The following is a 115,343-nucleotide window of genomic DNA, read 5'->3' as shown; positions in this document are numbered from 1 at the left end:
GCCGCGCGCCTGGCCGGACGGGCCGCTCGGCTGCCGGCGACCGCTCCCTACCGCGACTACATCCGCTGGCTCGAGGCACAGGACCGCGACGCCGCGCGGCGCCACTGGCGGGAGGCGCTCGCCGGCTACGAGCAAGCTGCGGCGCTGCCCAGGCGCGCCGCGCGCGATGCCGGTTCGCCGCGCGCGCTCGCCGACCGCATGCTGGTGCTTGACGCCGCGACGAGCGCGCGACTCGTGCGGCTGGCCGCGACGGCCGGCGTGACGCTGAACGCGGTCGTACAGACCTTGTGGGGACTGCTGCTGGCGCGCTACGCAGACCGCGACGAGGTGGTCTTCGGAACCATCGTCTCGGGTCGGCCGGCCGAACTGGCCGGCGTCGAGCAGATGGTCGGCCTGTTCATCGGTGCCGTCCCGGTGCGCGTGACGCTGCCACCCGACGCGCCGATCGCCGTGGTCGCGCGCCGGGTGCAGGAGCGCGCACTGGCGAACGAGCCGCACCAGCACCTGTCGCTGGCCGAGATCCAGGCCCAGAGCGCCCTGGGCCGCGGGCTGTTCGACCACCTGCTGATCTTCGAGAACTACCCGCTGAGCGCCGACGCGGCGCCGTCGGCCGACACCGGCTTGGCGCCTCGGCTGGAGGCGGTGGAAGCCCACGATCCGACCCACTACGACCTGGACCTCGCGATCGTTCCCGGCGAGTGCATCGCGTTCAGGTTCACCTTCGATTCCAACGTCTACCGCACGGACCAGATCGAGCGCACCGCAGGCCACCTGCGCACCGCCATCGACTCCGTCCTCGACGACCCGGCGCGGCCGCTACGCGACATCGAGATCCTGCCGCCCGGTGAGCGCGAGCTGGTGCTCCAGCGCTTCAACGCGACCGACGTCGCCTACCCGCGCGAGCGCTTGTTCGTCGACCTGGTCGAGGCGCAGGCCGCACGGGCGCCCGAGGCGGTCGCGCTGCGCTGCAACGGGTTCGAGGCGAGCTACCGCGAGCTCGAGCGCGCCGCGAACCGCCTCGCGCACCACCTGCGACGCTGCGGCGTCGGCCCCGAGGTGAAGGTCGGCGTCTGCCTCGAGCGCTCGCCTCAGATGATCGTCGCGCCGCTGGCGGTGTGGAAGGCCGGCGGGACCTTCGTGCCGCTCGATCCGGACTATCCACCGCAGCGCCTCGCGTTCATGGTCGCCGACGCCGTCATCCGCGTGCTCGTGACGCAGGGCGGGCTCGCCGGCGGGTTGGACGGGGAGGGCGGGGACATGCGCTGGGTGCGGCTGGACGCGGACGCGGCGGCCATCGACGCCGAGCCTGACACGCCCCCGGCGCGACGGCCCGACGCCGGGCAGACCGCATACGTGATCTACACCTCGGGGTCGACCGGGCAGCCCAAGGGCGTCGCGGTCGCGCACGCCAGCCTCGCCAACGTTGCTTTCGCATGGCGCGACGCCTACGGCCTCGGCGACTTCCCGCCGCGCCTGCTGCAGGTCGCGAGCCTGTCGTTCGACGTGTTCGTGGGCGATCTGGTGCGTGCGCTCGCCCATGGCGGAACGCTGGTCGTCTGTCCGTCCGACGCGCTGCTCGACCCGGCGTCGGTCTACGCCTTGCTCGTCCAGCATGACATCACGATCCTCGAAGCGACGCCGGCGCTCGTGCTGCCACTGATGGAGCACGTCCACCGGCAAGACCTCCCGCTCGGCGCGCTGCGCTTGCTGATCGTCGGCTCGGACCTGCTGCCCGCGCACCACTTCCGCACCCTGTGGCAGCGCTTCGGGAACCGGCTGCGCATCCTCAACAGCTACGGCGCGACCGAAGCGACCATTGATTCGACCTTCTTCGAGATGGCCGATCCCGCCGTGCTGGCGGCTGCGGGAGCCAACACGCCGATCGGCCGGCCGCTGGCGAACATGCGCTGCTTCGTGCTGGACCGCCTCGGCCGGCCACAACCGCTGGGAGCGCCGGGCGAACTGCACCTCGGCGGGGCCGGCGTCGCCCGCGGCTATCTGAACCGCGCCGAGCTGACCGCAGCGCGCTTCGTCGCCTGTGCGGCCGCCGGGGGCGAGCGGGTCTATCGCACGGGCGACCTCGCGCGCTGGCTGCCCGACGGCAACCTCGACTTTCTCGGGCGCACCGATACGCAGGTGAAGGTGCGCGGCTACCGCATCGAGCTCGGCGAGATCGAGGACCGGCTGCTGCACTGCCCCTGCGTGGACCAGGCCGTGGTGGTGGCGAGCGACGCGGGGCAGGGCAGCGAAATCGTCGCCTACGTGGTGGCGGGCGAAGGCTGGGAGGTCGGCGTCGCGCGCGAATTCTTGCGTCGCACGCTGCCCGGCTACATGATTCCGGCGTTCTTCGTGCGGCTCGACCGCTTGCCGCTCAGCCCGAACGGAAAGGTCGACCGCAAGGCGCTGCCCGATGCGCGCACTTCGGCCGAACGCATGACTGCGTTCACTCCGCCGCAGGGAGCGACCGAGGTCGCGATCGCCGCGATCTGGCACCAGGTGCTTCGGGCCGAACGCATCGGCCGGCACGACGACTTCTTCGCGATCGGCGGCCACAGCCTGAAGGCGATGCAGATCACCGCGCAGATCCACAAGACCTTCGGCGTCTCGGTCCCGTTGCGGCGCCTGTTCGACGATCCGACGATCGAGGCGCTGGCGCGCCTCGTGCAGGGTGGAGACGGCGCCGAGCGATTGGCGTTCTCGGCGATTCCCCTGGCGCCTGCGCTGGCGCACTACGAACTCTCGCACGCGCAACGACGCCTGTGGATGCTGCACCAGATGGACGGCGGCGCGGCCTACAACATGCCCGAGGCCCATGTCATCGACGCCGACGTCGACGCCAAGGTCCTGCGCCGGGCGCTGGCGGCCCTGATGGCACGCCATGAAGCATTGCGCACTGCCTTTGTCACCATCGACGGCGAGCCGCGCCAGCAGATCCGCGGCACGGTGCCCTTTGCGATCGCCGAGTTCGACCTGCGTGCCGACCCGCAGCCGGTCGCCGAGACCCGTGCGCGCGAGATCGCCGATCGCGACGCGAACCTGCCGTTCGACCTGACGGCGCCGCCGCTGCTGCGCGCGTCGCTGGCGCGGCTGCCGCATGGACGATGCCTGTTCGTGCTGACCTTGCACCACATCGTCGGCGACGGCTGGTCGGGCAACCTGGTGCTGCGCGAACTGCTGGCGCTGTACGAGGCCTTCCGGCACGATCGCCCCGATCCGCTGCAACCGCTGCGCATCCAGTACAAGGACTTCGCGCACTGGCAGAACGCGCGCGGCTTCGCGCCGCAGGAGCGCTACTGGCTCACGCAACTCGCCGGAGTGCCCGAACGGATCGCGCTGCCCTACGACTTCGCGCTCGAGGCGTTGCGCGATTTCTCGGGCGACCGGGTGCGGCTGCGGCTCGACCCCGGCGTCGCGGCCGGGCTCCGGCGCCTCGCACGCGGGCGTCGCACGACGCTGGCCAACCTGATGCTCGCGCTGTTCGAACTGCTGCTGTTTCACTGGACTCGGCAAAACGACCTGTGCATCGGGATGAGCGTCGCCAATCGCAGCCACCCGGACGTCGAAGGCCTCGTCGGATTCTTCGTCAACTTGCTGCCGATCCGCTGCCGCCTGGACGACGACATGGACTTCGACGAACTGCTCGACCTCGTCGTCGAACGCAGCGGCGAGGCGCTCGAGCAGCAGGACTACCCGTTCGACATGATGATCGAGAAGCTCAATCCCGAGCGACGCGCGAACCGCCAGCCGCTGGTCAACGTGGTCTACGGGTTCCAGAACTTCGTCGACGTGCACACCGACAGCACACCCGATGTCGATGTCGATGTCGAGAGCGAGGCGACGCGCGCCACTGCGGCGGTTCGCTGGGAGCCGTTCGACTTCTCGTTCCGCACCTCGAAGTTCGATCTCACGCTGTTCGTGGTCGAGGAGTCCGATGCGCTTGACCTCACGATCGAGTACGACAGCACGCTGTTCCTCGCCGCAACGATCCGCGCGCAGCTCGACAGGCTCGCGGGCTTCGCCGCGCAGGTAGTCGGCGTCGACAAGGAGCGATGATGAAACTCGGCGCCTTTGACGACCCACGGGCCACGCTCGCCGAGCTGAAGCGGGTTCTCGCGCGGTTCAACGACAACCGCACCGACTACCCGCGCGAGCGCAGCGTGTCCGGCCTCTTCGCCGAGCAGGCGGCGGCGCGCCCCGATGCGCTCGCCGTGATCCACGACGGGCGCGCGTACACCTACGGGCAGCTCGAGGCCGCCGCCAACCGCTTTGCCCGCCTGCTGCTCGACCAGGGCGTGCGCAGCGAGGACCGTGTCGCGGTGATGGTCGACGATGCGTTCGAATCGACCGCAGTGATCCTCGGCACGCTGAAAGCCGGGGCGGCCTACGTGCCGATCGACGCACGCACGCCGTTCGAGCGCATCCGCTACATGCTCGACGACACCCAGGCACGCCTGCTTGCCGTGCAGAAGCGTGACATCCGGGCCGCCAACCGGCTGCACTGGGTCTGTGCGCGCCTGGAGATCGTGTTCTGCGTCGACAGCCGCGACGTGCAGCATGAATCCGAGAGCCTCGGGGCGCCGATGCAGGAGCCGATCTGGGACCACGCTGCGCAGACCGCGATCGACGACATCACCGCGGGCGGCTGGACCAGCAGCTACACCGGCGAGCCGTTGAGCCGCGAGGTGATGGACGCGTACGGCGACAACATCCGCACCAAGCTGCGACCGTTCCTGACCCCGGCGACGCGGCTGCTCGAGATCGCCTGCGGCTCGGCGATCAGCCTGCGGCGCCTGGCGCCGCTGGTCGGCGACTATTGCGCGACCGACGTGTCGCGCTCGGCCATCGACTGGGCCCGCCGCGCGGTCGAGAGCGAGCGCCTGAGCAATGTGCGGCTGCACCACGTCCCGGCCGACGGCATCGACCGCGTCGACGCGGACCCGTTCGACGTCGCCGTGCTGAACAGCGTGATCCAGTGCTTCAGCGGCTACAACTACCTGCGTGATGTGCTGCGCAAGGTCATCGCGAAGATGGGCGACCGCGGCCTGATATTCCTCGGCCACCTGCTGGACCTCGAGCGCAAGGACCGCTTCGTCGAATCCCTGGTCGAGTTCCACAGTCGCCATTCGCAGCACGGCTATCGCACCAAGATCGACCGCTCGGACGATCTGTTCGTCTCGCGCGCATTCATCGATGACCTGCGCTATGACTTTCCGGAGATCGTCTCGATCGAGTGCTCCGGCCTGCTGGGCGGCGCCGAGAGCGAACTCACTGAATACGGCTACGACGCGATCCTGCGCATCGACAAGGGCCGCGCCGTGGCGCCGACGCAGCCGCGCTTCAAGCGCCAGCTCGACTGGGCCGCGCTGGACGGCTACGACCCACGCCCGGTCGCCGACACCCCGGGGCCGCGCTCCCTCGCCTACGTGATCTACACCTCCGGCACTTCAGGGCAGCCCAAAGGCGTGATGGTCGAGCACCGCGGGATCGTGCGACTCGTCGTCGGAACCGACTATCTGCGGCTCGGACCCGAGGTGCGCATCCTGCAAACCGGATCGGTCGCGTTCGATGCGTCGACCTTCGAGATCTGGGGCGCACTGCTCAATGGCGGCGTCCTGTGCCGTCCGCCCGAGCACTCGATCCTCGATCCGGCCGAGGTCGCGCGCCAGATCGTCGCCCACGGCATCACGACCATGTTCCTGACGACCGGGCTCTTCCATCAGCATGCCGACAGCGGCGTCGACCTCTTCAGCGGGCTGAAGCACCTGGTGTTCGGCGGCGAGCGGGCGTCGCTGACGCAGGCCAACCGGATTCGCGAGCGCTACCCGCAGCTCGCACTGTTCAACGCCTACGGCCCGACCGAGAACACCGCGTTCACCACACTGCACCGCATCGAGCGCAGCTACACGAGCGACATCCCGATCGGCCGTCCGATCGCCAACACGCAGGTGCTGATCCTCGGCCCGGACGGCGCGCCCGTCCCGATCGGCGTGGCCGGCGAGATCTGCGCCGCAGGCGACGGCCTGGCGCGCGGCTACCTGGGCGATCCCGAGCTCACGCAGCGCAAGTTCGCCGCGCATCCATGGGAGCCCGGCCAACGCATCTACCGCACGGGCGACTCGGGGCTGTGGCGCGCCGACGGGACGATCGAATACCTGGGCCGCCTCGACGACCAGGTCAAGATCCGCGGGTTCCGCGTCGAGCCTGCGGAGATCGAACACTGCATCCTGGAGGAAACGTCGATCCGCCAGGCCAGGGTCGTCGCGCGCAGCGCGGGAGGCGACGGCCAGGCGCTCGTCGCCTATGTCGTCATGGACGCGCCGGCCTCCGACGAACGTCTGGGCGCGCTGCGCGAGCGGCTTCGCCGGTTGCTGCCCGACTACATGGTGCCGGCGCATGTCGTCGCGCTCGACCAGATGCCGCTGAACGCCAGCGGCAAGGTCGACAGCAGGGCACTGCCCGACCCGCGGCCCACCTCGGCGGACGGGGTGGGCCGCTTCGACGCACCCGCCAGCGAGATCGAAAAGCAACTCGCAGCGATCTTTCAGGAGGTGCTCGAACAGCCGCGGGTCGGCGCCATGGACGACTTCTTCGACCGCGGCGGCCACAGCATGAAGGTCACGAAGGCCGTCGCGCTGATCGAGCGACGCCTTGGCGTGGCGGTCGCGCTGCGCACTTTCTTCCTGAATCCGACGGTGCGCGCCTTGGCCGACCAGATCGTGGGCAGCACCGAGTTCGGCGTCGCGGGCATCGATGAGCCGATGGTGCCCTTGAACCGCGGGGAAGGCCCGGCGCTGTTCGCGTTCCCGCCAGGCACCGGTGATGCGCTCGGCTACATGCAGCTGGCTGCGCTGCTGCCCTGGCGCTTCTATGGCTTCAATTTCATCGAGGCCGGGTCGCGGCTGGGCGACTACGCCGGCCTGATCGAGAGCGTCGACCCGCAGGGTCCGTACCTGCTGCTGGGCTATTCGTCGGGTGGCAATCTGGCCTACCACGTGGCGCGCGAACTCGAGCGGCGCGGCCGGCGGGTCGCGGCGATCGTGATGATCGACTCGGCGCGCCAGCTGCGCCCGACGCCGCTCGCCGACGAGGAGATCGAACGCGCGAGCGAGTCCTTTCTCGGCGACCCGAGCGTGCAGCCGTATCTGGCGAGCCCGGTGCTGCACGAGAAGGCGAGGCGCTTGACCCGCAGCGCGCTGCGCCACGTCGCTCGTGCCGTCGACGCGCACGTGCTGGGTGCCGACATCCATGTGATCGACAGCCACGACCCCGTCACCGAGGTGCGAGACGCCGACGGCACCCTCCTGATCAGCCAGGACGGCTGGGCCGAGGCGACCACCGGTCGGTTCGCGCGCCATGCCGGCTTCGGCGACCACAACCGCATGCTCTGGCCGCCCCACCTGGAAGGCAATGCGGCCTTGATCCGTGCGATCCTGGCGCACACCGGTGCCGAGGCCGCCAGCGTCGCGGCCTCCGCCACCCTCCCAGCCACGATGAACCGGATGTGAAGGAGAACGCTCTGGAAACGTTCGATCGCCTCGAATCGCGTGTCCGCTCCTATTGCCGCTCCTTCCCGGCGCTGTTCGAGCGGGCCGAGGGTGCCTGCCTGTTCGATGTGTCGGGGCGCCGGTACATCGACTTCCTGTGCGGCGCCGGAACGCTGAGCTACGGCCACAATCATCCGGCCATGAAGGCTGCGCTGCTCGAGTATCTGGGCCGCAACGGCATCGTCCACGGGCTGGACCTGGCGACCGATGCGAAGCGCCGTTTCATCGAATGCTTCGAGCGCACCGTGCTGCGCCCGCAAGGCCTGAACTACCGGCTGCAGTTCACCGGCCCCACCGGCGCCAACGCGGTCGAGGCGGCGCTCAAGCTGGCACGGCTCGTCAAGCGCCGCCGCAACGTGATCGCGTTCACCAACTCCTACCACGGACTGTCGAGCGGCGCGCTCGCGGTGACGGCCAGCATGTTCCATCGCAACCCGGCCTACGTCAGCCGCGAGGACGTCGCGTTCATGCCTTTCGATGGCTTCCTGGGCGAAGGCGTCGACACGATGAACGTTGTCGAGCGGATGCTCGCCGGGCACGGCAGCGGCATCGACCTGCCGGCGGCAGTGATCGTCGAGACAGTCCAGGGCGAGGGCGGCGTCAACGTCGCCGCCGCGTCCTGGCTGCAGCGCCTCGCCACGCTGTGCCGCAACTCGGACGTGCTGCTGATCGTCGACGACATCCAGGCCGGGTGCGGGCGCACCGGTTCGTTCTTCAGCTTCCAGCGCGCCGGCATCCGGCCCGACCTGGTCGTGCTGTCGAAGGCACTCAGCGGTTTCGGGTTGCCCATGTCGCTCGTGCTGCTCGATCCGGAACTCGATCAGTGGCAGCCCGGCGAGCACAGCGGGACATTCCGTGGCAACAACCTCGCGTTCGTGACCGCGGTCGAAGCGCTGCGGCTCTGGGAGAGTGACGCCTTCACGTCGTCGCTCGCCATCGTCTCGCTCCAGCTGGCCGAGGCGCTCGGCGAGCTGCCGCAGCGATATCCCGGCCTCGACCTGAAGGTCCGCGGTCTCGGGATGATGCACGGCATCGAGGTCGAACCGGCCGAACTGGCGCGCCCGATCGCGCAGGCGGCGTTCGACGCCGGGCTGATCATCGAACTGTGCGGGCCGCGCAGCAACGTGCTGAAACTTCTGCCGCCGCTGACGATCGATCCTGCAACGCTGCGCGAGGGCCTTGCCATTCTCGACCACGCGCTCGGCTCGATCGACCGCACTCGGTGGCATCCAGGGACGGTTGCCGTGGTGCAGCCGCAGAGCTGATCAGCCCGCCGTCGGATCGGCATCGACGAAGCGCCCTTCCTCCATCTTCACGCGCCGGTCGGCGACGCCGAAGTACTTGTCGTCGTGGGTGACGGCGATCACTGTCTTGCCCCTTTGCGTGAGTTCCAGCAGCAGCTGCTCGTAGAACTTGCGGCGGAATCCCGGATCCTGATCGGCTGCCCATTCGTCGAAGACGTACACCGGTTTGTCTTCGAGAAAGCTCACCAGCAGCGCCAGGCGCTTTCTCTGTCCGGCGGAGAGATCCAGGGTCTCGAATTCGTGGTCGGCGAGCCGGGTCTTGTTCTCGATCTCCATCAGCCGCAGCAGCTCTTCGATCCGGGCGCGGTCCACCTCGGCGAAGCCGTACAGCCGCTTGAACAGGTGGTAGTCGGAGAAGATGACCGCGAACAGACTGCGGTACGCGCCGACGTTGGTCGCATCGAGCGCTACGCCGTCGATGCGGATCTGGCCGCTCGACGGCTGGTAGAGCGCCGTCAGCAGCTTCAGGAACGTCGACTTCCCCGACCCGTTGCCCCCGACAATGAAAAGCACCTCGTGCGCGCGTATCTCGAGGTCCAGCGGACCGACGACGAATGAGGGCGCGCCGCTGGCATCGGCATACTCGAACCTGACCTTGTCGAACTCGATGCGCTCGAAGCCGCTGCGCTGGACACCGGCCACTTCGCGGGGGCGAGCATGCCCGGCGAGGGCTGCTTCGAGCAGGTAGATGTTCTCGGCCGAGGTGTTGGCCACCGCAATGGCCGGGATGGTGCTGACAAGGCTCGAGATCGGGCCGATCAAAAACAGGATCGACGTCGTCAGCTGCACCACCGACTGGCCGTGAGTCGGACTGAGCCGCGGCACGATGAACACCATCGTGCCGAGCAGCATCAGGAAGGTCAGCTGCGAGAAGATGAAGTGACGGGCCATTTCGCCCTGCGTCCTGATCTTCATCTCGGCGGTCTCGTGCGAAATGTGCTCGATGCTGCGAAACAGCCCCGCGCCGAGGGCGCTGTTGATCTTCACTTCCTTGAAGCCGTCGAGCATGTCGGTCAGCGCGTCGAACAGCTTGTTCTCGCTGGCCGTCGCCAGGTGCAGGTTCTGCAGCAGCTCCTTGCGGCGGCGAAAGTGGATCGATACCGCAATGGCGACAAAGACGGCGCTGACGATGAACGCCGTCAGCGACAGGAACGCGATGTAGATCGAGGAGAAGAACACGAGAATGCCCGCCTGCACGCCGATCGACAGGAAGCTCGCGGTGTTCGAGATCGTGAGCGTTTCCTTGGTGATGCTGGCGTAGATCTCGGATCGACCGATCTTTTCCATCGTGACCAGGTCGCTGTGCAGCACCCGATCAGCGATGCGCACGCGCACCCTGTGCAGCACGGTCTCGACCTCGCGACTCGTCGTGAGCATCACGAAGGTCTGCGCCGCCGCGTACAGTGCGATGGCGATCAGGAAATAGATCACGAACTGGAAGCTGTACGCGTTCTGCGCCGCCTGCGCTGCGGCGACATTGATGATGCCGAGCACCGCGGCGTTGCTGATGCCCGCGATCGCGGCCATGAACGCGAGCTTGTAGGGCGGTGTGGTCGTCTCCTTCCTGAACAACTCCAGCAGTTTCATCGGTCTCGTTTCAGATCGTTGGATGTCGGGCGTCGAAGCCGAACCGTGTGATCCGGCAGGCGCCTCGGCGCGTCACCAGCGCGCCCAGGAACCCCGGCGCGGGGCGCAGGTCGTGCAGCGTCCAGCCAGGCGGCTCGGGCGCATCCGCCGTGCAACCGACTTGCACGTGCTCGAGCGGAAAAGACAGCCCGGTACCGATCGCCTTCAGGCAGGCCTCCTTGCGCGTCCAGCAGCGCAGGAACGCTTCGCCTCGCAGCGCAGTCGGCATTCCGAGCAGCGAGCGGAGTTCGTCGGTCGTGCATACCTGTCGTGCCATGCCCTCCAGGTCGTCGATGGGCCGGACGAACTCGACGTCGACACCGAGCGCCCGGCCAGCCGCGACGGCGATCAGCACGAGCTCCTGCGAATGCGCCAGGTTGAACTCGATCGGCGGTTCGTGGCGCGCCTGCGCGCGGTCGAGCGCCGGCTTGCCCTGGGCGCCGTAGCGCAAGCGCAGTCGCGCCGCGGCCTCGCCGGACCCGTAGCGCGACAGCACGATGCGCAGCGTCGCGCGGCCGACCACGAAACGCCGGCGGTCGCGCTCGAAGTGGAAGCGCGCCGCGCGGTCGCGTTCGTCGGGCGACAGGCAGCCGGCCAGCGTGGCCACCTCACCCGCAGGCAGGTCCAGGTTCGCCGACCACAGATGGATGTCGTCGTGCGCGAGTGGCAGCGGCTCCGGTCCCATCGGCGGGGTCCGCGCCGCAATGATGCAATCGAGCGTGCCACCCATTGATGGCTAGCGCTCGCGATGGGGCGGGGGGCTGGCGTCGGCCATCGGCTTGCGCGGCGGCGACGCCGGCGGCTCCGCGCCGGGCAGCGATCCGAGAATCAGCGGCAGGCCCGTCTTTTCGTGCGAACCGATGACCACCACCTTGCTGTTGGGTGACCTGGCGAGTTCGAGCGTCGCGTCGATGCCGTGCCATTGCAGCACGGACGGCGAGATCCCGCGCCCGACGAGTTCATTGAACTCCCGGATGCCGTTGGCCTGGATCGTCTTGCGCTGCGCTTCCTTGCGTTCCTTGTCGATCAGATAGTCGTACTCGAGCACCTGCTGGCGCTGCGCCAGCTTGGATTCGATCGCGTCGGCCACCTTCGGCGGCAGCATCACGCGGCGGATGAAGACATCGCTGGCCTCGAAGTAGCGCTCTGTGGCGGGAGCCTCCGTGTCCACCGCGTCGGTCGGGCCTTCGTGCCGTGGCGCGCATGGCCCGATCTCCAGCCGCAGCTTGTCGCGGATCTCGGCCTCGCTGGCCTGTCGGCGCAAGGTGTACAACTCGTCGGGCCTGAGCTGTGCCGTCACGAGTCGCGTGACCGCTCCGAGCTCCGGCAGCAGCATCGTCTCGACGTAGCCCGGCCCGACGCACTTGTGCAGCAGCCCCAGCGACTCCTGCCTGAGCCGGTAGCGCAGCGTGACCTCGACGGTGTAGAGCAGGCCGTCGGAGGAGAGCACCTCGAATTCGCGGCTTTGCTGCTGGTACCTGAGCTCGTAGACATACATGTTGTCCCAGGGCGGGATCACGTGCAGGCCTTCGCCGTAGAAGCGTTCCGTCACGGTACCGCCGCCGAAGCGCTTCCAGAGCACCCCGCCCTGGCCGGGCTTGATCGCGATGAAGATGTCGATCGCCAGATAGACGAACAGCCACAGCACGAGCAGCGCAACGACGATCAGCGGCAGGGCATGGCGGCGCATCGCGGCGAGCATCTGCCGACCTCGCCGTCTCATTGCCCCGGCTGAACGCACGATGACCGCGATGCCGACGGAGATCGCGATGCCGGCGAGGGTCAGATCGAGCGGTCCCCAGACCCCTGGCGGCGGGAGCTGCGGGTGGAACGCCAGAACCGCAAGGACGGCAGCCGCGCCCACGGCCGCGCCCACGAACAGGAGCGCGGCGCGGGAGGGGGTTGCTGTGTATGTCAAGTGGCGAAATCGCGCGACTATTCGAAGATTTCCCAGTCTTCGACGTAGTCGCTCGTCAGGAATTTCGGATACCCCGGGTCAGCGCGATGGCTACTGAAGTCGTAGCGGATGTACTGATCGCCGGAGAAGAAATAGATCTTGTTGCTGCCCCAGTAGGCGGCGGTGTCAATCTGATCGAACGTGACCCCAGGCCATCGGTCCTTGATCAGATCGCGGGTTGTGGCGACGTGCTCGCCATCCTCGATGTCGATGCGTATGTACTCGTTGCCGCGGAAGAAGTAGATCCGATTCGGCGCAAAGGCCACGGCGGCATCGATCCGATCGAAATCAACCTCGGGCCAATCCTCCGAGATATCGGTGGGGTAGCCTTCATCGACGGTCTCGGTTTGCAGATCGATTCTCAGGCAGCGCCGCCATCTGAAGAGGTACAGCTTGTCATCCAGCGCCTTCCCGAAACCGCGCAGCGAAAAGGCGGCGTGGGGTTGCGCGAAATCGGGATAGTCCTCAAGCAGGGGCAGGTAACTGGTGACGGAAAGCCGCGTCGGCCGTCGCGCCAGTTCGGTCGGAAAGATGTCCTCGAGCAGCAGGCGATGGAGTACCGCGCCCACTGCCTGATCGTCGCCATGGTCCAGCAACTCCTGCGTTCTGGGACTCAGGACCGTCTTGTCGATCAACTTCTTGAAAAATGGTTGATCCCGCAGTGATTCGCCGCCGAGCAAGAGCACGTTCAGCAGTCCAGCCAGAAAGACCGGCAGATCGGCATCAGCGACCTTTTGAATGGACTCGGCCTTGATTTCGGACAACTCCTCGCTGTGCGGCAGCACCCTCGTTGCGGCTTGAACGAATCGTGCCGAAGTCTGTCGATCCGTCGCGCCTTCGAAGAGAGGGACCAGTCGATCGCGCAATTTGATCGGATCCTTGATGTCGGTGGGTCTGAACAGACAGGAAAGCAAATAGAGGCGCGATGGACCGTACTTCAAAGTCAGCGAGTAGTCAAAGGTTTCGTCGCTCTTCACGAAGACAAGCCAGTCCCGGAAAGGCACGACCGCGTTCAGCGGCGTGAAGGTGCTCTCCTGGACATAGGCCTGTCGCAGGGCCTCGGCCTTGACACGATCGGTGAGGAGCGTCCAGATGCCGACGACGCCCAACTCGATCACCTCGGGATTCTGCTTGACACTGTTGATCCAGGTATCGTATTGCTCTGCATCCAACTTGGTGAGCTTCGCGAGTTCGGTGGGATCGCCGCCACTGCCGAATACATTGCAGGAAGAGTTGTTGCGAACTCGATCCTGTGCCTGCGTTTGTGCCTCGGACAGCCCGGTCTTGGCCACGCTGCCGAAGGCCGTTTCGACGCCGGCTTTCACCTCTTCCCTGGACAGGTTGGATGATTTGGTGACGACGAAGGCCAGCGAAGCCTTGCCCCCCAGCCAAACGGACTTGACACAGTGCGTTCCGAAGCGGTTGAAGACTCGGGCATAGTCAGCGCGCCGAAGCGGATTGAAGGGCCCCTCGGGCAAACTCAGTTCAGACGCCTGACCGGTGTGCCGGTGCGGCAGGTTGAGCTGGGCGAACTCGGCAATGACATTCCTGCTGTCGGCCCGCGGCATGTAGACGCTCCAGAACGGGATGAAGGAACTGCGCAGCGCATAGTAGGAATCCTCTTCCACTTTCAGGCTGCTTCCCTGAAACGACGTTGCATCGATGCTCAGCGCCTTGGCGTTGGCGGCCGCGTTGATATTCACCGTCACCTCCCGGCCGAAACGGTTCCATGATTCCTCGATGATGGTCTGACCGGTGGCCCGGTCCGTGGGCAGGGGAGGGCTGTTGTTGACCTCGCAATCGGGGGCGACGAGATAGGGTTGGGGGCTGTTGGAGACCCTTTCGATCCGAGCGCTGCCGGGCTCCCGGACGAACAGGTAATCCTTCAACTCGTAAGGCTGACGCGGTCGGATGTAGATGCCTCGGCCGAGGATCCCCGAGCCTGGAAGAGGCCGAATCTGCGGCAGGTCCGGGTCGGCCGTGGCGCTGGCGGGACGGGCCGCCACATCCTGGCTGGTATCCGTCGGCGCAACCCCCGCATCTGTTGCCGCGGCGGTCGAGTCTGCGAGCGGTGCAGACGTCGGGGGCAGTGCGCTCGCGTCTGCCGTTGCGGGGGTCGAGGCGGCCGGCCTGTCGCTCGCGCGAGCGACAGCATCGCGCCTTGCGGGGGCAGTGGTGCTTTTCTTTGCCGTGGACATGTTCGGCTCCTTTCAAGATCGACAAGTGCTTCCGGTGCTTCGAATCGAGATGAGATCGTGTCATCGGCTCCAGGACGACAACCACATCCATCGGCGCTCATTCGCTGCCGACGCCGGGACGAAGCACTCCCGACGAAACTCTCGCTTGATGAGGTGGCCGCTCCTGGCGGCGACCTGGCCCGCTGGGGTCGCCTTCGCGGGCACACGACAACCGGGCCGAAATAAGGCGCTGGATCTGCTGCCAATGGCGGAAGATGAAGAAGTGGCCTCCGGCGAAGCGCTCCAGCCGCAGGGGCTGCACCGTCTCCTGCTGCCAGGCCCTCGCCTGGTCGTGCGACACCCTGTCCTCCTGTCCGATCACGGCGGTGATCGGAAACTCGAACGGGGCGCTCGGCTCGTGTCGGTAGCTGGCCATCGCGCCGAAGTCGGCGCGCAACACGGGCTCGTACAGCGCCATCAGCTCCGGGTCCGACAGAATGGCCGGAGGGCAGCCGCCGAGCTCGGCGAGCACGCGATGAAATTCCTGCCGTGGCAGCAGGTGCCATCGCTCGCTGAAGATGACCGCGGGAGCCCTGCTGCCCGAAACGAACAGGTGGGCGGGGCATGGAAGACCTTCGGCGATCACGCGCTTGGCGATCAGGTAGGCCAGGAGCGCTCCCATGCTGTGGCCGAACAGTGCATACGGCGCGCGGATGCGGGGCCGGATCTGCTGCAAGAGATCCTCCACCATCGGCTCGCAACGCTCCAGCGCGGGCTCTGAAAATCGTCTCCCCCGTCCCGGCAATTCGAAGGTGGAAACCTCGATCGAGTCGAAGCACGTGCCGAGGCCCCGGTAGGACGTCGCGCTCCCCCCGGAAAAAGGAAAACAGAGCAGCCGCATCGTGGGGCCGCCGGCCTCCAGGCTGCCCTCGAGGCCGGGCTCTGCGGCTCGCTGCGGAAGACGACGGTCGGCGACTCGCTGTTCGTCCATCGTTTGCGTCCGCTCGGAAAAAAGGCGTTGCATCGTAGTCCCGTGATGTGATCGAGCGCTGCGACTCTCAGCTCCCGAGCAGCTGCTCCAGGCGCGCCAGTTCCTCGCGAAGCGCGGCATCCAGGCTCGCCGGCGCAACCATTGCGGACGCCGGGGCTGCCGGTGCCGCCGCATCGGTCGGGGCTCGCACCGGGCCGGCCGGGTCATCGCCGGTGTCGAACATCTGCTCGGACAGATGCTTGGCCAGTGCAGTGATGGTCGGGAAGCGAAACGTCAGCGTCGAGGGCAGCGTGCATTCGAGGCCCGTCTGCAGCCGATTGCGAAGCTCGTTGGCCTGCAGCGAGTCCATACCGAGGTCGAAGAAGCCCTGGCGCACGTTGACATGTTCTCCCGCCGGCCAGCCGAGCACGGCTTCGACCTCGGCGCGCACGAACTCGAGCAGCCGATGCGCACGCTCGCCCGCCGGCGCATCGTCGATGCGTTGACGGGCCGGCGCGCGCTGCGCACCGGCTTCGGCTTCTTGTGAGGGTGCGAGGCACTCGACGAACCGGCCCGTGGCGGCACCGAGCGGATGGGCGACGAACCGCGTCCAGTCGACCTGCATCACACCGACCTGCGCGGCCTCGTTGCCGAGCACGCTGGCGAGCCCGCCCAGCGCATCGGCAGGCGCGAGTGGCTGAATCCCGACAGCGTTCCACTCGGCCTCACGGCTGCTGCCAACATGCCGCGCCATCCCGACGCCGGCCCAGGGGCCCCAGTCGATGCTGAGTCCGGGCATGCCCAGACGGCGGCGGTAGGCCGCGAGCGAGTCGAGAAACTCGTTCGCTGCGGCATAGTTCGAGAGGCCCGCTCCGCCGAGCAGCGTCGATGCCGACGAACACAGCACGAAGAAGTCGAGCGCGAGCTCGCGCGTCAGCCGGTGCAGGTTCCAGGCGCCTTGGACCTTGGCCGCGAACACCTGTTCGAACAGCGGCCATTGCTGCTCGACAATCAGGCGATCGGCGAAGACGCCGGCGGCATGCACGATGCCAGCCAGGGGCGGCAGTTCGGCTGCAACCCGCGCCAGGACCGCCGCGAGTTGCCCGGACTGCGAGAGGTCGGCCTGCTCCGCGACGACCGCAACGCCCCGTGCCTGCAACGCGCGGATCGTGTCGGCGGCCCCCTCCGACGACGACCCGGAGCGCCCGACCAACACCAGATGGCGTGCCCCCTGGGCGGCGAGCCATCGGGCGATGTGCGCACCGATGCCGCCCAAGCCGCCAGCGATGAAGTAGGAGCGGTCGCCGCGCACTGCCACCTGGCTTCCGGCCGGCCGACCGGGCAGCAGGCGCGCAGCGTGGCGACGCCCGCCGCGCAGCGCAATGCGTGTCTCATCGCTTGGCTTCGCGCTCCACAACTCATCGAACAACCCGGCGTCGTCGCTGCGACCTGATGGATCGAGGTCGATCAGGTGGCAGCGCAGCTCGGCGTGTTCGCTCGCGAGCACCTTGCCCAAACCCCAGACCGGCGCCTGGGCGAGCCCGTCCGGCGACACCACCGATGGGTCGGAACCGCCGACGTCGACGGCACCGCGCGTCACGAGGTAGAGGGGCGTGCCGCGGCCGAGCCGGGCATCGATCAGCGCCTGCGCCAGGTACAGCGCCGAACGGCAGCCCGGCGCCACCGCGTCCTGCAGTTGCGCGCCATCCGACGCCTCGTCGAAGCGTGCGTCGAGACTCGCCAGATGCACGACGCCGCGCAGCGGCACGCCGCGCGCGAGCGCACGCTGCACGTCGCTGCGGCAGTCGTCCGGCGTCGCCGGGGCGAGGCCGGATCGGACGACCAGCGTCGCCGTCTCGCCGTGCGAGCGCAGCCGCGTCGCGAGCTGCTCGCCGACGCCGCCGCCGTCGGCGTACACCAGCCAATGCCCGGGCGCTGCCGGTGCCCTGGGTCGCGAAGCGGCGCGCGCCGTCATCACTGCCTGCGACGGCAGTGCGGAGGCATGCGGGCGATCGGACGACACCTGGCAGAACCCTTCGAAGCCGTGCGCTTCGAGCAGCGCCTGCCACTGCGCGACCGGGATCAACGGGTAGGCCGGCCGCGTCGGATCGCCGGCGAAGCGCCACCAGCCTTCCGTCAGCCCGAACGTCAGGTCGAGCAGCCGCAGCGGCGCGGTGCCCTCGAGCAGCACCAGCAGCCCGCCGGGCGCGAGCAACTGCCTCAGGTGGCGCAGCGAGCGCTCCAGCCGCGGCGTCGCATGCAGCACGTTCGCCGCGATCACGACATCGAAATGGTCTGACGCGAAGCCCTGGCCGGCCGGGTCGTCGTCGATGTTCAACAGGTTGAAACGTACGAACGGGAACGCGGCAAAGCGTTGCGCCGCCGCCTGCGTGAACCGGTCGGCGACGTCGGTATAGAGGTACTCGGTGCGATCGGCGGGCAGTTGCGGCAGCACGCCCGCGGTCGTCGCGCCGGTGCCGGCACCGATCTCCAGGATGCGCAGCGCGCGTCCTTCGGGCCATCCGGCGGCCACCTCTGTCACTGCCCGCTCCACCAGCGAATTCATCATGGCGGCGACCGGCGACGTCTCATAGAGCTGCGTCAGCAGTCGCAAGTCGCCGCCGGGAAACAGCACCTCGTTCGGGTCGAGTTCGCCGCGCAGCACGCCGGGCAGATGTCGCGACGTGCGCTCGAGCAATGCGATCTCGGCCGCGGCTTCGGGATGCTCGTGCCGCAGCCGCTCGAACTCCTCGCCCGGAGCCGGGCCGCCTTGCATGTCCAGCAGGCGACGCAACAGCGGCCGATAGCGGGCGGTGACGCCGAGCCGCTCCATCGCAGCGTCGAGCGTGATCGATTCGCGCTCGCCCGGCCAGCCCAGCTCGCGCAGCGCCTGCGCGGCAAGCGCCGCGCACTGCGATTCGATGGCCACGCTGGCGGCCCTGTAGTCGACCAGCGCCGGTCGGGCATGCCACTCGTCGCGCCGCTCGCACAGCAACGCTTCCAGGCGCTCCCGTGCAGGCAGCGCGCCGTGGACGGACAGGGGCTGCTGCGGCCATTGGACCTGGTAGATCAGTCGGTCCGCTCGATCCGCCGCGGCGGCCCCGGCCTCGTCGCAGACGTCGGCCGGCCTCAGCTGCAGGCCGTCAATGACCGCGACCGGCTCGCCGGCCGGCGAGTACAGCCACAGGTCCGCGACCGGCCCCTCGGGGGCGGAAAGTGTCGGAAGGCGCAGCCGCGCATGAGCCCACACGTGATGCCCGAACGCGGCGAGCAGCGTCAGCCGGTCGATTCCGACCTGGAGGTGCGGCCGAACCGGCCCTGGCAACGAATCGAGCGCGGCGCCGACGAGCTGGAAGCAGGCATCGAGGACGATCGGATCGACGCGCAACCCGTCGGGCGTGCGCGCTTCCTCGGGCAGAAAGACCTCGCCGAGGGCTTCGCCGCCGTCGGCCCAGAGCTGCCGCAGCGCGTGGAAGCGCGGACCGATCTCGATGCCGTGGCGGCGCAGCAGCTCGTAGAACCCGGCGACCTCGACCGGCCGCCGCAGCCGCGCCTGCACGGCCTGCAGCGGCTCGAGCGCAGGGGCCGGCGCCGCGCAGGCTTGCACCACGCCCCCCGCGTGACGTGTCCAGCTCCTCGCTTCGACCTCGGGCAGGGCGTCGGTGCCGACGATCTCGAACGCGTGGCCGGCATCGGGCTGGAGTCCGGGGCGAGCCCGAAGCACCAGGTGCATCTCTCGGCCGTGCTGCGGATCGAGCGTCGCTGCGTGGTCGATCCGATAGTCGAGGACGTTCGCCGCGCCGTTGCCGACCACCTGCGCGGCCGCCGAGAGCACCATCTCCAGGTACGCGGACGACGGCAGCAGCAGCGCGCCGAAAACCCGATGCTCGCCAAGGAACGGCACGCGCTCGGGGAGGATCGTCGCCACGTACTCGATCTCGTCGCGCGCGACCGCGGAGCGGACCCGGCGCCCGAGCAAGGGATGGCCGTCGGCCGGTGGCGGGGCGCGGACCGGCCGTGGTGGCTCGCCCGGTCGGTCGTCGATCCAGTAGCGCCGGCGCTGGAAGGGGTAGGTGGGCAGCGAGACGGTGCGGCGTGCATAGCCGCGATCGAATCCGCGCAGGTCGAGGTCGACACCCGCGACATGGAGCGCTGCAAGCGCGTCGACCAGGCCTTCCCAGGCGCTGCGCCCGGGCTCTGAAGCCTGCAGCCACAGTGCAGCGTCGCCCCCGCGATCGCGGCCTGCGCCGAACAGCGGCGAACGTTGGGCGCCGATCTCGAGAAAGATGTCGACGCCGGCGCGCCGCGCGGCAGCCAGGGCCGCGACGGACTGCGCCGGGTCGAGGTCGCCCGACGCGGTGCAGACGCATTCGATGGCCGGTGCGCGGGCGCCGGGCTCGGCGGCCGTGGCGTCGGCGGCGTTTTCGACGCACAGGCGCAGCGCGTGCGTCGCGTCGAGCGTTCCGGCGACGCAGGCGGCCGCCCAGGCGCCGCAGCCCTGCCCGAGCACCCGGTCGGGCACGACGCCCCAGGCGCTCCACAGTTCGGCGAGCGCGTACTGCAGCGAGAAGGCGATCGCCTTCGCCCACGCCGCGTCGGCGTGCGACGCATCACCTTCGCCGAGCAGCATGTCGGCGAGCGGCCCGGGCGACAGCGTCGCCGCGACCGAGGCGAGCCGGTCGAGCGCAGCGCGACATACCGGCTGGGTCGCGTACAGCTCGCGACGGGTCGCCGCGCCCGCAGCGCCCGCCTGCGCGTCGCCGAACACGAAGCAGACCCGCGGCGCCCGAGTGAGGGGCTCGCCGTCGGCAGAGTCGGCGCACGCGCGCAGCCGGTCGCGCGCCTGCGCAACCGAGGCGACGCGCCAAGCGGCGCGGTGCGCGTGACGCGCGCGCGCGTGGATGGTGTGGCAGACGTCACCGAGCACGAGCCCCGGGTTGGCATCGAGGTGCCGGGCGAGCCCCGTGGCCAACTGGCGCAGCGCCTCGGGCGTCTTCGCTGACACCGCGAGCAGGTGCGCCGGCCGCTCGACGGTGCCCCGCGCCGCTTCCGGGGCGGGCGGCGCGGCGAGGACGGCGTGCGCGTTGGTGCCACTGACGCCGAACGAGCTGACCCCTGCGATGCGGCGCGAGTCGCCCTCGGCGTCGGGCCAGAGCATGTGCCGGCCCACTGCATGCAGCGCGAGACCCTGCCAGTCGATCTCCGGGTTCGGCGTCGCAAGATGCGGCATGCGCGGGATCTCGCCGTGATGCACGACCAGGGCGGCCCGGATCAGCCCGGCGATCCCGGCTGCCGACTCCAGATGACCGATGTTGGCCTTCACCGAGGCGACCGGCAGCGCCCGGGCGCCGCGACGGCTGTCAGCGAACACCGCGCCGAGCGCGCCGGCCTCGATCGGGTCGCCGAGCGCGGTGCCGGTGCCGTGCGCCTCGACGTAGCCGATGTCGCCGGGCTGCACGCCGGCGCGGGCGAGCGCGGCGCGGATCACTGCCTGCTGCGCCGGCCCGCTCGGCACCGTGAACCCGCTGCTGCGGCCGTCCTGATTGACGGCCGAGCCGAGAATCAGCGCCCAGATCCGGTCGCCGGCCGCCACCGCATCGGACAGGCGCTTCAGCACCACGACGCCGGCGCCTTCGCCGCGGCCATAACCATCCGCCGCGGCGTCGAAGGTCTTGCAGCGCCCGTCGGGCGACAACATCCGCGCCTGGCACGCGGCGATGGTACCGGTCGGGGCCAGGATCAGATTCACGCCACCGGCAAGCGCAGTGTCGGATTCGCGCTCGCGCAGACTGCGGCAGGCGAGGTCCACCGCCACCAGCGACGACGAGCACGCGGTGTCGACCGTCAGGCTCGGCCCCTTGAGCCGCAGCGCGTACGACACCCGGCCAGCAGCGGCGTTCAGCGAATTGCCCGTGACGTAGTAGGCGCCAATGCGGCCCGGGCGACCATCGCCCAGCAGCATCTGCGCATAGTCGCTGTGGGTCAGCCCGACGAAGACGCCGGTGCGGTCCGGCGTCCGGGTGCCGGCCTCGAACGGATGGCCGGCGTTCTCGAGCGCGGCGTGGCTCAGCTCGAGCATCAGCCGGTGCTGCGGGTCCATCTCGGCCGCCTCGCGCGGCGAGATGCCGAAGTAGTGCGCGTCGAACAGGTCCACGCCGTCGATGAATCCGCCGTGCCGGGTGTACGCGGTGCCCGGGGTTCGCGCATCGGCGTCGTAGCAGGCGTCGGCGTCCCAGCGATCGGCCGGGACGCGGCCGATCGCATCGTGGCCACCGCACTGCAGGCGCCAGAACGCTTCCGGATCGTCGGCGCCGCCAGGGAAGCGGCAGGCCATCCCGACGATCGCAATCGGCTCGGCCGCGGCCGGCGCGGCCGGCGCGGCCGGCGCGGTCGATGCGGCCGCCGCTGTGAGCGACGCCGCGATCTCGGGTGCGGAGGACGGGGCGGCGGTCTCCTCGTCGAACTGCGCGAGCAACGCCGAGGCCAAGGCCTCGACGGTCGGGAAATCGAACACGAGCGCCGCGGCAAGCGGCCGGTTCAGGGCGCCGGCCAGCCGGTTGCGCAACTCGACCGCCATCAGCGAGTCCATCCCGAGCTGGAAGAAGCCCTCGGACGAATCGATCGCTCGGTCGGGCGCAAACCCGAGCACCGCGGCCAGCTCGCGCCGGATGTGCTCGAGCAGCAGCGCCCGGCGCTGGCCGGGGGCGGCGCAGCGCAGCTGCTCGCGCAGGACCGCCCTCCCGCGCGGCGCTTCCCTGGCGTCTGCCGCTGGCGCGATGCCGAGGCGCTGGAACAGGCGCCCGCGACCGCGCGCCTCGTGCAACGGCCGCAGGACCGACCAATCGACCTCGGCGACGACCGCCTGGCAGAAGTCGGCCGCGAGCAATCGGGACAGCGCAGCGAGGTAGCGCTCGGGCGCGAGCGAGACGATGCCGCTCTGGCCGAGCCCGCGCCGGTCGGCGTCGGTCGCCATTCCACCGCCCGACCACGGACCGCAGTTGACACTCAGCGCCGGCAGCCCTCGCGCCCGCCGGTCGTGCGCCCAGGCGTCGAGGACGTGGTTGGCCGCGGCGTAGTGGGCCAGTCCCTTCCCGCCCCAGACCGACGCGACCGACGAGACGCAGACGAAGAAGTCGAGGTTCATCGCGGCGCTCAGGCGGTCGAGCAGCAGGGTGCCGGCGAGCTTCGGCCGCAGCACAGCGGTGAGCGCGGGCGCATCGATGTCGGCGACCGGGCGCTGCCCGCCCGCGCCGGCCGCATGGACGATGCCGCGCAGGAGATGCCCCCCAGTGGCGATCGCTTCGAACAGTCGCGCCGCGTCAACCGGTTCGGCGATATCGGCGCGCACGGTGCGCACCTGCGCACCGGCGTCGCGTAGCGCAGCGAGGCGCAGCTGGGCTTCTGGCGTCGGATCGCTGCGTCCGGCCAGCACCAGGTGCTTTGCGCCGTGCCGTACCAGCCACGTGGCGATCTCGAGTCCGACGAAGCCGCAACCGCCCGTGAGCAGGTAGCAGCCGTCGCCCCGCACCGTTGGCAATGCTTCGGGCCGCGGCGCTGCGCGCACGAGACGTGGCATCCGGCGGCTGCCGGCGCGCCACGCGATCTCGGTCTCGCCATCGGGCAGCATCAACTCGGCGAGCAGCCGGCGCGCCTCGTCGGCCTGCGGCTGCGCGTCCAGATCGATGAGCCCGCCCCAGCCTTGCGACTGCTCGACCGCGATGCTGCGCCCGAGACCCCACAGCGCCGCGCCAGCCAAGCCGAGCGGTTGCGGGCTGTCGGCGGCCGGCACTGCCGAGCGGGTCACGAGCCAGAGCCGGGCGGTTTCGAACGAGGGCTGGCCGGTGAGCGCGCGCACAAGTGCCAGTGCGGCGCCGCAATCGGTTTCGGCTTCGGCCTCGGCCTGGTCCACGGCCTCGGCGCTCCACAGATGCACGGCCCCGCGCAGCGGCAAGCCGGCATCGGCCATGAAGGCGTCGAGCCTCGAGCCGAGCGTGTGCGCGTCGAGCGCACCCGGCCCCGCGTCGCGGCCGATCCGCAGGCAACGATGTCCCAGTGCTTCGAGCGCTTCTGCGAGAGCGAGGCCGACGCCGCCGCGATCGGCGAGCAGCAGCCAGCAGCCCGGTTCGCGGGAGGCAGCGGCCTCGCCAGCATCGAGGTCGAGCGGTGGCGCGGGCGGCCATTCGACGCGATAGATGTCATCCGCCGTCGCGGGCGCCGAGGGAGCTTGCGCATCGGCCAGCCAGTAGCGCTGGCGCTGGAAGGCATAGGTCGGCAGCCGGACGCGCCGCCGCACACGGTCGCGGTCGAACCCCCTCCAGTCCACCGCGGCGCCGCGCACGTACCAGGACGCCAGGCTGTCCAGCATCTGGCGTGCATCGGAGACGCCGGGACGCAGGCTCGGCAGCCACGCGAGGCCGTCGTCGGCGACGCTCTGGCGCGCCATGCCGAGCAGCACCGGCGCCGGGCCGACTTCGAGGAACGTGCGACAGCCGCGCCGCGCGAGGGCCGTCACGCCGGCCGAGAACAGCACCGGTTCGCGAACGTGGCGGCACCAGTACTGCGGCGTCGCGATCTCGGCGCCGGCTGCCTCGCCGGTCAGGTTCGAGATCAGAGGAATCCGCGGCAGCGCAAGCGGCACGCCGGCGACCAGGTCGGCGAACTCGGCGAGCATCGGCTCGACCAGCGGCGAATGGAACGCATGCGACGTGCGGAGCAGCGTGGTGCCGATGCCGGCCCGCGTGAAGCGCTCGACCAGCGCCTGGACTGCCGTGCGCGCGCCGGAAATCACCGTATTGCGCGGCCCGTTGACCGCAGCGACCGAGACCTGCGGATGGTCGGTGCCGAGCACGGCCAGCACACGGGTGTGGTCGGCGGCGATGACCGCCATCAAGCCGTCGCGCGGCAGCGCCTGCATCAGCCGGCCGCGCGCGGCGACGAGCCTGAGCGCGTCCTCCCAAGCAAACACGCCGGCGAACGCAGCGGCGGCGTACTCGCCGACGCTGTGCCCGAGCAGCGCCGCCGGCTCCACGCCCCATGACCTCCAGAGTTGCGCGAGGCCGAGCTCGAGCACGAACAGCGCCGGCTGCGTGTAGGCGGTCTCGTCGAGGCGGCCCTCGTCGACGGCACCGAACCATGCATCGCGCAGCGACGGCGACAGCTGCGCGCCGAGCATCGCGTCGCAGTCGTTGACGAAGCGGCGGAACGTCGGCTCGCTGCGGTACAGCTCGTGCCCCATCTCGCGGTACTGCGACCCTTGCCCGGTGAACAGCATCGCAAGCCGGCGCTCCGCGTCCCCTGGGCCATGGCGCGAGGCGCTGCCGTCGGGATCGGCGGCAAACTCGGCCAGCTGTCGGCGCAGGTCATCGATGCGGTCCGACACCAGCGCGACTCGGAAACGGTGGTGCACGCGGCGGGCGTTCGCGGTGTGGCAGAGGTCTGCCAGGTCAGGCGCACCGGGCCGGCCGAGGTGCGCGTCCAGCCGGCGCGCCTGATCACGCAGCGCATCGACGGACTTCGCCGACAGCGCCAACAGGTGTTGCGGCCGATCCGGTTCCGCGCCGGCCAGCACCGGCTGCTGCGCCGGCGCCTCGGCGACGATCACGTGCGCGTTGGTGCCGCCGAACCCGAACGAGCTGACGCCGGCGATCCGGCGCCGCGCGCCGCGCGGCCACGGATGGCGAGTGGTCGGGATCGAGAACGGCGTGCCGTCGAGCTTCAGGTGCGGGTTCGGTCGCTGCAGATGCAGATGAGCGGGCAGCTCGGCATGCTGCAGCGCGAGCACCGTCTTCACGAGACCGGCGATCCCGGCCGCCGCTTCGAGGTGCCCGATCGCGGTCTTCACCGAGCCGAGCCAGCATGGCAGGTCGGCGGTGCGGCCTTCGGAGAGCACCGCGGTCAGCGCGGCGACTTCAATCGGGTCGCCGAGCGGCGTGCCCGTGCCGTGGGCCTCGACATAGCCGATCTCAGCCGGTGCGACACCGGCGATGGCGAGCGCGTTGCGGATCACCTGTTGCTGTGCGAGACCGTTCGGCGCGGTCAGCCCGTTGCTGCGACCGTCCTGGTTGACCGCCGACCCGAGCAGCAGCGCCGCGACGGTATCGCCATCGCGCAATGCGTCGCGGTAGCGCTTCAGTACGATCACACCGCACCCCTCGCCGCGGCCGTAACCGTCGGCCGACGCATCGAAGGTCTTGCAGCGCCCGTCGGGCGAGAGCATCCGCGCTTCGCCGAGCGCGAGCGTCAGTTCGGGCAAAGACATCACGTTGACGCCCCCCGCCAGCGCGACATCACATTCGCGCAGGCGCAGCGCCTGCGACGCCTGGTGGACCGCGACCAGCGACGACGAGCACGCGGTGTCGACGGCCCAACTCGGGCCGCGCAGGTCGAGCAGGTACGACAGCCGGTTCGCAGTGATGCTCAGCGCCCCGCCGGTGCCGGCATAGGCGTCGGGATGGCCATGACTCAACAGAAGCCGCGCGTAGTCGCTGGTGCTGATGCCGACGAAGACACCGGTCGGGCTGCCAGCGAGGTCGCCCAGTCCGGCATCCTCGATCGCTTCGCAAGCGACCTCGAGCAGCAGGCGCTGCTGCGGGTCCATGCTTTCGGCTTCGCGTGGCGAGATCCCGAAGAAATCGGCGTCGAAGCGGTCGACAGCGTCGAGGAAATGCCCGGGCGGCAGTGGCGCGCGGGCCGCGGCCCAGCGCTGCGACGGGACCGGCGCTGCGCTGTCGACGCCGGCGATGAGCGCCTGCCAGAAGGCGTCGACATCGGGCGCGGCGGGAAAGCGGCAGCCGATGCCGATCACCGCGATCGGCTCCGCCTCCGTGCCTGACACGTCGCCCAGGACGGACAGGCGCGGCGCAGAGGCCGGCAGGGACGCTGGCCGCTCCAGATGACGCGCCAGCGCCTCTGGCGTCGGATGGTCGAACACGATCGTCGGCGACAGCGATCGCGCGAGCCATCGCCCGAGGTCGCCCGAGAGCTGGACCGCTGCGAGCGAATCGAGCCCGAGCGTCGCAAACGGTGCCTGCACGTCGAGTCGCACTGGCGCGACCCCGAGACGGGCGGCCATCCACGCCACGATCCAGTTGCGTATCGACCCAGGTCGCGCGTCGTCCGCGCCGGACGACGCGGGTGCCGGCGCGGAGGAGGGCGGCTGCGACTCGCGCCACTGGGCGACGATGCTCAGCTTGCCGGCCTCGAACTCGCTGCGGCACGCGCGGCGCTGGAGCTTGCCGCTCGATGTCTTGGGAATACTCGCCGGGCGCAGCAACACGATGGCGTGAAGAGCCAGGTCGTGCTCGCGGGCCACCGCCGTGCGGATCGACTCGACAACCTCGTCGACATCGATGTGGCGCAGGCGCGTGCGCTCGAGCTCTTGCGCAATGACGAGTTTCTCTTCGCCATCGACTTCGGTCGCGAACGCCACGCCGGCACCCGGGCGCAGCGCCGAATGGCAATGCTCCACGCTGAGCTCGATGTCCTGCGGATAGTGATTGACGCCGCGGATGATGATCAGATCCTTCAGGCGCCCGGTGACGAACAGCTCGCCGTCGCGAACGAATCCCAGATCGCCGGTGCGCAGGAACGGCCCCTCGCCGCTGGCCCCCAGACGGGCCGCGAAGGTCTGCTCGGACTCCTTCGCCCGGCGCCAGTAGCCTTGCGCCACGCTGTCGCTGTGCACCCAGATCTCGCCGATGCCGGCCGCTTCGCATTCGAGTGCAGTTTCGGGGTCGACGATCACGACCCGGGCGCCGATTTCGCTGACGCCGCAGCCGACCAGCATGCGCACGTCCGGCTCCTTGTCGTCGGCCACCTCGGCGCGTCCGTGGGCCAATGCCGAGGCGCGCACTGCCAGCAGCGTCGGACCGACGCCGCGTCGAACCGCAGTCACCTTCAGCGTGCCTTCGGCAAGACCGTAACCGGGACAGAACGCGTGTGCGGCGAATCCGCACGGCGCAAACGCCGCGGCGAAGTCATGCAGCGTACTGGCGCGCACCGGCTCGGCCGCATTCAGGGCAACGCTCCAGCGCCGCAGATCGAGATGCGCCTTCTCTGCCTCGCCGATGGCTTGCACACACAGGTCGAACGCGAAGTTCGGTCCCGCACTGTGCGTGCCTCCGTAACGTGAGATCGCTTCGAGCCAGCGCACGGGACGCTGCAGGAACGCCATCGGGTCCATCAGGTAGCAAGGGAAGCCGCCGTAGAGCGGCTGCAGCAGCCCATAGATCAGACCCATGTCGTGGAACTGCGGCAACCAGGTCACCATGACGCTGTCGGCCTCGTGTCGCCAGCCACGGTCGAGATCGGACAGCGTCTGCAGCAGACCGAGGTGGCTGACGATCACGCCCTTCGGCATTGACGTGGAGCCCGACGTGTATTGCAGGTAGGCCATCGAACTGTCCGCAGGCGCCAGCTCGATGGCTCGCACAGCGGCATCGTCCGCCAGCACATCGGTCGCCATCCACTGCAAGGCAGTGCCCGCAGTATGAAGCGCCGAGAACTCGCGGATCTGGGCCAGCAACGCCGAATGGGTCAGACCGAATCCGGGCTGCGCGTCGGCCATGATCGCCGCGATGCGTGGCTCCATCCTCTTGCGGCTCGGTGGATAGAGCGGCAGCGCAATCAGGCCCGCATAGAGGCAGCCAAAAAAAGCAGCGATGAACTCGAGACCCGACGGAAAGCACAGCAGCACCGGCCCCGTTGCTCGGTTCGCGCGCAGATGCGCCGCAATGTTGCGCGCCTTCTCGTCCAGCGCGCGGTAGCTCAGCGTGTCAACGACTTCGCTGTCATGCAAGAACGCATACGCGAGTTGATCCCCCCTGCTGGCGCGGCGTTGGAGAATGCTTGCGATCGATGCAAACTCTTGGAATCGCTCCATCTGAATGCCCGATCGACGTTGGTCGCCTTCTCCTCAGCACGGCTGTTCTTCGAAGGAAATGATTCCGATAGGGAACCAGTTGGCGCAAGCCTGCATTGCCCAGATGAGCCACGCTCCGCTGGGCCTGCACATTCTTCGTCTGAACACTGGAGGCCGTTGAACTCAGGCGCGACGCACGAACTTCCTTCGCGCGCGCACTGCACGAGCCCCTTGCTTGCTGCCGGGCCTGCAATACAGGCTCGTCGAGCAGCACCCCTTGCCCTGTACCTACTCGGGCTTGCCCGGCTTCGCAGGCTGGTCGTCCACGCGCGGCATCGTGAGGTGTTCCCACAAATGCTTGCCTGACGACGAAAGCGAGTATGAATCCAAGCCCGTGGCAATCCAGCCGATGGGTCCGAAGACGGCGCGGGCCGCAAAGCCGGCCAGACCATAGACGACTCCCGAACCGACCTTGCCTTCGACGATCTGGCTACTCCCTGGCAATAACGCCAGATTCGCCACAATCTTCACTCCGTTGGCGACTTGCTCGGATACCGTGGGCGCCGACCTTGCAGTGGCAGTGGCAGTGGTGGCCATGATTGAGTACTCCTTGCGTGTGTACTGGGCGTCCTAGCATAAGCGTTCCCTCACTACATATCAACGTCCGGTCTCCTCTCGCGATAGGAAGGCGCTACGCCAATTGCCACCATTTGTTAGCGCGGCCCGTCATGGCGACATCCAGCATGCATTGACGTGCGGACCACGATGCACGGCGCGTCGATCTCGCACCTCGCTGGTGCGATGCATGCGCATGTGAGGCGCCGACGTGGGCGGACGGGCGCGACGCGATCGGCGTTGTCCAACAAGCACGGTGTGGTTGTTAACTCGACGCAATTCAGAAGGTCCGATGAACCATGCCTCTTGGAGATCCAGTTCGCGGGCAAGCACTGGAAGGGCGACGGCACCATTTCCGTCGAACCCAAGGTACTGGTTGAGCAGCTCGTGAAGAGCCCGATGAGTGCCGAGGCGACATGTTCGGAGGGATTGGTCGGGCCATGATCCCCAAGCGGCGCTTCACCGCTTCACGACAAGATCGTGGCCGTGCACTCGCGCAGCCTGACAGTGCGCGAGGGCCAGAACTTTCTCGCCGAGCAATACGTCACCGAGGTGAGCCCGAGTTCACAGGTCAGGGCCACGGCATCGCGAAGGACGAGTTGTTGAGACCACCAGCGGTTGTAGATCTGGCCCTCATCGACTGCGGACCCACATGAAAGACACGTAGAGTTCCATTCAATCGATCTCGTGAATACGACCCTTTGCCACTGAAGCCTCGTTGATTGCAATCAACTGGGCCGCGGCGCCACCTCACCTTGCGCTGCGCCGAAGCGCCTTCCAAGCACCAATCCGAGCCAAGCATCATCTGCATTAGCTACGCCGTATGGATGATGTTCAGAACGAGGGAATGGGGTGACGATGGACAAGTAGGGAGTCGGACGGAAGCCCAGCGAGTATCGAGAGGTCAGTGACCTCTCGCACTGTGCTGCCGCTGAGGGAAGGGCAAGCACATGGTCGACCGCAAAGGCATATGCCTCAGTATGTGCTGGATTCGCCTCGCTGGCGGTGGATGCATGGCGTTCACTTGGCTGATCACGACGGCGCAACCCCTTCCGCCGGTGCCGCCGCAAGCAACTCCGGGAGTTCTCCAGCAGCAGTTGCGCCGAATGGTGCCTGAGCCTTCCATCACCGACAAGGCTCCCACTCCGATTCCCGTACCCGCCTTCACGTATCCGTCGGGCGCGGAGGCCATCCGCCTGACGGTGCGCACGGTCGAGTTGAGCGGGAACACTGCCATTCCCACTGCCGAACTCGCGCCCAACTGGGCAGACATGACGGACCGTGAAGTTCCCGCGACAGCGATCTACGACCTGGCCAACACGCTGACCAGCATCTACAGAAATCGTGGCTATGTGCTTTCAGCGGTGCTGGTGACACAGGACGTGGTCAAGGACGGTCTGCCCGACGGCGTCCTGCGACTGCATGTCATCGAAGGCTACGTCGGACGCGTGCAGTTCGATCCCGAACTCGAAAACTCCCCTCGCATTCGCGAGGAGGCGCAAGTGATCATGCGCGAGCGGCCGCTGACGATTCGCACACTCGAGCGTCAACTGCTGATCATCAACGACATTCCCGGCGTGGCTGCACAGGCCTACCTGGATGCCGCCGGCCCGCCCGGCGAAGCAGTCCTCACACTCAAGACGGCACGCAACTCGGTGTCGGGTTTTGCCGGGATTCAGAATCGGGTCTCGGAACTGCTGGGCAACGTCCTCATCGAAGGTCGCGTTTCCCTGTTCAACGCATTCGGCCAGGATGAAGCCCAGACGTTGTTGCTGCAGACCACCGAGACGTCGCGCTTGCGCTCCCTGGGCTACGCGTACGACCAGCCGCTCGGGACCAGCGGCCTCATGTTCAACGGCTTTCTCGCGCACATCGAGTCCAAGTCTTCGCTCACGGAAGCAGACTTGTTCAGGCAAAGCGACTTTCTTTCAGAGGTGGTTCGAAGCACCAGTGACATTGCCACCTTCGGCGTGGCGTATCCGCTGATCCGCGGACGCGGCGAGACCCTGCGCGTGAGAGGCCGCTTCAACATCTACGACGGCAAGCAGAAGGGGGAGTTGCTGCAGATCGAGCAACAGGAACGCGTGCGGGCGCTGCGCGTTGGACTGAGCTGGGATCGCAGCGACGCAAGCGGCATCAACTTTGCCAACGCAGATGTCTCGCAAGGCATCCCGGGTCTGGGGTCCACATCGAGCGACTCGCCCACGGCAATTCGCCGCGACGCGGACTATGGCTTCAGCAAGGTGGACTTTCTTGCGGGTCGGCTTCAGCGCCTGGGCGGCGATTTCAGTCTGCTGGCCTCCGTGCAGGGGCAATGGACCAACGACAGATTGCCTTCGAGCGAGCGCGCCGCGCTCGGAGGAGAGCTCATCTTGCGTGCGTTCGATGCGGGCGACCTCATCGGCGATCGGGCTGCTGCCGGCAAGCTTGAACTCCGTTACGAACCCGCCCTGATTCCCGGCGGTCGAGTGACTTTCTATGCGTACGCGGAAGTGGGACGCACCACCTCGATCGAGATCGCGCCGATTCCCAACCTGGTCTCCAGAGGGAGCGATACCGGCCTCGGCGTCCGAGGCAGCTTGGCCAATGGCGTGAATTTCTACGCCGAAGTCGCTACGCCGCACGAGGTCTATCGGGTACCGACCCGAAGCCGCAGCACTCGTTTCTTTACCGGACTGTCCTATCAGTTCTGAAGGGGCCCATCATGAAACAACGGATGCACGAACGGTCCACTCTTTGCACCGGAGGGCAAGTCGGAGATCTCTTCAAGCGTACCCCCCTGAGCCGGGGCGTTCGGCACGCGCTTGCCTGCCTGGCCGGAGCGACGCTCTTCGGTGCCGCGCACGCGAATCCCGTTGGCGGCGCGGTCGTCATGGGACAAGCCCAGATTGCGCAGCCGTCGATGGGTCAGATGCACATCACGCAGGCCACCGATCGAGCGATCATCAATTGGCGCAGCTTTGGCATCGCTGCCGGCGAATCGGTGAGGTTCATGCAGCCGTCCACGAGCTCGGCCATGTTGAATCGGGTCGTGGGCAACGATCCATCGACCATCCTGGGCACGTTGAGCGCCAATGGACATGTGTACCTGGTGAACCAGAACGGTGTCTTCATCGGCCGCGATGCGCAGATCGATGTGGCGGGACTGGTTCTGTCGACGGCCAACATCAGCAATGCCAACTTCATGTCGGGTCGCATGAATTTCGACCAGCCCGGAAAGCCGGGAGCCAGCATCATCAACGAAGGGCGCATCACGGCGGCCCAAAGTGGACTCGTCGCGATGGTGGCTCCCGGGGTCGAAAACCGCGGCGTGATCTCCGCCAGGCTGGGCCAGGTCATGCTGGCCGGCGCCAAGACCTTCAGTCTCGACCTCTATGGTGACGGCTTGGTGAACATCGCGATCAAGCCCGCCGACCTCGCCGACATCGCCGACGCCGGCGGAACGCCGCTGGCGCACTATGTGAACAACAGCGGCCAGATCACTGCCGAGGGCGGGCGTGTCTGGCTGTCGGCCGCGACGGCACGCGGGGTCGTCGATGGAAGCGTCAACGTTGCAGGTGGCATCCGCGCGACAAGGGAGGCGAATCGCGGCGGGGACATCACGTTGCTGGGCGGTGAAAAGCTCGACATCAGTGGGACCGTGGATGCGACTGGCGTTGCAGAAGGAGGCCGCATCTCGGCGAGCGCCACGCACGTGGTGCTGGGCTCCACCGCGGTGCTGGACGCCAGCGGCGGAACGCGCGGCGGCACCGTGCTGGTCGGCGGAAGCTACCGTGGCGAGAGCCCGGCCCCCGGAGCGCAGACGACCGCGAGGAGTCTCGAGGTCGCGTCCGGAGCGCGCGTGAAGGCCGACGCCGCGGGCCCAGTTGGCGATGGCGGCACAACGGTGTTGTGGAGCGAGGACAGTACGCGCTTTCTTGGCAGCGCGAGTGCGCGCGCCGGCGCGGCGGGAGGCGACGGCGGTCTGATGGAGGTCTCTGGCAAGAGGCATCTGTTGTTCGAAGGCCAAGCCGATGCGAGCGCGGCGCAGGGAAGGCCTGGCACGCTGCTGCTGGATCCCGGCTCGCTCACTGTGGCCGATCTCGGCGGCGGCGGCTTCTCGGCCTTTGGTATCGATTCCACCGTGGCGGCTCGCACGATCAACGCGGTGCTCGCCCGCGGCACGTCTGTGCTTCTCCGTGCCGATGACGGCATCTCCATCAACAGCCAGATCGACAGCAGATCGCTCCCAGCCATCGGCGGTGCCGGGCTGAGGCTCGAGGCCGGCGGGCTGGTTGCAGTGAATGCGCCGATCGTCCTGAACAATGGGGACTTCACGTCCACCAGCGGCAGCTTCCGCCAAGCGCCCAACAACGTGATCGCCACGCAGGGCGCCAGGAGTATCAGCATCACTGCCAGGGGAGATGTCGACACCCAGTACCTGGTGACCACAGGCGATGTGAGCCTGAGCAGCACGGCTGGCAATGTCCGTGCGAATCAGTCATTGGGCGGGGAGATCCTGGGCATGTCACAGCCGCTCGCAACGCTGAGCGTTTCCGCACCTCTCGGTACCGCTTCAGTGACGAGGGGTCTGGAAACGCGGGGCAACGCCACCTTCCGAGCGGCCAATGTCGAATTGGGACAGGCCATCGTCGGTGGCCTCCGGGCAGGCAGTCCTGGCGAGCCGATTGGGAGCTTCTCGATGGTCGGTGCCGCGGGCGGCCCGCCACCGCAGATCGACGCAGGCCCGCAGGGCGTGGCCGTCAACGCGAGCAGCATCGGCGCGCTCGGCACGATACGCTCGGCGGGCGATATCGACCTGGCTGCCGCCAGAGGGGATATTCGGCTCGGCACGCTGGAGTCCACAGGAGCGGGCCGCGTCGCCGTGAGCAGCGCCGGAGCCATCGACCTGCCGGAGAGCGCGAGCATCTTCACGCAGGGCGGCGACGTCACGCTGAACGCCGCAGGCGGGCACATCCAGACGCTGGGAACGGTCGGCGCGAACGACCCTGCGACGGTCGCCGCAGCGCCACGCGCCGGCAATATCACACTCGGCGCCTACGGAGATGTCGGCGTGCGCCAATTGGTCGCGTTCGGCCGGGTGGGCGTCACGAGCTCAGCGGGCAGCGTCACCTTGAATCAATCGCTCGGTGGGACGGACGACCAGCATCCGGTGGTTGGCAGTCTGGACATCCGCGCGGCCAGGGACGTCACGACCAACGGCTTGAATTTGGCGGGCGCGGCGATCGGCGACGGGCTTCGCATCGAAGCCGGCACCGGCGGGCAGGAAGGCCACATCTTCGTAAACGATCGAATCGGTGTGTCGAATGGGGACTTGCATTTCGGGCCGCAAACGGCAAGAGAAGACTTGGGGAACAAGGGCTTTTCCGCCGTACTGCAACAAGGCGTCTACGCACGAAACGGAAATCAAAATATCACGTTCAATGTTCCGGTCGTCGTGGATGGCGCGCGCATCAACGCCTTCTGGCGCAGCCTAGTTCCATCTGCAAACCCAGTTGCTCCTTTGCAGATCAGCCCCGAACTGAGCGAGCGTCTTGTCGACACGCTCTTTATTCCTGTTGATCAGGGTACTTTCTTCAACTTGAACCCTGATGCCGAACTCTTGGTAAGCAAGGACGGTGGCGGTTTGCGAGTCGACATTGATCGAACAAGTGGTCGAGTCATTCAAATACTTCCTTCAGTACTTCCTTCAGTATTTCCATCTGACCCAAAGGACGTCAGAGGCTTCTGGATGATACCAAAGATTGTGATATCCAATCAGGAGAATCCGAGGCCAGGCGATTCCGGAAAAATTACGCTTAACGGTGCACCGACTTCAACAGCTTCTCCCTCAGGAAGCAATACCGCCGCAATTAAGGTGATTGTGCCATCCACCGCAGAGGAAAGGGCAATTAACTTAAACTCAAATGGCAACGACGGCAATGTATCCCGTAGACAATTCACGCGCGATGTTGCGTCAAATACCGCGGACAGCCGCCCGACGAATTTCATACTAAACAAGAATGGTCAACGCAGCGCAGTTGAGTATCGCCAAGAGAGTCCTAGCGGGTTCACTAACGCGATTCTCGTGACAAATGAAACCGTGACATTGGGGCAGACTCTTCAGCAGACAGACTCTCTACCGATATCCGTGATAATTTATCCAGGTCGGCTTGGCCTAGGTACAACAGGTGATAATATCGGGCCCTTCCCCGGTCGTGAATTGGGCTTTCACTCTAATTCAATTCCGATCGGTTTCATCTCGCCAGTAGGCTACGGCGGTAGCCCAACTGTCGACTTATCGGCGCAGATCCTCGCCGCGCTGCCACCGGTCGCAGGCGCGGGCGGGTTCGACATTCCGGTCGGTCTGGCGACGGCCACTAGCGGCGGCCCCGGAGAAAGGGATGTCGTCGCGACGGCGGAAGCCATTGAAACTCGAGCCAGCCAACCTCAGGAGCCCCTCTGTCCCGGGCGAGATCGTCGGGTGGTGGGTCGTTCCGCCGGCGACGAAGCCGATATCGGTGAAACCTCGGCATTGCTGGGCGCCCCGCGGCCGGTCTTCGCGACCACCTATGCGCTGGGTGAAGTCTCGGAGCGGCTGCAGACGGCGGATGGGCGCGCCATCGGCGGAGGGCGCGGTGATGCGCTTTGCTTCTAGGGTCCCTCGCTTGTTGCAAGCGGCACTTTTTGTCTGGCTTTGCCTGCTCTCATGGCGGGGCGACGCGCAGGCAGCCTCGGCGCCGTCGCCGACACCGCAGTTCCGTGTGGACTCGGCGATGCACACCGCTGCAATCGGGCAGATGCGCGCAGACGAACCGCGCAACCGCGTCGTGACGATCAGCAGCGACCGCACGGTGCGCATCTGGCAACTTCCTTCATTGCGCCTGATTCGCGTGCTGCGCCTGCCGCAGGAGGGATCGATCGAAGGCCTGCCAGCGGGCCTTGCGATCAGTCCAGACGGGCGCACGATTGCTGTCGGTGGATGGACCGGTGTCACCTGGGCGAAGACAGCGTCCATCTACCTCTACGACAGCGCAACAGGCCGCATGATCCGTCGCATCGACGGATTGGCGGATGTCATCAGCGCACTTGACTGGTCACCGGACGGGCGCTTTCTTGCCGTCGGCATGGGGGGGCGCAGCGGCGTCAAAGTCCTGGACACGGGCAGTTGGCAACCCATCGCCCACGACGACCAGTACCAGGACTCGGTCAGCTTTCTGCACTTCTCGGCGCAAGGCTGGCTCGCAGCCAGCGCCGCCGACGGCGCCGTTCGGCTCTACGACACCCGTCACGCGCTTGTGTCGCGCCAATCGGTCGGCATCTCGACATTGCTCGGCGGCGTGCGATTCTCGCCAGACGGCAAGCTGTTGGCCCTCGGCATCATCGACAAGCCGATCGCGGTGGTGCTCAAGGTTCCGACACTCGAACTGGCCACGCTGCGTCAGGTGCCGGATGCACAGCAGAAGGGCCTGTGCTGCATTGCCTGGGCGCGCGACGGCAGCGCGCTGTTCGTCAACGGCGAGTACGAAGGCAGCGGACCCACACCGCTCTACCGATTCGGTAATCGGGGCCTGGGCGCGCCGCAGACGCTACCGGTCGGCAATCAGCGCTTCACCAACATGCTGCCGGTCGCAGACGGAGGCATGCTGTTTGCGACCTCGACGCCTTCGCTGACGTTGATCGATGCGCGCAGCAAGGTGGTGAGCACTCTCGGCACGGTGGTCGGGGACTTTCGCGATGGACAGCAGAAGCTGCTGGTCAGCGCGGATGCACGGGGTATATCGATGCCGATGGCGCGCTTTGGCGAGCAGCCGCGATCCTTTCTCGTGAGTGACCTGGAACTGCCACCGCTCAAGGCGAGCTTGTTGTCGCCAAGGACGGCTGACACGCGCTTCGCACTCGAGGGCTTCACGCCCGGCGCCGCGTCCGGTAAAGCCGCCCGTGTCAACGGCAAGGCTTTGCAGATCCACCATGGCGATCAAGTGAATGCGCACGCCATCTCGCATGACGGCAGCAACCTGTTCGTCGGCACCACCTGGCACCTGCTCAAGCTGAATCGCGACGCCAACGTGATCTGGCGTCAGAACTTCAGCAGCGAAGTGCGTGCCGTGAACGCTAGCGCCAACGGCAAGTGGGTGGTCATCACTCTGGCTGACGGCACTGCGCGCTGGCTGAGGCAATCGGATGGCCAAGAAGTGCTCGCGTTCTTTCCGCACAACAACGATCGAGATTGGTTAGCGTGGCGCCCCGATGGCTACTACGCATCGTCCGAAGAAGGCGACCAGTTCGTTGGTTGGCATGTCAATCGCGGACTGGACCAAGAGCCGGACTTCTATCGAGCGGTGCAGTTCGAGCGCACCTTCTATCGCCCAGACCTGCTGCGTTCGGCACTCGACGATGCGCAGAAAACTACTGCGAAGGGCGCTTCCGCATTGGAACAGGAACTCCAACGCATCGCGCCGGCACGATTGACCATCGAGGACACGCAAACCCGCATCAACGCAAAGGGAAGAGTGGAGATTTCGGTCAAGATTACGGCGCAGTCCAGGACGCTTCCAATGCAGCAACTGAGCGTGTATGTCAACGGCATTTCCGTGACGCCCACCAATCAACGAGCACTCGCAGGAGACGCTCGGATGCGTTTCGAGCGCACGCTGACCGTCGAGAGCGACCGTGCGCAGAACGCAATCCGCGTCGAGGTGGACCATGGCCAGTCGCTTGGCTTGGTGGAGGCGTTTGCGGACTTCGCAGGAGAGGTGCCGAAGCAACCGGCGCCGCGTGGCCGTCTGATCGTGCTGGCCATCGGAATCAACAAGTTCGTCAACATCGCAGAGCGGGAAATGGACCTCGAATTCGCGGCGGAGGACGCCCGCGATTTTTCCGAGGCGCTGCAACGATCGGCGCAGGGCCTGTTCAGCAGCGTGAAGGCCGTGCTGCTCAACGACTTCACCGATGTGAAGCCCGACCAAGTCGAAATTCGCAAGGCACTGCCTGTGCTCCAAGATGCGGGACCCGACGATACCGTGATCCTTTTTCTGGCTTCGCACGGGTACAGCGATGGGGCGGGCAACTACTACTTCATGACCCGCGACGGACGGCTTGAAGACGCAAGGCGCGTCGCAAATAGTCCGAACATCGCGAACAACGTGGCCTCGCTGATGGAGGGTAGCGAGTTCTTCGAGGCGCTGCGCAAGACAGCCGGTCGCAGGATCGTGGTTGTCGACACCTGCCGCGCGCGCGGCATACAGGGAACCCTCGACACGCACAGCTTGCGCAAGCGCTCGGCTGCATCGAGCTTCGCATTTCTGGTTGCCGCCAAAGGCAATGAGGAGTCGCAAGAGTACAAGAAGGGCGGCCACGGACTGTTCACGTACGCACTGCTTGAATCCTTGAAGCCGCCGGCAGATGCAAACAGAGACGGTGTCGTGTCGCTGTCAGAGGCGTTCGCCCATCTGGAGCCGATCGTCCAACAGTTTCGCTTGCCTCAGAAGATGCAGACGCCGCAACTGATCGCTCCTGATGCGTTGGTGGGTCAGCCGCTTGCCTCGGTGGCAAGAACGCCGAAATGAGGCATCCACGCGCGGCGAATTGCTGTCAAGCCACGCGGGACTTGGACGCCCCATAGGCCCTTTGATTTAGACCCCGGCTCTTGCCCCTACGTCGTTAGACGGATTTGCGACTCCAGGCAAGCGTTGGAAACTTAGGCAATTCTGGCACGCCTGCCGATGAGGGAGCGCGGATGAGCTGGCGAACGAAGGTGGCTCGGAGCGAGGAGATGCAGTTGCGACCACTGCACCTTCAGCAAAGGGAGTGCCATTGTGGCGGCGCGTGAGGCCGACGGCGCTGCGCAGAAGGTCGGTGCTCCATGAGCGACCTGCAAGAGGATGGCGACGCCCGCAAGCGCCGGGCCGGTCGCGCGCCAACGCCGGCACCGCCTGCCAGGGATCGCGCCACGCTGCTCAGATCACCCCCCGACGACGGCTCTGACCTGGGCAGCAACTACAACCAAGCCGGCGTGTTGCACGCGGGCAGCCGCGTTGCCGAGTTCGAAATAAGGAGTCTCATCGGGCAAGGCGGCTTTGGTGCGGTGTATGAGGCGTGGGACACAGAGCTGCTACGCGTGGTCGCGGTCAAGGAATACCTCCCGATGTCCCTCTCGATGCGCAAGGCCGACGGAACCGTCGTGCCTTTGTCAGGGCGCACGCGTGAGACCTTCGATCTCGGCATGCGAAGCTTCATCAACGAAGCGCGATTGCTCGCACGGTTCGATCATCCTTCGCTGCTCAAGGTCTACCGCTTCTGGCAGGAGCGCGGCACCGCCTATATGGTGATGCCGCTCTATCGCGGCGCAACTTTGCGCGAGACGCTCGAAGCGCTGCACGGCGGCCCAGACGAAGCGTGGCTGCTGCGCGTCATGAACGGCGTCACGCAAGCACTCGCCGTGATGCATGCCGGCAACTGCTACCACCGCGACATCGCGCCGGACAACATCATCTTGCTCGAGGGCTCTGGCCAACCAGTGGTGCTTGATTTCGGCGCCGCACGCCGCGTCATCGCCGACAAGACACAAGACATCACCGCTATTCTCAAGCCGGACTACGCACCGGTCGAGCAGTACGCAAAGCTGCCGGACATGTCACAGGGTCCATGGACCGATGTGTATGCGCTGGCTGCGGTCATGCACGTCGCGCTCACAGGCCAGGCCCCGCCGCTTTCGGTCGCGCGTCTCTTGGCTGACAGCTACTCGCGGCTGGCCGACAACGAAGCGCTGCGCAAACGCTACAGCAAGCGTCTCTTGTCCGCCATCGACTACGGACTCGGTGTGCGGCCTGAATCCCGACCGCAATCCATGAACGAATTGCGCAAGGCGCTCGGGTTGGCAGAAGCCTCCACGGTCACTTCGCGCCCATCGAATGATGGTGGCGAGAGACCTGACGCGGTGGGCGACGGGACCGCCGCGCCACCGACCGGTGCCAAGTCGCGAGCGACCGGCCCGCATCCGGTGTCGATTCCTGGGACCAGCGACCGCAAGCGCAAGCTCGCCGCCGCGGTTGCGGCGATTCTCTTCGCAGCAGCAGGTGGGGCATGGTGGTGGCTCCAGCAGGGCGCGGGCGAGCCAGGCGACGCGGCGGCGACGACGACCAAGGAGCCTGTGTCTCCGAGTCTGGCATCTGTCGACCCAAGCGCTGCACCGATCGCGACGACTGCTGTGCCGTCGTCTTCGCCACCGCAGCCTCCGCCTGCCAGACCCGTCACACCGAGCGATTCCTTGCACGCCCTCGCCGATGACACAACGCCCGGCTTCGAAGTCACGGCGACGCCCCGCAAGGCGGAAGTCACGATCGGCAAGGACAAGCTGGCCTTCGAAGTGCGCAGCACCCGCGGCGGCTATGCCTACGTGTTTATTCTGTCGACTGGCAATGAACTCTTCCTGCTGTTTCCCAACCGCCTGGACAAGTACAACAGGATCACGCCGAGCTCGCCACTCACGCTCCCACGTGCTTCCTGGCAAATGACCTCGGGCGGCCCCGCGGGCACCAACCAGTTCGCCGTGCTGGTCAGTGAGCACGAGCGGGACTTTTCGCAAGCAGGCGTCCAGAACGAGGGTGTCTTCCCGCAATTTCCGCTGCCCGTACTTGCCGCGCTCGAGGCCACCCGCGGCACTGGGCCAGCTCCGCTTCTGGGCAGACCGATATGCGCCCGGGATTCGCCTTGCAAGGACGCCTATGGCGTCGCCACTTTCGAAGTCGTAGAGAAGTGATCGTCTGCAACGGCAGGCGCCTCTGACCACAGGTCTTCCGACAAGGAGTCATCCATGACATCGTTCTCTATCGTTCGATTCGCCGTCGGCCCCTGGCGACTCGCCGGCGTCGTACTTGCCTCATTGGCCGGCTGCGCTACCGCGCCACCACCGACCACCGCGACCACCGCGACCACCGAATCCACTAGGCCCGGCGCGCAGGCGTCGCTTCAGAGCGCGGCAGTGTCCGCCACCGCACCAACGCGCACGACAACCACCGACCCGAGGTCTACCAGTGTGGCCGGGCAGTCGAGAACCCTTACGACTCAACTGGCGACCTACACCTCCGTGGGCTTCGATACGGTGCCCGGCTGGGCGCGCGACGACTTTGCCGAGACGTGGCCGGCCTTTCTCCAGAGCTGCAAGGTGCTCACCGGCCGCGGTGCCGAATGGAAGCAGGTGTGCGACCGCGCCGCCAAGGTGGACAGCAAGAGCACCCCAGCGATCCGGAACTTCTTCGAGAGCGAGTTCTCGCCCTACCAGATCCAGGATGACGCCAAACGGCCGGATGGTGTGGTCACGGGGTACTTCGAGCCCGAAATCCAGGGCAGTCGGAGCTACTCGCCACCCTACGTCTATCCGGTGTATGCGAGGCCCGATGACATGCTCATCCTGGACGTACGCAAGCTGCCGGCTACGGGGACGGTAGCGGCGCGGGTGCAAGGACGCGAAGTGATCGTGCAATCCGGCTTGCGCATACGCGACATTGATGCGCCCGACCTCTACGCGCTTGATGTGTCGACCGTGACACGGAATACGCCCGACCGCAAGGCACGTTTGCGCATTGAAGGGCGGCGCCTGCTGCCCTACTACACGCGCGAGGAGATCGAAACGCGTGGCGCCCCCCATGCCAAGGTGATCGCCTTTGTGAGCAATGTCGCCGCGCTGTACGAAATGCAGATTCTGGGTTGTGGGCGCATACGACTGTCGAATGGCGACATCATCCGACTTGCTTACGCCGACCGGAACGGCCACGCATTTCGCCCCACTCTGGCGCGCAACGCGTCGGGCAAGACCAGGAGTGCCGTGCGCACGCGCGGTGACTTGCTCGAACTCGAACCGTCCGACGATGACGACAGTGCCGACCTGTCAACCGTTCGGTTGCGAGGCTTCGCGCTGACGCGCCCCGTAGACGCCGGCGCCGTTCTTGTGCCGGGCCGACGCGCGTCGGGTGCAGCCACTGGCTCAGGCATCAAGGACCCGAGCTACGTCTTCTTCAAGGAAACCGCATCGACAAGAGGCGGAACGATCGGCGCCCTTGGCGTGCCGCTGTCGCCGGGTCGCTCGATCGCGGTCGACCCGCGGACGACGCCGCTCGGTTACCCGGTGTTCGTTTCCACACGTACGCCGAGGACCGGCGCACCGATGCAGCGCCTGACCATCGCCCAAGATACGGGCGATGCAATTCGCGGCGCGGTCCGCGCCGACTATTTTTTCGGCAACGACCAGCGTGCGGCGAGCGAAGCACGCCAAATGAAGGAGCGCGGGCAGTTGTGGATATTGCTGCCTCGGGGTCTGCCTGTGACGGCCGTATCAGGCACGCTCAGAACGCGTGGCGCGGCAGCAGGTGCTGATCTGCCCCAATGCCTGGTGCCGGACGAAGAGTCGTGCGTGGACGATTGAAGCCGGGGCGACGCAGATTCGCCGACCTCTTCGGATCCCCTGGTGGTACAAACATCCGTGCGAGGTCTCACTGTTTCGTGCTGGCTGACCCTTACCGTGACTCCAACTCCTGCCGTCCTTGATCCGATGTTCTTCAAGAGCCTTGCTTCCAAGGTGCTGGAAGGCGATTGCGTGCTGGTCCTCGGGCCGAGGATCTCGGCGCCCCAGGAAGTCTCCGAAGGCGACGAACCCATGGACGAATACCTGGCCGCCAGGCTCCTTGCAGCATTGGGTGCGGACAAAATCCCAGCACTGGACCTTCGCGCGGCGATCGCACGCTACGAGCGCGAGAAAAGCGCATCGGCCTGCCGCAACCTCGTGCAGGGCCTGGCCGGCGGCTTCGACGACTACAGCACCGCCCTGCAGCGCAAGCTCGCGAAGTTGCCGTTCCGGCTGGTTCTCGCCGCAACGTCGGACCGCACGATGGCCAAGGCCTTCGCGGTGTCTGGCAAGCCCGGCGTACAGGAGGCCTACTACGACTATTGCCGCGGTGTGGCGGCGGACCATGCGTTGCGGCTGCCCTCTGCGGACGAGCCGATCGTCTACAACCTGTTCGGCCGTCACGACCATCCGGAGTCGATGGTTCTCAACGACAAGAACCTGCTCGACTACCTGGTCAAGATCACGCGCGAAAGCCCGCCACTGCCGGACGTCGTGCGGGCGACATTGCGCGCTCCTTCAACCGTGTTCCTCTTCATCGGCTTTGGCTTCCGGAACTGGTGGCTGCGCCTGCTGCTGAAGGTGCTCGAGATCATCGGCGTGGAGAACCGCAGCCTCTCACTGGCGCTCGAGGATGGCAAGGTGTTCGACGCGGCCGCCTCTTCGGAGCACCGAGGCTTCTTCGAGTCGGTTGGCATCTTTGTCCAGGCCAGCGACTGGAACGTGCTGGCCGACGATCTCGTGACGGAGATCGGCAGGAGGGAGGCGGCGAAGGCGCTGGTGCCCGTGCTGGCGGCGCCGGCCAGCGTCGCGAAAGGACGGCCCCTTGTCTTCCTCAGCTACGCCTCCGAGGACGTGGACAAGGTCGACATGCTCAGGATATCGCTGCAAGGTCGTGGCCTCACGGTCTGGCAGGACCGGCAGAACCTGCGCGCGGGACAGAACTGGGAGGAGCACATCGACCGGATGATCAAAGGCGTCGACTACTTTGTCTTCGTTCAGACGGAGGCGATGGACAGGCGGGATCGCACACACGGCGGCGTCTACAACATGGAGCTCAAACAGGCGCTCGTGCGGGTCAAGAAGTTGCCCTACGGCTCGATCTTCCTGCTTCACGTGACGATGGGCCAATGCCGGGAGCGACCGGAACCTCAGTTGTCGGAGGTGCATCGCATCTCTGTAGATTCCGAAGCGGGCAGGAACGAGCTTGCGACGGCCATCATGACCGCCTATCTCGAATCCCGCGGCGAAGCGCCTCCGCTCGCTTGAACGGGCACAGCGATGAAAAGCAGCGACAACATCGCGAAAGACGCCGAGGCCTCGCGCGTCGGCCGGCGGCGCTACCCGGGGGTGATCCCGTTCGAAGAAAAAGACAGCGAACAGTTCCATGGCCGGAAGGCAGCCACGCAGGAACTGCTTCTTCGTGTCATGAGCGTCCGCCTGTTGCTGCAGTTCGCGCCCTCCGGCGTGGGCAAGACCTCGCTGCTGAACGCAGGGCTGTTTCCGGCCCTGCGGCCTCGCAATTACTTTCCCTTCATTGTTCGCCTGAATCAAACGACTGAAGGCCTCCTGCAAGCCGTGCGCACGTCGCTGGTCGATGCCGCCCGAAAGTTTGGCTTGATCGATCCGATCATTCCCGAGGCCCCCCAAAGCCTTTGGATGCTGATCGCGGGGACGCAGCTCTGGAGTCGCGACCTGATCCTGCTGACCCCCGTGCTCGTGTTCGACCAGTTCGAAGAGGTGTTCACGCTGCACGATGATGGGTTCCGAAAGGTGTTTGCATCGGAAGTGGGAGAGCTGGCCAGCGGCGTCACGCGCATCGCGCCGAATGCGGAGGGGGACGCGCAGACATCGAACGCGACGGCGGCGCCCGCCGTGAAGATCATCATCAGCCTGCGCGAGGAATATCTCGGAAAGATCGAGGAGTTCAGCGCCAGCATCCCGGACCTCTTCCGTGAGCGCCTCAGGCTGGCGCCCCTGACCCCGCGCGAAGCCGAAGAGGCGATCGTGGAACCCGCCAGACTGGCGGGCGATCGATGGACCTCGCCACCCTTCGAGTACGAGCCTGAGTGCCTCAAGGAACTCATCGCTTTCATCGATGGCTCGTCCGCCAGCGTCAGAGTCATCGAGTCGCTGACGCTCCAGCTCGTGTGCCAGCAGGCCGAAACGCTGGTGATGCAGGGCCAGGTGCGTGGCAGTCCGGCTCCGACGGTAGCGATGGCCGATTTCGGAGGCAGTACGGGCTTGCAGCTTCTCGTGCGCGACTACTTCCACGACGTGCTGCAAAAGCTGCCGAGCGAAACCAGCCGAAAGCATGCGCGTCTCATGTTCGCGGAGGGATTGCTCGATCGCGCCGGCAAGCGGTTGATGCTCGAGCAGGGCGAGATGGAAGAGGAGTACCACCTTGGCAAGAACGAACTGGACACGCTGGAGGCGGGCGGCCTGTTGAGGCGCGAGCCGCGCAACGAACGCGTGTTCTACGAGATCTGCCACGACCGGATTGCAGAGACCATCGCGAAGAATCGAAAGGTCCGGTTGCCGCGCTGGGTGATGCCAACGCTCGCGGTTGCCGCGGTGTTCATCGTTGTGCTCGGCTGGTCCCTCGTCGCGATCACCACCAAGGAGAAGCAAGCGGCGGCGGCCCGCGACGCGGCGGTGAAGGCCCAGGAACAGACGGAGCGCGCGCGCCATCAGGTCGAGTACGGACTTCAGCTCGTGCTGAGCGAGGACATGGTGTCCAGGCTGAGCGAAGCGGGACTGGCCGATGTGCTGCGGCAGGTTCTGAAGCAATCGGACGGGGACCCGTCGTCCGCGACCCGGGGCCTGTCCTCCGCGTTGAAGCTGCGCCACCAAGGCGACATCGAGCGTGACCAGGGAACGGTCCGCGAGGCGCGCAGGAAGTTCGACCTGGCGCTCGCGAATGTCGACGCCTTGTCAACGCAGGGAGCGTCGACGCCTGACCCGACGCTGATGGTCGAGCGAGCCCGGATCCTCAGGCGGCTCGGCTCGCTGATTGCCGACGCAGGCGACCTGGCGCAAGCCGAGTCGACGTACGCCGAATCCGTCCGGCTCTGGAACTCGGTACTGAACGGGTCCGCGGACCCGCAGAAGCTGCTCGATGCAGCCGAAACGCACGTTGAAGCCGGCGTGCTGCGTCATCGCATGGGCGATCCAGAACGCGCCGAAGCTGATTTTTTCGAGGCTGCTCATCTCGCGACCAAGGTCTGGAGAACAGCCTATGGCGGCACACAGGACGGCGCCGCAGGCACGAACTTCGTCCTGGGTCGCGCGACGCTGACATTCGCGGACGTGGTGCTGAATTTCGGCAATGCCCGAGGCGACACGGAAATGACAGCACTTGCGGTGGCGCTGGCTCGCGAGTCCAATCGATTGCGGCCCCTGTCCTTCGTGGCAGCCAAAGGACTCGGAACCGCGATCGCGATCTCGAGCCAGTTGGAAGGTGACCGGTCGCCGAAGGGGTGGGCGCAGTTCGAGGAGTCGAAGAGACTGATCGATCATCTGGCCCTGGTTGACTCGGGCAATCGTCGGATGCAGCGTGAACGTGCAGCGATCGAGCTGATGATCGCCACCGCCGTGAGCAGCTGCCTCCAGGACGCCCCGTGCAAGAAAAGCCTACCCGCCCAGCAGATCGAGAAGGTACGCTTCTCGACGCTCGAGGCCATCGGGAACCTGCGACGCCTGTCCGGGCTGGATCCTGACAACAGGTCGCTGATCGCCGACATCGGCTGGGGTCTGAAGACTGAATCCAGCCTGGTCGCAGCCACGGGCAACTCCGCAGCCGCTTTGCGCCTGCTCGATGACGCGATCGTCACCACCCGTCGCGCGAAGGTGGACGGGCGGGATGTCGAGCTTGGCGTGGAGGTGGCGTTGATGCTCCGGCAAAAGTCGGCATTGCAGCGAGCCATCCTGGCGAAGCGCAAGACAGGCAACATGGACGAGGCGATGGCGTCGCTGGACGAGGCCCTGGCTGAACTCGATCGATTGCCGGGTCCGTCGGTGATCCTGAGCAATGCACGCAGTTCGATCATCCTGGACAAGGAAGCGCTTCTCGTGAAAAGCGGCCGCACCGATGAAGCGAAGAAGTTGTGGGATTCCGATGAGACGCGCAGCGCACCGGCCAGGTCGATATTGATCGATAGGAGAGACCGCGCCGAGGCGTTGATCCTCGACGCTTTGGGGATCATCCAGGGCCCGCGTACGAACGGACAGAGCATGACGAGCGAGCAATGGCGCACCGTCGTTGCGAAGCTCGAACTGGCGGTCAAGGAATTTCCGTTCAAGGCCGCGTACTGGCGAGACCTCTCTGCAGCGCAGGGGCAGATGGCAAGACTCGCCAAGGACAAGGCAAACGCATCGAACGGTGCTGCGGGTGCGGCGGTCGGTCGCGTTTCCGATGCCGACGCGGCCATGATCGAGCCCGCTTTGCGAGAGGCGCTGGTGGCGAACTCGATGGCAGCGATGCTGAGCCCCGAGGGGCCGGCGATGATGGCCGCATGGAAGGAGCTCTACCGCACCCGCCGCGATCTTGCGGTTTTCTTCCGCGACCAGGGCCGCACAGAAAAGGTACTCGCTTTGACCGATCAGGATGCGCTCGAAGCTGCGGAGTTCGCGCGGCTGTATCCGAGATCGACCGAGGCCCAGTTCTACCTTGCCGATGCCAACTTCGGACTGGCCATGCTGCGCTCCGAGTCAGGCAGCGCCGGCTGGGAAGAAGCCTACCGAGTCGCTATCTCCCATGGCGAGCGTCTCGCGAAGATGGAGCCTACAAACGCCGAACGTCGGATCTGGATCGGACTTGCCCGCTTCGGGCTCGCAACGGAACTCGAACGCCAAAAGCGCCCAGCCGCTGCCGAGGATGAGCGCGTGCTTGCGTTGAAGGCCTGTCGTGACGGCTTGCGACTGTCAAAGGCCTCGCAGCGGCGCGAGGCCGAGTCTTGCCTGGAGAAGCTGGCGATTCGTCGCGTTCGATGAGGCCAACTTTTCTTCCTTGGCCCCCCGCGGAGGGCGAACTGATCCCGCTGGCTGCGCAGCGCAACAATGTTCGCGGAACGCCTCAACTCGGGTCCTGATCGCCCGGCCCGATATCGACACTCAATGTCGACGTCACGTCGGTCACACCAGCCACCTTCGCCAGCCGGGCCTGCGCCGACTTCGGCGCGCGACCGTGAACGACGCTGACGGCGTCGAGCACATCCGTCACCTCGAGACCCGCAGCCGCGAGTCGCTTGGCGATCGCGGCCGCATCGCTGCCAGGCTCGAGCGTGACGGTGAGGTCGATTTTTTTGCTGGGCATGCGCTTAGTCTACGCCTGCGCCCTCGCTCTTCTCCCACAAGTTGCCGAGGGCCCCAGGGTCATTCAGGCCGGCGCCTGCACAAGGCCTCGACCCACACGGGACGCCGCGAAGGGCAGCGGCTTGGCGGTCGCCAGCAGCTTGTTCCACAGCGCCTGGCCGCGCAGCGAGGTGCTCGTCTGCGCCCAAAGCGCGGCGCAGCCGGCGACGTGCGGCGTAGCCATGCTGGTGCCGCTCTTGATGGCATAGCGCTGCGGCATCGGCACGCTCGAGAAGACGTCGCGGCCGGGTGCGGCGATCTGGATCTTGCCGAAGTTGGAAAAGCTCGACGGTATCAGGTTCGGATCCAGCGAAGCGACCGAGAGGATCGTCGGCGAATTTGCCGGCGCGCCGGTTTGCGCTGCCGCATTGCCAGCCGCGGCAACGATCAGTAGGCCATTGTTCAGCGCCGCCTGTCCGGCGTTCGTGTACGCCGCCTGCACCGGGGCCTGCGAGCCCAGCGACATCGAGATCACTTGACACTTGTTGGCGATCGCCCAGTTCATGCCGGCGATCACGCTGCCTCCAACGCTGCTGCCGTTGTTGGCCAGCACCTTGCCCGCAAAGATCGTGGCGCGAAAGGCGATTCCGTAGCGTGGCGTGGTGCCGGCAGGTGCCTGCGGACCGCACGAGGTGCCAATGCAGTGCGTGCCATGACTGTGCAGGTCCTGCACCGGTTGGCCCACAAAGCTCTGCGAGAAGATGACGCGGCCGGCAAAATCCGGGTGGCCGAAGGCGAAGCCGGTGTCGAGCACCGCCACCTTGATACCCAGGCCGTTGCGCGAGCTCGGTGGTGCCTTGCAAGCGTTGAGGCCCCAGGTCGCACCCAGTACGGCCACGTCTTCCTCGGCCTGCTCTTCGGTGACCAAGCTGCCGAGGTCGCGTGCGATCGTCTCGGCTGCACTGAGGAAGCCGCGCAGGTAGTCGCCCGGCGCCCCATCGCTGAACACGAAGTACTCGGGTTCGACGATCTGCACGCTGGCGTCGTCGACGGTGGCCTCGGCGGTGTGCAATGAACGTTCGGCCGCCGCCGGCCCGCTTATCAGCGCGACGCCGACTTCAGCGAACATGACCGCATCGGCATCCCCCAGCGCGGACATTTCGATCGCCTGATCCTTGAAGTCGCGCGCATCTGCGGTGCGCATGCCGCGTGTCTTTAGGCTCTTGGCGCCGTCTTCCAGCGCACCGTCCTTGAAGGTCATCAGATAGCGCCCGGTTTCCAGGCTGTCACCGCCGCGTTCCTGTGCCGCGAGCAGCAACGATTCGACGCTGCTGCTCGCGGCCGCACCCTCAGGTGCCGCGGGCTTGGCGTTGCGTGTGCGAGGGGTGGGTCTCTTGGCCATATCGAATCTCCGTAGTGCAGGTGTCGGGGAGATTCAGTCTGATCTTGCCTGCTAAGACGAGCATCCTCTGGTTTGTGGGGAGGCGCCCGCACGTGCGACCATGACACTCATCGCTCGTCCACAGTCGGGCTCGCCCAACTTCGTCACTGGATCGGCCGGACCGGCATCAAGGTCGTAGCCCCTTGTTTTGGTGCAGAAAAAACGTGACGCATCAAGGTCATGTCGGAACAGGCCGCCGCTGATGCCACAGCGCTTGAGATCGTGACCCTCGCGCTCGAGCGCCCCGAGAATCCCACGTGTTGGGGATGCGATGTAGCGCGTTCGGGAGCTTAATTCGTTCAGCATGGCCCGAATCGGGCGCTGGAAAGTCAGGCGGCGTCGTGGACTCGTGAACTGAAGCTGTACGGCGTGTTGCAAGCATGCTCGGTCTGCGGTGACGACCGAGCGAAATGAACGGCTCGTCGTCGAGGCCTCGAGCCGGGCGATGACAACCCTAGCTTTCGAGAGCGATGCCGACCCAACTCGGCAAGAGGAGAACTCAGATGACCACGCCGCTGTACGTGCAAGAAACCGAAATCATCAAACTCTTGGCGTCGTTCAAGGGCTTTACCTACGGGTTCGCGTCCAAAGGCCAGGCGCCCCGCTATCCGTTTGATCTGCCCGGCATCGGCGTGCAGCTCGCCCCGCCGAAACAAAATGACTGCTCCACGTTCGTCGAGGCCTTGTTGGTCAAGGCCTGGGCCAATGTGCATGGCCGTGCCTTTGTGTGGAACATGGATCGTCACGAGAAGATGATGATCCAGGATCCGGACCATGTTTATTCGCCCGTGACCGCCGTGATCGAGGCATCCATGGCCAAGGCCGTCTCCAGCACCACCCGGCCGCCGCCTCCCTGGAGCCTTGTCCAGGGATGGACGACCCTGAAACCCCTCTCGGGCCATACGTTCCTGGTTGTCGCGGTTGATCCCGTCACGTCCCGGGTGCTCACCCTCGAATCCAACTTCACGTACGGTATGAGCGGTCCCGGTTGCAGGGAACTCGGAGACCTGGATTCCTTCACCAACCTGCATCCGGGCAAGGACTGGCCCAAAGACCCGAGCCTGTGGACCTGGTTGAAATTTGTCAGCACCTATCCCTACATGCAGCTGGCCCAACTCAACGTGCTCAACCCAACTTGGGCGGGTTCGGGAGGAGCTAGCACCGGGACACTGCCCGGGTACGGTCCGGGTCGGCCGGTCGACAAATCCGAGGCGGATCCGACCACCCTCCCAGTGCTGCAAAAAGGCGATCGCGGCGAGCACGTCGAACTCCTGCAGCGTGAGCTTGCCAAGCGCAATTTCGCGTCGACACCCGCCGACGGAGTCTTCGGGTCGAACACCGATGCCGCCGTGCGTGCCTTCCAATCTTCCCGCCGTCTGACCGCGGACGGCATCGTCGGCGAGAAGACGTGGACGGCTTTGCTGGGCTAACCCTGCGATAACTGCTGCAAGCTAGTGTCGTGAGATAGAAGGCGCGTCATCACCTTGAGGTACTCCTTCTGGAGGATGTCGCGGGAGCGACATTTCGTCCGCCCGCGGGTCTCACGGAGCGCGGACTCGACGTCTTGACGGACAAGGTGTCCGAAGTAGAAGGCATCATCAGGCGGCTGAGAGGTTTTCCTGGCCAGGCCTCAGTATCACGAGTTCCCGCCTGGGACGTGAGCGGGGCGTGGAGCAGGCACTGAACGGGTAGGACAGATGACGCTGGACGAAGTAGACCGTGAAACGCGGGCGCTGAAGACACGATTGCAGTCGCGGTGGCAAGGTCTCGATGGGGGCGCCATCGTGGCGCAGGTTGCGGCGGCCCTTGCGTGCAGGTAAGGCTTGGGGGGTGCACGTCGCCACCCTTCCTGACGTCGATGAGGTCATGAATGGACACGACCTGCGCGGCGTTCCGCTTGACCAGGCGGCGCCGAACAACGCAGACCTGAGAGCGGCAGAAATGGGCTTCGTCGAACTTCGCGGAGCCGTCCTGACAGGCGCTGATCTCCGCGGACCGGACCCGAGCCGTGCCGACCTGGCTGGCGCCAATCTTGCGGGCGCCATGCTGGTTCTGTCGAACCTAAATGGAGCAGACCTCTCCAACGCCAACCTGGCGGGTGCGGTGCTCACCGGAGCGAATCCTCAAGGCGCCGACTTCACGAACGCGGTCCTGAGGGGCGCGGTGCTGTTCGGCGCTCGGACTGATGGCGCGATCTTCGAGGACGCTGTCATGGACGGCGTTCATCGCTGTCGCTTCGCCGAGCCGATTTCGCCCTTGTCCTCAGCAGAACCTCCCGCCTGACCGCGGTCGCGGCAATGGGCGCACCCACCCGAACGTCAGGCCGTGGAACCGCGTCCGCCCCGGATGGGCGCGGCTCTTCGCCATGAGGCTCATGATGACCTCCGTGATCGCGTCCTTGAATCAATCAAAGCAGCTGCACGTCTTCCAAGCCTTGAGGGAAGGTACTCAGATTCCACGTCCTAACCCAAATTGCAACTGTTGTGTTGAGTAGACGATCCTGCTCATTGGCCCGATTGGGCTTTGACATCTCGCAGGCTCCTGGGGCATCGGCAAGGAAGAGCAACCGTGGCCAACTTCCTTCATTGTCAAGCTCGTATCCCGATCCGCAGGCCACGCTGACCTGCTCATGCAACCACGACGAAGCGCTTGCACATCGTTTGACCGATGCGTCGATCTCGCTTTGTCGTCGTTGATCCGCCGTCATAGATTGAAGATCTTGCCGATCTGAATGGCCTTGAATCTGAACAACGGCAATTGCTCCCGGCTCTCGTGCCACGGAAGCAATGCGGGAGACCCATGCTCACCAAGCAAATGTGCCATTCATTTATTGCAATCTCCTTGCGTCGGCCCACACGGTTTTTGAGAGCACAGACCGCAGAGTTATACAGAGACGAGGAGTCATATGCGTCCACGTTCCCGAAGATCGCTGTCCGCCTGGTTCGGCTTGTGAATCAGTTCGAAGAGCTTTGGCCTTTGCACCAAGTGATGGCCCTTTACCATCCAATAGCGCTGGCCCATTGCACTGTTGATAAACGCTCGGCGACGGTCTTCGCGCTGATAGCCGGTGACGTTCTTCAGGATCACGTAGCGAATATCTCCGCGCGGGCCCATGATCACCGTCGAGCCGCCGTGATAGGAGAAGGCAGGCTCCGTGGCGGTCGCCTTGACATGCCGCACCTGCGTGATCTCGCCGATCAGGTCGAAAACGATCTGGCCGTCAGGTCCGGCGCGTCGCGCCGAACGGATGGACTCGACGCAAGGCAAGTCGACGCCGTCGCCCTCGAGTCGACGATCACCGGACGGGACGAGCCCGAATTCGTTCATCCGCAAGGGATGCGTCGCATACGCCCCCAGCGCACACGCCTGTCGGTAGAGCTCAGCCGAGTCAACCGCGTGGCCTGGGTCTCCACTGAACTGGAGCCTTCGAAAGTGCAGTTCTTCGATCGGAGAAAGGGGCTGACGCGGCCCGCGCCACAGCAGGGCGTCCTCTGAGAGATTCGCAACCGAACGCGGATAAATATTCCGCCGACGGAATGCCTCGATCAAAGCACCCCGGTAGTCCCAGATGTCGTCGGGTACCACGTCGTAGTCCGCCGTGATGAGCGCGCGCAGATAGTCCCCGAAGTCCAGTCCCACAGGTGGGCAATAGTCGATGGCCCGGATGCAGATCGTAAGGAACTGGCTCGCCAGCTTGCTTGCCTTGTCCGCCAGAACGACTTGCAGGTCGTGCGGCAAGTCGCCGGGCGGCAGCACACCGCTTCCACCGGTCACCATGCGAATGTAGACCTCGATCTTTCTTTTGAAGACGGTGGTGAACGCTTCAAAGACCGCGCTCACCAGAACCGATCCCAATTCATGGCATTCCAGATTCTGGTCATACGCCCGCGGCTTTGATGTATCCGCCTCGATAGCACTGCGCAGGGGGCCATGCTGTCCTGTCGTGTGGCCAAACTGTTGAGCGAGCTGCGTCAGGAGACCTGCGTCCTCGAGTTCGCCCTTGCAACGGGCAATCGCGGTCAGTACCACCTCGCGATAGCTGAAGTGCTGGAAGATGGCGGCAAGGTCCGCAAAGGCCTCATGAAACGCGATGACATCTGGTCCCGTCGGAACGCCAAAGTGAGTACGCAGGCCATCCAGGAGCGCGTGAGTTACCTCGTGCGCAACAATGTCATGCGACAAGCAGGTGAAGACGAAGCCACCCGGAAGTGCCCCCCTGTCGGAACTGTCCTTGTCCGCCTCGAAGTACCCAAAGCGAATCTCGCCTTCGTCACCCGCCTTGGTGTAGTAGGCGTTGCGCATGTCGCTGTCGTGCACCCGAAGGATGAGCTTTGAAGGCGTGCGTTCGCTACCGAATCCCCAGGCGAGGTTGCGCCCCAGTGCCTTCCTGAAGGCTGAGTAGACATTGCTGCAGACCGCATAAACCATCTGCTGGTGGAAGCGCGGATCCGAAGGAGAGGGCTTGTAGCCGTTGCCGATCAGCACAACGCGGTCGTCGAGATCCGCCACGCGATAGGTTCGATCTGGATGCCCGTTGCTGCCGTCCACGGCAAAGAGTGAGCCCACTGGGCCAGGATCCAAGGGCTCGAAGGGCACATTGACTGTCGCAGTCGCCCCGTCCAGCTTGGGTACCGCAGGATCCATCGTGTAGATCCGAAGAGGGCGGTAGAGCGGATCGTCATCGGTCCTCTGATACGGCGCCACTGGCTGGCGCCGGACGGCCTCGCCAATCAGGAAGCGAATTCCTTCGCCCGGGCTGGCCGCCGCGGGCCTTCCCGGTGTCGGTGTCGCCTCTTCCTTCGAAGTATCTCGGCTCTGGGACTGGGCCGAGACCGAATCCGTCGTCGTGGCAGGTCCGCGATCGACTGGCGCAGTCATGGCGCGGCCTGGCGCGATGCAAGCGTCGTGACCGCCTCGCCCAAGGCAGCGATCGTGCGAAGGAGATCTTCGTCGCCGACCGCGGCCGGCTCGCCGCCTTGTCGACTCGTTTTGGCTGCTGAAGCGCCGCGCGGCAACAGCAGTCCCCATGCGCCGGTGTCCTTGGCACCATCGAGCATCGGATGCTGCCGCGGATTGGCGCCAAAGCCGGTGATCACTCGCTCAACGAATTGCTGGTTCGTCATCGCATCGATGCCCTGAGCAAGAACCCGTGTCGCCCGCACCGTGAATTCCCCGTGCCCCTGGCTCTCCCAGGCGACTTCGTGATCCTGGCACGCAGCGAACTTGACAACTCTCATCCTCTTGCCGCCGACGGCTCGCGTGCCGGCCTCATCGCTGAGGCCCTTGCGGAACTCGATGTGCGCTTGGATGACCTCGGGCGTCGGAACAATGAATCGCCTGCGCTCGTCAAGATCTCCTGCAGCGCCTCGTTGAGGCGCGCCCATGGCAAAGCGGGTGTTCGTGCCGGAGTGGCAGCAATCCATGAAGATGGTCAGGTTGACGCCCTCGGGCAAAGTAGCCAGGACCTTGGAGATGTCATCGTCGATGTAGAGCGCGCCAGACCCGAAATCCACAGGGCAGATGGCCTCGTCATTGCCGTCCTCTTCGTCGCCGTCGAGGTCCGGCATAAAGGTCCCATGGCCTGCGTACTGGAACACGATCACATCGCCTGCGCGACAGCCGTTGATCAGGGCTCGAAGATTCCTGTCAATCGCGGCACGTGTTGCACCTTCGTTGGTCAACATGGAGGTCTCGAAACCGAGAGTTTTCAGGGCGCCGGCCCACGCATTCGCATCGGCGACGCATCCCGCCAACGCATAAGGTCCGGGATAGCGATCGATGCCGACACACAACGCCATGCGACGACTGGCGCCGCTTGCCGGTCGATGGGTGCCGGCAGACAGGGCGAACAATGATCCTTGCGACCCCATGGCTTGGACGCCCGGTGAAGTCATGGCAATGGCTTCTGGGGCGCGCAAGGCCGCCAGTTCAGGCGGCAGGTCGTACTCCTGAATCCAGGGTCTGCCGGCACCCAGATCGCGTGAACCTCCGTAGTCGACGATCGTGTCCGCGTCATCCTTGGCGAGCACGCGTCGCAGGACGCTGTTCATGGTCGGGGCGTCATCGTCGAACCCTCCGTGCGACGTAGAGGTGCTTGCGCTGCGCCCTGTATCGCCCTGCGTCACCGCCCACACGACCTCGCCGTCCGCCACGCCACCGTCGAGACCACACAGCTTCTTGAGATCCTTGTCACCCCGCAGCGATTCCTCGAGGCCCAGGATCGGCGTCTTGCGGCGATCCTCGAGCGCGTAGTAGATCAGGTAAAGAAGCGACTTGCGGTAGGTGCCTGCGCAATTGTCGCCACGCTCGAAATCCCTTTTCATTGTGAAGATGTAGAGCTTGTCGATCCCCTTTCCTGGCCCTATGGCGTTGAGGAGTTTGTCCTTGAAGGTATCGACACGAATGGCTGGCGCCAGAAAGCTACCCGTCTTGAACGAAGGAACGCCAAGTGCATGGGCGGTCGCGACAAAGTAGGCAAGGAAGATCGATCCAGCGCTGTGGCCGACAGCATGCAGTTCGATCGCACCGGGATCTGAATCGCAGAAGGTCTTGAGCTTCGTCGCGGCATAGTGGGCCCCGCCGTTGATTTGACCATTTGGACTTGGAGGATCCACGGCGTGCTCCGCACTAGACTTCATGCCGCCCCAAATGCGCGGCCCCTGCAGTGCTCGTGCCGTTGCTTCGATCACCGGGTCAGTCGTGAAGTCGAAGACATCGCGCGCCCCCGGCTGCCGCGCGCGAGTGAGCAATTGGCCGATGGTTTCGAAGAGGCCTGTCTCCCAGATGAAATAGATCGGGTAGACATCGTTCTTCATCCACCAATCTATGTGCTTGAACGCCACCTGGAGCCCGCTGGACTCGGAAACCAGTCCGCCGTGCAAATAGATGAGAAGCTTCAGCTTGCGGCCTGCCGCCTTCGCTGCAGCCAACGCGCTTGGAAGGTGGCTCTCGAAGATCGCATCCACGTCTGTAGACGTCGTGGAGACCTCGCCCTCGTCTGAGAATCTTCCTGAGCGCAGGTTGATAAGGTGCGGACGCATGGTTGCGACCTGACCAGCGCTGAGACCCGAATCGCGTGCCGCTGCCTCCCCCGGGGCGCCTCCGGTGGCGGAGTCAAGCGCTTCCAAACCGTGTTCATGGTGCGAGAGTTCCGCGTCACCCGGCTCGGCGACGGCGAGCGCTGTTCGACTTGCGCCCTTCACCAGTTCGGCCAGTGCCAGGTCGGGCTCATCCGGAAAAGGCCTCTTGCTGGCGGCAGAGCCGCGCGTTTTGGGGGCGGCAGCCACTGCGTGCCTTGCTGCCTCGACGCGACTGACGATCTCTTCATAGTCGAGACTGCTGCCTGGGCACGACTTCGGCGACATTGAGTTGTGGAACTTCAACGAGCGCGTTTGCAGATCAAAGCGCTCCTGGATCGCTGCAATCACCGAGATGACCGCATCGCGTTGAGCCCCGTCGAAGGGATCGCAATCCTTGTCGAAGTTGCCGATCATCTCGAACATGAAGGGACCGACTGCGCTGTTGCCATTGAACCCGGAGGCGCTGGCTGGCGCGTTGTTCCAGTTGCGTCCGAGCCAGATCTCTCCGTTGGGATCGATCGTGATGTGCTGTGCGATGTCGCTCCAGTGGTTCTCCTGCGTATGGAAGCGCCACATGGAAACGATCGTCTCATGCCCTCGAAAGTCCTTGCGTTCGGGCTTCCAGGTGTGGTGCATGTGAACGGAATCGATGTGGCGCGTGAACGGGAACTTCGCGAGAAGCTCCCGAAACTGCGGCACACTGAGGCGTTTGAAGGTCGGAGTTGCCATCGTGTCTCTCCTCGTGCAGTGAGTTGACGCCTGCGATCGACTGAGACACTCCCTGTGGGCGGCGCGCTTCCTGCCGTCGGCGAATGTGGTTCGCCGTATCCCTCACTCAATCGACCCGATGTCACCCTGCACGATGTTGGGTGAGCGCTGTCATGGCAACCCCAATGTGGAGGATGTTGATGAATGCAAAAGTCAGGTACCTTGAGTTCGGACTGGCAGGAGGGCGCAATTGAACCCTCGCCGATCGCTGGTCGTCCTGGTCATCCCAACAGTTGGTGGTGCGAAAGGCTTGCGCCTGGAACAAGATGGCGATAGACGAGCAGAGTCAGAATGGCGCGGTCCGACGTCATCGGAGCGATCGCCGAAGCTTCGGAATGCGACGCTGTCGTTCTTATCAATGACGCCTCACAGAAGGAGACCCAAGTGACGACCTATATGGCAAAGCAATCTCAGTTGGTCATTCAGTACAAGTTGCCTCACGACATGATGATCTATGGAGCGCACCCGACCGATGTTGTCGCCATGAACGCTGCGGCGGCGGAGGGGAAGGGGACCCCTGCAACGATCGCTCCATTTGATACCAAGGTCATTGAACCGGGCCAATCCTGGGAATTGCCTTCGGGCGCTAAGGTCATAAGAACATACGAGCAAGGCATCGCCACCTGACCCTGAGTGAGTTCGTCCAACAGAAGTCAGATTAAGCAGCTGAGAGTGACGTCCCCCCGCTGGCCTCCGTGGTGGCGTGAGCCGCTTGTCTGACGAGACAGTCGCGGAGACGCGCTGCGTGACTGGGCGGCCCGAAGCGGTCTAGGCCTTTCGACCGACCTCCGTATGTGTCGATCCCCCGGCACAATTCGACCTCCCAAGCCGCAAATTCGTGATGCTGCAACCCGAAGCGCTCGACTATTTTCATCAACCCGAGGTCTGTAACGCTCCGCCGACGGGAACGCCGGCAAGCCCCGCGTTGGCCGCCGTGCGTCCTGCGCACTGGCCACCGCATAAGGAGCTCACGAATTTGCAGCTCCAGCGACTTGGTTTCAGGCGAGGGCGCAATCTCCCGGTCTCCACACCCGACCTCGAGCATCCGAGCGACAGTCAGGTGGCGTTTGTCCTCTCTTGCCCCGGTAAGGAGGAGGCCAGGCACGGCCGCCCGACCACCGGCACCACCGGCTACAACCTGGCGCAACTGCTCGACGCGCTCAGGAAGGAGGCCAAAGAGAGCCCGCTTCTCAGCGCGTGTGGCATCGAGCCGGCGTCGCTCCACCGCGGGCGCGTCACGATTGCCAACGCCTGGCCCGAACCACTGTGGAGGAGGCTGGAACACCCGCGCATCGAGGCGACCAAGGAAGAGATCCTGCGTCCCGACAATCTCCAGAGACTCGCCTCCACCCTGAAGTCGCACCGCTTCATTGTGCTCTGCGGCGAAAAGGCTGACACTGCATTCGAGGCGATCGAGCGGCACCGACTGCTGACCCACCGCCCAACCGTGGTCCGAATCGTCCACGTGGGCGGCCGCGGCCTCGACAGCGTACTCAAGTGGAAGGGAATTCCCCACGTCGACCGCCTGAAGCTGCTCGCGCAGAAAATCGCCCTCCATCCCGCCGAGGCGCTGACAGATCGGCCGCGGCTTGGTTCGACACCGGCCAGGACAGCACCCGGTGGCTGTACCGGGTCATGACCGCCGCAAGGCAAGGCATCGAACCTCATGCGACAGTAGGGCGGCGTTCTAGAACGGAACCACAGGTCGGCCGCTGAAGACTCGTTTGATATTCCACTCAGTGACGCGGAGTACGAGGAGCCTATTCAGTTGGCGGCCGAGGATCTGGAGAAATGAGGAGCCCATGAGCATCATCTTCATCGAGGGCATCGTGGGCTCTGGAAAATCGTCCACCGCTCATCAGCTTGGCTTGCATCTAAGGAAGTTGGGCCGCACGACGCAGTGGTACTTCGAGCATGATTCTCATCACCCCATCTACCCCGCCGGGCACGCCCCGAACTACGATTGTGAACTCTCGCGCGGCCAGCAGGTCGACATCCGCCGCAGTGTGCTTTCGCGCTGGAAAGTGCTGGCCGAATCCATTTCTCGAACGAAAGAAGTCGTCATTCTCGAGGGCGGCTTCTTCCAAACCGTGATCGACCATTTTCTGCTACTGAATCTGGGCTTCGAGGACGCGATAAATCATATCTCGGAGGTCGAGAGCCTCGTTGCGTCGCTAGATCCGGCGATGATTCTTCTCTACCAAGAGGACGTCGATGCCGCTCTGAACAGAATCTTGTCGGAACGCAGCGCCGCCTATGCCGACTACTTAGTGAACATCTACAAGCAGAGCCCCTTTGGGCGTGCGCACGGCATCTCCGGATATCCGGACGTCATCGAGGCAATTGCGGCAACCCGGCAGGTCAGGGATGCCATTTTCGAGAAGTTGCGCATGCGCAAGCTGTCCATCGATAACAGTCTTGGCGATTGGAGACGCTATTACGACGCGATCACAGACTTCCTCGCCTTGCCGCCGATGAACTTTCCGTCCGATCTTCCCGGGAAAGTCGAGATGCTCGTCGGGAATTACCACAGCGCCGAATCTAACGCGCAGTTTTGTGTGTTCGCGCTCGACAACGCGTTGTATTTTTCCAGCGAAGCCCGTCTGCGATTGGTTCCTAAGTCAGGAAGCGAGTTCTATCTCCTCGGCACGCGATGGTGGGTGACGTTCGAAACCAACGACCGCGGGGTGGCGTATGCCTTGAAGCTTTTTGGGGATGAATCGGCGCCTCTGGAGGCCTGGAGGCAAATCTGAGCGGGTCCGCAAGCGGGAGCCTCGAGCGTTTCAATGCGACATCGCGCCGCTCGGCAGGTTCTTCGATAGCATCCCCTTGCCGATCACGGCGGCCTGGATATCAGGGTTGCTCAGGTAGACACGGTCAGCCGCGACTGCGGGGTTCGGATGCAGCAGCGAGACGGCCATCGCCACCAGCGAAAGTGCACTCGTCAACCCAAACAGGCAGCGCGAAGAGAGTTTCATGGCCATGCTCCGGTGGAGTGAATCGCGCCGGGTGCGCGATGTCAGTGACCACGATGTTAGGCGTCCGCTTCTGTTTGGCGGAGTACGCAGTGCACAGGGCCGATGTGACTTCGATCACTCTGCCCAGGTTGATGGCATCGACATGAACGCTTTCTAGACTAGCGGGAACCTGGCCGCCTCGTTGGCAACGAGAAGACGAGATGGGTGCCCCGCTGAGGGGCCGAGTGAATCTTGAGTTCACCCCCAACGCGGGAAGCCCGCCAACGCATGTTCGCGACGCCATGGCCGCGGCCGATCGATCCATGGTCACTGAATCCGGATCCGTCGTCGGTGATCTCGATTCGCACACGCCCCAGATCCGTCGGGTCAACGCCGGCCGACACGACGATCTGGCGTGCCGCTGCATGCTTGAGCACATTGGCGAAGGCCTCCTGAAGGATCCGCTGTACCTGCAGTGCCTCCTCGGCCGTGACCGCCACGCTCGGCAGGCCGTCGACGTCCCAGCGGAGCGCGATGCCTGCCGCATCCAGGCGTCCCTGCAGTCGATATCGCAAGGTGGCGAGCACCGTGGCGAGGTCGTCGTGGTCAGGCTGCAGTGAGTCGACGGCCATCCTCATTTCGTCGAGGGCCATCTGCACATGGTCATGCAGTTCTGCTCGGTCAGGCACGGTCTTGCTCACGACGTTGAGCAGACCCACCAGTTGCGAGCCGACCCCGTCGTGAATTTCCCGCATCATTCTCTGGCGTTCCAGTAACACCGCTTGCTCCTCCTGCTGCTGGCGAAGCAACTCGAAGGCGCCGCGAAGTTGGGTCTCGCGTTCGGCCACTTGGTCCTTGAGCGTGGCATTGAGCTGGCGGTAGTCACGCACCGTCCGGCTATAGCGATCCACGACCAGCGCGCCGAGGATCACGACGAAAAGGAACATCGCCGTCGGCGTCAGTGCAAAGGTTGCGCCGCCTGCGAGACCCATGCGGATCAAGAGGAGGTCATGGGCGCCGGCAGCAACTGCCAGGGTACCGGCAAGCAGCAAGGCCCAGGCGACAACGGTTTTCTTTCTGAGTGCTTCCTGGACGACGACGGGAACACAGGCCATGCTGACCAGCTGCAACAGCAGCAACGCGGACGTCCACAGTGCGGGTTGTCCCCTCGCGAACGAGATGCACGCCAACAAGACCGCCCCGGCGAGACATGCATAGAGCGTTGCGATCAGCCAACGGGGTCTCAACTCCAGCACCAGGAAGACGAACCGAACGATCAGCGCGATGTGGACGGCATAGCTCACCGCGACAATGGCGCCCCACAGCGGCCACGGCACCGGGACGTCGATCCAGGCGCGGTCGAGGTTTCTGACGGCGCCCGACAAGGCCGCCAGGCTGAAGCAGCCATACAGTTCGTCGCGCTGGCGCAGCCAGAGTCCGGCGGAGAGGCCTCCCATCAGAAGCAGGCCGGCGGCATAGAAAGCCGCCGCCGTCCCCCGCCATCGTTGGTGAGACCGCTGGACCTCGGCGAGATCCGCGGCATACCCGAACCGAACGGGACCAAGCCCACCGCCACGCTGGCGCTGCATGGTGGCGACCAGACGCAAATCGTGGGGAACTTGGCCCGGACGCGCCGCCGCCGGCAACGACACCAGATGAAACGCCTTGGAGGCGTCGAGATGCGGGTTGCTCAGCTCGCCAAGTCGTGCGACAAGGAATCCGTCGACGTAGACATCCATCTGGTTGCCGGAGTTCTCGAGCAGCAGGGCGAGGGGCGGGCGCTCGCCTTCGACCATTGGAAGCGCCGGCAGGGTGAGGAAATAGATCGCTCGCCCATCCCGACCGGGGTAGGCTGCGTCCCATCGAAAGGGAAGCGACACTTCTCGCGTCACCGCCTCAGCACCCGCTGGCTGCAGTTGCGCACGAGCCGACCGTAGCGAGACGGGCTCGAACGCCTGGCCGGCCATCGCGGACGCGACCAGCCACAGTGCCAGGGCGGCCGCCCATCGGCCCGCTCGACTAGGGCAGCAGGCCCAACTGGCGAGCCTCGAAGATCGCTTCGGATTTGTTGTGCACATCCAGCTTCCCGTAGATGTTGCGAATATGGGTTTGCACCGTCGAGACCGCGATGTGCGTGCGATCTGCAACCTCTTGGTAGGTGAAGCCACGCGACACCAGGTCGAGGACGTCGTACTCCTTGGGAGACAGTCTCTCGCCCAGGCTCGAGGGTCGGAGCATCGCATCAGTGCGACTTTCCGGCCTTGGGGGGGCACCATCGCGGGGCTTGGGCACCGAGCGGCTCATTGCGGCATTGGGCGCAACGCTCGGGATGGAGGGGGTCTGATCAGATTGCCAGCGCCTCAGAAGTTGCCTGGCGATGATCGGCGAGAGCGGCGAGCCCCCGGCGCGAAGTTCACGGATGTGCATGGCCAGAACATCTTCGCTGCCGTCCTTGAGCAGATAACCGTTGGCGCCGGCCTCGAAGGCCTGCAGCATATGGAGTTCATCGCCGAAGATGGACAGCACCATTACCGCACACGCGGGCTGAATGCGGCGGCACTGCAGGATGACCTCCAGGCCAGGAAGGTCGGGCAGCCCGAGGTCCACGAGCAGCACATCGAGCGGCTGGACGGCCAGATAGTCGATCGCCTCATGAGCCGTCGCGGCCGCCAGCACCAGTTGCAGGTCCGAATCCGCATCGATCAGGCGCGCGATTCTCTCGCGAGTCTGCGAATCGTCTTCAACGATGGCGATCAGCGTGCTGGCCATGGATGATGCGTCCTGAAGTGAACCATGATCCGGAAATCGGTACCCCGCAAGCGAAAAGCCCTGTGCGTGCCATTGAGGGTCTGCGCATCGTAGCGATGCTCGGGTAGCGACGCCACCTAATTTCGAGACCGCGCTATCGTGACAAATCGCATTGGCGAGTGATATGAAGAATCGGACTGGCGCCGGCCAAGATCGACCGGCGCCCGTTTGCACAGAGAAGGATGCAGAGACCAGATCCTCGCATTCGCTCAATCCCCCGTCTGAGGGAAGTCGCCGGACTCGCTCGATGCCGCCGCAAGCACGCGCACCGGCGATTGCCTCGCGTTCGCGTAGACCGCGGGAGCAAGTTGATTCATCGTCAAGCCGGTCTCGTTGGCCGCGAGCATGTCGCCCATCAGCATGGCTTGCGCAAGATCGGCCTGCGCCTGCGCCCTTGTCTTTCCGTACACCGGCGGGTCGGCCGGGTAGAAGCGAGGGGACAGGCGCTTGAATGGCGCGCCGTGCAAACCGTAGAGGTCGCCGCTCGCGGTCGCGCGCACGAGTTCAGCCACGACCGTCGCGCGCTCGGCGGTGACTACTACCGCAGAGCGATTCGCTGCATTGTCGTCGGCGTACGAATAGTCGGCCATCGCGCGTACTGCAACCGTCATCAGTGCCGCCATCATCAGTGCTTTGTTCATGACCATCTCCTAAGGTTTGTTGATGTCCTCGAAGCACCCATTGCCTCGAATGACAGCCCAAGCGTAGGCAGGGATCGATGCGACCGCATCCAGCGTTCATGGGGTCGGCGGATGCAATGCCTCCTCATGTTTGGGGATGCACCTCGAGCGCAACCGCGCACTAACATGCCCAGCCCCAGCGCTCCTCTCGAAGCCACACGCTCGCTGCCAAGTCCGGGAAAAGGAAGAGGTCATGAAGATCGCGATGACGTCATGCGTGGTGCGGAGAACCACAAGGTCAACCCCCAAGTCGTCTGGGGCCAGCTCGCTGACCACGCACCCGACTATCTCTTTCTCCTTGGAGACCAGATCTACATGGATTTCTGGCCGCATCTGGGTGAACCCGAGACCTGGAGCGAGGAGAAACTCGAACAGGTCATGCGCCGAAAGTATCTGACGCAATGGGAAGATCCCGGGTGCAGCGCGCTCTTCGCGCAGTTGCGATCGCACCAAGACCAGGACGGAGGCGTCTACGCGACCTGGGATGACCAAGATTTTGCTTGGAACAACGCCAACGGCGTCGATGTGTCCATGGCAAAGAAGTCCATTTCGCGCCGGGTTTTTGCAGAACGCTGGCAACTCGACCTGCCGCAGGTAGGGGATGGGATCGACTACGCGGTTCCCCTGTGGGATGGCGGCATCAAGATCGGGAAGGCCATCTTCCTCGACACGCGGTGGTACCGCGAAGAGGAGGGCGATGAGCAGGCCTTGCTCAGCGAGACCCAGTTCCAGTTTCTCGAAAGCGAACTCGCAGGCTGCACCGGCCTCACATTGATCTGCGGAGGAACGCCGATGCGCGCCAAAGGCAACGGATGGGTAGCCTATCGGCGTGACTACCGGCGCTTCATGGACATCCTCGGGGATCGAAAGGCCATCTATCTCACCGGCGACATCCACGAGAATGCCTTCTTGCCGCCGTCCTCTGGCACCAAGCTCTACGAGATCGTCTGTTCCGGAGCGGCCATCGTCAAATCCAAGGCGATCGGCCGATGCCAGAACTACGCGATCCTCGATGTCTCCTCGGACTTCTTGACGGTGTCGCTGTTCGATCGGCGCGGTTCCCAGGCCTTTAGGATTGCCTTGGACGATTCTCATGCGAGTAACTCGAGTAAGCGTTCGCGGCGGTCGACGCCTGGGCGCTATACCGATTGCGGCATGAAATGGATCGTTGTCGAGAGAATCGAACATGCCTCGAATCGCAGCGATGGCAAATGCTTGGCAACAACAACTCTCAAGCGCTTGCCGACTTCGCAGCAGTCGCACTCACTTCAGTGCCACAACGGCCTTTCGCGCCAAGTTGCAGGTGAATACCCCCAAAGAATGGTTTCTGATCGGCCCGGCCGAATCCACGACGCTGTAGCGGTAGCCGGTCATCTCCGGATCGACTTCGGAAGGCTTGAAGAAGACACTCTGCAAGGAGCGTAGCAATGCAAGGATCTCAGAGCGTTCATAGATGCGCTCGATGGTCAGTCCTATTGCGTTGGACCCCCTGAGATCTTCTCGGACGGAGAAGTAGCCCGTGACCGGAGAAGGGTGAAAGGCATACACCACAGAAACTGGCGGCACGACACCTTTTCGGTCGAGCGCGTATGCAAATTGCTGGGCAAGTCCGCCGCCCAATGAGTGGCCCGTCGCAACCAGGGTGGGGGTCTTGCCGATGCCGCCGCTCCGGCCGACGCGAATGTTGAACTGCGACACGAAGTCGGGAATCAAGTCCTTCACGACGTTGGTGTACTGGTCTTCGTGAAATGGAATGAACCAGCGGAAGTTGGCCATCCAGTCATTGCGATTCTCGAAAACCGTTCCGCCAAACGTCACGACGACCTCCGGCGGATCGGTCCTTTGCCACACTTCGACGCGAAGGTGCGAATCGACGATTTTCCGCATCACAGCCGGAGAGGGGAAGTTGGGCCAGCGCTCCCACCTGGAATTCCTGAGTTCGGTCTCCGGGTCCGGACATACCTCCTTGATGCTGGCTACCTTCGCCTCAGCTGCGACGCCGCCATCTGTCATTTCGTAGGACACGAAGCTCAACCTAGCGTAGTCCAGGTGCCGATGAGCCTGAGGCTGCACGTCGACCAGAAACTTGATCGTTCTGGCGCCCGGCGGACGCACGGCGACCTCCGCCTCGGTTTGATTGAAAGAGACGCAGCCCGCGCAAATCAGGGCGAGTGCGAATACGAGAAATCGCATCGATGCAACGGACAAGGGGCACCTCCAATCATGTGCGATGCTTATGCCCCCACGACTGCCCGTCCGCATCAGCAAAATGAAGGATGCTGTCGGTCTCCATTTGGAAGAGGAGTCCTTTGGTGGATCAACATGATCGAGCAAGACCATCAAGTCGTGAAGTCACGCATCGAGCCCATGCTCGGCTTCAAGGTCTTCGAGCGCGCCGCGGTGACGCTTGCCGGGGTGGAGTTGCTGCATCGAATCCGCAAGGGCAGTTCAATCTTCGGCGCCAAGCCGCGCCCGCGATTTGGAACGCGGCGCCTTCGGCCTGACCGGCGCACGCACCCGCCGAGGGCGCTCGGCTGAAAAGACTTGCACCACTCCCTGTGACGTCCAACGCCGCTGTTGGCCCGGGTGTCAATCAGCCCTCAGACACGACTGCGAGGACTCAATGACTGTCGCCCGGATGGACTAGATTAGCTCCGTGGTGCCACCCGTCGGCACCCCTTGCCCCGATTTGTAGGTCCCGGCTTCGACGAGCGCCACCGCGATGGTGTTCGTATTGGCATACGCATTGGTGGCATCGGTAGTGAAGGCTCCCGATTCTTCGTGACTCGGATGCGGCCCACTCTGCTTGCGGTAATAGGTGATTGCCGGGAGTACGCCTGAACTCATCTTTTGAACCATGTATAAAGCCATGATCGTGTCCTTATCGATTGAGGGTTGAAATGTTGGCGGCGCAACTGACTGCATTCGCTTGCGCGACGCGGTCACGTAGCAGCAAACGGTCATCCGGGTCCGGAAAGAAGCCTGCCATTGCCATGAACGCTGTGGAGGTCTTGTAGTTCCGGTCCTTGTCTTGCATCTTGATTCTCTATTCCACGGTAGCTCCTCGTCGATGTATGCACCCGCGTCGAGGCCGGTGCGGAAGAGTCTCCTGTGAAGTATCAGGAGACCGGCTTGTCCTGCCCTGCTTCGTAGAGGGCCACGACATAGGAACTCTGTTTGAGCGAAATGGTCGGCCCGCGCTTGTCCTGCTCGCCATCGATGAGCCAGCCGCAGTGCGTGAGTTCGCCAAAGCTGGCAGGCACGCTGAGTTCGACGGGTGCATCGGTGCGCTTGAACACGCCCACGTACTGGCCGAGCCCTCCGGCATGACCCGCGAGGTCCGCCTTGTTGGTCGAAAGCGGAATCATCTTCGGCACGTTGGCGCTCACGCATGCGATCCACTGGTCATCGGGCGCGTTGGTACCCTCGGTGGTGACGAGCAGTTCGACCTCTTCGAGCGCGATCCGCGCTTCGGGCGGCGTCACCGTCACGTTCAGCACGAAGTCGGAAAACACACCCGGACGGAAGTCGGACAGCTTGACCAGATTGGATGTGTTCGGGTCCTTGTCACTGTCACCCGCCAACAGTTGCGCCAGCAGGCTTTCCTGCGTGGGCGGGCTCGGCGGCCAGAGGGCCGCGCCCTCGAGCACGCCAACCCCGTCGTCGACACGCCAACCCGCCTTGCCGCTCTTTCCGCCGAAGGTCTCGAAGCTCACCGCCGACGAGCGATCGCCACCGCCTTCCGGCTCGAAGGCGTAGATTCGGCCGTCGGCGCGTACCAGCGACTTGCCTTGCCGCGTGAACCTGAAGTTCACTGAGTCCGGCATGTGCCCGCCGGGCTGGTGTGGCCGGCACCGGACCTTGGTGACCCTGATGTCGGCGATGCGCTGGCGCTCCTTGTTGAGAATGAGCTGGCGAAGGCGAACCAGATCAAAGGCTGTGACGGCGGGCTCGCGCCGCGCCATCTTGTCGTTCAGCTCTTGCAACTGCGCCGTGCGCAGCGTGATACCGGACGTCGATTCCCGGGAGGTGCCGCCGGCCTCCAGTTGGCGCAGCAACTGCTTGCCCATGTCGCGCAGCGGCTTCTCGTACACGACACGCAGCAGGTTGAACTCGTCCGGCGTGAGCTTGCCATCGCGGTTGGGCGCAGGCTCGGCGAGCAGTTTCTTGAGTTCTTCGCGTCGCTTCTCGCCGTCCGTTTCGTCGACGAAGGTGTACTTGAAATCGCTGGGCTCGAGCACATTGCGCATGTCATCGAACAGCTTCTGCGCATCGTGATAAGGGGTGTTCCAAGGCGCAACGCGCTGGTACTCGTAGGCTTTGACGACGTAGTAGAGAAACTGCTGCAAGTCGCGGTGAGCGTCCTGGCCCAGTGCCTGGGCATAGACGGCAACCTGCGGCGCGAGTGCCTCGTGGGCATGGGCGATCTGCATGCTCAGTTCATGCACCGTCACCAGGTTGGTCGAGATCTCGTTCTTCTGTTCGGTGAGGTCGGTCTGCAGTCGCGACAGCTTGGCCGTGATCTCAGCCTTCTTCACGTTCAGGTAGGCGAGCTGGCTGGTGATGGCCTGGAACTCGGGGTCTTCGACTTTCAGCTTCGCCAGCGCCTTGTCCCACTCGGTGTTGAGCTGCGCTTTGGGCACGCTGAGCCGATCGATCGACTTTCGGATGCTCTCGATGCCGCCGACGACACCCTGCATTTTCTTGATGCCGTCCTTGATCGACTTCTGGCTGGCCGCCTTCTTCTTCGTGAGTTCTTCCTTCTGGGTGGCAAGCTTCTTTTCCTTGGCCTTGATGGCGCCATCCTGCTTGTCCATCAACTTCTTCTTGTCGTTGTATTCCCCAGACTCCTTGTTCAGCTTGGCCTTCTGATCCTTCTCGAATTGCTGGAAATCCGCCGTCAGTCCGGCGGCTTCCTTGACCAGCTTTTCCTTGTCGTCCGTTCGGCCGTACAGGAGCGCTTCCTTCGCCATCTCGTAGATTGCGGTTTCCTTCTCCATCATCTCCTTGTGGGCCGCCATCTTTTCGTCATGTGCATCGGTGAGCGCCTGGTTCTCCTTCTTGGTCTCGCTCGCGGTTTCCTGCAAGGCCTTGATGTCCTTGCCGCTGCGTTCGATGGCGGTTTCAAGGTTCTTGTTGGCAAGGGCGGCGAGGGAGTCGGCGTTGTCCTTCGAGAAGGTCTCCAGATCCTTGTTGAGGGCCGTGAAGGCGGTGTCCTCTTTGTCGATCAGGTTGCCGGCGGTGTCGAAGATCATGCCCAGACCGGCGGTGGCCGCCTGGTAAGGCTCGGGCAACGGGATGGCCTTGATCACTGCACCGAGGATCTTGAAGGTTTCGGCGAGGATGCGCATGCCCTCCTCGCTGGCGAACAGCCGGTCTTCTCTCTGCTCGAGCTTGCGCTTGACTTCGTTCAGTCGAACATGAGTCTTTTCCATGTCGCCGAGCAGTTCCTTCAGCTGCCCCATCAACGGGGCGATGCTCGCGCGCGTGTCGGTCAGCTTCTTTCGGGTTTCCTCGGTCTGGTCGGTGAGCACGCGGCTGAAGTTCTCGAGCGTCGATTGGCGGTCGGCTTTGGTCTTCCATGCCCGCTGCAGGCAGTAGGCGGTGTACAGCTCCGCCATCGAGGGCCGGATGATTTTCAGGTACGCGTCCACATTGCTTTCGAGGGAGAGCATCGGCACCCAGCCGGGCGGGTTGCCGAAGTCGTCCACGTTGCGCAGCGCCTGCCCGGCAAGGTCGACGGCGTGACGTGTCAACTGCGACAGGGAAACGGCAGTGGCGTCCTTGTCGGAGTCGATGACGGCGTCCGGGTCTTGCAGGTAGGGCACCAGATACTCCCGTGCCTGTGCGGGATTGGCGCTGGCGAGTGCGTCGCGAGCGACCTGCACGGCGACGCCGAGGTTGAGCGCCGTTCGCCACGAGTCCTGCGCGGCCTCGGCCGCGAGCAGCTCACAGGCGCCGTTTCCGCCCTGGGGTTCGAAGGCTTCGGGCCCCGGCGCGCTGTCCGGCCCTTTCACGGCCTTCTTGATCTCGCGCTTCGACGTCAGGACGCGGATGCCGCCTTCTAGTTCGTCCTCGAAGAAGAGCCAGCACGCGGCGGTCGGCAAGCCACCAGCACCGCCTTTGGACGGGCCGCGCGCCTTGGCCGAATCGCCGCCGCTCACATCGGCGTAGGCGAACACCTCGCCCAGCGTGCTGCGCACCGTGCCGCCCGTGCCGCCCATGCCGGGGCGCCCCGGCAGATTGCCGGCACCGCCCATGCCGGGCTCGGACTTCTCGCCCTTGGTGGCGATGACCTTGCCGCCGATCTTGAGTTCGACGTAGACGATCTTGTCGTCCTTGAAGGTGTCCCACAAGGGCGTTGACACAGTGCCTGTGTCGACCTTGCGGTTGGTGTAGGTGAACAGCTCCGCCCAGTCGGCCTCGACGATCGTTGGCAGGTATCTCACTGTCGACGAAGGTGTGAAGCCACCGTCGTCGGGCTCCTGACCCGTGCCACCACGCGCGCGGAGGTGGCGCGCCTTGGCCTCCGTGGTGCCGAAGCGACCGATATGCAGCGTGATGCTGCCGCCGGTGGCGCCGTTCTTTCCATCGATCTCCAGCGGCTCGCGGCGGCCGCTGTCGGCGGGCGTGGTGTCGATGAACGCATCAGGCCCTTCGAAGTACAGGGCGCGGCAGTAAATCGTCACGTCGGTCTGCGGGAAGCGCAGGCCGCTCTTGATCACCAGCGTGTCCGCGTGAATGTTCAGTTCCTGGATGTCCGTCTTGCCGGCGTAGGTCTTCACGAACTGGCTGCGGTCCAGGTCGTCGTCGAGAACGATATCGGCGCCGGTGAGCGTGACGCTGCGCAGGGGCTGCTCCACGCCGTTGAGCTCGCCGAGCCCGAGGGGCTGTGCGCCGTGGCGAATGTAGCGCGGGTGCTCTGCCTCGGGTGCGGGCGCCGTGGCCTTCACCAGTTCGTAGGGAATGGCCGCCGTCTTCGATGCCTCGATGCGTTCGAGTTCATCGGCCTTGCGCTTGCGCTCGAAGGCCGGGGTGCCGCGAAACAGCAAACGGCCGTAATCGACGGCCCACGTCTTTGCGCCTGACGTGCCGGTGGCCAGCAGCCGTGTGCTCGCGCGCCCGAGCTCTTGCCACTCCGCGGTGTAAGCGGCCTTCGCAGGCACCAACCCAGCGCAGCGGACGATGTGCCGCAGCATGCTCGACGCAACGTCCGGCTGAGTCGCCATCAGCACCGCGGCCATCTGGAAGGTCGATGCAGCCACGCGCCACGCGGGCGACGGTGACTCCGCCCATTCGTTCGGCAGAGTGGGACGCTCTTCGAGCGCGGGCGTGCCCTCCGAGGCGTGCAGCCACACGCCCGCTGCGTCCGCCCTGGCGGCGATGGGCATCTTGCGCGGAACGGTCTTGTCGACGACCGGCATGGCGGTGAGCGCGCCCGTGATCTCGCCGGCGTAGAGCAGCAGGCTGGCCGTCTTGCTCTTTCGATAGTCCAGGACCACCGTCGCGTTGCCGTCGATCTCGATGCGGCGCGCCGCGATGATGAGCGCGCGGCCTTCCAGCGTCACCGCCAGTCCCTTGGGCACGCGAACGACGTCGGCATAGAGCGCCATCACGCGTGGCTTGACCGGCGCTTCGTCGAGTTTGCCGATGAGATCTGCGTCGAGGTCGATCACAAGGTCCCTGATCGTCCATTGCGTGGCGGACCGCGTCTCTGCGCGGACGTCGCGGATGTCCGCGCGGCGTCCCCTGTCGAGCATCTCCCGCCATGCGGAGGACGTTCGGGCCCGGTCGAAAAGGGCCTGCAAATCGGCAGAGGCATTGCCCGCCAGGGGTGCTGCGGCCGTCTCCATGAACTCAGCCCTCCTTTCCGGGATCCACCTCGATGTAGGCATTCGCGCGATACGCCTCGGCCTTGACCGCCAACTCCGACCACTGCTCCAGCGCGATGTCGATGCCGATCTTCTTGATCTCCATGATGGCGTCGTCGATGTTTTCAGTGATGAGCTCGACAAGGCTTTCGAGGTCGGTATGGATGGCGTGCCACACGCCCTGGATCTTCTGGATGACGGGCAGCGCGGCCTGGATGTCGCGCTGGATGTTGGCGAGGCTGTCGCGTGCAACGCTCAGCATGCAGGTGAGCGACAGGGAGAGCAATTCGTCCTCCTTTGCCTTTTTCAGATCCTTGCGAAGCTCTTCGAGCCGCGCCTTGGCCTTGACCGCCTTGTCGCCGTAGATGCCTGCAACGATGATCGCGGCGATGAGGCCGATCGGTGGCACGATGATCCACGCGTAAGACGGCGTTGCACAGGCCACGGCCTTGTCGTACTCGTACTCCGTGATCGCCGCTTCAATAAGGTCGCGCGTGTCGCTCAGGTCTTTCGCCAGCTTCTTGCCCCACTCGCTGTTGGCGCCGAACTTCTTCTGGTATGTCGTGTTCAGGTCGCCGATCAGGACGGCGTCGGTCGCTGTCTGGAGCGAGAACTCCTGGATGTCGGCATAGACCTTCTTGGCCTTGCCGGCGCGATCCGCGGCGGCCTGTGAGAGGAGCTTGATCGCCCCGCTGAGGCCGCGTTTGGCTGCCTCATCCTTGGGGTCCTTCAGCAGCGCGTTGATGGGCTCCTTGAGCGCGTTGTAGTAGCCCTTTGCCATCGAGTTGTACTTCACGATGTCGCCTGCCAGGCTGACCGTGGCCGGGAACGTTGTCGTCTTCCATTTGGTAACGTGCGGAACGACGGTCTTGTATCCCTCGAGCAGGGGCTTGAACTCGTCGATCTTCATGGAGTCGGGCATCTGCAGCGCCGTCCGCATGAGGGGCTCGGTGGCTGGCAGGGCCATGGCATTCGTGACGTAGCGTTGCACGCGCAGCCACTCCGCCGTGCTCAGCAGGAAAGGGGAACCCTTGACGGCGGCAAGTTCGCCGGGACTGAGAAGCTTTTCGTCCATTGCTCTGCTCCTGGTGCTGGGACCGCCGCACCACGTCGAGATGACGCGGCATCGAGGCGGTCGCTTGTCAGATTCGTGCGCCGATCCAGCCGATGCGCCCTTCCATGGGAAAGTTGCACTCGCCCTCGAAGGTGTCGGCGGTGAACCGGATGTCGGCGGTCTCGGGCTTGTCCTGACGCGTTGCATCGGTCTGCCATCCCCAATGCACGCGGCGGCCCTCGAAGATGGGCGACTTCACCGGCACGCCGTTCACGGCGACGCCGAGCAAGTCGATGGTCAGGACATGGTTCTCATCGAAGGTCTTGTTGCCGTATCGCGTCTGCGTTCGGAAGTTGCCAAAGGGCGTCGGGTCCGGCGCCGCGGCCACTTCGGCGTGCTTGAGGTAGTCGGCGGCATGGTTGGCCACGTCGCGCCAGCCATCGGCCACGATTTGCAGTTCGATCTTGAGCTGCGCCGCGAACTCGGTGGCGTCGCCTGTGGCTTCGAGCCGTTCGAACAAGAACGCAAGATCGCTGTTGATGGCGTCCCATATGCCTTTGGTGTGCTGGAGCACGGGCAGCACGCGGCCGAAAGAGCCGCCCATGTTGGCCGACCCTTGCGTGGCGCGCATGAGGATGGCGATCTGGTGTTCCTGCTTCGACAGGTTCTTCGTGATCTCGGCGATGCGGCCGACGTCCTTGTCGATGGCTTCCTTCTCGACCACGGCCGCCCGGCCATAGGTGCCCGCGACGGCTCCGCCGGCGATCCAGCCGAAGAAGGGAATCCATCCATAGGTGACGGTAGTCGACGCCACGGTCACGTAGTGGTGATACTTCTCCTGGCGCCCCGGCAGGTTCTTCGTGAGGTCTTCGAGTTCCGTGCGCAGGAGCTTGGTTTCGGACGACGCGTTCTCGGCGCGCGACAGGTACGCCCTGTGCAATAGGTTGACCTGGCCTCGCAGTTGCGCGCATCCGTTCTCGATTTGCACCACGTGGCCGTAGACCACGTCGACGCGCTTTTGCGCGGCACCGGCGGCTGCCGTCAGCGTGCGGAACAGGGCCGTGAGTTGGTCGCGGTTCGTCGCGCGCGGCGTCTCGTCGGCAATGCGCTGCCCGTAGTTGCGGATGTCGCCAGCGACGGCGCGCAGCGCCGGAAAGGCCGTCTCACGCCACATCCTCGCGAGCCGCTCGGCCTCTTCAGCAGGACCGAGAAGTTCGCCACCGATGTTCCTCATCGTGAGTGCAATGCGATCGAGGTTGGCCATGCCGACCTGCAGATCGATCCACTCCGAAAGGCTCAGCACAAAGGGTGACGAAGGCATGACCTCGGCCGCGTGCTCGGGGCCTGCCATCATGGCGATCTCCCCGACCCCGCCCGCGGCGCCCATCGTCATGGTGTTCGACGTCTCGAACACATGCGCTGGCATGACGTGCAGCGCGTCGATGAAGCGCGGCCGCAATGCACTCGCGAACTTCATCTTCAGTGCATCGGGATCCTTTGCAGGCATCGATGCGTTGCCGGAACCATTCGTCATGTTGCGCGCCCTCAAGTGAGCTTGCCAAATAACGTCGGCCGCTTCCGCCACCGTGCGTGATGACGGTTTCGGAGACGTGCAGGCTTGTCGTGAAACGACGGGGAACCACCTCGAACCCGTCTTGTTTTTCTTGCTTGATCGGGAAGAGAGCGCGGAGTGTGGCAGAACGTTTGATGAGCGTCGAGAGACTTTTTGGAAAATTTTTTCTTGCAAAATTAACTAATACAAAGGGCCTCAGCTCCTCGCCGAATGGTGGATTGACGCGCTCGAAAAGTTAAGGCATTTGATGCAAGCACACTCGTGTGCTCATCGTCATCACGAGCTATGAATTCATGTGAATTAGTGCGAGCATTCGCGCTCGTTCTGCATGTCTCTCAACGCATTTGTTCTCAAGGAACGAGGTAACTGCCATGGCCTGGAATATCGGCAAGTCAATCCTGGGGACTGGCGACATGAGTGTCGACGTCGAGCGCGAAGCCGATGTCATCTTTACCGCGGCCTTCGTCGGCGCAACGCTCTTCCAGAACGACCGAGAGGGCGGCCGCGCATGGCGTGTCGACATGGAGCCCAACTCAGACATCGACAAGAACCTTGACGCGCGCACTGCGGACGATCGTGCGTCCATGCAGGGGCTCAACGACGCGTGCTCGAAGGTCAATCAACTCGTGCGAACGCAGCTGGCAAAGGATGAAGGAGGCGTGGTGTGGGGGCTGACGCCGACCTTCGACAGGGGCGGCATGATCCAGGCAGGAGGAGGTGCCCGGAGCGAGTACGCCAAGGTGAATCCGGCGTACGCCAAGACGGCCTTCAGCTACCTCACTGCCGCGCAACGCGCGGCGAAGGATGGGCAGCGTGCGGATGAGATGTACATCGGACGAGGCGCTTACTGCGGGCTGGTCGTGGACGACGAAGGCAATGCCGTCACCGCCATGAGCACCATCCGCACTACGCTCAATGAAAACACGCCCGACATCGGCGAGCGCTGGCGGCCACCGGCCGATGCCGATGTGCGCGCCGCCCAGTATCCACGTGACAAGGACAGCGCGACGTGGGGCCTGATCGGCGGCGTGGCATTGCAGACCATCCTGGCGCAGCAGGGCATGCGCTTCTATCCGCAGTCAGGAGGCGTGCCTGTGCCACCTGACGGGGACACCGACATCGTGGGCTACACCCACGGAATGATCCGCTGCATCTACGAGACCGTGAGGATCGGTCAGGGAACGGCATTCGAGATGTCCATTGGCGTCGACACTTTCAAGCTTGCTTCGTGCATGTCGTGCAGTTCGTTCATGATGGCCAATGGCGTGGATGCATCGTCGACGCATCTGGGCCGAGGCGAATCATGGTCACCCTACTACAGCAGTGAGTCGCACAACCCCTCGTACCACGTCGACAAGATGAGCATCGACGACGCGATCAGGCATTGCAATTCCAGATACTCGGCGTTCATGCATCAATGCCTTAGGAACGGCGTGGCCGCCATGACGAATCAGCCATCGTGGGTCAGCGAGAAGCACGGCGCGGCGCTTGCGAGGCTCGACCTCATGTTGGTGCAGAAGTCGACAGCACAGAACTCCGTGGCACGCGACCTCTTTCTGGACGCGATGACGTACCACAAGAGCGACTTGCAGCGGCTCAACGGCGCGCTGGTCTATGGAAGCGCAGCGCGTCCGTCGTGCGATGCGCGCTACGACTGGTCCCAGAACAGAAGCACCGGCCATGACACCAAGGGCACGTGGGAGACGTGGGTGAATCCGCACAGCGACGAAGAGGTCAGGGCGCTGCACACTTCGCCCGATCCATTGGTCAAGCCGTAAGGCCGCCCGAACGAAATCATCCAGTGCGTCGCCGCGTCAATACACGCCTCGTGAAGTGCCTGACTCCATCCAATCTGTGCTGAAAGAGAAGGGCGCGATCTTGTCATCGCCTCGGGCAGACGTTCGGCTACGAGCGGCCACGGAACGCGGCCGCTACCAGCGTGCTGGCTGCATCCAGCACGAACCAGGTCAGCAGAAAGCCGCCGGTCTCCAGCAGGAAGCTGTGCCATTTGTAGAACATCTCCGCGATGACCAATGCGGCAAGCAACGTTGGGGCCTGACGAAGCAGCAGTTCCTTGAGCGGAAGGCGGGTAATCAGTGTGTACATGTCGGTGCTTTCTAGGCGCGGAATCGGACGTAGCGCGGCTCAATGTTGCGGCGGTCCGTCCCGCCCCGCAGCGTGTAGCCGGAGGCCACCCACTGCGCGCTGGCGGGTTGATGCGGCACGCAGGAGACGTAGTCGCCCCAGGCCCCGCTGGGCGGGCTGTGCGTGCTGGTGGCCGACACGGCGGTGCTCCAGTTGTTGGCGGCCGACAGCGTGCCCACCACATGCCATGGATGCCTGGTGCCGCCGCCATAGAACGCGCTCAGGCCCACGACCCCCTGCGCATTGCTCGCCGCGGCTGGGTATGCCCAAGCGGAGCTCTGGCTCCATAGGTCGGGCTCGGCCACAAGGGCCTTTGTCGTCTCCCGCAGCCGTACGACGCGGATGTAGGGCAAGGGGTGGCTGCCGTCACGGTTGGCCGACCACATGAAGGTCAACACGTCACCGCCCACGCATGCCCCCGTGATGCGCGAGTCGCACCGGCCCAGCCAGTTGGAGCCGCCAGGGCCCGGCGCCGAGTACGCTCCACCCAGCCACGGTCGCACGTTGACATCGGTGGTGGTGACCGTGGCCGCAGAGTCGGCCCATTGCAGCACGCGGATCTGGTTCACACTGTTGTGGCTGGCCATGTACATCGTGCTGGCGGCGCCGCGGCTCAGCCGCAGCGAACCGTTGCTTGTGGTCTGCCACCAGCGGTAGCTCAGCGTGCCCGCCGACGCCAACGTTGTCAGCGGCATGCGGAAGACCACTGCGCGCTGCCAGTCGTTGCCCTTGAACATGTTGAAGGTGATGAACAACTGCTCCGACGTGAACGCCATGTCCGGGTAGTCGAACCAGTTTGCGGTCCACGTGGCGTTCAGGTTGCGCGGGGCGAAGTCCCAGTAGTACCAGTTGCCGAAAGTGGCCTCGCGGGAAACCGACACCCGGAAGATGTTCTCGCCGTTCGCCGCGGAGGAGTACTGCAGCAGCCAGATCCAGATGCGGAACTTCGGGTTGAACAGCACCACCTGATCGCAGCAGAAACCGCCTGCGCTGGCCGGGAAGGATGTGAAGGGATCGACCAGGGTCCAGTTGGCGCCACCGTCGCTAGAGCGGCTCGCGAACCAGTTGCCGGTCATGAACAACTGCCGGTCGTTGGTCGCCGCGGTCGGCTCGTTAATGTTCGACGTGACCTCGCTGGATTGAGGATCCGTTAGCCCTATGTTCTGCAGAATGGTCAGGGCCATGATCACTTCCCTCCCCTGGGCTTCTTGGGATCCGTCGTCGGCGGCAGCACTTCCGTGCGCAGTGCCTCCATCGCGGCCTGCGTGGGTGTGTCGCCAGACAGCGGCGGGCCGGCAGGACGGCGCGGCCCGGCCTTCAGCCGGTCGCGCAAGTCGAGGTCCTCCAGGCTCGGCATGCGGACGGCGGCGCGCTTGGCAGCAGCCTTTGCAGTGCCGGTCTGCACGGGCTTGCCGGCAGACTCGGTTGCTGTCCGCGACGTAGTCGTCGCCTTCTTCCGAGTGGCCATGCATTGCCTCCATGCGCCTGTAAAAGGGCAGCACAGTTATGCGCGTGCGCCCGCCGCGTGTCAAGAGCGGCGGTTCGAACGCGTCCTCAACGAAGATGATGAACCCGGGTTTCGAGGTGGGCGCGGGGAACTGGTCTTTGTGGCGCAGGAAGCAGCTCACCTCCAGCGTGTGTGCCGGCTCCTTGATCCTGGCGCTGACCGACGGAGGTCGTCCGGCCATGCGCCGGGCGTAGCGACGCACCAGCACGTCGTTGAGCTCACTCAGATGTCGATCGATACCGAGACCGGTCCAAGGCGCGGCGCTGTTGGTCGGTCATCCACTTGAAGCCCAGGCATTCACAGGCTTGCTGCCGGTGGTCGAACAGGGTGCACCCGCGGGCGTGCCATGCTCCTGCGCGATGGCGGCGACGGACGCGTCAGGCTCGAGGCTGCGTTCGACCAACTCCACTCCTGCTCAAGCTGGGCGCATCACGGTCGCCAGTGGCGCACATAGTCGCCTCGTTCGGGAAACGTCTCGCCGGAAACGCGCGCCGCGCCCTGACCGAGTAGCGTCAGCGCCAGGTCCTGCCACACGTCGCCGGTCTTGTCGCGCCAGGCGAGATAGAGGAATCGCGCCCGTGGGGGCGGACCCGGCGCGAGAACCGTGCACTGCAGCGTCCGGCTGGTGCGAGGTATTCGCTCCGCAATGATTTCGACATACGCCTTCGGAGGCGGCCGCTCGACGTCGATGCCGAAGATGGCGATCGTCTGTTCGGTGCCCTGGAGGCGCACGACCAATGCTCCGGCTTCGTCCACCCGGATGAGTTCGCACGGCTCGGCGGCATTGACGGGTACATTCATGGCAGCGGCGCACAGCATGGCCATCAGGCGGCGCCTCACGGCGCGATCTCCACCGATCGCTCCGCAAACCCGGCTCTGCCGCGATGCGTGGCGCCCGAGGCACCGATCGAGGTGACGGAGCCGAGCTGCGCGGCTGGCACGCCCTCGCTCAGCAGGAACACCTTCACCGCCTCGGCGCGCGCCCGGCTGAGGGCCAGATTGGCAGCGATCGCGCCGCTGGCATCGGTGCGGCCCGTCAGATTCACCGTGGTCCCCGGGTGCGACGCCAAGAAGAGCGCGATGAGGTGTAGCGTTTCTCGCGCGTCTGCACGCAGGGCACGGCTGTTGGTGTCGAAGTCGACACGCGCGGGCAGCAGCGCCGGCGTCATGGCCGGCGGAATGAAGTTGGCGATGGTGCGCTGCGAACAATCCGTGATGGCCGTCACCCGACCGGGCCCGGGTGCAACGGCGCACGCCGTGGAGCGGCACGCCTTGTAGAACGACAAGGCTGCGGGATTGCCCCGAATGATCAGGTTGACGAACGTGAGAGTCGGGTGGCCGACGTGCGTCACGGCGATGTTGGCTTGAATAACCCGCGCGATGATCTGCTGCGCGGCGGCGTTTTCGTCGAGAAACTCGCCGCAGGGGTCGCTTGCGCCAGGGCCGACAGCATGCGTCAAGGCATCGTCGAGCGCCGCGCCGGTTCCGCCAGCCAGCGCCGCCAGCGCGGCCCGCGTCGGCGGGTTGATGGTTGCCGCGCCACCGAGCGGCGCCGGTCCGGAGCCTGAGGCCGTGCACGCTCCCTGCAGGTCGAATACCGCGTGGATCAGCTCGTGGATGACGGTATCCACCAGCTCACTCGGGTTGCTGACATGCTCGGGCTTGGTGGGATTGATCTCCAGCGTACGAGACGCCCCTGAATAGCCGCCGAAGCGCACCGTGCCGCCGATCGTCAGACCGGGCGTGACGGCAAGCGCCAGCGGGCCGAGGTCCTGCGTCGGCGTGGCGGTGCAAGTGCGCAAGTAGGTCCAAAGTGCGGAGAACTCGACATTGCCGAACAGGGCGTCGATGGCAGCCGCCTGTTCCGGCGTCGTACCGAGCCCGACGCGGAAAGCGGCCTCCGTCAGCGCCAGTGGGCGGGCTCCTCGCCCATCGGCCCGGACGACAGGGGCGACCCGGCCCAATGCGATCGCGGCGGCGGCTTGGTGCGCCTGGTGCTCGGCGGCGTGGTCGTCGTCAGACGGTCGATCATTGTGCGGGGAGGGTTCGCTCTGCCCCTGCTGAATGACATGAGCCAACTCGTGCGCCAGCACCCAGCGACCCACCGTTGTCCATGGCTGGTAGTGACCGGCGGCGAAGTGGATGTGACGGCCGTTGGTGAATGCGACCACTCCCATGCGGCGAGCTCGGATGTCCGCGGGGCCGTCGTGATGGACGCGCACTCCGCCGAAGTCGCTGCGCAAGCGCGGCTCGAAAAATCCGCGCACGTCCTGCGCAAGTGGCAAGCCGGGGGATGCGTGCCGGCCCTGACCTCCCTCGGATGCAGCCGAGACGGCCTTGCCGCCAAAGCAGCCGTCCCGCATCAGGCTTCTCACCGCGCGATTTCCGATCACCTGATGCAACCGAAGGACGGCGCTCGCTTCCGCACGGCTCAAGGCGCACGCCTGGCCGGCCAAGGGGGACTTGGCAGGCACTCTCTGCGATGTCGCTCTTGGCGCTTTCGCGAAAGTTCGCATGCTTTTGACGCCTTCATTGCATCAACTGGATAGGAGGGCCAAAGCAACTGTACGCCCGCCCACGCCGGCCGTCGATCCATCGTTGCCTGGCAAGACACCGAAGACTGAGAATAAGTACCCGAGCACGGAGCCTTGAGCCGGCGTCGGTCCACGCTCGAAGAACGAGGAGTAATGCAAATGCCCACAACACCTACCGAGCAACAGGATCCTGCGTCCGGACCGCAGACAAGCGCCGGAAATACGGCGACCCGAGGACAGATTCTCGCTTTGGGTCTGGGACTTTTGTTCTTGTCATTGCTGCTGGCATACTTTCTGGCATCACTGTGGCCTTCGGACTTCTCCGCGAATACGGCGGGCAGCGATTCGAAGCCGTTCGCTTTCGTGGGGACGACGATGAAGGTCGATGTTTCCGCGGATGTCCGTCTGCTGCTGATCGTGATGATCACTGGCGCGATCGGGACATTTATCCACGCCGCAACATCATTCAGCGACTTCGTTGGAAACGAGAAGCTCAACACGAGCTGGATCTGGTGGTATGTACTGAAGCCCTTTGTGGGCATGTCACTCGCACTCGTCTTCTATCTGGTGATTCGCGCGGGCTTTCTCTCGGCCGGTGCGGAGGCGGGCAAGCTCAACATCTACGGAATCACCGCGCTTTCCGGACTTGCCGGCATGTTCTCCAAGCAGGCAACCGACAAGCTCAGCGAGGTCTTTACCACTTTGTTCAGGACCGCACCGGGAGGCGGGGATGCGAAGCGAAAGGACGATCTCGGCAATCCGGTGCCGACGCTCAGTGGTGTCGAGCCGAGGCATCTCGAGCCGAACACGGCAGGCGTTCAGTTGAATGTCACGGGAGCGAACTTCGTGAAAAGCTCCGTGGTTCGGATCAATGGCGTGGCGCGGGACACCGAGTACCGGGGCGAAACACGGCTGGTTGGAAAGCTCGTCCCTGACGATGTCTCCAAGGAAGGAATGTTGGAGTTGACCGTGTTCAGTCCGAGACCTGGCGGTGGACTTTCCGGACCGATGTTCGTGGAGGTTGCGCCGCTTGCCCGTGCGGGCGCCGTCGATGGCCAATCCGACGGGGCAGGTGGAGGCCGTTAGCCACCATCGTGCACTCGCATGGGCGGCCCAGGCGAGGTTCACTTTAGAAGGACTTTGCCACTGACGTCGCGGACTCGGCTGCGGGTGGCTGAGAGGCGGTCAGTGGTGGTTTCGCGTTGGCAATCGCTGCTCCGAGACTCTCGCCGAGATTGCGCGCCGCAAATCCGGTCGCAAAATAGCGTTCAAGTCCGAACCCGAGGCGTCGGGTTTCGGTATTTGCCTGAAACTGGCCCAAGACGGAGAAGGCATCGAGCGCTGGGGCACCGTCACCGACCTTGTCGGTACCCATGATCGACGTGACATCGCCCTTGGTGTTTCGGGTGGTCGTTGGAATCAACGCAATGCTGCGTTCGTTGTAGCCGAGTACGAACTGCAGGCCCTGTTGCGCCAACGATCCCCCAATATCGATTCCGATGACATCTGTACGGGCGAACAGCAACGGTTCCTGATATCGGCCCTTGTCAACGTCAGATGTGACGGTGGATTCAGCCAAAGCACTCTTTGTCTCCTTGGTATCCGTCAGGTCTTTGCCAGCGTCTGCGAGTGCCTTCTTCTTGGCTTCCTCCTTTCTGGCCGCCTCCCTCGCTGCAGCTTCTCTCTTGGCCGACTCCTTCTTGGCGTCTTCCTCCTTCTTCTCAGATGTGCACTCTCCGGGACTTTGTCGGCAGAAGTAGCCCCTGGTCACCTTCTGGGCGGCCAGTCCAGTGGAAAAGACCTGTCCCAACTGCACGGCAGCGTTCCCCGCAGAATCGATCTCGGACTTTCGGGTGCGGCTCTCGAAGGATGCGAACACCGACATGCCATCTCGGTCTCCATGATCGGTCGGCTGGCCGTTCAGAAACCTGACCCTGTCGTTCCCATCGAGATAGGTGACGGGCACGATTGCGACGCTTTGCGCCTTGTATCCGAGTGCGACCGATCCTCCGCCGGTCGATCCGTCGTTGCCCAGACGCAAGCCGAAGGTCATTGCATCTCCGAACATCAACGGCGGATTGGTGGCGCTGCAGCCCGCCAGCATGAGCGCTGCGCTGCCGATGCAGATGCCGATGGTTTTCCTCATGGCGTCACCTCCGTAAGTGATGTTGACAGCGAAGTGGTCTCGTCTTGAATCAGGCATACACCTGCAACCTGCGCAAGCTCGATTCGAGTGTTCTCGTCGATGGCAGAACCCGGCGCTGCCCAGAACACGGCCCGGCATTCCGGGCCCATCAGTGCCCAACGCTGGCGGGTGTAGCCCACACTCCAGCCCAGCGGGGCATCTATCACACCGACCCCAGTCATCGAGCCAACGATGGACTGCTGGGGATTTGCCATCTCGACTTTCAGCAAGCCGAACTGGCGAATCGTCTGAACTTGGCCAGTACTATCGGCGATGTGGACCGAGATGCATCCAGTAGTTCCGCCCGCGAGGATCGCAAGGAGGCCACTCGACAGAAGCCGCGCAACGATGGCGCGCTGCGGCGAACCTCGCAAAGAGGCGCTTTTGGACCCGTCCGCCGCGCTGGCACGCGATGCATTCATGAAGACCTCGTGTTTCGGTTGCAATGGTCGGCACGACGCGGACGCTGCGCATCCTTGAAAATGATGAGGCCTTGGTCACATGGCCCGTGAGCGCCCAACCTACGGGCAGGAATCCTCTGGCGCTCGAAACGCCGTGCAGGTCGCGTGGTACTTGGCATCCGCAGGGATTGCCTCCATTCGCGACAGCTCAGGTTGCGACCGGCGACGCGACAAGCGTCCTCTAGCATGGTCTGCTGGTCCCAGCTCCGGATCGACACCGACGCGTCGAACTGCAGGATCGCCACTCGTCGACCTGCCACCGTTTCCGCAGATCCCACACTTCGCGTCCACCCCTCGCCTTGCCGCTGACCAGTGCATCGCCGCCCTCGCGAATTGCGTGGTCAGGGGAAGGTGCTCTTCGAGGCCCCGATGAGCAACGTCTTGCCGAGTCCCGAGCGTCCGAGCAGCACCTTCAGCGCCTCGCGCCGCACCGAGCGCGCGAGCTCGTCGGTTTCGCGCTCGCGGCCACGGAAAAGGGCGCGGTCGGCCTCGGTGAAGGAGGCCAGGCCGGGCCACGGGTGCGCCGGCGTCAGCCGCGCGGCGCCCAGGTGACCGTCCGACGCGGAGGCGGTGGGAACTTCCATTTCATTGGCGCCTGGCGCGCGCTGAAATCGTCCGGTACATCTCGCGCACTCGAGCGACAAAGGCGGGTGAGGCCTCGCCATCCTGCAGGACGGTCCACTGCGCCTTGCGAAAGCGGTCGGGCACCACACTGCTGTAGGGCGGTGTGTCGTCGATGACGATGGGCACGAGGAACGGCTCGTCCGGCGCCATGCCGCTGGCCCGGTCGTCGGCGGCATTCCATTCGCGCCAGAAGTAGTCGCGCCTTCGCCCGAGGTCCTGCGTGGCGCGCGAGATCACCGGGATGAAGAGGCTGCTGGCATCGACGCCGCGGCGGATGCGGCGATCCCATTCGGCGCCGGCCTGGAACTGCTCACGGTCGAACCAGACGTCGATGCCGGCCGCGTCCAGCGCCTGCGCGAGGCGGCGCACGGCCGCCGCGTCCTGGCTGGAATAGCTCAGGAACACGGCGCCGTCGGCATCGGCCTGGGGCAGCGGTGCGCCTTCTTCGGCAGTGGGGGCCGGACTGCCTTCGGGGTGCCGCTCAGCCCAGCGCTTGTGCAACTCCGCGCAGAACACCGAAGGATCGAGCGAGACCAGGCGCGTGTTGGGGCTGAAGTCCGCGAGGAAGGCCCCGAGTTCGGCATCGCCCGCTGCCAGTGGGTCGACCAGATACTCCAACGTAACGCGCCGTGACGACAGCGGTGCGTTCTTGGCCGCACGCAAGAAGAAGCGGGCCAGCCAGTCGGGCAGGCGGCAGCCCAGCAGCAGCAGGTGGCTGTCGCGCAGGGCGTCGAACAGCAGCTTGGGCTTGCGCGCATCGTCTTGCAGCGCATGCAGGAACTCCAGCCGGTCCTCGTCACAGATCACCCATTCGGGCGCCGACGACTGACGGCCCAGCAGGTGGAAGACAGTGGGGGCGGCAAGATGTTCGAGCGGCGCCGGCAAGTCGGTGGCGCGGTTGGGCGCGAAAGTCACCACCTCCGTGCGCGGCTCCCCGCCATGGCGGACCATGTCGATGGCGCGCGCCAACATTGCGTCGAACGAGAGCGTCACGAACAGGTTCAGCGAGCGCACGGCCGCAAAGTCGAGCATGGCCTGCGGCGGTTCCACCTGCAGGTCCTTGATAACCTGCGCAATGCGCACATACAGGTCCTCCTTGCGCGACCGCGGCATCAGCAGGTAGCGGCTGATCACATCCACCAGCCGCGTCGCGTGGTCGGCGCCGCCCGCGTCGATGCGCAACTTCGCGGCCAGGCGTGACGCCACCAAGGCGTCGAAGCTGAGCGTTTGTCCATCGCAAGCCACCGGAAGCAGACCGCTGTCGATGATCACGACGACTCGTCGATCGTCGATGTAGTCGAGCAGGTCGTTCCAGAAGAACTCGTCAAACTCTTCGACGGAAACGCCAAGGGGAGAGAGGTTGTCGCTCACCGCGCAAGCATCAGCCTGCTGATTTTTTTTAAGCGCAGCTGGGCCATTTTCTCCGCCTGATTGAGGAAGGGCGGGATCGTCTGAACGCTTCGGCATCACACTTATAAGCGCTATTTTTTCAGTCATTCAACCTGGCCAACCGAGTCGGCGTCCATGAGCGTGTGAACGGATGGGGCGCCCAACGACGAGAGGAGTTACGGTGGACTACGCGCCAAATCGGGCTCTGTTCGTCGGCACTCAGCCGATCAGCTTCAAGCCGGGTGGCAAAGCTTCGCCAAACACGCCGCGCTCTCCGGCTTCGTCGAGCGGAGCGACTTCGCGCACGCGAGCGATCCACGCCGAAGGAGCCCGATGGGCTTCGAGCCGCGAGATGACTCGTTCGCGCGATTCGAGGGGCAGGTCGCGAGCGCGATCACCGCTCAGGCGGGCCAGGTTGGCGACGGCGGGAGCAGCCCCTTCGACGCGTTTCCAGTCCAGCGCAAGCAGTGCGTCGAGCCAGGCGGCGGCGCGGCCAACGGGCACCACGCCGTGCGCACTGCCGTAGAGGGGGCGCGCGCGCCGATGCGGCCGATGGCCCACAGCGTCCAGGTGTCGCGTGCCTGCGCATCGCTTGCGGCGGCCGCCCGCTGCAGGTGCTCGACGAGCCAGTCGCGGATCTCGACCTTGTGTTCGACCGGTATGCGTTCGAGCGAAGCGCCCATGCGCACCATGTCGTCCCGGCCCCTTTGACGAGCCGCGGTGGTCGTTCGTGGATGCCCGCCTCTTCGCCCTGCAGTTTCATCGCGAAATCCTCGAGCAAGCGTTGCTGTGCTGCTTCTTCCACGCCGCCGGCGACGCGGCGCCATAGCGTCCACCATTCCGCGTTGACTTTTCGTCCCAAAGCGCACCGATTTGCAAGACAACTACGACCACCCTTCATGGCGAAGGTCGGCGGCGCAATGCACGAGCTACCGGGCGGGCCATGCGGATCGCCGGGCGGCCATTCGTCGCCGCATTGATCAGGGAAGCATCTGCTGTTGCCCGTGGCGCTCAAAGTAGGCGACCAGGCTCATCAGTTCATTCTCGAACGCCGGCATTCCTGCGACAACGTTCGTCCAGTTGCCGCCCCGGCTGGCACGCTCGACGTTCTCGCATGCGAACGCGAATGCAAGTGCGCCGACCATCTTGCCGGCACCCGCCATGCGGTGGGCGAACTGGGTGCTCTGTGCAGCGTCCTCGGCGGCGACCGCCTGCCGGAGCGCGGTCGAGTCGTCCTGGCAGGTCTGCCGGAAGGCCGCGAGAACCTCGGCCACCATCGACGCGTCGCCCGCGCATTTCGCAGTGAGGAGCGCCTCATCGATCGGACTGGAGGAGGGCGCATCGTTCCGCCTCGCGCCGGCGGATGCCGCGGGCGCCTGCGTTGCACCAGCAAGAGGCAGCCATCGATCGAGCTTTTCACTGAGCTGTGCCAGCTCGACCGGCTTGACGAGGAAATCATCCATGCCGGCGGCCAGGCACGATTCGGCCTCTCCCTGCATCGCGTTCGCCGTGCAGGCGACGATCGGCACACGCTCGCGCCCCGCGTCGGACTCCAGCTCGCGGATGCTGCGCGCCAGGTCGTAGCCGTCCATGTGCGGCATGTGGCAGTCGGTGATGACCAGCCCGAAACGGCCCGACTTCCACATCTCCAGGGCGTTCACGCCGTCGTCCGCGGTCTGGGCCGCGTAGCCGAGGGCGCGCACCTGGCGCATCAGCAGCATGCGGTTGACGGGGTGGTCATCGACCAGCAGCACCAGGGTTCCTTCGGTCTCGGCCTGCGCCGTGCTGGGTGCCAGACGGCGCGCGGCCGTAGCGACCGAGTGCGCACCCGCCGTCTCGTTGTCTCCACCCGGCGGCGGCTCGGCGATGGGCAGCGACAGTTCCAAGGTGATCGTCGTGCCCCTCCCGTGCTCGCTGTCGAGCCGGATCGAGCCACCCATCAACTGCGCCAGTTGCCGGGAGATGACCAGCCCCAGCCCGGTGCCGCTCGGCCGTCGCCGCGCTGCGTCGCCTTCCGCCTGGGTGAACGGCTGGAACAGGCGCTCCTGGTCTTCGGGCGAGATGCCGATACCGGTGTCCTTCACCTCGAAGCGCAGGCGTTCCTGTCCGTCCGCGCGCCCCAGGCATTGCACGTTGATGTCGATCCAGCCCTCGGACGTGAACTTGATCGCGTTGCTGACGAAGTTGTTGAGGATCTGGCGCAGGCGCACCGGATCGACCCGCAGCGCCGGACTGATCCGCGTGTCGACCATGCGCCGCACGATCAGGCCCTTGCTGCTGGCGTTGCCCAGATAAATGCTATGAACTTCTTCGATCAGGCGCTTGATCGAGACGACTTCCGGGCGTACCTCCAGCTTGCCGGCCTCGATCTTCGAGAAGTCGAGGATGTCGTCGATGACGCGCAGCAGCGACCGGCTCGATTCACGAACGAGCCCCAGCGTCTCGCGCTGTTCGGTGTCGAGCTCGGACAGGCTCAGGAGCTCCAGCATGCCCAGCATGCCGTTCATGGGCGTCCTGATCTCGTGGCTCATGGTGGCCAGGAAGGTGCCCTTGGCGCGGTTGGCGGCTTCCACCTCGGCGCTCCGATGCGCCAGGGCCGCGTTCAGTCGTTCGATCTCATGCTCCTTCTTCTTTCTTTCCGTCACGTCTTCCGACATGGTCAGCAGGTAGCGCGGCCGGCCCGTCTCATCGAGGATCGGAATCTTTTTCGCGTGGAGGATCCGCACGCTGCCATCATGGGCATGCAGGGTCTCCTCGGGGATGTCGACCTCGCGGCCCAGCGCCAGGGCCTCCTTGTCCTTGGCCGTGAAGAAATCGGCCTCCTCCTTGGAACTGACGAAGTCGTGAACCGTCTTGCCGAGCAGTTCCTGTTCGCTGCGCCCCGTCAGTTCTTCGAGGGCACGGTTGACGCGCACGAGCTTCAGGTCGACGGCGTCCTTGACCATGAACTGATAGGGGATCTGGTGAATCACCGAGTTCAGGAACGCATTGGCTGTTTCCAGTTCGGCGGTGCGCAGGCGCACGCGCGCTTCGAGCTCGGCGTTCAGGGCACGCAGCTTCTCCTCCGCCTGGCGCAGTGCCGCCCTCTGCCGTTGTTCCTCGAGCGCTCGCCGCACCGAGAAACCCAGCCGTCGCACCCGCTGCTTGAGGACGTAGTCCGTGGCGCCGGCCTTCATGCATTCCACCGCCTCTTCCTCGGTCATCAACCTGTCGGAGATCACGATCAGCACAAGCTCCGGCTGCTGCTGCCGCACGTACTGCAGCATCTCCAGGCCGCCGACCTCGTAGTCGGACAGAACGAGGTCGAAGGCCTGCCGGTGCAGGTTGGCGATGAAGTCTTCCCTGGTTTGCACCCACACGATGTCGCAGGTGAGATCTTCGCCCTGCAGCCTGCCCCGGATCAGCTCCGCGTCGGCCGGGTCGTCCTCGAGATGCAGCACGCGAACGGCGTCGGTCATCTCGGCCCATCCTGCTCATCGCGCAGCGACTCGACGACTTCCTTGAACTCCTCGCGATTGCGTTCGCTCAGCGCGGAGAGGGCCTCGTGCGCCCGCAGGATCCGCCTCTGCATGGTGGCTTCGTCCCCACCCGTTCCCAAGGGGTGGAGCTCGGGCGCATCAGGCAGGTCATCGCGCATCGCGGCGAGTACCTGTTGCATGCTCAGCTCTTCGAACAGGGCGCGCACCGCCGGCCCCACGCCCGTGAGCGACACACCACCCCGCGCGACCAGTTCGTGCACCGTGCCGAGACAAGTGCTGTCCATGTACTCGCAACCGGACAGGTCCAGCACCAGGGGGCGGGCGGCGTCCAGAACGATCAGCGCCGCCTCATGGAAGGCATCGCATTGCATCCAGGAGGCGCGGCCACGCAACGCAAGATAGGCGGCGCCGTCCGCCTCGCCATGGAAGACGACGTTGTCCTCGGGCTGCAAGGCGCCATGGGCATTGGCCGCGGGGACATCGGCACCGTTGTCGAACCACGAGGCGCCCGCATGCGCATCGATGAGCAGGATGGTCACGTCATCCCGATCCGCGACTGCCGGCACTTCGCGGTGAAGATGGGCCATCATTTCCTGCGCGCTGGCGAGCGGCTTGGCGAGCACCTGTTGCAGAAGGTCCAGTTCGCGCTCCGACCCCGAGGGCAGGAGCCCGTCGGTGTAGAGCAGGATGCGGTCACCCGCCAGGAGCTGGAGGCGCTCCTGCTGGAACTGCGCGTCCGGCGCCAGCCCGAGCGCGGGCCCTGTTCGGCGAATCAGACGCGTCTCCCGACCATCGCGCGCGTGCAGCACGGGCGGATGGCCCGCCGACGCCAGAGTGAGGCTCGCATCCGACGAATCCAGCAGACCAAAGACGGCTGTCAGGAAGAGGCCCGGCGCGGCGTGCGCCTCGCAGATCGAGCGGTTCACCGCGGCCAACACCTCCGCCGGCGGCAGCGCGAGGCCCGTCGCCGGGTCCACCAGGACCAGCCGCTGCTTGAACAGCACCGACAGCATCGCCGAGGTGACTCCGTGACCAGTGGCGTCGGCCAGGTAGAAGGCGAGGTGCCGCTCGCCCAGCCGCACCACGTCGTAGAGGTCGCCGCCCACGTGCTGCCCCGGCCGGTAGACCGCCTGGATGCAGTAGCCCTCCATCGGGGGCGGGCTGCGCGGCAGCAGCGCGCGCTGGATCACCTCCGCCCGCTCGAGGTCGCGACGAAGCACTTCGGAAGTCTCTTCGAGCTGGCGGACCTTGCGCTGCAATTCGTGGTGCAGCCGCTCGCGTTCCGCCAGCAATTGCCGTCGTTCGAGCGCGTTGCGCACCGCGACGCCCATCTCTTCCAAGTGTGGCGACTTGGGCAGGAAGTCGAAGGCCCCGAGGCGGATCGCGGTCACGGCCGAATCGAAGGTTTCCAGCCCTGAAAGCACGATCCACATCACGTCCGGGACCGCCTGACGCCCCCAGCGCAGGAGTTCCAGCCCGTCCATGCGAGGCATCATGATGTCCGTCAGCACCAGCGCGATTTCCGGATGCTCGAGCAGGACTTTCTGAGCGGCGAGCCCGTCGGACGCATCCAGGACCGGAGCGCAGCCGAGGTTCTCCAGCGACCGCTTCACCATCAGGCGGGTCACCGGCTCGTCGTCGACCACCAGCGCGACGGGAGAGGCAGGGTCGGGGTTCATCGCGTCTGCCAGCAGCAAGTGCTGTGCGGGAAGGATTCTCCGAGCCGCCGGGACGGTTGGCAAGCTCGAGGACCGCCTCGCGGTAGCCAAGCGACGGCCGCCCAGCCGGCCTGTCCGCAGTCAAGCTCAGGTTGGATGATGAAACGCACCGTGGTCGCGCTAACCAATGTCGACTACATCACTGAAAGAGGCACCGGCCCGATGGCAGCCTTCGCGGCACATGGGCATAGAGAGCATCCATTTCCTCGGGGTGTGCGCTGCTGCACAGTAGGCTTCAGAGATGGAGACGGTGTTTCGTCAGGTCAAGCCGTCCTGCAGCTACGCGCGGTGCTGCGTAGCATCAGCTCGCTCACCTGGCGGCGACTGCTGGTGCGGAGCAATACCAATATCTCCCAACTGCGGTGCAGCCAAGCTCGGCTTCGGGGGCATCGTGTGGGCAAGAAGTCCTGTCGCAGAAGATTTGCTGCAGTGCACACCCCCAACTTCTGGATGCTCTCGCCGATCTGGGGTTGTCGTACTTGTTTTGCAAATCAGTGCGCTTTGGATCGAAAAGTCGTTTTCCGACAGCGGCTTACGCGGATCGATGGTTCTCGATGGGTGCCTACTTCGAAGTCGTTGATTTTGCAGGCTGATTTCGGTCACAAGTCCACCGATTTGCTCGAAAAGTGCACCTTCCCCATTTGGGGGAACATCACGTCCTACGACGCAGGAAGTGCTGGCCGGTTGCTCATCGGTGGTCTATGCTGGGCGCCGAAGCCGGGCAGTCGACGGTGAGGGCTTGTACCCTTCACATTCGATAGACTTGTTGGCTGCTCCATGAACACGACGCCCTTTAACACAATGTTGAGGAAGGAGCATTCATGGCGGAACAGATTAGCGAGGAGACACTCCCCTTAGGTGTCTGGCACAAGCGACTTCCAAAGAAAATCGGCACAGTCACTATTGTTCGAAATTTCTTTGATGACAACGTCCTTACGAAATTCGAGTTTGAAATTGTCGTGATATTTCCAGTGACTTTCATAATAGACATCAGACATCGAGAGTTTTATGAAGGTGCAGAAGTGCCTGAACATAGAGACGCCTTTGAGCCAATTTATGGGTGCTCAGTCAATCTATTGCTACAGCGGGCCAAGGCCGGCGGTGAATTTAGGTGTGAAAAAACGATCTTTAAATCGGATCGTCTGTGCATCTTCAACGGCACCCGGTACTTGCATTCGGTCAGTCGCGTGGAAGAGGGCACCCGCAAATCCCTCATCGGCTCACTGCAGTTTGCTTTTCGCCCGGCGCCAATGGTTCGAAGACGCTTGGCGACGAAGCCGTAAGCCCCTCGACGTCTCGGCTCTGGTGCAGAATTTGAATGTGGCCGCGTGACTAGCCGTGATTGCGTCGCAGCGCCGCCTGGATCGTGATGCAGCAGCGTCTTTGGCACGACCGCAAAGCGATCGAGCGGGCGGCCGCTCGCGCGAAGAAACACAAACTGCACCGCGACGCCGCGTCGCCGGTCCGGCCGGAATCGCTCGCTGATGGCTCGGGCGTCAGCCGGGGCGAGTGAAAGAGCCGCGCAACGTCGAACTCGGAGAGTGTCCGGGGCAGGTGATCGGTTTGGACACGCGGCCCTCTGGCGGTTCTTTCCGGGCGCCGATATGGCCAGCAGCGCCGAGCCGAAATTCTGCCCGGTGCCCTGGGAGCAAATCGCCACAAAATGCACGAAAACCGAGATCTCCCCTATCCAGGCACTGCCGAGCAGCAACAGGCCCTACCGTCCAAGCGCCGCCGCACGTTGAGTTAAAGCGACGCTGCATGCAGACCGCTTCAACTTCACCGAAAAAAAGCTTTCAATCGACGCCGGGGGGCCTCGCTGGGTCCGTGCATGCACCAGAGCCCGGCTGCCGACCATCAGCGTCAAGCCGATGGCGACATTCCAGAATGCCGACCACCGTCCAGGGCAATGTGACCGCGAAGGCCAGCATCAAGCCCGTCGCGTCGACCCTTTCGACGAACAGCGTCGCAGCCATCAACCAGACAAGGCCGAGCACCGTGGCTGCGACAGCGAGCGCGAAGCCAGCGCAGGCCGGGCACTCATTGCCAAAGCCGTTGCGGTGGCAGGCTTCACAGCATGCGGCGCAACAGCCCGTCGCGTCGGATGAAGGTATGGTGCACGACGCCCGCCAGATGTCCCAGAATCAGCAGCCCGATCGCGATCGCCCCGCACAAGTGCAGGAACGACAGCACCTTGGCGAGCACCTCGTCTTTGCCCAGCGGGGACGGAATCGGCAACACATTGAAAAGCGAAAGGGGAAAGCCCCAAGCGTTGGTGGCAAGGAACCCGATCAGCGGCATCAGGACCAGCAGCGCATACAGGCCGATATGGTTCGCATGAGCGACAAAGCGCATCCATGCCGGCATGTCGCCCGGCAGCGGCGGCGGGGGGTTGAGGCGGCGATTGACGATACGAATCAGCACCAGCACGAACACCAGCACGCCCAGGCTCTCGTGTACGTTGTACAGCCGCATCTTGAAGGCCTCGTCGGCCGGCTCGAAGAATGCGATCCAGATGCCGACTGGAATGACGACGAGCAGGAGCAGCACGGTCAGCCAGTGCAGCCAGCGGGACGAAGCAGCGTAGCGCGACACAGGTGTCATGTCAGACCTCCAGAATCGTCAAAGGCTGCGCGAAGCGCGCGCCTGAGCGGCGTCATCCGGACCATGTCGCCAGCACCTGACCTCTGGCAACGCCGGTTCAATGGCAAGTGAGATCGAGACGCAATTATCCTCGGCCGAGGCCATCGGCAAGAAGGCGGCTTGGCCGAATTCTGACCTACGCAGGCCGGCACGCACAGCGCCCCGACAGCTGCCGAACACCCCAGCGCGACCAGAGCGACCAGAGCGAGCAAGCCTCCGTGGGAGCACCGGCGAAGGGTTCTGATTCAAATCTTCCGCGCGGCCGAACAATTTCGTGAGCGCGATGCGCTGATCATGCTGAGAGCACTGCATTCCAGACCGCGGGCGCGGCTAGGCCTTTGACGCGCAGCCGGCGGAGACTGAGCTGGCCTTTGCGAATGCGATTCAGCAGCTCGACGCCGGCGATCGTCACGGCCGCTCGATCGAAGACCTGAATCGAGCGCAAAGGTACGAGAACTGGCGTTTGCACCGGAAGATCCGATTGATCGGACTGCGGGCCCGTCCAGTGAAGTTGGCTCGCCTCATGAGCGAGGTGCTCGCCGGTGAGTCTATGCCCATTGGGACTAGGAAGACTGGCCCCTTTCCGTGAAGCCACCGAGACAGCCTGGTTGCAATGTGCCTGCCGCCGAGAAGGTCGAGCCGTTAAATGCCTTGCAAAAGGTAGATCGTCCCCGCGTGAACAGAGCCTGTCAGAAAGGCCACGGCGCAATGCCAAAGCCTTCATGCCTCTCACTCCTGGCGCGGAGTCTAGCCACGTAAGGGCATGCCGCTGGCCGGCGTGCTCGCAACGGGTCTTGCGGGCGCCATCCCTTCGGCACTTTTGCGCATTTCCGAGCCTTTCATGGTTTCGCACGGGCTCTTCCAGACTCCCAGAGGCCGGGCGGTGGCATGCTTATGGGGCACACGAAGGAAAAACCAAGATGGATTGGGTACTGGTACTGACGTTCCACCTGCTCGGACCGCAAGGGGAGATCCGGGACATTGGGCCAAACATCCTGCCCGGATTTGCAACCGAGGCAACGTGCAATGCCGCAGCAAACAGCATCGCGGAGTCCTTGGTCCGGTTGGGGGGCAAGGCCCGAGAGCGGCAGGACATCGCTCGAAACTCGGACAAGTCCATTCCCGCCGTGAACTACGAGTGCTTTCAGAACCGGCGCTGATCGGGGCTGCTTCGCCTCGGAGCCAGGGTTACGACATTCTCGAATGTAGCCGCGTCTCGCGAGGCAGCTTGCGACGAGATCGCGCCAGACGTCCAGTTGGTGGTCTACTCCTCACTCGCAGCCGCGTGCCTTGGGATCCTCCTCATCGGCCGCTTTGGCATCGAATTGTCTGGAATGCGTCGTTCCTGGCGCTGCCTTTCTAGGCCTTAAAGGCTGGCCCTGATCTGTTCGCGCTGGCGACCAGCGTCAGGCGTCTCGCCGCGCCTGGATAGCCTGAGCCGCACGCAGCGCTTGGCCCAAGCGCTTGCTCTCCACGACGGCCGCGATGTCGATCTGCGGCAGCTTGTCGTCAACCGGTAGCGGAGACTGACCCTGTCGTTTGACCAGCCGATATACGAGGCCCAGCGCCGGAAGCTGGGCCAGAATGATCGACGCACTTCGGCAGCGGGCTTACTGCATGTGCTGCCCGCCGTTAATCGCAATGTTGGCGCCGGTGATGAATGCGGCTTCCTCCGAGGCGAGGTAGACGACAAGGCTTGCCACCTCTTCCGGCTTTCCGAGGCGGCCGACCGGGATGTGCGGGAGAATTTTCGTGTTCAGCACCTCTTCGGGAATGGCCGTGACCATCTTGGTGCCGATGTAGCCCGGCGAGATGGTGTTCACGGTCACATTCTTCCGGGCGACTTCGAGGGCCAACGCCTTGGTGAAGCCGTGCACACCGGCCTTGGCAGCCGAGTAGTTGGTCTGGCCGAAAGCCCCCTTCGAGCCGTTGACCGATGAGATATTGATGATGCGGCCCCAGCTGCGATCGACCATGCCGTCGGCCACCTGCTTGGTCATGTTGAACAGGCTGTCGAGGTTGGTACGCAGGACCGCATCCCAGTTGACCTTGTCCATCTTCTTGAAGGTGGTGTCGCGGGTGATGCCGGCGTTGTTAACCAGCACGTCGACCGGGCCGACCTTGCTCTGCGCTTCGGCAACTGCCTTAGTGCAGGAATCGAAGTCGGAGACGTCGCAGGCCACGGCCGTGATGTCGTAGCCCTTGGCCTTCATGTCCTTCACCCATTCGCCATGCTGGCTGTTGCCCGGCGAGTAGGTCACGACCACCTTGTAGCCGGCATCGACCATCTTGGTGGAGATCGTCTCGCCCAGACCGCCCATGCCGCCTGTCACCAATGCCACTTTTTGCCCGTTCATCCTGGTCTCCTTCTGGTAGATGAAAAGATTCGGCGCTCGATCGTCAGCGCCACGACAACGGTCACGATCGTCGGGCACGCCGATGCCACCGGCAAGAGAATACGTGCCAAGGGCGCGCGCGCTAGGCAGGGTGGATAGCGTCAAGCAACATGGCCGGTCGGTCAAACGACATTCATCTCGGCCGGTTGGGCAGGGGAGACCCGAGTTGCTGCCGGCCAGAGGTCGACCGGCGCAGAGCGATGAAGGTGTGTGCATCTCGGAGCCGGTGCCAGCGGGGGGCCATGTGGCAGCGCGATTCGAACGCGACCGTGTCGATCGTGGCGCGATCAGTGTTGAAGTCAGCTAAAGCCGAGCAGAGCGCGATCTTTGCCGCGCAGCTATCGAGCGCAGAGCGCCCGCGGTGACTTTCGGAAGTCGGTCAAGCTTGGGCTCCAGGCCGTGGGCTGGCTGGAGCCAGATGTCGACTCGTGGCTGGCGGGACGCCGCATTGTGCTCCTTTGGATGCGTTCGGAAGCCTGTTGGCTGCCATGTTGACTTCGAGGCAAGTCCCCGACAACTTGGAGAGCATCTCGTTCTTGAGGACGTGCGCTGCAGCAAACTTCAACTGCAGGACTGCTGCCAAGAAACGGCGCGCGTCAAGGTAGTTGTCGCCTCACTCATGCGGCCAGACACAGGGGTGGCTCCGATTGTCTGAACACGCTTTGACCTGAGATAAGTGGATTCGCTGCCGCTTTGATCTATCAATCTTCAGATGCTTTGGAGGACTCGACCTGCTGGTCGTCCACGGCACCTACGATTGACGACGACGTTCAAGGACTGCTTCCGGCGCGTGCTGTCGTCACGTCACACCGCCGCGACAGAGCGCCCTGTCCGCGTCGCAAACACAGGATTCGGGCCTTCCGGCAGGTTGTAGCGAAAGTGACGGCGGGCCGGCTTCGCTCTTGGCTGGACCGCGACTTGACAATGTCTGTGCTTGGAGATGTTCGTCTCGAAGAACGATGCCTTCATCCGCGCCTCCTTCTCAATGGGGACGATAAAGAGCCTCGGCAGGAGCAGAGTAAACAGCTTGCAGCGAGTTCGTCGATGCCCTACCGGCGCCGATCGTGGGCCTTGAAGGGACCGCAATGGCGCGTCGCGGTCGCACCCATCTTGGGACCTATTGCAGTCAAGAGAACGTTGGAGGAGCCAATGCTCGAACGCAGCTATTTGGGTAAGAGTTTCACGGTCACAGACCCGGACGCGCGCGTGCGGCAGGCGGGCAATCTCATGGCCTTCGAGATGTCCAGCGGCACGCTAAAAACCATACCGCAGGCAACCGTCATACGCGTTGGCGCTGTCGAGCGCTTACAGGCTGGCGCAAACAAGGTTTCACTGTTTGCGCGTGCCCTGCAAGAGGATGGGACGCCGCTTGGCTGGACCTCGACGAACAATCTTCAGGGCAAGTTCGTCAATGAAACACTCGAACTGCTCGAACCAGCGGCGGGGAGCGGCAAGTTCGGTCCCAACGCTGCCTGGTCGCGTGGTGCCTACATTGGCCAGATTGGCCTGGTTGAGATCGTCGATGCAAGGACGGAAATCGAACGCATATCCGTCGATACCGTCGCGGCCTACCTCGACATGGTGAGTGCGGCGAAGTTGTCGGGTGTGACCGTCGCGATCAATAGCGGGTTCCGGTCCTATGCCGAGCAAAAATTCCTATGGGATGGGTTCGAGAAGGGGCTTCCGGGTTTCAACATGGCCGCGAAGCCCGGCGCCTCGAACCACCAGAACGGGATCGCGTTTGATATCGCTGTCGCCGGGGCGGATGGCAACGAGGTCTATGACTGGCTGAAACAGCATGCACCTGGTCTCGGATTCGTGCGCACGGTCAACGGCGAGCCATGGCACTGGGAATACGATCCCGCACGCGCTCAGCAGGCGGTCCAGAACCATACCTACAAGATCCCGACAGTGACCAAGTGACAGGCTGTCGCGCCACCGGCTCTGGTGCGAACTTCCGCGCAGCCGAACACCCCTTCTGCGTGCGTTGCGTCGATCAGGCTGAAAGCACTGCGTTCCTCACCGCCAGCGCGCCTTGGCCCGCAGTGCGCAGTCGGTCGAGATTGAACTGGCCCTTGCGAATGCGATGCAGCAACTCGACGCCGGCGATCGTCACTGCCGCTCGATCGAAGACCTTGAAGCCGAGCATGGACTTGATGCGTGACTTCACGCCCCGATGGTCCTGCTCGACCATGTTGTCGAGATACTTGGACGACCGCAGTCGTGTGCGCTTCCAACAGGTCGCGCGGACAGTTCCCGCACGGCGCGATGCGAGGCAGTGTAGCCGTCCAGCGTGATGGTCACTGGAGGTCGTTCTCGAGTCGCCAGCGCCTTGCTGAAGATCGCCTTGGCCGCCTTCACATCTCGGTTCGCGCTCAAGCGGAAGTCCACGATCTGGCCGTCTCGATCGACCCTGCAAGGATAGGTCCACTTGCCTAAGATCTTGACGTAGGCAAGACCAGAGCGGATTCAACCCTTTACGCGAGACGCGTCGCATCCTCGGCCAAGCCAAGGCGATCGGCCCTGACGCCGAACGGCTGTGCGAGATGTTGTTCACGGGTCAACGCAAGCTCTGGGGCGCCAACCGCTATGCGCGGCGTCTCGTCGACTGCGCGCGCGCACGCGCCATCACCGATGGCGTGCACTGCTACTGCCACGTCGGGGCGCTGACCGAGAAGCTCGTGACCGACGCGCTGGCCGCGATCGACACCGCCGATGGCCCGAGGCAAAAAACTGGCATTGACCCGGGAGCATCCGCTGATCCGGCCCGCCGACATTACGCCGAACTCTTCGCGCGCTGCGCCTGACAGCCACATTCGCAGACCCGGCTGGACCGGACGCGAGCGCGGAAATGCTACGCTTTTTCCTGGAGCATCCTCTGGACGGGTGACCGTGCGAGCATGGCGATCTCAGCAAGTCCGAGTCCCTCTTGCAAGCCCCTTGCCCGGCGCGCCGATTCGCGGCACCCTGTGCGCATGGCGCCGCCCATCATCATTAGCATTCCACATCAGCTCGGTCGCGCTGAGGCGCGCCGTCGCATCGAAGCCGGTTTCGCGAAAATTCTCAACCTGTTGCCCGGCAGCGGTGAGGTCCGCACTGAGCGCTGGGATGATGACCGGCTCACTTTCAGCGTCGCGGCGATGGGTCAGACTGTCTCTGGTGTCATCCACGTGTTTGACGCTGTGGTAACCATGGAAATTGAGTTGCCCGGTGTCCTCAGCGTGATCGCCAGCGGCCTCAAGGAACGGCTGCAGAATGTGGGACAACGGCTGCTGACAAAGAAATAGCGGGGGCTGCAGCGAACCGAAGCGCCGCTCCCGCCTCAGCGGCTTCCTCGGCCGGTTGATCCGCAAGTCCATCCGCAAATAGCAGTCCTTCCCGGTGCGCCCGTTCGATCAGACGCGCGGCAACATTCATCGACACAGGCTCCTCGTTCACATCGAACTCGCCGTTCTCCTCCGTGAGCACGGCGATCATTGGCGTGGCCGCCGGCCGTCAGCATCTTGGCAAGGCGTCGAAGCGCCTGCCAGTGGGTCGTCGGCACTCTCCAGCTTCAGCCCGAATGCGGCGCGCACTGGTGTGTCCGCGGCGCTTGTCGTAAAGGCCCACCCCTCTCTAGCCCTTCTTGGGTTGCATTTGCTTTGTGAATTGCTGCATGTGCTCGTTGGCTCGCTCGGTCATGTGAGCGATCGCGGCCGACTGCGACTCCCGCGCCATCTCGGCAAGCTCTCTCATGTCGGTCACCACCGACTCAAAGGCTCTTCGGGCAATCTCGGCCTGCCTCGTAGGATCGGCGCCAGCACTGGCGGCTGCGGCTGCTTGCATTGCCTGCATTGCCCGCGTGAACATTTCAGTTTGCTTTTGGACCATTGCCTGCATGCCCTGGTACGCCAGCCTGTTGGCCTCGACCAGCGCCTCGACGTTCTTCCGTTGCGCCTCGACCATGGACGCCATGTCCACACCTGGCATCCTGAATTGCTCGAGCATCGTCGCCATATTGCCAAATGGATTGATCACACCTGGCATCTTGAACTGCTCGAACATCGTAGCGATACTGCCAAACGGATTGATCTCGGTCGCCATGACTTATCTCCTTTAGAGGGTTGGGATTGGGTGCAAAAGCTGCACCGGCTCGGTGCGCGGTGGAACCGGGTCTGTGCAGTCTTGACATCCCCGGCAGAAGGTCCCACTGCGCGAAGACCGCCAGGTCCACCCCAGGACGGACCCACCAGCATAGACTCTCGGGAGTCATAGCGCGCGCCCAGCGCCTTCGCGGCGTCTTTCTCCTTGAAGGGAACGTTCAGGTAGTGGCGCTCTTCCATCCTCCGATTCTGGTCTATTCCGCAGCCCGGAAGGAGTTTCAGATGTCTCCAAAATCTACTCCGTTGCCCGCACATCCCGGCTTCTGGATGCCCTCGAGCTGCTTGAAGCGCTCAGGTCCTCAGGCTCAGCGAGACGATGGTGCGGAATTCATGTGGCGTCATCGTCACTCCTCGCGGCCGCCGCCCAGGCCCAGCAGCATCAGCATCGACTGGAACACGTTGTAAAGGCTCAGGTAGACGCCAAGCGTGGCCGTGATGTAGTTGGTCTCGTGGCCGTCCTTGACGCGCTTGAGGTCGTGCAGGATGAAGGCCGAGAAGATGCCGATCGCCAGCACCGCGAGCGTGATCATCAGCGCACCCGACTGGATGAAGAAGTTCGCGATGCCCGCCACCAACAGCAGGATGGCGCCGATGAAGAGCCACTTGCCCATGGCCGACAAGTCGCGCTTGATGACGGATGACAGCATCGCCATGCCGAGGAAGACCGCGCCGGTGCCGGCGAACGCGGTCATCACGAGGCTGGCGCCGTTCTGCATGCCGAGCACCACGCCCAGCATGCGCGACAGCATCAGGCCCATGAAGAAGGTGAAGCCCAGCAGCACCGGCACGCCGGCGGCCGAGTTCTTGGTCTTCTCGATCGCGAACATCAAGCCGAAGGCACCGGCCAGGAAGACCACCATCGAGATGCCCGGCGACATGGCGCGCGCGACACCGGTCGAGAGGCCGAGCCAGGCGCCCAGCACCGTCGGCACCATCGAGAGGGCCAGCAGCCAGTAGGTGTTGCGGAGCACCTGGTTGCGCTCCGCGGCGGCCGGCAACGCCGCATGCGGCGACCCATAGACCTGGATGTTGTCGTTCATTTCGAATGTCCTTGGTAGGTTGAAAAACCACGCGTTTGGACGCGCATGACGTGCACTCTAGACCAGGATAGTCTTCGAGAAAAGTCGAATTTTTGACACCATTCATTCGTCTTTCCCGTAGGATGCGCGCAAAGATGAACTTCAAGCACCTGCATTACTTCTGGGCTGCCGCCAAGGCCGGCGGCATCGTGCGAGCGAGCGAGCAGCTGCACATCACGCCGCAAACCTTGTCGGGCCAAATCAAGCTGCTCGAGGACACCCTGGGCTGCAGCCTTTTCCAGAAGCGCGGGCGCGGCCTCGAACTCACTCCCGAGGGGCGCACGGCCCTGAGCTACGCCGACCAGATCTTCGCGCTCGGCTCCGAACTTGAGGCGGCGCTGAGCAGCCGCGGGGAGGGCGCGCGCGCGCTCGACTTCCGGGTCGGGATTGCCGACGCGGTGCCGAAGTCGATCGCCTACCGGCTGCTCGAGCCGGCGCTCGGCATCGCCGACCCGGTGCGGCTGATCTGCCACGAGGGCAACTTCCGCGACTTGCTGGGGCAATTGTCGGTGCAGCGCATCGACCTCGTGATCGCCGACGAACCGATGGGCCGGCAGATCGGCATCAAGGCTTTCAACCACACGCTGGGCACCACCGCGATGAGCTTCTTCGCCACCGCGGCACTGCGCCGCACGCTCGTGGGCGAATTCCCGGCCTGTCTCGATCGCGCGCCGATGCTGATCCAGGGTGCGACTTCGGCGGCGCGGCAGCGGCTCGACCTGTGGCTGGCCGAGCACCGGCTGCGGCCGCGGCTGATCGGCGAGTTCGACGATGCCGCGCTCCTGAAGGCCTTCGGCGGCGAGGGCCGCGGCGTGTTCATGACGCCCGAGGTGCTCGAGGAGGAGACCCGCGCCCAGTACGGCGTCGAGGTGATCGGCCGCGCGGCTGAACTGATCGAGGAGTTCTTCGCGATCTCGGTCGAGCGCCGCATCACCCATCCCTGCGTGGTCGCGATCACGAGGGCGGCGCGAGGGCGCTTCCATCGGCGCCGCGGATCCGCAAAATAGGCCGGCCCGCGCCGAAGCTCGCGAGCAGCAGCCCGCGGCGGGACCGATGGCGCGGCGCTATGTTGATCCGAGCGAGTTCACCGCCGCCGATCAGGCTGTTCACCAGGCCGCCGCGATTGAAAAGACTCTGTTGGTCGAGGTCGAAGCGGAACTCAGATCTCAATGATCTGATTGAGCGCTTCGCAGGCCGCTTCGAAAACAGTGGGCGGCACTTGCTTCCATGGGTGGGCCTTGGCCCGCCGAACTCGCCAGTCGAACGACTTGGGCTGATGCGCAAGAACGTAGCTCTCCACGTCCTTCGGCCCGACGAACCGGATAGCGAACGGGTTGGAGGCGTTGTACGTTGCGTCAACGAGCACGCCGCGCTCGCCCATCATCTCCTCGATATGACGGAAGCTCAAAGGGTAGGCCGCATACCACCGCACGCAGACCAGCATCACCTCCAGCGGGCAATGCATCCGCTTGATCACCTATCGCAGCGCTTCAATCACCGTCTTCGTCCCTGACATCATCCGACCTTCAGGGTACCAGCGTCGGCTTATCGCGACTGAACCGTCCGCAGCCCTTTGATGGCCCAATGCAAAGCATTGGGTGGAACTGCTCAACGTGGCGCCACAAAGCCGCCTGTCGGGATTGCCCGGAACTGGCCGAGACTGTGACTTCGCGACGGAGTCAGGTAGCGGCCATTCGTCCACAACACCGGCGCGCTCAGTGTCGGCTTTCTGCGAGCCAGACGAACTGGCGGGCCCGGCAGATGTCGCGAAGCGGGAGAGGAGCAGCGGGCCATAGACCATGGGCCAGTCTCCCCCGCGCAAGTTAGTCGAACTCCTGGTGATCAAAGGTCGCGTTGTTGTTGATCAGGTAGACCACTCGGCCGCGCTTGTCACGCAAGGTGACCTTGATTCGATTGTCGGGGCGCCAATCGAGCAGACCAAAGTTGTGGCGAGAGCCAATGATGCCCAACTTCTTCACCGCAACGCCCGAGGAGATGATCTCGTAGAGGTGGGTGCCCGAACTCGGCGGTATGAAGAGGTTCTCGTGGATGTCCCCCGAGAGAAAAATCACCTTGCGGTCGCCAACCATCTGCATGAAGCGTTGGTGGTCGCGTTTGTAGGCGTGCCACCCCTTGCCCGTCGCACGCATGGGAGTACCGGCGCACACGATCGTGAGCAGGCCGGCGTCCGCATTCAGTTCCTGTTGAAGGAATTCGAACTGCTCTTCGCCCAGCAGGTCGTTGTGGTCTCCTTCGAGGTCCCGATACCAGCGCGTATCAACAAAGATCGCCTTAGCGAGCTTCGTGCCGCCGTCGAACAAGGGAACTACATGGAAGATTCCCTCGCCCCGCGGCACTACGCCCATGTACTTGCAAAAGAACTGGCGTGCAACGTCCTTCTTGGCTTGCTGAACATGCATCCCGCAGGCGTCGTTCCAAGCGAAATCGTGGTCGTCCCACGTTCCGTGGACACCTCCCTTGCCACGCACGGTTTCCACCAAGGCAGCAAAGTGCTTCTCCCTCCACTGCTTCTCATACCTGTCTGCCATCTCGGTGCGGAACTTCGCAACGGGCCAGTCCTTGGGCTTCTCCAGATTAGGAAAGAAGTCCATGTAGATCTGGTCGCCGAGCAAGAACAGATAGTCCGGCGCTTCGCTGGCAATCTCGTCCCAGATGGGCTGCTCAGGGTAGAGTTTCAGATTGCAGCAAGAAGCGAATGCGATTTTCATGATGCCCTCCGGTCTCGTGTGTCACGGGATGTTCAGAGTAGCGAGTTGAAGCGCACGTGCATCCCACAAATGCGGTAGCCAATGGCGCAACTTTGTCCACCTGATCGCCGGGCACACTTGACCAGTTCGACTTCGATCGCCTGCCGCAACTCAACCGTGCGCTGGTCCACGAGCTGGCTACCGGGCGCTATCTCGACGAGCGCGCGCCGGCGCTGATCGTGGGGCCGTGTGGCACTGGCAAGTCACATCTGGCGCAGGCCCTGGGCCGCTGCGCGGTGCGCCAGGGCGTGGAGGTCACCTTTGCCACTTGCACGCAACTGACCGCAGCGTTGAACGCGGCGCGTGCCACCGGCGGCTATGAACAAGCTGGCCAATCTCGCGCGCGTATCGCTTCTGATCATCGACGACTTCGGACTCAAACCCCTTCGCCCACCCGCCGATGAAGATCTGCATGAACTCATGGCCGAGCGCTACGAGAGCGCAGCCACCACCGTGACCAGCAACCTGGACCTTACCGAGTGGGACCAGGCGTTCCCGGCAAACAAATTGCTGGCCAGTGCGACGCTCGATCGCATGCGTCACAACGCCTATCGCCTGGTGCTCGACGGCAACAGCTACCGGGCCCCGCGCCAACTGCCGGCGGTCATCCGTCAGCGTCTTGCCAGTGAGGCCAAAACCGCTCAAGCTTGAGATCTTCGATGGTGCCCTTCAACCTCGTTGCAGCCGGCTCCAATATGCCGGAAACAGGTGGCTCCATTACGCCGGAAGGTGACACCCGCAGAACACGTACAGAGGCAGATAGCAGTGGTGGTGGTCGTCGGCCTGGAACTCGCTGAGTTCGAGGCCTCCGTGCAGCGGCACGTCCGCTCCGGCAGGAGGCTGGCGACCCTCTATTGGTGAAATTTCCGGGCTAAAGACTCCTCGGCCCGCACTGGTCGAGCAGTCGATGACGACGCCATCGCGCCCGTAGATTCGAGACAAGCGGTGAACGATGACCTCACAAAGCGTGCCGCTGCGCGCGTAAAAATTGAGCAATCACAATCAGGTAAACGCCGCCGGGCACGCTGCGCACTTGAAGCGACCGACTTCCAAAGCATTCGCTTTCGGCCCCACTTGATCGACCCAACGGCACCAGCATCCTGGCGCGCGAGTACCGGTGGGAGCTGGAAGCCGGCGAGCGAAGGCTGGGCGACAAGCCCCATTGAGCCCAGGCCGTTGACCACGATCCAAGGCACCTCCGGACGTCCTAGCGGCCGACCAGATCGGGCGCAAGATTGCGCGCGACGGCGCCGCCGCGAATTCGGAACTTGATACGCAATTCGGAAACGAGAACTCCAGTCGGCCAGGTAGCACGATGCGCGGCTTGCCGCGACCAAGGCCGCGCTCGGCAAGAGCAGCGAACCGATCGAATGGCCGTCGGTTTCATTCTCGCCACCGACGTGGAGTCCCCATATCGATCGAGCCGTCGGGATTGGTATTCAAGTAGCGTAGCAAGAAAGAGATGACCCGCGCCTCATCCTCGTACCAACGGCCGGCTTGGGACACGACAGCGTTCTTCCTGGTGCATTACCGGCGCACATCTGACCATGTTCCTGCAGCGCCGCGCCAAGCGCCTCCACAACTCCGGACGCGGCCCGCGCCACAGCCGAAGGCGACGCGACCGACGCCAAGCGCTCATTGCAGCGATGTCCTTGCCCACGTTGTGGCCGCACGGGCGCTTTCAACAAGTCTTCGTCGAAACACAATGCGCGCCCTCCCGTCTCCCTATGCGCTATCCCCAGGCTCGGGTCATCAACTCGTCCATTGCATCCGTGATCTGCTGCCCGTGTTCTGCTAGAGAAGCCACCATGGCACCCAGCTGGTCGGTCGCCACAGAGACGATCTGCAAAGGATTGAGAACAACTTCGACACCGTTGATGGTGAAGATGGGATTCATCCGAGAGCCAGAAATGGATGTGCCAGGCGCGTGCTGGCGCAGAACCAGGGGAACCACTACCCGCCGCCGGTACGCGTCGAATCGTGCGGACTGGATGATCACCACAAAAGGAATGCTGTCTTTCTGAGTTCCCTTGTTGCGGTGGACGTCGAATTGCGACATTCGCGTTCAGAGCGTTGAATGCTCGTCCGCAAACGAGCCGAAGTGAGCATCGAAGTCGTTCCAAGCCTCTGCGCTTGCCGCAGCCCAGTCACGCTCAGACTTGCCTTGATTTGCTCGTGCACGCGCCTCTTGAAGGTCCCTCATGTCCTGCGGGGAAATCATGTAGGCGGCGGGGCGCCCGTGCCGAGTGATGATGATTGGCTCGCGTTGCGCATTGTCCAAGAGCTGTCCGAATTTGTTCTGTGCTTCGACGGAAGTGACGGTGATCATGGCCTGGCCTCGCCCAAAGTAGCTAACATAGACAGTTTAGCGTGTCGACGCACGTTGTCCAGTAAGCTGCTTTTTTGGCGCAGAGTTACATGGCCGATTTTTTGCGCAGAACTTCCTTGCCGGCCACTGTCTCGTCGAGCGCCCCGCATGGGGCCGTTCGTCGGCCAGGTGCTACAAGCGTTCAGCCGGAAGCGCGGACGCCCATGCAAGCTCGCTCGCCGCCGTCTGGGTAGAAAACGAGGTTCTGGTGATTGATACGCCGGCGGTCTCACCGTGTGTCGCCGCAGTACGCCCTCCGTTCAGCTACGTTTCGCGTCCCCGTCAGTCACTGCAGCGTTGTGTTCCGCGCGCGGCCGGGGCGAGCATGAACCAAGACATCAGCGTAGCGATCCAGGGCGAAGCGGTGCCTCGGAAGTTGATGTGTCCGAAGTGGGCAGGCCCAATGCGGCGCAGCCGATCGTCTTCGATAACAGCGCCATTCTTGCGCAGGCTATCGACTACGCTGTTCATGCGATCCGTGTTCCATGCAAGCACGATGTTGGTCAGCAGCGCATGCGAGCCAGAGATCGCCATCATCTCGTCGCGCCGCCGGCCCCGCTCCGGCGCCACCTTGCCGGTGTTGATCGCACGCTGCAACTGGTGGACCGACTCGCCACGGTTGAGCACTCGGCGAAACGGTTCTGTCGCGATAAGCCGGTCGGCCACAATCCAGCCCAGGGTACCGCTGCACGTCCAACTTGCGAACTCAACCTTGCGAAGGGTCATCAGGCGTTTGCATTTCCCGCTGGAGATCATGCTCGTGTGCGTTCGATGGTACGGGCCTATCCTTTGAGCCTGCGCAACCTGGAAGAGATGATGGCCGAGCGCGGGGTGCTGGTCGACCACGCCACCGTCCACCGCTGGTCACTGAAGGTGCTGCCCGTGTTGGCCAAGGTATTTCGTCGGCGCGAGCACCCGGCGTTCGTGGCGCGTCGACGGAACCTACGTGCTCGTGGCCGGCCAGTGGAAGTACCTGTACCGAGCCGTCGATCGGCTGGGCCAGACGGTTCACTTCCTGCCGACCGCGCATCGTGACGTAGCGGCCGCGCGTCGGTTCTTCGAGCGCGCGATCGCCCAGCACGAAGTGCCCGAGAAAATCACCATCGACAAGAGCGGCGCCAACACCGCTGCAGTGCGAGGTCTGCTCGTCGATCGCGGCGACGCCATCGAACTGCGGCAGTCCAAGTACCTGAACAATCTTGTGGAGCAGGACCACCGCGCCGTCAAACGACGAGTCCGGCCGATGATGGGATTCAAGTCTTTTCGCTCTGCCGCGCGCCTGATTGCCGGCATCGAGACCATGCACATGATCAAGAAGGGGCAACTGCGCTGCCCCGACGGCTTGGCATTTTCACATGCCGACTACTTCTACAGTCTCGCAGTCCGTTGACCCAGGCAACTGCCGGACTTCACCCGCCTCGACCGGCTTATCGCGACAGAACCTGAGAACTTCCTTCTTATTTCAAGAGATCCCTCGGCATGGTCGAGCACTTGCCGTGCGACCCGGGTCCGGGCCGCACATTCGCCCGCCAAGCCGCGCACGCCTCGATCCTTGCTTTCGTCGCATCACCAGTTTCATTTCGGTGACCCGTGCCGACCGGCGGCGACCGAGAACTCGACTGCAAACGTTGTTCGCGCAAGGTGATCCATCGCGACGGCGTCGCTTCGGAAGATTCAACCCTTTGCCGGAGGAGGGGATAGCAAGCTTCGTCGATGGGCCGGTGACAACCGCGATTCCCACTTGACGACGTCGCGCAGCGACCTACGCTTGAGCCCCGCATCGTTGGGATCACGTGGAGTGAGCTGCACGCCGCAGGCTGACTGTGCTGGTCCAGACATTGACTCTGGAGGGGATGTGACCCTTGCTATGGAACGAGAGATCTTCGTCAGCTACGCCCACGCGGACAACGGAATCGCCCTGGGCTCTTCGACTCAATTCGGGTGGGTGACGGCACTCGTGTCCAATCTCAATGAAGGACCGAATGTCCTCAAGAAGGAATTCTTCATTGACCACCAACTCCGCCCCGGTGACGACTTCGGTGTCGACCTCCTGACTCGCATCGAGCGCAGTTCGTTGCTGGTTCTGCTGCTCTCGCAGAACTATGTCGAGTCCGCCTGGTGCGGAATGGAACTGGACCATTTCATCCGGACACACGCCAATGATCCCGACAAGCCGGCGGATGTCTATGTCGTGGAGCTGGTGCCGTACGAGAAGTTGAACAACATTCCGCCAGGCATTCAGCGCATCCGCAAGCGACTGATCTCGTCCAAGTTCTGGCACCAGCCACCCAACACCGCCGCCTATTTTCTGGCCGGGTATCCCTCGCCGACTCAGAGCGGTCCTGCGGGCGACGTTCACTATTGGAGCGTACTCAACGACCTGCGCAGTGCCCTCGATGAGCGGCTGCGAACCTTGCGGTCCGGAATCGCAGCTGTCGCGGCGTCGGCGGCCGGCCCTCCGGAGGAAGCGCATCGGGTGCCGTCGAATTCGAGGGAGCACGTCGGCACGGTCTTGCTCGCCGACACCACCGACGATCTCGATGCGCAGCGCACCGCGGTGAGGGTCGCGCTCGAACCCGAGGGCATCGTCGTCCTGCCGGTGGGGGACTACGTGGGCTTGGTGCCCCAGGAATTCGATGCCGCGTTCGCGGCCGATCTCGCACAAGCCGATCTCTTCGTGCAGTTGCTGTCACCGACCGTCGGGCGCAAGGGCAAGGGCTTCGATGCGCCGCTGCCGCAGCTTCAGTTTCAGCGAGCCAGGTCGGCGCAACGGCCGATCATGCAATGGTGCGAGCGGTTGCCCGCGGCCGGCCAGATCACGGATGTGGCGCATGCCGCGTTGTTCGAGACCGAGCTCATCCGTGCGACGAATCTTGCGAGCTTCAAGACTGCCATCGTCGATCGACTGCACGCGGCGATCGAGGCGCGTCGCCGCGCGACGGCACCCGCCGAGCCTGTCTCTCGATCGGCGAGAAGGCTCGTCTTCGTCGACGACCTGTCCGGCGAGCCGATCCTGTCGGACCGCTTGCGCGGCATCATGAAGGAGCAGAACTGCACCGCGCGCAGCTTGCCGGCCAACACCGCGCTCGCGAACCACGAGTTCGACATCAAGGAGTTCCTGCGACCGTGCCGTGCCGGCATCACGATTTACACCGACCGCACCAGGAACGCCAGTGCCCACCGGCTCATCTATTTCCTAAATCAACTGGCCGAGGGCGAACTCGCGATGACGCGTTGGGGCGTGTACCTGCAACGGGGCACGGTGGAGAGCGAGTTCGGCTTCATTTCCGATGAGATCGTCCCGCTCGATGAGAACGGGCTCGCGGAATTCCTGCGCGGGCTCTAGTCGATGAAGCGAATCACGCTCGCACTGCCCGCGCCCTTCGTGGGGTTACGCCCGTTCACGGAAAAGGAGGCGCTGCTCTTCTTCGGCAGGGACGCCCATGTGCGCGACTTGCTCGTCAAGCTCGAACAGAAGCAGCGCTTTGTCGCCGTGCTCGGCGCGTCCGGCACGGGCAAGTCCTCGCTATTGCGCGCGGGCTTGATTCCCGCGCTGCATCGCGGCGGGCTGCCTCCTCGCACGACAGAAGGCGACGCTGCCGGAGACCGGGTCCAGCGCTGGAACATCTGCATCTTCCAGCCCGGCGATGCCCCGTTGGCCCATCTGGCCCAGGCCTTGATCGATGATGCGCGATGGGTGGACAGCGCCGACCGGAAGGCCGCGGCGGCATCTCTTGCGAGCTTGCTGGGCGCCAGCCCGCTGGCCTTGGCGGACCTGTTCCGGCAGAAAGCGGATCGCTTCGGCGGCGAGGCGCTGCTGCTCGTGGTCGACCAGTTCGAGGAGATCTTCCGCTACCACCAGCGGAACATCGACGAGGCCGACAGCTTCGTCAAGCTGCTGCTGCGTTCGGCCAGCGAAGACCTGCCGATCTATGTCGTGATGACCATGCGGTCGGATTTCCTTGGCAATGCAGTGGCCTTCCAGGGCCTGCCCGAGGCCATCAACAGCGGGATCTATCTCACGCCCCGGCTGGGCCCCGACCAGATCAGATCGGTGATCGCGTCGCCTCTGTCGCTCGTGGGTGGCGAGATCGATCCCGTGCTGGCCAATCGCCTCGTGAACATGCTGGGTGGCGAGGACGAGTTGCCGATCCTGCAGCACGCGTTGTTGCGCATGTGGCATCGCGCCCGATCGTTGTCGCGCACGCGTATCGAGGCGAGCGACTTCGAGGCCGTGTGCGCGCCGTCGGATCGGGCGGTGGAGATCGGTGGCACGCGACGCGATGTCCCGCTCGAACCGATGCTGTCGTTCGCGATCGACAACCATGCGTCGGAAATCCACGCGTCGCTGACCTTGCAACAGCAGCATCTCGCGCAGCCGTTCTTCCTCGCGCTGGTGGAGCGGCGGGACGGACGGGGCGTTCGGCGACCGCAGACGCTGAGCGAACTGCTGCGCCAGTTGGGCCATGGCGTGCAGGCGCCGTTGCTGGCCGTCATCGAAGCGTTCCGCGCCGAGGGGGTCGGCTTTGTCCTGCCGGCACCCGGTCGACCCATCGGGCCCGATGATCCGGTCGACATCAGCCACGAGAGCCTGTTTCGTCGCTGGCATTTGTTTCGGCAATGGCTCGATGAGGAAGAACTCGACGTGAACGAACTCATGGAGTGGCAACAGCGTGCCCACCGCCAGAGACAGGGCACCGGCGGCTGGCTCGACGACAGCGACGGCGATCGCGCCCAGCGCTGGCGCGCCCGGGTGGGCCGCCGTCCACGACCCGTGGGCTGGGCCTCCCGCTACATCCGGCCGAGGACCTGCAGGCAGATCCACGAGTACGTGCGCTCCAGCGTGAATCGGGTGGTCCAGGCTCGCGCCGAGCGGGAGCAGCTCAAGCGAGAGGCGGAAGAAGAACGGGTGAAGCGATTCGAAGTCGAAGCGCGCATGCAACGCGAGGCGGCCGAGCATGCCGAGGCCGACAAGGCGCAGGCCGAGAAGGACAGGGAGCGCGCGTTGGCCATGGCGCGCATCAATCGTCGGCGGAGCATCTTCGCGCTTCTTGCAGGCGCGGCTGCGCTTGCGTTTGGCCTGGTGGCCGCGGCATTCTGGGTCCAGGCCAGTCGGGCGCTGGACGAGGCCAACCAGGCGACGAAACGCGCCGAAGCCTGGGCGGCTCGCGCCCAGGCCGGAGAACTGGCGGCCACGGCGGAGAGCGTGTCCATGGACTTCCCGGACCGAAGCGTGCTGCTGGCGCTCGAGGCGCGCCGCATCCACCCGGTGCCGAAGGCCGACGCACTGATCCGCTCGGCAAGCGCCGCCTACCCCTATCGCGCGGTCTTGCGCGGGCATCAGGGCTCGGTCTGGACTGCGCGCTGGTCCCAAGACGGCAAGACGGTGCTCACCGCCAGCGACGACAAGACCGCGCGCCTCTGGGATGCGGCCAGCGGCAAGGAAATTCGCGCCTTGCGCGGGCATGGGGGCGGGGTCTACGGCGCACAGTTTTCCGCTGACGACCAGACAGTGCTGACTGCGAGCGAAGACAAGACCGCGCGGCTATGGGATGCGGCCAGCGGCCGGGAACTGCGCGTCTTTCGCGGGCACGAGGACTGGATTGCCAGCGCGCAGTTTTCCGCCGACGGCCAGACCGTGCTGACTGCCAGCGCCGACAAGACCGCGCGCCTGTGGGATGTGGCGAGCGGCAAGGAGCTTCGCGCCTTGCGCGGGCATGATGGTGCGGTCACCCAAGCGCGCTTCTCACCCGACGGCAAGACCGTGCTGACCGCCAGCGACGACAGCACCGCTCGCTTGTGGGACGCGGCCAGCGGCACGGAACGGCGCGCCTTGCGCGGGCACGAGAGCAGGGTCATCGACGCGCGTTATTCCGCAGACGGCACGACGGTGCTCACCGCCAGCCATGACGACACCGCGCGGCTGTGGGACGTGGCCACTGGCCGCGAGCTGCAGGCCCTCCTTGGGCATGAGGGTGGGGTCAACAGCGCGCGCTTTTCCAACGACGGCAAGACCGTGCTGACCGCCAGCGATGACAAGACTGCGCGACTGTGGGACGTGGCGAGCGGCCAGGAGCTCAACGCATGGCGCGGGTACGGAGGCAGGGTCTACGACGCACAGTTTTCCGCGGACGGCCAGACGGTGCTGACCGCCAGCGCCGACAAGACCGCGCGCCTGTGGGATGTGGCGAACGACCGGGTGCTTCACATCTGGCGTGGGCATGAAGGTGGCGTCAACAGCGCGCAGTTTTCCGGCGACGGCAAGACCGTGCTGACCGCCAGCGAGGACAAGACCGCGCGGCTGTGGAGCGTGTCCAGGGGCCAGGAGCTTCACGTCTTGCGCGGGCATGAGGGCGCCGTCTTCAGCGCGCGGTTCTCCGGCGACGGCAGGACCATGCTGACCGCGAGCGAGGACAAGGTCGCGCGACTGTGGGATGCGGCCAGCGGCCGCGAGCTTCGCGCCTTGCGCGGGCACGAGGGCAAAGTCACCGGCGCGCAATTTTCCGCCGACGGCAAGACCGTGCTGACCGTCAGCGAGGACAAGACCGCGCGGCTGTGGAGCGTGTCCAGGGGCCAGGAGCTGCGCGCGTTGCGCGGGCATGACGGCGCGGTCACCAGCGCGCAGTTTTCCTCCGACGGCAAGATGGTGCTGACCGCGAGTGACGACAAGACCGCCCGGTTGTGGGACGTGGCCAGCGGCCAGCAACTGCTCGCCTTGCGCGGGCATGGCGACAGGGTCTTGGATGCGCGGTTCTCCATCGACGACAAGACGGTTGTGACTGCCAGCCATGACGACACCGCGCGACTGTGGGATGTGGCCAGCGGCCGGGAGCTCCGCACCTTGCGCGGGCATGAGGGCCCCGTCTACAGCGCGCGATTCTCCGCCGACGGCAGGACCGTCCTGACCGCGAGTCATGACGACACCGCACGCCTGTGGGACGTGGACAGCGGCCAGGAGCTTCGCGCCTTGCGCGGACATGGAGGCAGGGTCTACGGCGCAGTGTTTTCTGCCGACGGCAAGACCGTGCTGACTGCGAGCGCCGACAAGACGGCGCGCCTGTGGGACGTGGCGAGCGGCAAGGAGCTTCGCGCCTTTCACGGGCATGACGGCGGGCTCGGCAGCGCACGGTTTTCCGCAGACGGCAAGACGGCGCTGACCGCGAGCTATGACACAACCGCCCGGTTGTGGGATGTGGCCAGCGGCAAGGAACTGCGCGCCTTGCGCGGACATGCGGGCAGGGTCTACGACGCGCGGTTCTCCGTCGACGGCAAGACGGTGCTGACCGCCAGCGATGACACGACCGCGCGGCTGTGGGACTGCGCGGAGTGCCGGTCGGCCGACGACGTGGCGGCCGAAGTCGCCAGCAAGGTGGGCCGTGATCTGTCCGAGGATGAACGGCTTCCGCTCGGCATTCCGGCGCCGGGAGGCCCCGCGAAGAATCCGTCGCGCGACTTCACGCCACGTTGAGAAAAAACGGGGACCGCTTCGCGCGCGCCGTCGAACGCCGTCAGATGTCCAGGTTCTGGACGAATTCGACCACGAACGGACGCACGCGCGCCGCAATGCTGTCGCGCACCGCGTCCAGCTGTTGCCTGGTCATCGACAACGTCGTGCTTGCACTTTCCAGTGCGACGTGGTCTTGCGAGAACTTGAAGAACAGCACCTGGGTCACGGTGTGATCGGCAAGGATTCCAAAACACAGCGCCGAAATGCGTGGATTGCCGCTGCTGTCGGCATCGATATGGCTGAACTGGAACTTGGTGGGTTCTGTCACATTACGGCCGTCGGGTTAAGCTGGAGCGGGACCGACAACTTACCGAGCGGTCGATCGCGACGGCGACACCATCGATTTTCTGCTGCGTGCCAAGCGAGACCACGCGGCTGCTCGGCGGTTTCTGGAACGAGCCATCGGTCTGCATGGTGTGCCCGAGAAAATCAACATCGACAAGAGCGGCGCTAACACGGCTGCCATCCAGAGCGCCAAGGACGATTCGGGTGCGGACATCGAGTCGCGGCAGAGAAAATATCTCAACAACGTTGTGGAGCAGGACCATCGGGCCATCAAGCGCATCGTTCGGCCAACGCTCGGGTTCAAGTCTTTCCACTGCGCACGCATTCTCATCGCCGGCATTGAGACTGCGCTCATGATCAAGAAGGGGCAACTCGACAGCCCCGAAGGCCAAGCCTCGACCGCAGCGGCAAAGTTCTACTCGCTCGCATTTTGAGTGGCACGCGACAGCCCGGCTTTACTGGGCTCGGTGGAGTTACCGCGACAGAACCCGATTACCCCTACCAGCGCGTCGGAGGTCTCCGGGAGCTGTGAAAAACCCTCAGGATCTCGATGGTCTGGCCTTGCACACGGTACGGCACGATGTAGCGCGTCTTCAAGACGATCAACTCGCGCGTGCCGGGAACGCGTCCCGGACGTCCGATGCCCGGCTGCTCGGGCAGCATTGCAATGCTGTCCAGGATGCGCTGCACCACGAGCTGTGCCGCCTTTGGGGCGTCTTGGGCGATGTAGCTCGCTTCGTCATCGAGATTGCGCAGCGCCTGGGACAGCCACCTAACGCGCATTCACTTTCCATTTCCTGGCCAACGCCGTGACTTCCTTGTCCGAGGCGAACTTGCCGGCATCGGCCTCGTCAAGTGCAGTTCGGATCTCTCCAATTTGCCACTCATTGATCTCGACGAACGATTGAATGGCCTCGGCTGCCAGAAATGACCTGCTGCGATGCGTCGACTCGGCAAGCTTGTCCAGGCGCGCCTTGACGTCCTCATCGAGCCGAATGGTCATGGTCGTGGACATGGTACTCACCTGTGCTTGGATGTGTACATGCTAGCACGCAGATGCGATCGTCGCTCGATCGCCCGATCACTCATTCAGGTCCTGATGCACCCCACTTGCCCGGATCGTCTCTGCATCGCGCCGGGCCAAGCACATTTGAAAGTTTTCCCTCGTCGTGTAGCGCTGTCCGAACGTGAGCCCGCTAGCGCTTCCATGCAGAAGCCGACCTCGCCCGACGAAGTACGGCATTAATTTGGCATCGTTTTCTAAAGCAGTGGCCGCAATCCGCATCGATAAAGTAGTACAAACGAATTACTGAAAACAATGCGTGAATCGGCGGGGAGGGTTTTCAAGCCATGAAGAGAAAGGCGCCAGCGCAACGCTTCCAATACGCTGGCTGGGACGTGGCCATCCAGGTCGACGCGACCAGTATCGACGGATCGTTTGCCGGGCACGCCGAGCTCAGCTACGGCGGACGACACAAGTGCCGTATTGCCTTGCCCGAACCACATGCCCGTGACGATGGCGCATCCGCGCTTGATGTCTTGGCCAACGAGGCCAGGGCGTTCATTGATGACTGGCAACGACGTTTCCCCAATCTCCAGCCCAGCAGGGATAGGCGATGAGGCGCTGCCGCAGGGGCTGTATCGGCGTGCCACTTTCGCGGGCGCAGCGCCGAGACATCCTGTCCTCTGCAGAAATTCCATCCGGCTCGATGAAGCGCCCGCAAGGCGTGGGTATGGCACCATCAGGGCATGGTCCTCGTCGTTCGGATCGCATTCGGGCTGCTGCAAGACGCCTTGCGGTGGCTGGCGCTGCGGATGCGTTCCGCGGAAGATGTACGGGTCGAGAATCTCTTCCTGCGTCGCCAGCTGGCCCTGTACGTCGAGCGCGGCGTGCGTCCGAAGCGGGCGGACATCGCCACGCGAGCCAGCCTGGCGGTC

The 115,343-nt window shown here is 64.6% G+C and carries 74 protein-coding genes and 8 pseudogenes (1 of these 82 running past the window's edge); 33 read left to right on the top strand and 49 right to left on the bottom strand.

What is annotated here, in order from left to right; translation table 11 throughout:
- The 3 genes in view from QTI04_RS28995 to ectB are tightly spaced (each overlapping or abutting the next) and all read left to right on the top strand, a layout consistent with a single transcriptional unit that may run on beyond the window.
- A protein-coding gene (locus tag QTI04_RS28995) for a non-ribosomal peptide synthetase (RefSeq protein WP_286618682.1) crosses the window boundary here: on the top strand, positions 1 to 4,053 show its 3' portion. 2,982 nt of this gene lie to the left of the window's left edge; 4,053 of the gene's 7,035 nt are visible here — the last part of the coding sequence; its start codon lies off the left edge, out of view; it ends in the stop codon at positions 4,051 to 4,053.
- Entirely contained in the window at positions 4,053 to 7,505 is a 3,453-nt protein-coding gene (locus QTI04_RS28990; protein WP_286618678.1) for an AMP-binding protein, read from the top strand. Before QTI04_RS28995 ends, QTI04_RS28990 begins: the two co-directional genes overlap by 1 nt.
- Positions 7,502 to 8,809 (top strand): diaminobutyrate--2-oxoglutarate transaminase, encoded by a 1,308-nt coding sequence (gene ectB, locus QTI04_RS28985; protein ID WP_286618677.1) that lies wholly within the window; start codon positions 7,502 to 7,504, stop codon positions 8,807 to 8,809. The genes QTI04_RS28990 and ectB overlap by 4 nt, the downstream gene beginning before the upstream one ends.
- On the opposite strand, the gene QTI04_RS28980 is transcribed toward ectB, so the two are convergent.
- The 7 genes from QTI04_RS28980 to QTI04_RS28950 all read right to left on the bottom strand — a co-directional run bounded on the left by QTI04_RS28980 (position 8,810) and on the right by QTI04_RS28950 (position 29,034).
- Positions 8,810 to 10,435: a cyclic peptide export ABC transporter gene (locus tag QTI04_RS28980; protein WP_286618676.1), complete on the bottom strand. Its 1,626-nt coding sequence runs from the start codon at positions 10,433 to 10,435 to the stop codon at positions 8,810 to 8,812.
- A 10-nt stretch (positions 10,436 to 10,445) separates the two neighbouring features.
- Positions 10,446 to 11,159, bottom strand: a complete 714-nt coding sequence (locus tag QTI04_RS28975) for a 4'-phosphopantetheinyl transferase superfamily protein (RefSeq protein ID WP_286618674.1) — start codon at positions 11,157 to 11,159, stop codon at positions 10,446 to 10,448.
- Positions 11,160 to 11,210: 51 nt separating this feature from the next.
- Positions 11,211 to 12,392, bottom strand: a complete 1,182-nt coding sequence (locus QTI04_RS28970) for a prohibitin family protein (protein ID WP_286618673.1) — start codon at positions 12,390 to 12,392, stop codon at positions 11,211 to 11,213.
- A 17-nt stretch (positions 12,393 to 12,409) separates the two neighbouring features.
- Entirely contained in the window at positions 12,410 to 14,629 is a 2,220-nt protein-coding gene (locus QTI04_RS28965) for a hemopexin repeat-containing protein (RefSeq protein WP_286618671.1), read from the bottom strand.
- Between the two features lie 97 nt (positions 14,630 to 14,726).
- Positions 14,727 to 15,599 (bottom strand): thioesterase II family protein, encoded by an 873-nt coding sequence (locus QTI04_RS28960; RefSeq protein WP_286618669.1) that lies wholly within the window; start codon positions 15,597 to 15,599, stop codon positions 14,727 to 14,729.
- 67 nt (positions 15,600 to 15,666) lie between these two features.
- The gene (locus QTI04_RS28955) at positions 15,667 to 28,458 is read right to left on the bottom strand and encodes a type I polyketide synthase (protein ID WP_286618667.1); all 12,792 of its coding nucleotides are present in this window, start codon (positions 28,456 to 28,458) and stop codon (positions 15,667 to 15,669) included.
- 267 nt (positions 28,459 to 28,725) lie between these two features.
- Positions 28,726 to 29,034 (bottom strand): DUF6072 family protein, encoded by a 309-nt coding sequence (locus QTI04_RS28950; protein WP_286618665.1) that lies wholly within the window; start codon positions 29,032 to 29,034, stop codon positions 28,726 to 28,728.
- A 324-nt stretch (positions 29,035 to 29,358) separates the two neighbouring features.
- Here QTI04_RS28950 and QTI04_RS28945 point away from each other — a divergent pair, with 324 nt between their 5' ends.
- The 8 genes from QTI04_RS28945 to QTI04_RS28910 all read left to right on the top strand — a co-directional run bounded on the left by QTI04_RS28945 (position 29,359) and on the right by QTI04_RS28910 (position 47,644).
- Positions 29,359 to 29,496: a hypothetical protein gene (locus QTI04_RS28945; RefSeq protein ID WP_286618664.1), complete on the top strand. Its 138-nt coding sequence runs from the start codon at positions 29,359 to 29,361 to the stop codon at positions 29,494 to 29,496.
- A gap of 569 nt (positions 29,497 to 30,065) precedes the next feature.
- Positions 30,066 to 31,745: a ShlB/FhaC/HecB family hemolysin secretion/activation protein gene (locus QTI04_RS28940; protein WP_286618663.1), complete on the top strand. Its 1,680-nt coding sequence runs from the start codon at positions 30,066 to 30,068 to the stop codon at positions 31,743 to 31,745.
- An 11-nt stretch (positions 31,746 to 31,756) separates the two neighbouring features.
- Positions 31,757 to 35,689: a filamentous hemagglutinin N-terminal domain-containing protein gene (locus QTI04_RS28935; protein WP_286618662.1), complete on the top strand. Its 3,933-nt coding sequence runs from the start codon at positions 31,757 to 31,759 to the stop codon at positions 35,687 to 35,689.
- A gap of 118 nt (positions 35,690 to 35,807) precedes the next feature.
- Entirely contained in the window at positions 35,808 to 38,600 is a 2,793-nt protein-coding gene (locus tag QTI04_RS28930; protein ID WP_286618660.1) for a caspase family protein, read from the top strand.
- Positions 38,601 to 38,896: 296 nt separating this feature from the next.
- A complete protein-coding gene (locus QTI04_RS28925) occupies positions 38,897 to 40,792 on the top strand; it encodes a serine/threonine-protein kinase (RefSeq protein WP_286618659.1) in 1,896 nt (631 codons plus the stop codon).
- 54 nt (positions 40,793 to 40,846) lie between these two features.
- Complete coding sequence (locus tag QTI04_RS28920) at positions 40,847 to 42,454, top strand: murein transglycosylase A (protein WP_286618658.1); 1,608 nt, start codon at positions 40,847 to 40,849, stop codon at positions 42,452 to 42,454.
- A gap of 96 nt (positions 42,455 to 42,550) precedes the next feature.
- Positions 42,551 to 43,921, top strand: a complete 1,371-nt coding sequence (locus tag QTI04_RS28915; protein ID WP_286618656.1) for a toll/interleukin-1 receptor domain-containing protein — start codon at positions 42,551 to 42,553, stop codon at positions 43,919 to 43,921.
- A 12-nt stretch (positions 43,922 to 43,933) separates the two neighbouring features.
- Positions 43,934 to 47,644, top strand: a complete 3,711-nt coding sequence (locus tag QTI04_RS28910) for a tetratricopeptide repeat protein (RefSeq protein ID WP_286618654.1) — start codon at positions 43,934 to 43,936, stop codon at positions 47,642 to 47,644.
- Between the two features lie 82 nt (positions 47,645 to 47,726).
- Here QTI04_RS28910 and QTI04_RS28905 read toward each other — a convergent pair whose 3' ends face one another.
- Positions 47,727 to 47,966 carry a hypothetical protein gene (locus QTI04_RS28905; protein ID WP_286618653.1) on the bottom strand — a complete coding sequence of 80 codons (240 nt, stop codon included), beginning with the start codon at positions 47,964 to 47,966 and terminating at the stop codon, positions 47,727 to 47,729.
- Positions 47,967 to 48,029: 63 nt separating this feature from the next.
- A complete protein-coding gene (locus QTI04_RS28900; protein ID WP_286618652.1) occupies positions 48,030 to 49,346 on the bottom strand; it encodes a S8 family serine peptidase in 1,317 nt (438 codons plus the stop codon).
- A gap of 542 nt (positions 49,347 to 49,888) precedes the next feature.
- On the opposite strand from QTI04_RS28900, the gene QTI04_RS28895 reads away from it, so the two are divergent.
- Both QTI04_RS28895 and QTI04_RS28890 read left to right on the top strand, forming a co-directional pair.
- Positions 49,889 to 50,815, top strand: a complete 927-nt coding sequence (locus QTI04_RS28895) for a peptidoglycan-binding protein (protein WP_286618650.1) — start codon at positions 49,889 to 49,891, stop codon at positions 50,813 to 50,815.
- 340 nt (positions 50,816 to 51,155) lie between these two features.
- The gene (locus QTI04_RS28890; protein WP_336621916.1) at positions 51,156 to 51,668 is read left to right on the top strand and encodes a pentapeptide repeat-containing protein; all 513 of its coding nucleotides are present in this window, start codon (positions 51,156 to 51,158) and stop codon (positions 51,666 to 51,668) included.
- Between the two features lie 618 nt (positions 51,669 to 52,286).
- On the opposite strand, the gene QTI04_RS28885 is transcribed toward QTI04_RS28890, so the two are convergent.
- Both QTI04_RS28885 and QTI04_RS28880 read right to left on the bottom strand, forming a co-directional pair.
- Positions 52,287 to 54,263, bottom strand: coding sequence for a hypothetical protein (locus QTI04_RS28885; protein ID WP_286618647.1), 1,977 nt, complete (start codon positions 54,261 to 54,263; stop codon positions 52,287 to 52,289).
- Positions 54,260 to 57,100 (bottom strand): caspase family protein, encoded by a 2,841-nt coding sequence (locus tag QTI04_RS28880; RefSeq protein ID WP_286618681.1) that lies wholly within the window; start codon positions 57,098 to 57,100, stop codon positions 54,260 to 54,262. Before QTI04_RS28880 ends, QTI04_RS28885 begins: the two co-directional genes overlap by 4 nt.
- 423 nt (positions 57,101 to 57,523) lie before the next feature.
- Here QTI04_RS28880 and QTI04_RS28875 point away from each other — a divergent pair, with 423 nt between their 5' ends.
- From QTI04_RS28875 to QTI04_RS28865, 3 genes are all read left to right on the top strand, one after another.
- Complete coding sequence (locus tag QTI04_RS28875) at positions 57,524 to 57,859, top strand: hypothetical protein (RefSeq protein WP_286618646.1); 336 nt, start codon at positions 57,524 to 57,526, stop codon at positions 57,857 to 57,859.
- 214 nt (positions 57,860 to 58,073) lie between these two features.
- A complete protein-coding gene (locus tag QTI04_RS28870; protein WP_286618645.1) occupies positions 58,074 to 58,871 on the top strand; it encodes a hypothetical protein in 798 nt (265 codons plus the stop codon).
- A 163-nt stretch (positions 58,872 to 59,034) separates the two neighbouring features.
- On the top strand, positions 59,035 to 59,985 hold the full coding sequence (locus QTI04_RS28865; RefSeq protein ID WP_286618643.1) for a hypothetical protein: 951 nt from the start codon (positions 59,035 to 59,037) through the stop codon (positions 59,983 to 59,985).
- A 30-nt stretch (positions 59,986 to 60,015) separates the two neighbouring features.
- On the opposite strand, the gene QTI04_RS28860 is transcribed toward QTI04_RS28865, so the two are convergent.
- From QTI04_RS28860 to QTI04_RS28845, 4 genes are all read right to left on the bottom strand, one after another.
- Entirely contained in the window at positions 60,016 to 60,210 is a 195-nt protein-coding gene (locus tag QTI04_RS28860; RefSeq protein ID WP_286618642.1) for a hypothetical protein, read from the bottom strand.
- Between the two features lie 158 nt (positions 60,211 to 60,368).
- Positions 60,369 to 61,985 (bottom strand): ATP-binding protein, encoded by a 1,617-nt coding sequence (locus QTI04_RS28855; RefSeq protein ID WP_286618641.1) that lies wholly within the window; start codon positions 61,983 to 61,985, stop codon positions 60,369 to 60,371.
- A 223-nt stretch (positions 61,986 to 62,208) separates the two neighbouring features.
- The gene (locus QTI04_RS28850) at positions 62,209 to 62,958 is read right to left on the bottom strand and encodes a response regulator transcription factor (protein ID WP_286618639.1); all 750 of its coding nucleotides are present in this window, start codon (positions 62,956 to 62,958) and stop codon (positions 62,209 to 62,211) included.
- Between the two features lie 248 nt (positions 62,959 to 63,206).
- Positions 63,207 to 63,638 carry a hypothetical protein gene (locus tag QTI04_RS28845; protein ID WP_286618637.1) on the bottom strand — a complete coding sequence of 144 codons (432 nt, stop codon included), beginning with the start codon at positions 63,636 to 63,638 and terminating at the stop codon, positions 63,207 to 63,209.
- A 165-nt stretch (positions 63,639 to 63,803) separates the two neighbouring features.
- Between QTI04_RS28845 and QTI04_RS28840 the strand changes: the two genes are divergently transcribed.
- Positions 63,804 to 65,102, top strand: a complete 1,299-nt coding sequence (locus QTI04_RS28840; RefSeq protein ID WP_286618636.1) for a hypothetical protein — start codon at positions 63,804 to 63,806, stop codon at positions 65,100 to 65,102.
- Positions 65,103 to 65,996: 894 nt separating this feature from the next.
- Positions 65,997 to 66,122: pseudogene (locus QTI04_RS28835) on the top strand (DDE-type integrase/transposase/recombinase); the annotation flags it as partial.
- Between the two features lie 198 nt (positions 66,123 to 66,320).
- Here the strand turns inward: QTI04_RS28835 and QTI04_RS28830 are convergent.
- From QTI04_RS28830 to QTI04_RS28810, 5 genes are all read right to left on the bottom strand, one after another.
- Complete coding sequence (locus QTI04_RS28830; protein ID WP_286618635.1) at positions 66,321 to 66,548, bottom strand: hypothetical protein; 228 nt, start codon at positions 66,546 to 66,548, stop codon at positions 66,321 to 66,323.
- Positions 66,549 to 66,558: 10 nt separating this feature from the next.
- Positions 66,559 to 66,714 (bottom strand): hypothetical protein, encoded by a 156-nt coding sequence (locus QTI04_RS28825; protein WP_286618634.1) that lies wholly within the window; start codon positions 66,712 to 66,714, stop codon positions 66,559 to 66,561.
- 82 nt (positions 66,715 to 66,796) lie between these two features.
- Entirely contained in the window at positions 66,797 to 71,530 is a 4,734-nt protein-coding gene (locus tag QTI04_RS28820) for a hypothetical protein (protein WP_286618633.1), read from the bottom strand.
- A 4-nt stretch (positions 71,531 to 71,534) separates the two neighbouring features.
- Positions 71,535 to 72,623: an alpha-xenorhabdolysin family binary toxin subunit A gene (locus tag QTI04_RS28815; RefSeq protein ID WP_286618632.1), complete on the bottom strand. Its 1,089-nt coding sequence runs from the start codon at positions 72,621 to 72,623 to the stop codon at positions 71,535 to 71,537.
- Between the two features lie 67 nt (positions 72,624 to 72,690).
- A complete protein-coding gene (locus tag QTI04_RS28810; RefSeq protein ID WP_286618630.1) occupies positions 72,691 to 74,136 on the bottom strand; it encodes a hypothetical protein in 1,446 nt (481 codons plus the stop codon).
- A gap of 410 nt (positions 74,137 to 74,546) precedes the next feature.
- Here QTI04_RS28810 and QTI04_RS28805 point away from each other — a divergent pair, with 410 nt between their 5' ends.
- A complete protein-coding gene (locus QTI04_RS28805) occupies positions 74,547 to 75,953 on the top strand; it encodes a hypothetical protein (RefSeq protein ID WP_286618629.1) in 1,407 nt (468 codons plus the stop codon).
- Positions 75,954 to 76,080: 127 nt separating this feature from the next.
- Here the strand turns inward: QTI04_RS28805 and QTI04_RS28800 are convergent, their stop codons facing one another.
- From QTI04_RS28800 to QTI04_RS28780, 5 genes are all read right to left on the bottom strand, one after another.
- Entirely contained in the window at positions 76,081 to 76,281 is a 201-nt protein-coding gene (locus QTI04_RS28800) for a hypothetical protein (RefSeq protein WP_286618628.1), read from the bottom strand.
- Positions 76,282 to 76,292: 11 nt separating this feature from the next.
- A complete protein-coding gene (locus QTI04_RS28795; RefSeq protein WP_286618627.1) occupies positions 76,293 to 77,504 on the bottom strand; it encodes a hypothetical protein in 1,212 nt (403 codons plus the stop codon).
- Between the two features lie 2 nt (positions 77,505 to 77,506).
- Positions 77,507 to 77,788 (bottom strand): hypothetical protein, encoded by a 282-nt coding sequence (locus QTI04_RS28790; RefSeq protein ID WP_286618626.1) that lies wholly within the window; start codon positions 77,786 to 77,788, stop codon positions 77,507 to 77,509.
- Positions 77,789 to 78,256: 468 nt separating this feature from the next.
- Complete coding sequence (locus QTI04_RS28785) at positions 78,257 to 78,667, bottom strand: hypothetical protein (RefSeq protein ID WP_286618625.1); 411 nt, start codon at positions 78,665 to 78,667, stop codon at positions 78,257 to 78,259.
- Positions 78,664 to 80,190, bottom strand: a complete 1,527-nt coding sequence (locus QTI04_RS28780; protein ID WP_286618680.1) for a DUF4157 domain-containing protein — start codon at positions 80,188 to 80,190, stop codon at positions 78,664 to 78,666. Before QTI04_RS28780 ends, QTI04_RS28785 begins: the two co-directional genes overlap by 4 nt.
- A 330-nt stretch (positions 80,191 to 80,520) precedes the next feature.
- Between QTI04_RS28780 and QTI04_RS28775 the strand changes: the two genes are divergently transcribed.
- Entirely contained in the window at positions 80,521 to 81,447 is a 927-nt protein-coding gene (locus QTI04_RS28775; RefSeq protein ID WP_286618624.1) for a hypothetical protein, read from the top strand.
- Positions 81,448 to 81,490: 43 nt separating this feature from the next.
- Here the strand turns inward: QTI04_RS28775 and QTI04_RS28770 are convergent, their stop codons facing one another.
- The 7 genes and pseudogenes from QTI04_RS28770 to QTI04_RS28740 all read right to left on the bottom strand — a co-directional run bounded on the left by QTI04_RS28770 (position 81,491) and on the right by QTI04_RS28740 (position 90,178).
- Positions 81,491 to 82,507 carry a hypothetical protein gene (locus QTI04_RS28770; protein ID WP_286618623.1) on the bottom strand — a complete coding sequence of 339 codons (1,017 nt, stop codon included), beginning with the start codon at positions 82,505 to 82,507 and terminating at the stop codon, positions 81,491 to 81,493.
- Entirely contained in the window at positions 82,504 to 82,968 is a 465-nt protein-coding gene (locus QTI04_RS28765; RefSeq protein ID WP_286618622.1) for a hypothetical protein, read from the bottom strand. The genes QTI04_RS28770 and QTI04_RS28765 overlap by 4 nt, the downstream gene beginning before the upstream one ends.
- Before the next feature lie 380 nt (positions 82,969 to 83,348).
- Positions 83,349 to 83,591, bottom strand: coding sequence for a hypothetical protein (locus QTI04_RS28760; protein WP_286618621.1), 243 nt, complete (start codon positions 83,589 to 83,591; stop codon positions 83,349 to 83,351).
- A 1-nt stretch (position 83,592) separates the two neighbouring features.
- A complete protein-coding gene (locus QTI04_RS28755) occupies positions 83,593 to 85,002 on the bottom strand; it encodes a toll/interleukin-1 receptor domain-containing protein (RefSeq protein WP_286618620.1) in 1,410 nt (469 codons plus the stop codon).
- A 237-nt stretch (positions 85,003 to 85,239) separates the two neighbouring features.
- Positions 85,240 to 85,921, bottom strand: a pseudogene (locus QTI04_RS34365) (hypothetical protein).
- A 79-nt stretch (positions 85,922 to 86,000) separates the two neighbouring features.
- Entirely contained in the window at positions 86,001 to 88,478 is a 2,478-nt protein-coding gene (locus tag QTI04_RS28745; protein ID WP_286618617.1) for a response regulator, read from the bottom strand.
- The gene (locus tag QTI04_RS28740) at positions 88,475 to 90,178 is read right to left on the bottom strand and encodes a SpoIIE family protein phosphatase (protein ID WP_286618616.1); all 1,704 of its coding nucleotides are present in this window, start codon (positions 90,176 to 90,178) and stop codon (positions 88,475 to 88,477) included. Before QTI04_RS28740 ends, QTI04_RS28745 begins: the two co-directional genes overlap by 4 nt.
- Positions 90,179 to 91,038: 860 nt before the next feature.
- On the opposite strand from QTI04_RS28740, the gene QTI04_RS28735 reads away from it, so the two are divergent.
- Together QTI04_RS28735 and QTI04_RS28730 are read left to right on the top strand one after the other, a co-directional pair.
- A complete protein-coding gene (locus QTI04_RS28735; RefSeq protein ID WP_286618615.1) occupies positions 91,039 to 91,500 on the top strand; it encodes a hypothetical protein in 462 nt (153 codons plus the stop codon).
- An 86-nt stretch (positions 91,501 to 91,586) separates the two neighbouring features.
- Positions 91,587 to 91,730, top strand: coding sequence for a hypothetical protein (locus tag QTI04_RS28730; protein ID WP_286618614.1), 144 nt, complete (start codon positions 91,587 to 91,589; stop codon positions 91,728 to 91,730).
- 557 nt (positions 91,731 to 92,287) lie between these two features.
- On the opposite strand, the gene QTI04_RS28725 is transcribed toward QTI04_RS28730, so the two are convergent.
- Positions 92,288 to 92,821 carry a cytochrome b gene (locus tag QTI04_RS28725; protein ID WP_286618613.1) on the bottom strand — a complete coding sequence of 178 codons (534 nt, stop codon included), beginning with the start codon at positions 92,819 to 92,821 and terminating at the stop codon, positions 92,288 to 92,290.
- Positions 92,822 to 93,780: 959 nt separating this feature from the next.
- Between QTI04_RS28725 and QTI04_RS28720 the strand changes: the two genes are divergently transcribed.
- Positions 93,781 to 94,020 (top strand): hypothetical protein, encoded by a 240-nt coding sequence (locus tag QTI04_RS28720; protein ID WP_286618612.1) that lies wholly within the window; start codon positions 93,781 to 93,783, stop codon positions 94,018 to 94,020.
- A 450-nt stretch (positions 94,021 to 94,470) separates the two neighbouring features.
- Here the strand turns inward: QTI04_RS28720 and phbB are convergent, their stop codons facing one another.
- On the bottom strand, positions 94,471 to 95,217 hold the full coding sequence (gene phbB / locus QTI04_RS28715) for an acetoacetyl-CoA reductase (RefSeq protein ID WP_286618611.1): 747 nt from the start codon (positions 95,215 to 95,217) through the stop codon (positions 94,471 to 94,473).
- A gap of 366 nt (positions 95,218 to 95,583) precedes the next feature.
- On the opposite strand from phbB, the gene QTI04_RS34360 reads away from it, so the two are divergent.
- The gene (locus QTI04_RS34360) at positions 95,584 to 95,751 is read left to right on the top strand and encodes a helix-turn-helix transcriptional regulator (RefSeq protein ID WP_369292806.1); all 168 of its coding nucleotides are present in this window, start codon (positions 95,584 to 95,586) and stop codon (positions 95,749 to 95,751) included.
- 654 nt (positions 95,752 to 96,405) lie between these two features.
- Positions 96,406 to 97,179 (top strand): D-alanyl-D-alanine carboxypeptidase family protein, encoded by a 774-nt coding sequence (locus tag QTI04_RS28710; RefSeq protein WP_286618610.1) that lies wholly within the window; start codon positions 96,406 to 96,408, stop codon positions 97,177 to 97,179.
- Between the two features lie 73 nt (positions 97,180 to 97,252).
- Here QTI04_RS28710 and QTI04_RS28705 read toward each other — a convergent pair whose 3' ends face one another.
- Both QTI04_RS28705 and QTI04_RS28700 read right to left on the bottom strand, forming a co-directional pair.
- Entirely contained in the window at positions 97,253 to 97,426 is a 174-nt protein-coding gene (locus QTI04_RS28705; protein ID WP_286618608.1) for a hypothetical protein, read from the bottom strand.
- Positions 97,423 to 97,647, bottom strand: coding sequence for a DDE-type integrase/transposase/recombinase (locus QTI04_RS28700; RefSeq protein ID WP_286618607.1), 225 nt, complete (start codon positions 97,645 to 97,647; stop codon positions 97,423 to 97,425). The genes QTI04_RS28705 and QTI04_RS28700 overlap by 4 nt, the downstream gene beginning before the upstream one ends.
- A gap of 77 nt (positions 97,648 to 97,724) precedes the next feature.
- On the opposite strand from QTI04_RS28700, the pseudogene QTI04_RS28695 reads away from it, so the two are divergent.
- A pseudogene (locus tag QTI04_RS28695) lies at positions 97,725 to 97,979 on the top strand (IS21 family transposase); the annotation flags it as partial.
- 252 nt (positions 97,980 to 98,231) lie between these two features.
- On the top strand, positions 98,232 to 98,543 hold the full coding sequence (locus QTI04_RS28690) for a polyhydroxyalkanoic acid system family protein (RefSeq protein ID WP_286618606.1): 312 nt from the start codon (positions 98,232 to 98,234) through the stop codon (positions 98,541 to 98,543).
- Positions 98,544 to 98,871: 328 nt separating this feature from the next.
- Here QTI04_RS28690 and QTI04_RS28685 read toward each other — a convergent pair whose 3' ends face one another.
- The 3 genes from QTI04_RS28685 to QTI04_RS28680 form a co-directional block, all read right to left on the bottom strand.
- Positions 98,872 to 99,339 (bottom strand): phasin family protein, encoded by a 468-nt coding sequence (locus tag QTI04_RS28685; RefSeq protein WP_286618605.1) that lies wholly within the window; start codon positions 99,337 to 99,339, stop codon positions 98,872 to 98,874.
- Positions 99,270 to 99,578 carry a DUF5710 domain-containing protein gene (locus QTI04_RS34355; RefSeq protein ID WP_369292805.1) on the bottom strand — a complete coding sequence of 103 codons (309 nt, stop codon included), beginning with the start codon at positions 99,576 to 99,578 and terminating at the stop codon, positions 99,270 to 99,272. The genes QTI04_RS28685 and QTI04_RS34355 overlap by 70 nt, the downstream gene beginning before the upstream one ends.
- Before the next feature lie 164 nt (positions 99,579 to 99,742).
- Complete coding sequence (locus QTI04_RS28680; RefSeq protein ID WP_286618603.1) at positions 99,743 to 100,438, bottom strand: Bax inhibitor-1 family protein; 696 nt, start codon at positions 100,436 to 100,438, stop codon at positions 99,743 to 99,745.
- A gap of 134 nt (positions 100,439 to 100,572) precedes the next feature.
- Between QTI04_RS28680 and nhaR the strand changes: the two genes are divergently transcribed.
- Complete coding sequence (gene nhaR / locus QTI04_RS28675; protein WP_286618602.1) at positions 100,573 to 101,484, top strand: transcriptional activator NhaR; 912 nt, start codon at positions 100,573 to 100,575, stop codon at positions 101,482 to 101,484.
- A gap of 152 nt (positions 101,485 to 101,636) precedes the next feature.
- Here nhaR and QTI04_RS28670 read toward each other — a convergent pair whose 3' ends face one another.
- From QTI04_RS28670 to QTI04_RS28660, 3 genes and pseudogenes are all read right to left on the bottom strand, one after another.
- Entirely contained in the window at positions 101,637 to 101,858 is a 222-nt protein-coding gene (locus QTI04_RS28670) for a type II toxin-antitoxin system PemK/MazF family toxin (RefSeq protein ID WP_286618679.1), read from the bottom strand.
- Positions 101,832 to 101,942: pseudogene (locus QTI04_RS28665) on the bottom strand (IS6 family transposase); the annotation flags it as partial. The gene QTI04_RS28670 and the pseudogene QTI04_RS28665, both read right to left, overlap by 27 nt.
- A 358-nt stretch (positions 101,943 to 102,300) precedes the next feature.
- Complete coding sequence (locus QTI04_RS28660) at positions 102,301 to 103,206, bottom strand: alkaline phosphatase D family protein (protein ID WP_286618599.1); 906 nt, start codon at positions 103,204 to 103,206, stop codon at positions 102,301 to 102,303.
- A gap of 113 nt (positions 103,207 to 103,319) precedes the next feature.
- On the opposite strand from QTI04_RS28660, the pseudogene QTI04_RS28655 reads away from it, so the two are divergent.
- Positions 103,320 to 103,896: pseudogene (locus QTI04_RS28655) on the top strand (ATP-binding protein); the annotation flags it as partial.
- A gap of 1,081 nt (positions 103,897 to 104,977) precedes the next feature.
- Here the strand turns inward: QTI04_RS28655 and QTI04_RS28650 are convergent.
- The 3 genes and pseudogenes from QTI04_RS28650 to QTI04_RS28640 all read right to left on the bottom strand — a co-directional run.
- Positions 104,978 to 105,304 carry a CcdB family protein gene (locus QTI04_RS28650; RefSeq protein ID WP_286618597.1) on the bottom strand — a complete coding sequence of 109 codons (327 nt, stop codon included), beginning with the start codon at positions 105,302 to 105,304 and terminating at the stop codon, positions 104,978 to 104,980.
- 6 nt (positions 105,305 to 105,310) lie between these two features.
- The gene (locus QTI04_RS28645; RefSeq protein ID WP_286618596.1) at positions 105,311 to 105,574 is read right to left on the bottom strand and encodes a type II toxin-antitoxin system Phd/YefM family antitoxin; all 264 of its coding nucleotides are present in this window, start codon (positions 105,572 to 105,574) and stop codon (positions 105,311 to 105,313) included.
- Between the two features lie 325 nt (positions 105,575 to 105,899).
- Positions 105,900 to 106,240 (bottom strand): annotated as a pseudogene (locus tag QTI04_RS28640) (Tn3 family transposase); the annotation flags it as partial.
- A gap of 127 nt (positions 106,241 to 106,367) precedes the next feature.
- Here QTI04_RS28640 and QTI04_RS28635 point away from each other — a divergent pair.
- The 3 genes and pseudogenes from QTI04_RS28635 to QTI04_RS28625 all read left to right on the top strand — a co-directional run bounded on the left by QTI04_RS28635 (position 106,368) and on the right by QTI04_RS28625 (position 113,081).
- Positions 106,368 to 107,003 (top strand): annotated as a pseudogene (locus QTI04_RS28635) (IS6 family transposase).
- 465 nt (positions 107,004 to 107,468) lie between these two features.
- Positions 107,469 to 108,959 carry a TIR domain-containing protein gene (locus QTI04_RS28630; RefSeq protein ID WP_286618594.1) on the top strand — a complete coding sequence of 497 codons (1,491 nt, stop codon included), beginning with the start codon at positions 107,469 to 107,471 and terminating at the stop codon, positions 108,957 to 108,959.
- Between the two features lie 3 nt (positions 108,960 to 108,962).
- Positions 108,963 to 113,081 (top strand): hypothetical protein, encoded by a 4,119-nt coding sequence (locus QTI04_RS28625; protein ID WP_286618593.1) that lies wholly within the window; start codon positions 108,963 to 108,965, stop codon positions 113,079 to 113,081.
- 40 nt (positions 113,082 to 113,121) lie between these two features.
- Here QTI04_RS28625 and QTI04_RS28620 read toward each other — a convergent pair whose 3' ends face one another.
- Positions 113,122 to 113,388 (bottom strand): hypothetical protein, encoded by a 267-nt coding sequence (locus tag QTI04_RS28620; protein ID WP_286618592.1) that lies wholly within the window; start codon positions 113,386 to 113,388, stop codon positions 113,122 to 113,124.
- A 40-nt stretch (positions 113,389 to 113,428) separates the two neighbouring features.
- On the opposite strand from QTI04_RS28620, the pseudogene QTI04_RS28615 reads away from it, so the two are divergent.
- Positions 113,429 to 113,839, top strand: a pseudogene (locus tag QTI04_RS28615) (transposase); the annotation flags it as partial.
- Between the two features lie 64 nt (positions 113,840 to 113,903).
- Here the strand turns inward: QTI04_RS28615 and QTI04_RS28610 are convergent.
- The 3 genes from QTI04_RS28610 to QTI04_RS28600 form a co-directional block, all read right to left on the bottom strand.
- Positions 113,904 to 114,188 carry a type II toxin-antitoxin system RelE/ParE family toxin gene (locus tag QTI04_RS28610; RefSeq protein WP_286618590.1) on the bottom strand — a complete coding sequence of 95 codons (285 nt, stop codon included), beginning with the start codon at positions 114,186 to 114,188 and terminating at the stop codon, positions 113,904 to 113,906.
- The gene (locus tag QTI04_RS28605) at positions 114,178 to 114,420 is read right to left on the bottom strand and encodes a CopG family ribbon-helix-helix protein (protein ID WP_286618588.1); all 243 of its coding nucleotides are present in this window, start codon (positions 114,418 to 114,420) and stop codon (positions 114,178 to 114,180) included. The genes QTI04_RS28610 and QTI04_RS28605 overlap by 11 nt, the downstream gene beginning before the upstream one ends.
- Positions 114,421 to 114,665: 245 nt before the next feature.
- The coding region (locus QTI04_RS28600; RefSeq protein ID WP_286618587.1) for a hypothetical protein at positions 114,666 to 115,343 on the bottom strand (678 nt) is incomplete at its 5' end.

Origin of the sequence: Variovorax sp. J22R115 (assembly GCF_030317005.1) — a bacterium.
Lineage (GTDB): Bacteria > Pseudomonadota > Gammaproteobacteria > Burkholderiales > Burkholderiaceae_C > Variovorax.
The sequence above is the reverse complement of the archived record's forward strand: the minus strand, read 5'-3'. Positions and strand labels throughout refer to the sequence as shown.

Excerpts from the sequence above, each read along its gene's own strand:
- QTI04_RS28660 (WP_286618599.1), bottom strand. The coding sequence starts at position 103,206 with ATGAAAATCGCATTCGCTTCTTGCTGCAATCTGAAACTCTACCCTGAG.
- QTI04_RS28850 (WP_286618639.1), bottom strand. The coding sequence starts at position 62,958 with ATGGCCAGCACGCTGATCGCCATCGTTGAAGACGATTCGCAGACTCGC.
- QTI04_RS28690 (WP_286618606.1), top strand. The coding sequence starts at position 98,232 with ATGGCGCCGCCCATCATCATTAGCATTCCACATCAGCTCGGTCGCGCT.
- QTI04_RS28735 (WP_286618615.1), top strand. The coding sequence starts at position 91,039 with ATGGCGGAACAGATTAGCGAGGAGACACTCCCCTTAGGTGTCTGGCAC.
- QTI04_RS28865 (WP_286618643.1), top strand. The coding sequence starts at position 59,035 with ATGAGCATCATCTTCATCGAGGGCATCGTGGGCTCTGGAAAATCGTCC.
- QTI04_RS28765 (WP_286618622.1), bottom strand. The coding sequence starts at position 82,968 with ATGAATGCATCGCGTGCCAGCGCGGCGGACGGGTCCAAAAGCGCCTCT.
- QTI04_RS28935 (WP_286618662.1), top strand. The coding sequence starts at position 31,757 with ATGAAACAACGGATGCACGAACGGTCCACTCTTTGCACCGGAGGGCAA.
- QTI04_RS28745 (WP_286618617.1), bottom strand. The coding sequence starts at position 88,478 with ATGACCGACGCCGTTCGCGTGCTGCATCTCGAGGACGACCCGGCCGAC.
- QTI04_RS28730 (WP_286618614.1), top strand. The coding sequence starts at position 91,587 with ATGCAGCAGCGTCTTTGGCACGACCGCAAAGCGATCGAGCGGGCGGCC.
- QTI04_RS28795 (WP_286618627.1), bottom strand. The coding sequence starts at position 77,504 with ATGGCCCTGACCATTCTGCAGAACATAGGGCTAACGGATCCTCAATCC.
- QTI04_RS28740 (WP_286618616.1), bottom strand. The coding sequence starts at position 90,178 with ATGAACCCCGACCCTGCCTCTCCCGTCGCGCTGGTGGTCGACGACGAG.
- QTI04_RS28930 (WP_286618660.1), top strand. The coding sequence starts at position 35,808 with ATGCACACCGCTGCAATCGGGCAGATGCGCGCAGACGAACCGCGCAAC.
- QTI04_RS28830 (WP_286618635.1), bottom strand. The coding sequence starts at position 66,548 with ATGGCTTTATACATGGTTCAAAAGATGAGTTCAGGCGTACTCCCGGCA.
- QTI04_RS28650 (WP_286618597.1), bottom strand. The coding sequence starts at position 105,304 with ATGTCGCAATTCGACGTCCACCGCAACAAGGGAACTCAGAAAGACAGC.
- QTI04_RS28810 (WP_286618630.1), bottom strand. The coding sequence starts at position 74,136 with ATGACGAATGGTTCCGGCAACGCATCGATGCCTGCAAAGGATCCCGAT.
- QTI04_RS28890 (WP_336621916.1), top strand. The coding sequence starts at position 51,156 with ATGGGGGCGCCATCGTGGCGCAGGTTGCGGCGGCCCTTGCGTGCAGGT.
- QTI04_RS28885 (WP_286618647.1), bottom strand. The coding sequence starts at position 54,263 with ATGACTGCGCCAGTCGATCGCGGACCTGCCACGACGACGGATTCGGTC.
- phbB (WP_286618611.1), bottom strand. The coding sequence starts at position 95,217 with ATGAACGGGCAAAAAGTGGCATTGGTGACAGGCGGCATGGGCGGTCTG.
- QTI04_RS28855 (WP_286618641.1), bottom strand. The coding sequence starts at position 61,985 with ATGGTCGAAGGCGAGCGCCCGCCCCTCGCCCTGCTGCTCGAGAACTCC.
- QTI04_RS28910 (WP_286618654.1), top strand. The coding sequence starts at position 43,934 with ATGAAAAGCAGCGACAACATCGCGAAAGACGCCGAGGCCTCGCGCGTC.
- QTI04_RS28760 (WP_286618621.1), bottom strand. The coding sequence starts at position 83,591 with ATGGAAGTTCCCACCGCCTCCGCGTCGGACGGTCACCTGGGCGCCGCG.
- QTI04_RS28920 (WP_286618658.1), top strand. The coding sequence starts at position 40,847 with ATGACATCGTTCTCTATCGTTCGATTCGCCGTCGGCCCCTGGCGACTC.
- QTI04_RS28905 (WP_286618653.1), bottom strand. The coding sequence starts at position 47,966 with ATGCCCAGCAAAAAAATCGACCTCACCGTCACGCTCGAGCCTGGCAGC.
- QTI04_RS28805 (WP_286618629.1), top strand. The coding sequence starts at position 74,547 with ATGGCCTGGAATATCGGCAAGTCAATCCTGGGGACTGGCGACATGAGT.
- QTI04_RS28605 (WP_286618588.1), bottom strand. The coding sequence starts at position 114,420 with ATGTCCACGACCATGACCATTCGGCTCGATGAGGACGTCAAGGCGCGC.
- QTI04_RS28670 (WP_286618679.1), bottom strand. The coding sequence starts at position 101,858 with ATGGGCGAGCGCGGCGTGCTCGTTGACGCAACGTACAACGCCTCCAAC.
- QTI04_RS28800 (WP_286618628.1), bottom strand. The coding sequence starts at position 76,281 with ATGTACACACTGATTACCCGCCTTCCGCTCAAGGAACTGCTGCTTCGT.
- QTI04_RS28880 (WP_286618681.1), bottom strand. The coding sequence starts at position 57,100 with ATGCACCACACCTGGAAGCCCGAACGCAAGGACTTTCGAGGGCATGAG.
- QTI04_RS28975 (WP_286618674.1), bottom strand. The coding sequence starts at position 11,159 with ATGGGACCGGAGCCGCTGCCACTCGCGCACGACGACATCCATCTGTGG.
- QTI04_RS28685 (WP_286618605.1), bottom strand. The coding sequence starts at position 99,339 with ATGGCGACCGAGATCAATCCGTTTGGCAGTATCGCTACGATGTTCGAG.
- QTI04_RS28895 (WP_286618650.1), top strand. The coding sequence starts at position 49,889 with ATGACCACGCCGCTGTACGTGCAAGAAACCGAAATCATCAAACTCTTG.
- QTI04_RS28815 (WP_286618632.1), bottom strand. The coding sequence starts at position 72,623 with ATGGACGAAAAGCTTCTCAGTCCCGGCGAACTTGCCGCCGTCAAGGGT.
- QTI04_RS28990 (WP_286618678.1), top strand. The coding sequence starts at position 4,053 with ATGAAACTCGGCGCCTTTGACGACCCACGGGCCACGCTCGCCGAGCTG.
- nhaR (WP_286618602.1), top strand. The coding sequence starts at position 100,573 with ATGAACTTCAAGCACCTGCATTACTTCTGGGCTGCCGCCAAGGCCGGC.
- QTI04_RS28775 (WP_286618624.1), top strand. The coding sequence starts at position 80,521 with ATGCCCACAACACCTACCGAGCAACAGGATCCTGCGTCCGGACCGCAG.
- QTI04_RS28840 (WP_286618636.1), top strand. The coding sequence starts at position 63,804 with ATGCCCAGCCCCAGCGCTCCTCTCGAAGCCACACGCTCGCTGCCAAGT.
- QTI04_RS28965 (WP_286618671.1), bottom strand. The coding sequence starts at position 14,629 with ATGTCCACGGCAAAGAAAAGCACCACTGCCCCCGCAAGGCGCGATGCT.
- QTI04_RS28820 (WP_286618633.1), bottom strand. The coding sequence starts at position 71,530 with ATGGAGACGGCCGCAGCACCCCTGGCGGGCAATGCCTCTGCCGATTTG.
- QTI04_RS28925 (WP_286618659.1), top strand. The coding sequence starts at position 38,897 with ATGAGCGACCTGCAAGAGGATGGCGACGCCCGCAAGCGCCGGGCCGGT.
- QTI04_RS28845 (WP_286618637.1), bottom strand. The coding sequence starts at position 63,638 with ATGAACAAAGCACTGATGATGGCGGCACTGATGACGGTTGCAGTACGC.
- QTI04_RS28980 (WP_286618676.1), bottom strand. The coding sequence starts at position 10,435 with ATGAAACTGCTGGAGTTGTTCAGGAAGGAGACGACCACACCGCCCTAC.
- QTI04_RS28950 (WP_286618665.1), bottom strand. The coding sequence starts at position 29,034 with ATGGCCACCACTGCCACTGCCACTGCAAGGTCGGCGCCCACGGTATCC.
- QTI04_RS28725 (WP_286618613.1), bottom strand. The coding sequence starts at position 92,821 with ATGACACCTGTGTCGCGCTACGCTGCTTCGTCCCGCTGGCTGCACTGG.
- QTI04_RS28790 (WP_286618626.1), bottom strand. The coding sequence starts at position 77,788 with ATGGCCACTCGGAAGAAGGCGACGACTACGTCGCGGACAGCAACCGAG.
- QTI04_RS34355 (WP_369292805.1), bottom strand. The coding sequence starts at position 99,578 with ATGGAAGAGCGCCACTACCTGAACGTTCCCTTCAAGGAGAAAGACGCC.
- QTI04_RS28825 (WP_286618634.1), bottom strand. The coding sequence starts at position 66,714 with ATGCAAGACAAGGACCGGAACTACAAGACCTCCACAGCGTTCATGGCA.
- QTI04_RS28860 (WP_286618642.1), bottom strand. The coding sequence starts at position 60,210 with ATGAAACTCTCTTCGCGCTGCCTGTTTGGGTTGACGAGTGCACTTTCG.
- QTI04_RS28900 (WP_286618652.1), bottom strand. The coding sequence starts at position 49,346 with ATGGCCAAGAGACCCACCCCTCGCACACGCAACGCCAAGCCCGCGGCA.
- QTI04_RS28610 (WP_286618590.1), bottom strand. The coding sequence starts at position 114,188 with ATGCGCGTTAGGTGGCTGTCCCAGGCGCTGCGCAATCTCGATGACGAA.
- QTI04_RS28680 (WP_286618603.1), bottom strand. The coding sequence starts at position 100,438 with ATGAACGACAACATCCAGGTCTATGGGTCGCCGCATGCGGCGTTGCCG.
- QTI04_RS28770 (WP_286618623.1), bottom strand. The coding sequence starts at position 82,507 with ATGAGGAAAACCATCGGCATCTGCATCGGCAGCGCAGCGCTCATGCTG.
- QTI04_RS28645 (WP_286618596.1), bottom strand. The coding sequence starts at position 105,574 with ATGATCACCGTCACTTCCGTCGAAGCACAGAACAAATTCGGACAGCTC.
- QTI04_RS28870 (WP_286618645.1), top strand. The coding sequence starts at position 58,074 with ATGCTGCAACCCGAAGCGCTCGACTATTTTCATCAACCCGAGGTCTGT.
- QTI04_RS28875 (WP_286618646.1), top strand. The coding sequence starts at position 57,524 with ATGGCGCGGTCCGACGTCATCGGAGCGATCGCCGAAGCTTCGGAATGC.
- QTI04_RS28720 (WP_286618612.1), top strand. The coding sequence starts at position 93,781 with ATGGATTGGGTACTGGTACTGACGTTCCACCTGCTCGGACCGCAAGGG.
- QTI04_RS28960 (WP_286618669.1), bottom strand. The coding sequence starts at position 15,599 with ATGGACGAACAGCGAGTCGCCGACCGTCGTCTTCCGCAGCGAGCCGCA.
- QTI04_RS28940 (WP_286618663.1), top strand. The coding sequence starts at position 30,066 with ATGGCGTTCACTTGGCTGATCACGACGGCGCAACCCCTTCCGCCGGTG.
- QTI04_RS28780 (WP_286618680.1), bottom strand. The coding sequence starts at position 80,190 with ATGCGGGACGGCTGCTTTGGCGGCAAGGCCGTCTCGGCTGCATCCGAG.
- QTI04_RS28625 (WP_286618593.1), top strand. The coding sequence starts at position 108,963 with ATGAAGCGAATCACGCTCGCACTGCCCGCGCCCTTCGTGGGGTTACGC.
- QTI04_RS28710 (WP_286618610.1), top strand. The coding sequence starts at position 96,406 with ATGCTCGAACGCAGCTATTTGGGTAAGAGTTTCACGGTCACAGACCCG.
- QTI04_RS28955 (WP_286618667.1), bottom strand. The coding sequence starts at position 28,458 with ATGGAGCGATTCCAAGAGTTTGCATCGATCGCAAGCATTCTCCAACGC.